109 protein-coding genes, 3 tRNA genes and 1 other RNA gene (2 of these 113 only partly in view) are annotated in these 115343 nt (G+C 47.0%); 71 read left to right on the top strand and 42 right to left on the bottom strand.

The genetic code is table 11. The annotated features are described in order from the left end of the window. On the top strand, positions 1-763 hold the 3' portion of the coding sequence (locus CLC91_RS05990) for a formate dehydrogenase accessory sulfurtransferase FdhD (RefSeq protein WP_095497712.1). The gene continues 71 nt to the left of window position 1, outside the view; the window shows 763 of its 834 coding nt (coding positions 72-834); its start codon lies off the left edge, out of view; its stop codon occupies positions 761-763. Then, on the top strand, positions 760-1668 hold the full coding sequence (locus tag CLC91_RS05985) for a helix-turn-helix transcriptional regulator (RefSeq protein WP_095497713.1): 909 nt from the start codon (positions 760-762) through the stop codon (positions 1666-1668). Before CLC91_RS05990 ends, CLC91_RS05985 begins: the two co-directional genes overlap by 4 nt. Here CLC91_RS05985 and CLC91_RS05980 read toward each other — a convergent pair. Together CLC91_RS05980 and CLC91_RS05975 are read right to left on the bottom strand one after the other, a co-directional pair. Continuing rightward, complete coding sequence (locus CLC91_RS05980) at positions 1623-3758, bottom strand: sensor histidine kinase (protein WP_095497714.1); 2136 nt, start codon at positions 3756-3758, stop codon at positions 1623-1625. The genes CLC91_RS05985 and CLC91_RS05980 overlap by 46 nt on opposite strands. Positions 3759-3761: 3 nt before the next feature. Continuing rightward, positions 3762-5132 (bottom strand): sigma-54-dependent transcriptional regulator, encoded by a 1371-nt coding sequence (locus CLC91_RS05975; protein ID WP_095497715.1) that lies wholly within the window; start codon positions 5130-5132, stop codon positions 3762-3764. A 293-nt stretch (positions 5133-5425) separates the two neighbouring features. On the opposite strand from CLC91_RS05975, the gene CLC91_RS05970 reads away from it, so the two are divergent. The 7 genes from CLC91_RS05970 to mutM are packed head-to-tail and all read left to right on the top strand — an operon-like array spanning position 5426 to position 11908. Then, positions 5426-6253, top strand: coding sequence for a substrate-binding domain-containing protein (locus CLC91_RS05970; RefSeq protein WP_408634211.1), 828 nt, complete (start codon positions 5426-5428; stop codon positions 6251-6253). 18 nt (positions 6254-6271) lie between these two features. Then, a complete protein-coding gene (locus CLC91_RS05965) occupies positions 6272-6979 on the top strand; it encodes an ABC transporter permease (protein WP_095500151.1) in 708 nt (235 codons plus the stop codon). Between the two features lie 8 nt (positions 6980-6987). Then, on the top strand, positions 6988-7674 hold the full coding sequence (ccmA, locus tag CLC91_RS05960; protein WP_095500150.1) for a heme ABC exporter ATP-binding protein CcmA: 687 nt from the start codon (positions 6988-6990) through the stop codon (positions 7672-7674). After that, positions 7664-8257, top strand: a complete 594-nt coding sequence (gene mobA, locus CLC91_RS05955) for a molybdenum cofactor guanylyltransferase MobA (RefSeq protein ID WP_095500172.1) — start codon at positions 7664-7666, stop codon at positions 8255-8257. Before ccmA ends, mobA begins: the two co-directional genes overlap by 11 nt. A 10-nt stretch (positions 8258-8267) precedes the next feature. Then, positions 8268-10073, top strand: a complete 1806-nt coding sequence (locus CLC91_RS05950) for a bifunctional molybdopterin-guanine dinucleotide biosynthesis adaptor protein MobB/molybdopterin molybdotransferase MoeA (protein ID WP_095500149.1) — start codon at positions 8268-8270, stop codon at positions 10071-10073. 9 nt (positions 10074-10082) lie between these two features. Continuing rightward, entirely contained in the window at positions 10083-11081 is a 999-nt protein-coding gene (moaA, locus tag CLC91_RS05945) for a GTP 3',8-cyclase MoaA (protein WP_095500148.1), read from the top strand. 14 nt (positions 11082-11095) lie between these two features. After that, positions 11096-11908 (top strand): bifunctional DNA-formamidopyrimidine glycosylase/DNA-(apurinic or apyrimidinic site) lyase, encoded by an 813-nt coding sequence (gene mutM / locus CLC91_RS05940; RefSeq protein WP_095500147.1) that lies wholly within the window; start codon positions 11096-11098, stop codon positions 11906-11908. Here mutM and coaD read toward each other — a convergent pair whose 3' ends face one another. Both coaD and CLC91_RS05930 read right to left on the bottom strand, forming a co-directional pair. Further along, a complete protein-coding gene (gene coaD / locus CLC91_RS05935) occupies positions 11909-12391 on the bottom strand; it encodes a pantetheine-phosphate adenylyltransferase (RefSeq protein ID WP_095497721.1) in 483 nt (160 codons plus the stop codon). It abuts the gene before it with no gap. A gap of 23 nt (positions 12392-12414) precedes the next feature. Then, the gene (locus CLC91_RS05930) at positions 12415-13503 is read right to left on the bottom strand and encodes a glycosyltransferase family 9 protein (protein WP_095500146.1); all 1089 of its coding nucleotides are present in this window, start codon (positions 13501-13503) and stop codon (positions 12415-12417) included. A 133-nt stretch (positions 13504-13636) separates the two neighbouring features. Here CLC91_RS05930 and CLC91_RS05925 point away from each other — a divergent pair, with 133 nt between their 5' ends. After that, positions 13637-14335: a 3-deoxy-D-manno-octulosonic acid kinase gene (locus CLC91_RS05925; protein WP_095497723.1), complete on the top strand. Its 699-nt coding sequence runs from the start codon at positions 13637-13639 to the stop codon at positions 14333-14335. Here the strand turns inward: CLC91_RS05925 and waaA are convergent. Continuing rightward, positions 14311-15573 carry a lipid IV(A) 3-deoxy-D-manno-octulosonic acid transferase gene (gene waaA / locus CLC91_RS05920; protein WP_095500145.1) on the bottom strand — a complete coding sequence of 421 codons (1263 nt, stop codon included), beginning with the start codon at positions 15571-15573 and terminating at the stop codon, positions 14311-14313. The genes CLC91_RS05925 and waaA overlap by 25 nt on opposite strands. Positions 15574-15647: 74 nt before the next feature. Between waaA and CLC91_RS05915 the strand changes: the two genes are divergently transcribed. Beyond that, complete coding sequence (locus tag CLC91_RS05915) at positions 15648-16301, top strand: TetR/AcrR family transcriptional regulator (protein ID WP_095497725.1); 654 nt, start codon at positions 15648-15650, stop codon at positions 16299-16301. On the opposite strand, the gene CLC91_RS05910 is transcribed toward CLC91_RS05915, so the two are convergent. Next, a complete protein-coding gene (locus CLC91_RS05910; RefSeq protein WP_095500144.1) occupies positions 16298-18850 on the bottom strand; it encodes a penicillin-binding protein 1A in 2553 nt (850 codons plus the stop codon). The genes CLC91_RS05915 and CLC91_RS05910 overlap by 4 nt on opposite strands. A 248-nt stretch (positions 18851-19098) precedes the next feature. Here CLC91_RS05910 and CLC91_RS05905 point away from each other — a divergent pair, with 248 nt between their 5' ends. The 9 genes from CLC91_RS05905 to CLC91_RS05865 all read left to right on the top strand — a co-directional run bounded on the left by CLC91_RS05905 (position 19099) and on the right by CLC91_RS05865 (position 28076). Beyond that, the gene (locus tag CLC91_RS05905) at positions 19099-20178 is read left to right on the top strand and encodes a pilus assembly protein PilM (RefSeq protein ID WP_095497727.1); all 1080 of its coding nucleotides are present in this window, start codon (positions 19099-19101) and stop codon (positions 20176-20178) included. Next, a complete protein-coding gene (locus CLC91_RS05900; RefSeq protein ID WP_095497728.1) occupies positions 20166-20750 on the top strand; it encodes a PilN domain-containing protein in 585 nt (194 codons plus the stop codon). Before CLC91_RS05905 ends, CLC91_RS05900 begins: the two co-directional genes overlap by 13 nt. Next, positions 20747-21373, top strand: coding sequence for a type IV pilus inner membrane component PilO (locus CLC91_RS05895; protein WP_095497729.1), 627 nt, complete (start codon positions 20747-20749; stop codon positions 21371-21373). The genes CLC91_RS05900 and CLC91_RS05895 overlap by 4 nt, the downstream gene beginning before the upstream one ends. A gap of 7 nt (positions 21374-21380) precedes the next feature. Next, the gene (locus tag CLC91_RS05890; protein WP_095497730.1) at positions 21381-21914 is read left to right on the top strand and encodes a pilus assembly protein PilP; all 534 of its coding nucleotides are present in this window, start codon (positions 21381-21383) and stop codon (positions 21912-21914) included. 43 nt (positions 21915-21957) lie between these two features. Further along, on the top strand, positions 21958-23976 hold the full coding sequence (locus CLC91_RS05885; protein WP_408634215.1) for a type IV pilus secretin PilQ: 2019 nt from the start codon (positions 21958-21960) through the stop codon (positions 23974-23976). A gap of 184 nt (positions 23977-24160) precedes the next feature. Beyond that, positions 24161-24676 (top strand): shikimate kinase AroK, encoded by a 516-nt coding sequence (aroK, locus tag CLC91_RS05880; RefSeq protein ID WP_095497732.1) that lies wholly within the window; start codon positions 24161-24163, stop codon positions 24674-24676. Between the two features lie 19 nt (positions 24677-24695). Then, positions 24696-25784: a 3-dehydroquinate synthase gene (gene aroB / locus CLC91_RS05875; protein WP_095497733.1), complete on the top strand. Its 1089-nt coding sequence runs from the start codon at positions 24696-24698 to the stop codon at positions 25782-25784. Continuing rightward, positions 25784-27244, top strand: a complete 1461-nt coding sequence (locus tag CLC91_RS05870) for an AAA family ATPase (RefSeq protein ID WP_095497734.1) — start codon at positions 25784-25786, stop codon at positions 27242-27244. Before aroB ends, CLC91_RS05870 begins: the two co-directional genes overlap by 1 nt. A 16-nt stretch (positions 27245-27260) precedes the next feature. Further along, positions 27261-28076, top strand: a complete 816-nt coding sequence (locus tag CLC91_RS05865) for a Dam family site-specific DNA-(adenine-N6)-methyltransferase (RefSeq protein WP_095498135.1) — start codon at positions 27261-27263, stop codon at positions 28074-28076. A 6-nt stretch (positions 28077-28082) separates the two neighbouring features. Here the strand turns inward: CLC91_RS05865 and CLC91_RS05860 are convergent, their stop codons facing one another. From CLC91_RS05860 to CLC91_RS05850, 3 genes are all read right to left on the bottom strand, one after another. Then, entirely contained in the window at positions 28083-28262 is a 180-nt protein-coding gene (locus CLC91_RS05860; RefSeq protein ID WP_095497735.1) for a DUF2970 domain-containing protein, read from the bottom strand. 5 nt (positions 28263-28267) lie between these two features. Next, on the bottom strand, positions 28268-28582 hold the full coding sequence (locus tag CLC91_RS05855; protein ID WP_095500142.1) for a hypothetical protein: 315 nt from the start codon (positions 28580-28582) through the stop codon (positions 28268-28270). Between the two features lie 90 nt (positions 28583-28672). Next, positions 28673-29317 (bottom strand): TorF family putative porin, encoded by a 645-nt coding sequence (locus CLC91_RS05850; protein WP_095497736.1) that lies wholly within the window; start codon positions 29315-29317, stop codon positions 28673-28675. Between the two features lie 237 nt (positions 29318-29554). On the opposite strand from CLC91_RS05850, the gene rpe reads away from it, so the two are divergent. The 3 genes from rpe to trpS are packed head-to-tail and all read left to right on the top strand — an operon-like array spanning position 29555 to position 31904. Next, positions 29555-30226: a ribulose-phosphate 3-epimerase gene (gene rpe / locus CLC91_RS05845; RefSeq protein WP_095497737.1), complete on the top strand. Its 672-nt coding sequence runs from the start codon at positions 29555-29557 to the stop codon at positions 30224-30226. Continuing rightward, positions 30220-30888 carry a phosphoglycolate phosphatase gene (locus CLC91_RS05840; RefSeq protein WP_095497738.1) on the top strand — a complete coding sequence of 223 codons (669 nt, stop codon included), beginning with the start codon at positions 30220-30222 and terminating at the stop codon, positions 30886-30888. The genes rpe and CLC91_RS05840 overlap by 7 nt, the downstream gene beginning before the upstream one ends. A gap of 17 nt (positions 30889-30905) precedes the next feature. Next, positions 30906-31904, top strand: a complete 999-nt coding sequence (gene trpS / locus CLC91_RS05835; RefSeq protein ID WP_095497739.1) for a tryptophan--tRNA ligase — start codon at positions 30906-30908, stop codon at positions 31902-31904. A gap of 48 nt (positions 31905-31952) precedes the next feature. On the opposite strand, the gene dolP is transcribed toward trpS, so the two are convergent. The 4 genes from dolP to CLC91_RS05815 are packed head-to-tail and all read right to left on the bottom strand — an operon-like array spanning position 31953 to position 35342. After that, positions 31953-32528 (bottom strand): division/outer membrane stress-associated lipid-binding lipoprotein, encoded by a 576-nt coding sequence (gene dolP, locus CLC91_RS05830; protein WP_095497740.1) that lies wholly within the window; start codon positions 32526-32528, stop codon positions 31953-31955. A gap of 21 nt (positions 32529-32549) precedes the next feature. After that, on the bottom strand, positions 32550-33140 hold the full coding sequence (locus CLC91_RS05825) for a phosphoheptose isomerase (RefSeq protein ID WP_095497741.1): 591 nt from the start codon (positions 33138-33140) through the stop codon (positions 32550-32552). A gap of 46 nt (positions 33141-33186) precedes the next feature. Further along, positions 33187-33516, bottom strand: a complete 330-nt coding sequence (locus CLC91_RS05820; RefSeq protein WP_095498136.1) for a YraN family protein — start codon at positions 33514-33516, stop codon at positions 33187-33189. After that, positions 33516-35342 carry a penicillin-binding protein activator gene (locus CLC91_RS05815; protein WP_143812004.1) on the bottom strand — a complete coding sequence of 609 codons (1827 nt, stop codon included), beginning with the start codon at positions 35340-35342 and terminating at the stop codon, positions 33516-33518. Before CLC91_RS05815 ends, CLC91_RS05820 begins: the two co-directional genes overlap by 1 nt. Before the next feature lie 79 nt (positions 35343-35421). Between CLC91_RS05815 and rsmI the strand changes: the two genes are divergently transcribed. The 19 genes from rsmI (at position 35422) to lpxC (ending at position 55527) form a co-directional block, all read left to right on the top strand. Further along, a complete protein-coding gene (rsmI, locus tag CLC91_RS05810) occupies positions 35422-36270 on the top strand; it encodes a 16S rRNA (cytidine(1402)-2'-O)-methyltransferase (RefSeq protein ID WP_095497743.1) in 849 nt (282 codons plus the stop codon). Between the two features lie 48 nt (positions 36271-36318). Further along, an RNA gene (gene rnpB, locus CLC91_RS05805) (RNase P RNA component class A) lies at positions 36319-36686 on the top strand. 189 nt (positions 36687-36875) lie between these two features. Then, positions 36876-37595, top strand: a complete 720-nt coding sequence (locus tag CLC91_RS05800; protein ID WP_095497744.1) for a hypothetical protein — start codon at positions 36876-36878, stop codon at positions 37593-37595. A gap of 256 nt (positions 37596-37851) precedes the next feature. Then, entirely contained in the window at positions 37852-38310 is a 459-nt protein-coding gene (gene mraZ, locus CLC91_RS05795) for a division/cell wall cluster transcriptional repressor MraZ (RefSeq protein WP_095497745.1), read from the top strand. Between the two features lie 9 nt (positions 38311-38319). Beyond that, on the top strand, positions 38320-39267 hold the full coding sequence (gene rsmH / locus CLC91_RS05790; RefSeq protein WP_095497746.1) for a 16S rRNA (cytosine(1402)-N(4))-methyltransferase RsmH: 948 nt from the start codon (positions 38320-38322) through the stop codon (positions 39265-39267). A gap of 19 nt (positions 39268-39286) precedes the next feature. Then, positions 39287-39586 (top strand): cell division protein FtsL, encoded by a 300-nt coding sequence (gene ftsL / locus CLC91_RS05785; RefSeq protein ID WP_095498137.1) that lies wholly within the window; start codon positions 39287-39289, stop codon positions 39584-39586. Further along, on the top strand, positions 39583-41340 hold the full coding sequence (locus tag CLC91_RS05780) for a peptidoglycan D,D-transpeptidase FtsI family protein (protein WP_095497747.1): 1758 nt from the start codon (positions 39583-39585) through the stop codon (positions 41338-41340). The genes ftsL and CLC91_RS05780 overlap by 4 nt, the downstream gene beginning before the upstream one ends. Beyond that, on the top strand, positions 41337-42806 hold the full coding sequence (murE, locus tag CLC91_RS05775) for a UDP-N-acetylmuramoyl-L-alanyl-D-glutamate--2,6-diaminopimelate ligase (RefSeq protein ID WP_095497748.1): 1470 nt from the start codon (positions 41337-41339) through the stop codon (positions 42804-42806). The genes CLC91_RS05780 and murE overlap by 4 nt, the downstream gene beginning before the upstream one ends. Continuing rightward, entirely contained in the window at positions 42803-44173 is a 1371-nt protein-coding gene (locus CLC91_RS05770) for a UDP-N-acetylmuramoyl-tripeptide--D-alanyl-D-alanine ligase (protein ID WP_095500140.1), read from the top strand. Before murE ends, CLC91_RS05770 begins: the two co-directional genes overlap by 4 nt. Then, entirely contained in the window at positions 44173-45258 is a 1086-nt protein-coding gene (mraY, locus tag CLC91_RS05765; protein ID WP_095500139.1) for a phospho-N-acetylmuramoyl-pentapeptide-transferase, read from the top strand. The genes CLC91_RS05770 and mraY overlap by 1 nt, the downstream gene beginning before the upstream one ends. Before the next feature lie 11 nt (positions 45259-45269). Then, the gene (murD, locus tag CLC91_RS05760) at positions 45270-46583 is read left to right on the top strand and encodes a UDP-N-acetylmuramoyl-L-alanine--D-glutamate ligase (RefSeq protein WP_095500138.1); all 1314 of its coding nucleotides are present in this window, start codon (positions 45270-45272) and stop codon (positions 46581-46583) included. Further along, a complete protein-coding gene (gene ftsW / locus CLC91_RS05755) occupies positions 46576-47790 on the top strand; it encodes a putative lipid II flippase FtsW (RefSeq protein ID WP_095500137.1) in 1215 nt (404 codons plus the stop codon). Before murD ends, ftsW begins: the two co-directional genes overlap by 8 nt. Further along, entirely contained in the window at positions 47787-48878 is a 1092-nt protein-coding gene (murG, locus tag CLC91_RS05750; protein WP_095500136.1) for an undecaprenyldiphospho-muramoylpentapeptide beta-N-acetylglucosaminyltransferase, read from the top strand. Before ftsW ends, murG begins: the two co-directional genes overlap by 4 nt. After that, the gene (murC, locus tag CLC91_RS05745) at positions 48875-50332 is read left to right on the top strand and encodes a UDP-N-acetylmuramate--L-alanine ligase (protein ID WP_095500135.1); all 1458 of its coding nucleotides are present in this window, start codon (positions 48875-48877) and stop codon (positions 50330-50332) included. Before murG ends, murC begins: the two co-directional genes overlap by 4 nt. Further along, positions 50325-51251 (top strand): D-alanine--D-alanine ligase, encoded by a 927-nt coding sequence (locus tag CLC91_RS05740; RefSeq protein ID WP_095500134.1) that lies wholly within the window; start codon positions 50325-50327, stop codon positions 51249-51251. Before murC ends, CLC91_RS05740 begins: the two co-directional genes overlap by 8 nt. Before the next feature lie 9 nt (positions 51252-51260). Beyond that, positions 51261-52025, top strand: coding sequence for a cell division protein FtsQ/DivIB (locus CLC91_RS05735; protein WP_198950907.1), 765 nt, complete (start codon positions 51261-51263; stop codon positions 52023-52025). Between the two features lie 3 nt (positions 52026-52028). Next, the gene (gene ftsA, locus CLC91_RS05730) at positions 52029-53264 is read left to right on the top strand and encodes a cell division protein FtsA (protein ID WP_095497756.1); all 1236 of its coding nucleotides are present in this window, start codon (positions 52029-52031) and stop codon (positions 53262-53264) included. Between the two features lie 55 nt (positions 53265-53319). Next, the gene (ftsZ, locus tag CLC91_RS05725) at positions 53320-54498 is read left to right on the top strand and encodes a cell division protein FtsZ (RefSeq protein WP_095497757.1); all 1179 of its coding nucleotides are present in this window, start codon (positions 53320-53322) and stop codon (positions 54496-54498) included. 117 nt (positions 54499-54615) lie between these two features. Next, positions 54616-55527 (top strand): UDP-3-O-acyl-N-acetylglucosamine deacetylase, encoded by a 912-nt coding sequence (lpxC, locus tag CLC91_RS05720; RefSeq protein ID WP_095500133.1) that lies wholly within the window; start codon positions 54616-54618, stop codon positions 55525-55527. A 17-nt stretch (positions 55528-55544) separates the two neighbouring features. Here the strand turns inward: lpxC and CLC91_RS05715 are convergent, their stop codons facing one another. Next, positions 55545-55985, bottom strand: coding sequence for a DUF721 domain-containing protein (locus CLC91_RS05715; protein ID WP_095500132.1), 441 nt, complete (start codon positions 55983-55985; stop codon positions 55545-55547). A gap of 37 nt (positions 55986-56022) precedes the next feature. Here CLC91_RS05715 and CLC91_RS05710 point away from each other — a divergent pair, with 37 nt between their 5' ends. The 3 genes from CLC91_RS05710 (at position 56023) to mutT (ending at position 60224) form a co-directional block, all read left to right on the top strand. Further along, on the top strand, positions 56023-56925 hold the full coding sequence (locus CLC91_RS05710) for a M23 family metallopeptidase (protein WP_095500131.1): 903 nt from the start codon (positions 56023-56025) through the stop codon (positions 56923-56925). Between the two features lie 63 nt (positions 56926-56988). Beyond that, entirely contained in the window at positions 56989-59712 is a 2724-nt protein-coding gene (gene secA, locus CLC91_RS05705; protein ID WP_095500130.1) for a preprotein translocase subunit SecA, read from the top strand. A 107-nt stretch (positions 59713-59819) separates the two neighbouring features. Further along, positions 59820-60224, top strand: coding sequence for an 8-oxo-dGTP diphosphatase MutT (mutT, locus tag CLC91_RS05700; protein WP_095497762.1), 405 nt, complete (start codon positions 59820-59822; stop codon positions 60222-60224). Here mutT and ubiK read toward each other — a convergent pair. From ubiK to CLC91_RS05680, 4 genes are all read right to left on the bottom strand, one after another. Continuing rightward, complete coding sequence (ubiK, locus tag CLC91_RS05695) at positions 60221-60469, bottom strand: ubiquinone biosynthesis accessory factor UbiK (protein ID WP_095497763.1); 249 nt, start codon at positions 60467-60469, stop codon at positions 60221-60223. The genes mutT and ubiK overlap by 4 nt on opposite strands. Before the next feature lie 97 nt (positions 60470-60566). Next, positions 60567-63662, bottom strand: a complete 3096-nt coding sequence (locus tag CLC91_RS05690; protein ID WP_095500129.1) for a multidrug efflux RND transporter permease subunit — start codon at positions 63660-63662, stop codon at positions 60567-60569. Positions 63663-63672: 10 nt separating this feature from the next. After that, on the bottom strand, positions 63673-64779 hold the full coding sequence (locus CLC91_RS05685) for an efflux RND transporter periplasmic adaptor subunit (protein WP_095497765.1): 1107 nt from the start codon (positions 64777-64779) through the stop codon (positions 63673-63675). Between the two features lie 25 nt (positions 64780-64804). After that, positions 64805-65392, bottom strand: coding sequence for a TetR/AcrR family transcriptional regulator (locus CLC91_RS05680; protein WP_095497766.1), 588 nt, complete (start codon positions 65390-65392; stop codon positions 64805-64807). Positions 65393-65575: 183 nt separating this feature from the next. On the opposite strand from CLC91_RS05680, the gene rep reads away from it, so the two are divergent. The 4 genes from rep to CLC91_RS05660 all read left to right on the top strand — a co-directional run bounded on the left by rep (position 65576) and on the right by CLC91_RS05660 (position 68003). After that, positions 65576-67597: a DNA helicase Rep gene (rep, locus tag CLC91_RS05675; RefSeq protein ID WP_095500128.1), complete on the top strand. Its 2022-nt coding sequence runs from the start codon at positions 65576-65578 to the stop codon at positions 67595-67597. Between the two features lie 115 nt (positions 67598-67712). After that, positions 67713-67789, top strand: a tRNA-Arg gene (locus tag CLC91_RS05670). A gap of 26 nt (positions 67790-67815) precedes the next feature. Next, positions 67816-67891: transfer RNA gene (locus tag CLC91_RS05665), tRNA-His, on the top strand. Positions 67892-67926: 35 nt separating this feature from the next. After that, positions 67927-68003: transfer RNA gene (locus CLC91_RS05660), tRNA-Pro, on the top strand. A 135-nt stretch (positions 68004-68138) separates the two neighbouring features. Here the strand turns inward: CLC91_RS05660 and CLC91_RS05655 are convergent. After that, positions 68139-70118, bottom strand: a complete 1980-nt coding sequence (locus CLC91_RS05655; protein ID WP_095500127.1) for a TonB-dependent copper receptor — start codon at positions 70116-70118, stop codon at positions 68139-68141. Between the two features lie 175 nt (positions 70119-70293). Between CLC91_RS05655 and CLC91_RS05650 the strand changes: the two genes are divergently transcribed. The 3 genes from CLC91_RS05650 (at position 70294) to CLC91_RS05635 (ending at position 73932) form a co-directional block, all read left to right on the top strand. Next, positions 70294-71577, top strand: coding sequence for a sensor histidine kinase (locus CLC91_RS05650; protein ID WP_095500126.1), 1284 nt, complete (start codon positions 70294-70296; stop codon positions 71575-71577). Next, positions 71555-72073, top strand: a complete 519-nt coding sequence (locus CLC91_RS05645; RefSeq protein ID WP_095497770.1) for a response regulator transcription factor — start codon at positions 71555-71557, stop codon at positions 72071-72073. Before CLC91_RS05650 ends, CLC91_RS05645 begins: the two co-directional genes overlap by 23 nt. A gap of 575 nt (positions 72074-72648) precedes the next feature. After that, on the top strand, positions 72649-73932 hold the full coding sequence (locus CLC91_RS05635) for a winged helix-turn-helix domain-containing protein (RefSeq protein ID WP_158220703.1): 1284 nt from the start codon (positions 72649-72651) through the stop codon (positions 73930-73932). A gap of 67 nt (positions 73933-73999) precedes the next feature. On the opposite strand, the gene hydF is transcribed toward CLC91_RS05635, so the two are convergent. The 10 genes from hydF to CLC91_RS05585 all read right to left on the bottom strand — a co-directional run bounded on the left by hydF (position 74000) and on the right by CLC91_RS05585 (position 83741). After that, complete coding sequence (gene hydF / locus CLC91_RS05630) at positions 74000-75232, bottom strand: [FeFe] hydrogenase H-cluster maturation GTPase HydF (protein ID WP_095497773.1); 1233 nt, start codon at positions 75230-75232, stop codon at positions 74000-74002. Further along, a complete protein-coding gene (gene hydE, locus CLC91_RS05625) occupies positions 75216-76256 on the bottom strand; it encodes a [FeFe] hydrogenase H-cluster radical SAM maturase HydE (protein WP_095497774.1) in 1041 nt (346 codons plus the stop codon). Before hydE ends, hydF begins: the two co-directional genes overlap by 17 nt. Beyond that, positions 76253-76858 carry a hypothetical protein gene (locus tag CLC91_RS05620; RefSeq protein ID WP_095497775.1) on the bottom strand — a complete coding sequence of 202 codons (606 nt, stop codon included), beginning with the start codon at positions 76856-76858 and terminating at the stop codon, positions 76253-76255. Before CLC91_RS05620 ends, hydE begins: the two co-directional genes overlap by 4 nt. A gap of 13 nt (positions 76859-76871) precedes the next feature. Further along, positions 76872-78311, bottom strand: a complete 1440-nt coding sequence (gene hydG, locus CLC91_RS05615; RefSeq protein WP_095497776.1) for a [FeFe] hydrogenase H-cluster radical SAM maturase HydG — start codon at positions 78309-78311, stop codon at positions 76872-76874. Positions 78312-78378: 67 nt separating this feature from the next. Further along, positions 78379-79077: a cytochrome b/b6 domain-containing protein gene (locus CLC91_RS05610; RefSeq protein WP_095497777.1), complete on the bottom strand. Its 699-nt coding sequence runs from the start codon at positions 79075-79077 to the stop codon at positions 78379-78381. 10 nt (positions 79078-79087) lie between these two features. Then, positions 79088-79405, bottom strand: coding sequence for an iron hydrogenase small subunit (locus CLC91_RS05605; protein ID WP_095497778.1), 318 nt, complete (start codon positions 79403-79405; stop codon positions 79088-79090). Positions 79406-79418: 13 nt separating this feature from the next. Next, on the bottom strand, positions 79419-80651 hold the full coding sequence (hydA, locus tag CLC91_RS05600) for an iron hydrogenase large subunit HydA (protein ID WP_095497779.1): 1233 nt from the start codon (positions 80649-80651) through the stop codon (positions 79419-79421). A 199-nt stretch (positions 80652-80850) separates the two neighbouring features. Continuing rightward, complete coding sequence (locus CLC91_RS05595) at positions 80851-81459, bottom strand: TlpA family protein disulfide reductase (RefSeq protein ID WP_095497780.1); 609 nt, start codon at positions 81457-81459, stop codon at positions 80851-80853. Between the two features lie 21 nt (positions 81460-81480). Continuing rightward, positions 81481-81861: a cytochrome c-type biogenesis protein gene (locus CLC91_RS05590; protein WP_095497781.1), complete on the bottom strand. Its 381-nt coding sequence runs from the start codon at positions 81859-81861 to the stop codon at positions 81481-81483. Beyond that, positions 81855-83741 (bottom strand): heme lyase CcmF/NrfE family subunit, encoded by a 1887-nt coding sequence (locus CLC91_RS05585; RefSeq protein ID WP_095497782.1) that lies wholly within the window; start codon positions 83739-83741, stop codon positions 81855-81857. The genes CLC91_RS05590 and CLC91_RS05585 overlap by 7 nt, the downstream gene beginning before the upstream one ends. A 457-nt stretch (positions 83742-84198) precedes the next feature. Between CLC91_RS05585 and CLC91_RS05580 the strand changes: the two genes are divergently transcribed. The 10 genes from CLC91_RS05580 (at position 84199) to CLC91_RS05535 (ending at position 93684) form a co-directional block, all read left to right on the top strand. Continuing rightward, a complete protein-coding gene (locus CLC91_RS05580) occupies positions 84199-86226 on the top strand; it encodes a cytochrome c3 family protein (protein ID WP_095497783.1) in 2028 nt (675 codons plus the stop codon). 171 nt (positions 86227-86397) lie between these two features. Beyond that, positions 86398-86745: a rhodanese-like domain-containing protein gene (locus tag CLC91_RS05575; protein ID WP_408634210.1), complete on the top strand. Its 348-nt coding sequence runs from the start codon at positions 86398-86400 to the stop codon at positions 86743-86745. A gap of 49 nt (positions 86746-86794) precedes the next feature. Continuing rightward, positions 86795-87565: an FKBP-type peptidyl-prolyl cis-trans isomerase N-terminal domain-containing protein gene (locus CLC91_RS05570; protein ID WP_233132581.1), complete on the top strand. Its 771-nt coding sequence runs from the start codon at positions 86795-86797 to the stop codon at positions 87563-87565. A 50-nt stretch (positions 87566-87615) separates the two neighbouring features. Beyond that, entirely contained in the window at positions 87616-88332 is a 717-nt protein-coding gene (locus CLC91_RS05565) for a tetratricopeptide repeat protein (protein WP_095497786.1), read from the top strand. Positions 88333-88406: 74 nt separating this feature from the next. Beyond that, complete coding sequence (locus CLC91_RS05560) at positions 88407-89120, top strand: 4Fe-4S dicluster domain-containing protein (RefSeq protein ID WP_095497787.1); 714 nt, start codon at positions 88407-88409, stop codon at positions 89118-89120. A 2-nt stretch (positions 89121-89122) separates the two neighbouring features. Continuing rightward, entirely contained in the window at positions 89123-90067 is a 945-nt protein-coding gene (nrfD, locus tag CLC91_RS05555; protein WP_095497788.1) for an NrfD/PsrC family molybdoenzyme membrane anchor subunit, read from the top strand. Positions 90068-90171: 104 nt separating this feature from the next. Then, positions 90172-90666, top strand: a complete 495-nt coding sequence (locus tag CLC91_RS05550; RefSeq protein ID WP_095497789.1) for a nitrous oxide reductase accessory protein NosL — start codon at positions 90172-90174, stop codon at positions 90664-90666. Next, positions 90667-91995: a nitrous oxide reductase family maturation protein NosD gene (gene nosD, locus CLC91_RS05545; RefSeq protein ID WP_095497790.1), complete on the top strand. Its 1329-nt coding sequence runs from the start codon at positions 90667-90669 to the stop codon at positions 91993-91995. It begins immediately after the preceding gene. Then, positions 91964-92857, top strand: a complete 894-nt coding sequence (locus CLC91_RS05540; protein WP_095497791.1) for an ABC transporter ATP-binding protein — start codon at positions 91964-91966, stop codon at positions 92855-92857. The genes nosD and CLC91_RS05540 overlap by 32 nt, the downstream gene beginning before the upstream one ends. A 2-nt stretch (positions 92858-92859) precedes the next feature. After that, complete coding sequence (locus tag CLC91_RS05535) at positions 92860-93684, top strand: ABC transporter permease (protein ID WP_095497792.1); 825 nt, start codon at positions 92860-92862, stop codon at positions 93682-93684. 107 nt (positions 93685-93791) lie between these two features. On the opposite strand, the gene CLC91_RS05530 is transcribed toward CLC91_RS05535, so the two are convergent. Genes CLC91_RS05530 through hemC form a run of 4 tightly spaced genes read right to left on the bottom strand, consistent with a single transcriptional unit; the run spans position 93792 to position 97895 of the window. Further along, the gene (locus CLC91_RS05530; protein WP_095497793.1) at positions 93792-94958 is read right to left on the bottom strand and encodes a heme biosynthesis HemY N-terminal domain-containing protein; all 1167 of its coding nucleotides are present in this window, start codon (positions 94956-94958) and stop codon (positions 93792-93794) included. Next, positions 94955-96214: a uroporphyrinogen-III C-methyltransferase gene (locus CLC91_RS05525; RefSeq protein WP_095497794.1), complete on the bottom strand. Its 1260-nt coding sequence runs from the start codon at positions 96212-96214 to the stop codon at positions 94955-94957. The genes CLC91_RS05530 and CLC91_RS05525 overlap by 4 nt, the downstream gene beginning before the upstream one ends. Then, complete coding sequence (locus CLC91_RS05520; RefSeq protein ID WP_095497795.1) at positions 96183-96962, bottom strand: uroporphyrinogen-III synthase; 780 nt, start codon at positions 96960-96962, stop codon at positions 96183-96185. The genes CLC91_RS05525 and CLC91_RS05520 overlap by 32 nt, the downstream gene beginning before the upstream one ends. A gap of 3 nt (positions 96963-96965) precedes the next feature. Beyond that, the gene (gene hemC / locus CLC91_RS05515) at positions 96966-97895 is read right to left on the bottom strand and encodes a hydroxymethylbilane synthase (protein ID WP_095497796.1); all 930 of its coding nucleotides are present in this window, start codon (positions 97893-97895) and stop codon (positions 96966-96968) included. A gap of 203 nt (positions 97896-98098) precedes the next feature. On the opposite strand from hemC, the gene CLC91_RS05510 reads away from it, so the two are divergent. Further along, a complete protein-coding gene (locus tag CLC91_RS05510) occupies positions 98099-100222 on the top strand; it encodes a class I adenylate cyclase (RefSeq protein ID WP_095497797.1) in 2124 nt (707 codons plus the stop codon). Here the strand turns inward: CLC91_RS05510 and cyaY are convergent. Next, a complete protein-coding gene (gene cyaY, locus CLC91_RS05505) occupies positions 100188-100505 on the bottom strand; it encodes an iron donor protein CyaY (RefSeq protein ID WP_095497798.1) in 318 nt (105 codons plus the stop codon). The genes CLC91_RS05510 and cyaY overlap by 35 nt on opposite strands. 24 nt (positions 100506-100529) lie before the next feature. Between cyaY and lptM the strand changes: the two genes are divergently transcribed. Genes lptM through ubiA form a run of 8 tightly spaced genes read left to right on the top strand, consistent with a single transcriptional unit; the run spans position 100530 to position 108293 of the window. Continuing rightward, on the top strand, positions 100530-100748 hold the full coding sequence (gene lptM, locus CLC91_RS05500; RefSeq protein WP_095497799.1) for an LPS translocon maturation chaperone LptM: 219 nt from the start codon (positions 100530-100532) through the stop codon (positions 100746-100748). A gap of 23 nt (positions 100749-100771) precedes the next feature. Further along, positions 100772-102016 (top strand): diaminopimelate decarboxylase, encoded by a 1245-nt coding sequence (lysA, locus tag CLC91_RS05495; protein WP_095500123.1) that lies wholly within the window; start codon positions 100772-100774, stop codon positions 102014-102016. Between the two features lie 32 nt (positions 102017-102048). After that, on the top strand, positions 102049-102879 hold the full coding sequence (dapF, locus tag CLC91_RS05490) for a diaminopimelate epimerase (RefSeq protein WP_095500122.1): 831 nt from the start codon (positions 102049-102051) through the stop codon (positions 102877-102879). After that, positions 102876-103535: a DUF484 family protein gene (locus CLC91_RS05485; protein WP_095497802.1), complete on the top strand. Its 660-nt coding sequence runs from the start codon at positions 102876-102878 to the stop codon at positions 103533-103535. Before dapF ends, CLC91_RS05485 begins: the two co-directional genes overlap by 4 nt. A 5-nt stretch (positions 103536-103540) precedes the next feature. Beyond that, positions 103541-104467: a tyrosine recombinase XerC gene (gene xerC / locus CLC91_RS05480; protein ID WP_095500121.1), complete on the top strand. Its 927-nt coding sequence runs from the start codon at positions 103541-103543 to the stop codon at positions 104465-104467. Then, positions 104464-105180, top strand: a complete 717-nt coding sequence (locus CLC91_RS05475; protein WP_095500120.1) for an HAD-IA family hydrolase — start codon at positions 104464-104466, stop codon at positions 105178-105180. Before xerC ends, CLC91_RS05475 begins: the two co-directional genes overlap by 4 nt. Before the next feature lie 37 nt (positions 105181-105217). Beyond that, positions 105218-107395, top strand: coding sequence for a DNA helicase II (gene uvrD, locus CLC91_RS05470; protein WP_095500119.1), 2178 nt, complete (start codon positions 105218-105220; stop codon positions 107393-107395). Between the two features lie 28 nt (positions 107396-107423). Further along, on the top strand, positions 107424-108293 hold the full coding sequence (gene ubiA, locus CLC91_RS05465) for a 4-hydroxybenzoate octaprenyltransferase (protein WP_095497806.1): 870 nt from the start codon (positions 107424-107426) through the stop codon (positions 108291-108293). Here ubiA and yacG read toward each other — a convergent pair. From yacG to nadC, 8 genes are all read right to left on the bottom strand, one after another. Next, positions 108290-108505, bottom strand: coding sequence for a DNA gyrase inhibitor YacG (gene yacG, locus CLC91_RS05460; protein WP_095497807.1), 216 nt, complete (start codon positions 108503-108505; stop codon positions 108290-108292). The two genes, ubiA and yacG, sit on opposite strands and share 4 nt — an antisense overlap. Then, positions 108505-109248: a cell division protein ZapD gene (locus CLC91_RS05455; RefSeq protein WP_095497808.1), complete on the bottom strand. Its 744-nt coding sequence runs from the start codon at positions 109246-109248 to the stop codon at positions 108505-108507. Before CLC91_RS05455 ends, yacG begins: the two co-directional genes overlap by 1 nt. 4 nt (positions 109249-109252) lie before the next feature. Beyond that, positions 109253-109873, bottom strand: a complete 621-nt coding sequence (gene coaE, locus CLC91_RS05450) for a dephospho-CoA kinase (RefSeq protein ID WP_095500118.1) — start codon at positions 109871-109873, stop codon at positions 109253-109255. Beyond that, entirely contained in the window at positions 109874-110749 is an 876-nt protein-coding gene (locus CLC91_RS05445; RefSeq protein WP_095500117.1) for a prepilin peptidase, read from the bottom strand. Positions 110750-110795: 46 nt separating this feature from the next. Beyond that, a complete protein-coding gene (locus CLC91_RS05440; RefSeq protein WP_095500116.1) occupies positions 110796-112058 on the bottom strand; it encodes a type II secretion system F family protein in 1263 nt (420 codons plus the stop codon). 124 nt (positions 112059-112182) lie between these two features. Further along, complete coding sequence (pilB, locus tag CLC91_RS05435) at positions 112183-113883, bottom strand: type IV-A pilus assembly ATPase PilB (protein WP_095500115.1); 1701 nt, start codon at positions 113881-113883, stop codon at positions 112183-112185. 112 nt (positions 113884-113995) lie between these two features. Then, positions 113996-114451: a pilin gene (locus CLC91_RS05430; RefSeq protein WP_198950906.1), complete on the bottom strand. Its 456-nt coding sequence runs from the start codon at positions 114449-114451 to the stop codon at positions 113996-113998. Positions 114452-114875: 424 nt separating this feature from the next. Next, positions 114876-115343 carry the 3' portion of a carboxylating nicotinate-nucleotide diphosphorylase gene (gene nadC / locus CLC91_RS05425; protein ID WP_095500113.1) on the bottom strand. Its footprint extends 390 nt past the window's final position, so 468 of the gene's 858 nt are visible here — the last part of the coding sequence; its start codon lies beyond the right edge, outside the window — the gene reads right to left on this strand; its stop codon occupies positions 114876-114878.

The raw sequence follows: 115343 nt of genomic DNA, 5'->3' as shown, positions 1-115343 counted from the left end.
TGCCGTTAATGAAAAGGGCCAAGTGGTTGATAAGCAGGTGGCTTGTGAACGGCCGCTAACCTTGTATTTAAACTGGCAGCCTATTGTCACCTTGATGACCTTAGGTGCAAAGCCCGAATCTTTAGCGCTTGGCTACTTAAAAAATCAAGGCTTTGTTAGCGATGTGTCTCAACTGCAATCGGTTATCGTAGATTGGGAAGTTAACTCAGCCGCGGTTATGACTGAGGAAAATACGGAACACTTGCAAGAAAAGCTCAGTGAAAAAACCGTCACCTCAGGTTGTGGCCAAGGTACGGTTTACGGCGGATTTATGGACGGTGTCGATGAGATTAAACTGCAAGCACCTGCCATAAAACAATCCACTATTTACAGTCTTTTGAGAAACTTAAGCGCCTTTAACGATACCTACAAAAGTGCCGGAGGGGTCCATGGCTGCGGCATTTGCCAAAGTGATCAAATCTTGTCGTTTGTTGAGGACGTTGGCAGACACAATGCGGTTGATACCTTAGCGGGTGATATGTGGTTAGCTAACCAAGCCGGTGGCGATAAAATTTTTTACACCACCGGGCGGTTAACGTCAGAAATGGTTATTAAAGTCGCTAAGATGGGGATTCCTGTGCTGCTGTCTCGAAGCGGTGTCACCCAAATGGGGCTCGAGTTAGCGCAGCAATTAGGCATTACCATGATTGCACGGGCTAAGGGGCGTCACTTTCTCATATACAACGGCTCAGAAACCATTGAGTTTGATGGGGTTAATCTATGACAACGAGTCAGCAACCGCCGCAATACTTGAGCGCCAAACAATTAGCGGATTACCTCGACCTGAACGAAAAAAAGGTCTATGCCTTGGCTAATGATGGCATTTTGCCCGGCACAAAAGCCACGGGTAAATGGATGTTTCCTCGGGTGCTTATCGACCGTTGGCTGTTGGACTCATGTCATAGCGGACTGCTTTCCGACCGTCTATTAATCACCGGTTCCAGTGATCCACTGATGGAGTTCATTGTATCGAATCTGATGCAACAAGTGGGAAATAAAGGGTTGGTGAGCTATTCGGGCACCGGCAGTCGACAAGGCTTGGCTTTGTTATCGCGTCACTATGCCGATATTTGTTGTGTACATTGGGGCCTGTCGGAAGAGCGAGATATTCGCCATCCAGCCTTATTGCAAGGTTATCAAAATCATCAACAATGGATTATGTTGCACGCTTTTAAACGCCAGTATGGACTTGCGGTTACGCCCACCCTGTATGAACAATGCCAAGAGCTCGACACTATTGCTGCTCAACCTTGGCGCTGGGTTGAACGTCAAGAAGGCTCAGGAAGTCGTCAGCATATGAAGCACTGGTTACAACTGCAACATCGCAAGTATCAAGACTTGAATCGAGTTGATACCGCCTACTCAGAGCAACAGCTTGCAGGCATGATCGCCTCAGGCGCTGCCGATATCGGTTTTTGTTGTCAATCGTCAGCCAATCAATTTGGGCTGGCATTCGTGCCGCTGATGCAGGAGTCGTTTGATTTGGTGATGCCTCAAAGCTTCTATTTTAGGCAATTAGTACAAGCGATGTTCGAGCAATTGGCAAGCGCTAAAGTACGCGCTAAAGCTGACGCCTATGGAGGCTATGATTTTGCTGAAAGCGGTCGCTTAATTTGGAGCCCGTCGTAAGGGTGAGCGACTTCGCTGTCCTTGGCGGAGCAGTATAAACTGACGGTGAATTTACTCCCTTTTCCTAAGCTCGATTCGACTTGAATGTTGCCGCCAATTCGACCCACTAAACCATAACTTAACGACAATCCTAAGCCGGTGCCTTCGGGGCGTGTGGTAAAGAATGGATCAAAGATGCGGCGCATGAGATCGTCGCTCATGCCTTTGCCACTGTCTTCTACTTCGATTTGCACACCGAGTTCGCCTTTGGCATCGCGCCAGTCTTTACTGCGAATCCAAATATGGCCTTGCTCTGAGCTGGCGTGGGCTGCATTAATCACTAAATTAATGAGCACTTGTTGCAGTTGTGACGGGTTCATTTGGATGGAGTGAGTGGCGTTGAGTTCGCTGTTAATCACTAACTGTTTTGACTGAATCGAGTGACGCGCCAGTATGATGGTTTGTTCTAATAACGGATTAACGGGCGCCAATTCTAACGGAGCGTTAAATTCACCGGGACGCGAGTACTGCAATAGGTTTCGTATAATGGCTGAGATGCGATTTACTTGTTCTATGACGGTATTAATTTCCTCTTCTACCGACTCTACGTTGTCGCCAAGCTCCAGCTTAATGAGTTCCATATTTCCTAATATCACCGCACTGGGATTATTGATTTCGTGGGCAATGCCTGCCGTTAATTCTCCCAAAGCGGTGAGCTTTTCATTGGTAACAAGCTGAGCTCGGGTGTCGTTGAGCAATTGCACGTTTCGTTGTAACTCGGCGGTGCGTTCTTGCAAGCTTTCTGTTCGCTCGGCGACTTTCATTTCAAGTTGTTCAGCCGCTTGCTGTATTTGTAAATTACGCTGTTGCAACTGATCGAGCATGGCATCGAATTGACGGGCTAGACTGACAAGCTCGTTTTGTTGGGTCAGGCCAAGCTCACCAATTCGAATGTTGTGACCTTGCTGAACAGCCTTTACCACGTGATGAATTCGTTCGATGGGGTCCAATAACGATGCTGCCGCCCGATACACCAAATAGCCCGATATCAACATGACAATAAGTAAAATGGTGCCAAGCTCAATGATGTTGTAAAGGTAATCTAGAACGAAAGGGCGTTCCGAAAAACCGGTATATATCATGCCAATACGATTGCCGCGGATATCGGTAATGGGCGAGTAAGCCGAAATAAACCAATCGTTAAACACAAAGGCGCGATTGACCCAAATTAAGCCTTTTTCCAGCACCTGCTGTCGTACTTCATCGGAAACCAAAGAGCCTAAGGCCCGGCCTCGATCCTGATTGGCTCCCAGATTGAAGTTAAGGGGTACGTTGGTGCTGATGCGAACATTATCCAAAAATATGGTAACGGCACCGATGGAGTTTTTAGGCAAGGTATCGGCGTCGTAAACCAAATCGCGAATTTGGTCGACGATGTGATTGTTACGGTTAAATAAGATGCCACCATCGAGCAGCCAGCGGACTTCTCCGGTGGAGTCAGCTATTGGTAACAAGGTACGACTCACCAGACCGCGCGTTTCTATTGACTGCTCCGGCTCACTGGCTTTATCGGTCGCTATAATCGGGATTTGCGCCTTTTCAGCGAGGCGGGCATCAACCCGCAGTAACTCACTGCGATTGAGCACCATCAGACTTGATATCGGCATGGACAGCGAGCCGCCAATTAGCATGGAACGCAGATTGGGATCGGCGGCCGCCTCAGACACCCGAATTAATCGTACGAAATCCAGATTAAGGTTGCGTTTTTGTTGGCTTAATAGCGCAGCTATGGCGTTGTTTTGGGTACGGTCCCCTTGGTCGAGCTTGGTGAAGTAGCGCTGAAAGTCATAGGAGCTGCGAATGTGTTCCAGCAACTTTTGTTGATTAAGCTTAACGTCGTCGAGGGTGTTGTTGGCAACCGATAAGTCAGCTTTAACTTTCATAAACAGCTGCTTACCTGTGTAGCTTACGTTCCAATAAATGGTGACAAAGACCAGGCTAACTAGGGTTAATATAATGGGCAACGACGTTAATACAATCAGTCGATAGCGTACTTTCGACTGTATGTCGGTCCATGTAGAACTTAACCCGGATTGTCGCCCATTAGCCATGGCTTAGCTTTCCTCCTGCTGCCATTCTTTATACTTGCGGTCTAACGTTTTACGACTCACCCCAAGTACCCTCGCGGCGGCTGATTTATTGCCTTGATGAGCATCGACCACTTGTTCAACGTGCTGACGTTCTACTTGCTTTAACGTCCATTGCAGTGGATAACCGGCTTCAGGGCTCGGCTCTTGAACCGTATTGGATTTTTTCCAATATTCGGCAGGAGGCTTGCCTAGCAGCAGGCACCGCTCAATCATGTTACGCAATTCTCGAATGTTGCCGGGCCAAGGTTGTGCTTGTAACAGCTGTAAATCTTCATGGGTCCAAGTGACTTCGTTGGTGCCAAGCTCCACAGCTAATTGTCGTGTAAAAAAGTAGGTCAGATCGACAATGTCATCGGCTCGTTCCCGTAACGGTGGAATTTGAATATCCAATACGTTGAGTCGATAAAACAGATCACGGCGAAAGTTGCCTTGGTCTACTTCTTGTTCGAGATCCCTATTGGTTGCCGCCACAATTCTAACGTCGATGGCCACTTCTTTTTCGCTACCGACTGGGCGAATGGAGCGCTGTTCTAGTACTCGAAGCAATGCGGTTTGCATTTGCAGAGGCATTTCACCAATTTCATCTAGGAATATGGTGCCGCCGCTGGCAAAGCTAAACAGCCCCTCGCGACTGCCTTTTGCGCCGGTAAAGGCACCGGCAACATGGCCAAACAATTCGCTTTCAATGAGCTCGGGGGAAATTGAGCCACAGTTAACCGGTACGAACGCGCCTTGTCGCCCAGATTGTTGATGCAACGCGCGAGCGACCAGTTCTTTACCGGTTCCGGACTCGCCTTGAATTAGCACTGCAGAGGGGGTCGGAGCGACTCGTTCAATGATTTGTTTAAGGTTCATCATGGCATCGCTGGTGCCTATGATGGAAGAAGCTTGGCTAAGCGAGAGTTCTCGCTTAAGCATTAGATTTTGTCGTTTAAGTAAGCGACGCTCAATGCAGCGATCCACGGCTTGCAGCATTTGATCGAGGTGGAAAGGTTTTAAAATAAAGTCACTGGCGCCGGCCCTAAGCGCTGTAATCGCCACTTCTAAATCGGCGTAACCTGTCATGAATATAATGTCGGAACGGCGTTCGGTATCGCTCAGCGCTTCATGCCACTCAATGCCACTGCGACCGGGAAGACGAATATCGACAATGAGTAAGTCAAAATGACAGCGACTGCGAATTTGCTCGGCTTCATCGATGGTGGCGGCACTTTCCACCAAAGCGAATCGTTTCGACAGCGCTTTGGCTAAAAAACCACGCATCCCCGGCTCATCATCGACAATCAGAACGGATACCGCGGCGGTCTGTTTGGCAGGGCTTTTCGACTGGCTCATAAGTATTTTCTTAACTAATGGAATATTCAATGTGATACTAACATTAATTTTAAGCGCTATGGACACTTTGGCCATTGATTTTTGTCAGGTGAGACAATTTGTCTTTATTTCAAGGTGCGTGTGTCCCAGATGGAGATTTTGCTTTTATAAGGTGAGACTTGGATCGTAAAAAATACTGAATATTCAAGTTGGCATTGGCTTTGCTTGATATGAGCGTTTTTATCCTCGGTAATGTATGCAATGAAAGCGAAGGCGGCATTACCGATTTTTCTTGATAGTTAACGGAGAATTTTATGCCTTTTACTCGTCGTACCTTTATGACTGTTTTAGCGAGCTTAATGCTGGTATTGCCAACGTCACAAGCCATGGCTCAAGACAACAAAACCGTAAAGCTAGCCACCACCACCAGTACAGAAAACTCAGGATTGTTGAGCTATTTATTGCCTGAATTTACCAAGGAAACCGGCTATCAGGTGCAGGTAATCGCTACCGGCACAGGTAAAGCGTTGAGCTTAGGTCGCGCTGGTGACGTTGATTTGGTTATGACCCATGCGCCGGCCGCTGAAGCTAAGTTTGTGGAGCAAGGCTTTGGCCGTTTACCCCGCCAATTCATGGAAAACGATTTTGTGGTGTTGGGTCCTCAATCGGATCCAGCTCAAATTAAGTTGGCCAACTCGGTACAAGAGGCTTTTGCTCGCATAGCGATGACCAATTCAGCGTTTCTATCAAGGGGCGACAACTCTGGGACTAATATGAAGGAATTGGCCATATGGGAAGAGGTTGAGCAATCCACGAAATTCAGTAACTACCGTGAAGTTGGACAAGGCATGGGCAAAACCCTGCAAATGGCTAATGAAATGAACGCTTATGTATTAGCGGATCGCGGTACTTACCTTGCGTACAAAGGTAAGTTAAACTTAGGGATTGTGTTTGAGGGCGGACAACGATTAGCTAACCCTTACCAAGTCATACTGATTTCTCAGTCTAAGTATCCGCACTTAAACCATGAGGGTGCTAAGGCGCTCAGTGACTGGTTGATCCGCAGCGATGTGCAGCAAAAAATCAGTGATTTTAAAGTCAGTGGTGAGCAACTTTTCAAAGCGACTTACCAAGCCAAATAGAGAGACAAAGACAGTTAAATGACAGACTCTTGGTTGGAGGTTATGCAGCAAGCATTAACCTTGCTTATAACCTTTGATGCCGATTTATGGGCCATCATTTCGGTTTCTTTTTCGGTATCCCTTGCCGCTTTGCTGATAACCATAGTGCCCTGCATTGCTGCAGGGTTTTTGCTGGCTTACGCGCGCTTTCCTGGGCGGTGGCTACTGTCTAACCTAATTTACACCATGCAAACCATTCCAACCGTTGTCATTGGGTTGCTGGTGTACCTATTGTTATCCCATCAAGGCGCTTGGGGCGACTTGCGCTGGCTATTTACCCAAAAGGGTATGATTCTAGGGCAAATACTGATTTGCGCTCCAATACTCATTGCCATGAGCCAAGCGGCATTTACCAGTCTAGACAGACGCGCTTGGGAGACTGCCCGCACCTTAGGTGCCAATGCGTTATCAGCGATTTTTATGTTATTGAAAGAACTTCGCATAGCGATTTTGGTGGCTGTTGTGGCGGCCTTCAGTCGCATCTTAACTGAAGTGGGTTGCTCTATGATGGTGGGGGGCAATATCGCTCACCATACTCGCAATATTCCTACTGCGATTGCACTGGAAACCAGTAAAGGGGACTTCGCCCAAGCCATTGCTTTAGGCATGGTGCTGCTGTTTCTATCGCTTATCTTTACCTTTAGCTTGGGAATGCTTCGTGGCAGTACTGAGCCGCGCAGTCAGTAGGAGTCATCATGAAGTTAGTTGCCAGTAACTTACAGGTTGGATACGACGATAGTAAACTCATTGACTGTAAACCATTGCAGTTAGCGGCGGGTGACAGCATTCACCTGCAAGGTGCCAACGGCAGTGGCAAAACCACCTTGCTTAAATGTTTGGCCGGCCTGCTACCGCCTTTATCCGGCAAAATTACCTTAGAGAGCCAGCCTTCATTGAGCTGGTGGCGCAGCCGCAGCCCGCTAGGACGTGTTGTATATATGCACCAATCGCCGTACTTGTATGAAGGCAGCCTATACAAGAACCTAAGCTTTGCTTGGCGACAAAGACAGTCGCAAGCTGCTTCTAAACAAGAGACCATTGAGCAGGCCCTCGCTTTAGTTGGCCTTGAAGGGCGAGCACAGGAGTTGGCGGCCAGCTTGTCGGGTGGCGAGCGCAAGCGTTTAGCTTTGGCAAGAATCTGGGTGATCCAGCCGAAATTAGCTTTGCTTGATGAACCATTAGCTAATTTAGACAGCCATTCGCAAAAGTTGATTTTGCAAGCTATCACACAGTTACAGAAAAATGGTTGTGGCATGATTATCACCAGTCATCAGGCGGAAGGATTGTCCCACGTTTGCCAGCGCAGTTGGAATATTCAAGATAAGCGCTTGGAAGAACAGGTCTCTTCATCAAACTATGGTAGAAAGCAAAATGCCAGATAGTGTTTCAGCAGTAGTGTTAGCCGGTGGGTTGGCGCGTCGCATGGGCGGCGAAGATAAAGGCTTAGTGATGCTGGCCGAGCGTCCTATGGTGAGCTATGTGCTGGACAATCTGAGTCAACAAGTACAGCAAGTGGTGATTAACGCCAACCGCAGCCAACAGCAATACGCTGAGTTTGGCTACCCGGTGATAGCCGATGAGACTCAAGAATTTGCCGGTCCACTTGCCGGGATGGCCGCGGCCTTGCCACACATCGATGGCGAGTGGTTGCTATCGGCCCCGTGTGATTGTCCAATGCTGCCTAAAGATCTGGCTCAACGTATGTTGAGTGAAATTAAACGAACCGATTCTTTGGTGGCGGTTGCCCATGATGGTGAACGCGCCCAACACGTTATTTTGATGCTGCATAAAAGTTTGTATGCATCCATCAATCAATTCTTAGCCAATGGCGATAGAAAGATTGTACTTTGGTATCGGCAACAGCCTCATGTCGCGGTTGATTTTAGCGACCAAGCCGATGCCTTTATCAATGTTAATACGCCGGAACAGTGCCAGCAGTTGGCAGAGATGCTAACCAGTGAGTAACGAGAACACTATGACTGAACCTTTTGTAAACCCACTAACCATTCCAGTGATTGGGTTTTGTGCCTACAGCGGCACCGGTAAAACCACGTTATTGAAAAAGTTGATTCCAGAGCTTAATCGTCGTGGCTTACGGTTAGCTTGCGTTAAACACGCCCATCATAACTTTGATGTGGATATTCCAGGTAAAGACAGTTATGAAATGCGTCATGCTGGCGCGCGGCAAATGCTGGTGGCTTCGCACGTACGCTGGGCGCTAATGACTGAAGATAAGCAAGAGCCTGCGCCGTCACTGCCGCATTTGTTGCGCCAGCTTGAACAAGATGAAGTGGACATTGTTTTGGTGGAAGGTTTCAAAAAACTGGCCTTACCAAAAATCGAACTGCATCGAGCCAGCCACGGTAAGCCATTGATTCACGAGGTTGATGAGTATGTGCGCGCAATTGCCTGTGACGACGCCACTGAACTGGCGGTGGACATAAAGCGGCTTGATTTAAATAACGTTGAGCAAATTGCTGATTACGTGTGTGATTATGCGAAACAGGAGCAGCAAAAAATCGATTGTCAGCGGTTACCGCTTGAAGCGCCTTGTGGTTGCGAAACCGACACCTCAAAAACCTTGTCAGTAGGAGAAGGGGTAAACCACATTTTAAGTTTTGTTGAGCCACTTGCAGAGGTAGAAGAAGCCAAAGTCGAGCTGGCGGTTAATCGGGTGTTGGCTAAGGATGCCGTTAGTCCTATTAATGTGCCACAGCGAACCAATTCGGCAATGGATGGATACGCTTTTAAGTATCAAAATGGCGACAACAATGAGTTTGAGGTAATCGGTGAGGTGCTTGCTGGGCACAGCTTTGACGGTGACATTAACCCAGGCCAAGCGGTTAAAATTATGACCGGTGCCGCTTTACCCGCCAACGTCGATACGGTGGAAATTCGAGAGCTAGCACAAGAGTCTGAAGGCCGCGTGACCTTTAATAGCGCCATTAAAGCGGGCCAACACGTACGCCAAGCCGGCGAGGACATAGCTCAAGACAGCTGCGCCTTAGCCAAGCAGGTTCGTATCGGGCCTGCAGAGCAAGGCTTACTGGCCTCGCTTGGGTTCGGCCACATTCCGGTTTATCGTAAACCTAAAGTTGCGGTGTTCTCCACAGGTGACGAAGTATGTCAGCCAGGACAGCCTTTGTCCGGCGTCGGTATTTATGACTCGAACCGTTATACCATTATGGGCATGTTGCGAAAGCTTGATTGCGACGTGCTGGATTTGGGCATTATTGAAGATCGCCAACAAGCCTTAGAAGAAGCCTTGCAACAGGCGGGTGAGCAGGCGGATGTCATCATTAGCTCCGGCGGTGTGTCGGTGGGTGATGCGGACTTCGTTAAAATGGCATTGGAGCAGGTGGGCAGTATCGGTTTTTGGAAAATCGCCATGCGCCCAGGTCGTCCATTGGCCTTTGGACAAGTAGGCAAGGCTTTGTTCTTTGGTTTGCCAGGAAACCCGGTTGCGGTCATGGTGTCGTTCTTGCAATTCGTGCAACCGGCGATTCGCAAAATGGCGGGTGAAGCCAACTACAAGCCTAACTTAATCCCTGCAATTGCGGCTGAAGATTTTAGAAGTCGCTTAGGCCGTACTGAATTCAGCCGCGGTCATTATCAGCTGAACGATAAAGGACAACTCGAAGTCCGCTCTACCGGCTCACAAGGCTCCGGTATACTGAGCTCCATGGTAAAAGGAAATTGCTTGATCGTTATTCCAGAAAGCGTTGCACAAGTGGCCAGTGGCGACACAGTTTATGTGCAACCCTTTGCTCAACTCTTGTAAGAGACAATCATGTCAGTAAACAATGAACCTTTAATCGATACCTTTGGACGCAAAGTTGAATACTTACGCATGTCGGTGACAGACCGTTGTGATTTTCGTTGCGTCTATTGTATGAGTGAAGATCCGGTTTTTCTTAAGCGCGAGCAAGTGTTGACCCTCGAAGAGATGGCAGCCATTGGTAAAGCGTTCAGTGAAATGGGCGTGTCGAAGATCCGCCTAACCGGTGGCGAGCCTTTGGTTCGTAGCGATTGCACTCAATTGGTGGAGCAGTTGGGGCGCTTACCGGGTATTACTGACTTAGCGATGACCACTAATGGTTCCCGATTAGCCAAGTATGCGCAACAGTTGAAAGACGCGGGTTTAAAACGGCTTAATATCAGCTTAGACACCCTAAAACCCGAGTTATTCACTGAGCTAACCCGTACCGGTAAACTTGAACGAGTGCTGGCATCTATCGATGCCGCTCGTGACGTGGGTTTTGAACGCATTAAGCTAAACGCGGTTATTCTTAAAGGACAAAACGATAACGAAGTTGTTGATTTGGTGAACTTTTGTCGAGATCGAGAAATCGATATCAGCTTCATCGAAGAAATGCCGTTAGGGCATGCGGCGGGACGCAGCGAAGACAGATTCTGCTCCAGCGACGAAGTGCAGCAATTAATTGAAGCGCATTATCCGTTGACCGAGTCGTTATCAAAAACCGCAGGCCCGAGCCGCTATTTCCAAATGGCTGACTCGCCGATTCGTATTGGTTTTATTTCTCCGCATTCGCACAACTTTTGCAGCGAATGCAATCGAGTGCGCTTGACCGTAGAGGGGCGCCTACTGCTGTGTCTCGGCAACGAAAACTCGGTGGATCTGAAAGCCGAGCTGCGTAACCATCCCGGCGATATTGAACACCTAAAGCAAGTCATTCGGGCAGCGGTTATGAGAAAGCCTGAGCAGCACATCTTCAGTCATAACGCCGATGTACAAATTCTACGCTTCATGAGTCATACTGGCGGCTAAAAAAGGAATCGGCCATGCCTGAATTACCGGAAGTAGAAGTGACGCGATTGGGGGTATCCCCTCATTTAATTGGCCAATCCATTGAGGCCATTGAGGTGCGACAACCGCAATTGCGTTGGCCGGTTTCTGAGCAGCTGCAAACTCTAGTAGGGCAGGTTATTACCGGTGTCAGCCGCAGAGCTAAATACCTCATTATCGAAACCGCAGCGGGGTGTGCCATTGTCCACCTGGGCATGTCCGGCAGCTTGCGAATTTTGCCAAAAGACAGCCCTGCTGAAAAACACGATCATGTCGATATGACGCTGAGCAACGGACAAGTATTGCGCTATCGCGATCCCCGCCGCTTTGGTGCTTGGTTATACAACGAACTGCCACTGGAAGGCCATGCACTGCTTGAAAAGCTTGGGCCAGAGCCGCTCACCGATGACTTTAACGCTCACTACCTAAAAGCGGCCCTTAAAGGTCGCTCAAAGGCCATCAAATTAGCGCTTATGGATAATCACATTGTGGTTGGTGTGGGAAACATCTATGCCAATGAAGCTTTGTTTCACTCCGGTATCGCACCCACTCGGCCAGCGGGCCAAATATCGATAAAACGGTTAGAAACCTTAGTTGAGCAAATAAAGCGGGTGCTCGCCGATGCCATTAAGCAAGGTGGCACCAGCTTAAAGGACTTTACCCAAAGCGATGGCAAACCGGGCTACTTTGTTCAACAGTTGTCGGTCTATGGAAAATCGCAGCAGCCGTGCCAAAACTGCGGCCGCGAGATTGCAACCATTAAGCTTGGACAGCGAGCCACGTTTTACTGCAGCCGCTGTCAGCGCTAATTAGCGCTTAAGCTTGGCCAGCAGCGCCTGTTCAACACTCGGATGAACGAACTGACTGACGTCACCACCATGCAGGGCAACTTCTTTCACTAACGTTGATGATATGAACGAATTTTCTTCCGCCGGCGTTAAGAATACACTCTCCAGATCAGGGTTTAAGCGGCGATTCATATTGGCAAGCTGAAACTCGTACTCAAAGTCGGAAACCGCTCGTAGACCGCGAATCAAGACACTGGCATTTTGCTGTTTGGCAAAGTCGACTAATAAGCCACTGAAGCCGATAACTTCGACGTTGGGATATTGGCTTACGATTTTCTCTACCAGCTCAACCCGCTCTTCTAAGCTGAATCTTGGTTGCTTAGAGGGACTGGCAGCAATGCCAATCACCACGTGTTTAAACAGTTGTGCTGCTCGATGAATCAAGTCAGCGTGGCCATTGGTGATGGGGTCAAACGTACCTGGATAAATGGCGCGATTATGCATGGTTGCAACTCGGTGATAGACGATTATTCATTAGTCTCGATAGTAGCAGTTTTTTGCTTAGTCGCCACTAATTGATGTGCCTTTTCAAACGCTTGGCTAACGGATTCGATGGAAATTTGCTCCATTAAGTGCTCGCCCTTAGCGCGTTTGCCAAACCGCAATGCTTGCCATTGTTGACCCGTCTGCTGCGCGATGCATTGTTCATAGACACTCACGGTTAATTCTCGAAAGCGATAGGGCCCGGTGCGAAGCGGATTAGAGTGTGCATACAAGCCGATAGCAGCAGTGCCCTGAGATACCGCCATATGCAGTGGCCCGGTATCCGGCGCCATAACCACATCCACTTGGCCGAGCAAGTGCAGTAGTTGCGGTAAGGTGGTTTTGCCCACCAAATCATCGAAGTGGTTATTGGAGTGGGCTTGAATGGATTTGGCTAGATTGCGCTCAGGCTCAGCTGGCGAGCCGCACAGAACCACCTGATAGCCCTTGCTGATGGCCAAGTCGGCAATGGCTGCGTAACCTTCTGTGGTCCAGTTTCGTTCGGCTTTGCTGGCAGCAGCGCAAATAGCGAAATAAGGTTTGTCGGCCTTAAGTAAGGCTTGAGCAGCGCGCTTATCGGCTTCGGGTACCGGTATGTCCCAGCCGGTTGCTGGAAGCACATCCGAACGCTGCTCTATGGCGGCTAAGAACGCCATAAAGCCATCGGCAACGTGTGCGTGTTGTTGCGCTTGAATGGTTTCGTTGGTCACCAACTGCTGACCTTCTTTGACTCGCGCCTTGTCGAATCCAATACGGCGTTTGGCTTTAATGAGAGTGCTGGCAATGGTGGCCCGCAATGCCAGTTGCATGTGCAGCAATAGATCGAAGCGACGGCCTTTAAGGTCTTTGGCCAGTTGCTTGTAGGCGCGCCAGCCTTGGCCTTTGTCGAACACAATAAACTCAATGCCCTGACAGTGCTTCATCAACTGATATTCAACCTTGCCAATGATCCAAGTTAACTGGCAATTCGGGTATTGCCGCTTGAGCTCTGACGCCATGGCGTTGGCGTGGATAACGTCGCCGATGGCAGAAAGGCGCAAAATGCAAATCGATTGTGGTTGAGCTTGGGACATTTATTTAGACTCGAAACGAAATTAGCAGTAATTCTATGTTAGATATCATGGCCTTCGCAATAGACGCGAGGTCAAGGCATGGGTTAAACTCGCCGTCACTTACCGGCCACTACAGTCAAAAGAGAATCTGATCATGACTTGCTTGTTAAAATGTCACTCCAGCGCGCCGCAGCAGTTGACTGAAGAGTGGCTAGAGCCGGCCCACTGGTTGCACACCAATCATCATGTGGGCAGTTCAAGTGGCCGCAATAAAGTGTATTTCATTGATTTTGACAACCAACAATGGGTACTTCGCCATTATTATCGTGGCGGCTTTATTGCCAAGTTCAATCGTGACAGCTTCCTATTTCTTGGCAATCAGCGCACTCGAGCTATTGCGGAGTTTGATTTACTGCAGGCCATGCGCAAGTTGCAATTGCCGGTGCCACAACCCATTGCGGCTCGGGTGGTTCGCAAAGGTCTGTTCTATAAAAACGATATTCTGATTGAGCGCTTTAACGCCAAAGACCTGCACGGTTACTTACTCGCTAATACCATTCGCAAAGAGGAGTGGCAGCTACTGGGTCGTACCATTGCAGAGTTTCATCGCCATAAGGTGTATCACGCCGACCTCAACATTAAAAACATTCTGTTTGATGGGCAGCAGTTCTATCTCATCGACTTTGACCGTGGTGAGTTTAAGCCCAGCCAAGGCCGATGGTGCCAAGCGAATCTGGATCGGTTACTGCGCTCCTTTAGAAAAGAGCTGGCCAAAGACTCGAACTTACACTGGCATGAATCCGATTGGCACAGCTTAGTGAGCGGCTATCAAGCGTTTATGTCGGCTAAGTAATGCGACAGCAAACGATAATGCTTATCCACGGCGCCTTGATTTCTGGCGACAACCGATAGCGCTGCTTGGCCTGCGTTACTTGCAGCATCGGCATCGGTTAACCACAGCTGCAGTTGCGCCGCCAATGAGTGCGCGTCATTGACTTGCACCAAAGCGCCTGCTTGGCGCAGTTGTAAGCCAATTTCTAAGAAATTATATTGGCTAGGGCCCATGATGATAGGCTTGGCAAATGCCGCCGGCTCGAGGGGGTTTTGCCCGCCTCGCTCCATCAGTGAACCGCCTACAAAGGCACAATGGGCGACGCCGTAAAAACGTAATAACTGCCCCATTGTGTCACCAATAACCACTTGCGTATCGTCATCAACCTGTTGGCTTTGCGACCACGCTTGCCAATACATAGGCCCTGCCGCTACTAACTGTTTCGCCTGTTCGAATCGCTCTGGGTGTCTGGGTACCATAATGAGCAGCGCCTGTGGCACTGTGTCCAATAACTGTTGGTGGGCGGCGAGAATGGCATCAAACTCATCAGGATGAACACTACCGGCAACCCAAACCGGACGCTTTAACTGTTCAGTTAACGCGTGCGCCGCCTTTTGCGTGTCCGCATCGATGCTAATATCGAATTTTAAACTTCCAAACACATGGCAGCGCTTGGGTGCTACGCCCAGGTCGACAAATCGCTCGGATTCCGCTTTTGTCTGAGCGGCAATCGCGTCTAAGGAGGCCAACATAGGGTGGGTTAGCTTTGGCCATTTTTGGTATTGTCCGCTCGATTTTTCACTGAGCCTGGCGTTTGCGAGTACTAACTTACACTGACGCCTTTTTAGTTGATGCACTAAGTTTGGCCACAGCTCTGTTTCCATAATAATGGTCAACTGGGGGGCTAATTGTTGGGTAAATCGAGCCACTGCCCAGGGTAAGTCAAATGGCAGGTAACTGTGCTGGACATTGGAAAACCGGGTTTGAATAAGCTTTGAGCCAGTTGGAGATGAACAGGTAATGCACAACTTAAGGTTTGGATGGCGTTGTTGAATGGTTTCAATTAGCCTTTGAGCCGCTAAGGTTTCGCCCATAGAAACGCAATGAATGAGCACATGGGCAGGCTGCCAACGAGCCAGGCCAAATCGCTCAGACCAACGTTGGCGATAGCGGCGATCTTTGTTTCCTCTTAGCCACAGATAAATCACCAGTAGCGGCGATAACAAGGTGAGCAATATTCCGTAAAGTGTTCGGGTCATGGTGCTAGGCTTTGCTTGACGAATTAAACCAATGCTAACATAAGCGCAGAACCTTCACAGAGACCTTTGCCACAATGAAGACCAAGGATAGAATCGTCCAAGCCAGCTTGGAGCTGTTTAATCAGCAAGGAGAGCGTAACGTGACCACCAATCACATTGCTGCTCACTTACAAATGAGCCCTGGGAATTTGTATTATCACTTCAGAAACAAAGAAGACATTATTCGTTCTATTTTCAATGAGTATCGCGCTCATCTAGAAGAGTTAGTGACGCCCTACGAAGCGGAACATATGAATCTTGCCTTGCTCACCAAATATTTCGATACCATTTTTAACCTAATGTGGCGCTTTAGGTTTTTATACGCCAACATGGTGGATATTTTAAACCGCGATGCTCAATTAAAAGCGCAATACATCAAAATTCAAGAAACCGTTTTGGCGCAAATTGTGGTGGTTTTCGAGCAAATGCATGACGACGGAATTTTGGTGATGAGTCGGACGCAATTGCCTATTTTGGCGGATACCGTCAAACTGACGGTTTCTTGTTGGATAAGCTATCGCTTGTCACAAACGGAAAGCACCGAAATTACTCAGGCTCAAGTATATGAAGGTTTGCAACGTGTGCTCATGGTATTTAAAGCTTACGCCAGCGACGCTGCACAAATTGACTTAGAGTCGTTGCAGCGCCATTACGCAGGTAAGATAATGGCGCCGCTGTCAACTGACTAGAACAGTTCTTCGTCTTCGCTGTCCTCAAATAACGGTTGCTCATCAGGAGCCGATGAAACGTACTCTGTAGGTTCGGTGCCTGCGATAAAGTATTCGAAACGACTGGTGTGGTCGGTGGCTCGGGTTAGCAAACCGGTTTCACGATCGATGCGCACAGAAATAATATTTTGCGGTGGCTGCACGTTGACTTCTGGAGTGCCGTCAAGCGCATTTTTCATGTACTCGTTCCAGCCTGGGCCGGCCGTTTTTGCACCCGCCTCACCACCGTAGCTTTGGTTTTTATCCAAATTGTTGTTGTAGGCAACCCGCCCTAGTTGACGGCCGTGATCGTCAAACCCAACCCAAATCGTGGTCACCAGTTTTGGATTGAAACCACTGAACCACGTGTCTCTTGCTTCGTTGGTGGTACCGGTTTTACCGGCGATGTCGCGTCGTTTAACGGTTCTCGCTGCTCGCCAAGCGGTACCATTCCAGCCGGTTCCTTTTGACCAATTACCGCCACCCCAAATTGTGCTCTTAAGGGCTTGAGCCAAAAGAAAACTGTGCTGCTCAGACATGACCCGCGGTGCTAATCGTTCGGCGGGTAGCGGGCAGGTTAACTGTACATCTTGCGGTTGCAGGGCTGTTTCCAGACTGTCTTGCTGCGGTGGCTCTGTTACAGCAATGGCCATTGCAGGTTGGTTGCGTTGCTCTTCGATGAGTCGTTCGCAATCTCGGCAAGCCACTTTGGGTTTTGCTTCAAATACCGATTGCTGCTCAGAATTGACAATCCGCTCAATAAAGTAAGGTTCGACTAAGAATCCTCCATTAGCGAAAACAGAATAGGCGTTGACTACGTCTAATGGAGTTGCCGAAGCGCTGCCTAGGGCAAGAGATTCATTGCGAGGCATATCCGCTCGTTCGAAACCAAAGCGCACGAGCGAGTCAATGGCATTGTCGATGCCCACGTGACGCAAAGCCCTAACAGCCATTACGTTAATGGAACGAGCCAATCCGACTCTTAAGCGCGTCGGGCCGCCATAGACATCCGGTGAGTTCTTTGGACGCCATGCAACGCCCTGACGACGATCCCATTCGTTAATGGGGGCATTATTAATCAAACTCGCCAAGGTATAGTCTTGTTCAATACCAGCAGCATAAATAAACGGCTTAATGTTGGATCCGAGTTGACGCTTAGCTTGGGTCACTCGATTGTATTGGCTTTGATTAAACGAATAACCACCCACGAGTGCTTTAATGGCGCCATTGTATGGATCAAGAGATACGATGGCACTGGTGGCATCGGGTACTTGACTCAATTGCCATTGATCTTGTTTTTGGCGAATCCATATCAAATCGCCAGCGGTTACAATCTCAGAAGCTACTTTCGGAGCCGGACCTTGGCGGGTGTCACTGACAAATCCTCGAGCCCATTTTAAACCATCCCACTGCAATTGGATTTCGTCACCATTGGCAATGACGACCGCGGCTGATTGCTCTTGCACGTCAACCACAATCGCTGGAACCAAATCTTGTTCGCGGCGTTGTTTGTTTAAATACTCTTGAATTTGAGTGATTGGCCAGGCTTGCTCATTCCAGAGTTGTGCTCTAGGTCCACGGTAGCCATGACGTTCATCATAATCGTACAGATTATTGCGCAGTGCCCTTTGAGCATAGCGTTGTAACCTTGAGTCGATACTGGTGTAAACCGAGAGGCCAGCGGTGTAAGCTTCCTCTTCGCCGTATTGAGCTACGATTTGATCGCGCACCATTTCAGAAATGTAAGGGGCGTATAAATCGATCTCGGCGCCGTGATATCGAGCGGTTACCGGTGCATCATGAGCTTGTTGATATTCCTGCTCGCTGATTAATTTGAGTTCCAGCATTCGTCCAAGCACCACATTACGACGGTTCTTACCACGCTGCGGGTTGCGGATAGGGTTGGCCGCCGAAGGGCTTTGCGGTAAGCCAGCTATCATGGCGTATTGGGCTAAATTTAACTCGCTTATGTCTTTGCCATAGTACACTTGTGCTGCAGCACCAATGCCGTAGGCACGGTTACCGAAAAAGGTACGATTTAAGTACAGCTCTAAGATTTCATTCTTACTGATAAGCTGTTCAATGTGATAGGCGATAAAAATTTCTTTTATCTTACGTATGTAAGTTTTCTCTCGGGACAAAAAGAAGTTTCGAGCCACTTGCATGGTAATGGTACTGGCGCCCTGACTTTTTTTACCGGTTGTCGCGACGATAACGGCAGCACGCAAGACCCCGATAGGGTCGACACCACCGTGCTCATAAAAGCGGGCATCTTCTGTTGCTAATACCGCATCAATTAATGGTTGAGGTATTTGCTCATATTGCAGAGGAATTCGACGCTTTTCGCCAAACTGAGAAATAAGTTGGCCATCGGCGCTGTAAATTCTTAACGGCGTTTGCAGGCGAACGGTTTTTAAGGTGGTAACGTCAGGTAAGTCGGGCTTAACGTACAAATATGCAGCAGCTACAGCCGCCACTCCCATCAACATCATGACTATAACGAGAATCGCCAGTCGCTTAATCCATTTCAAATGTATAAACCTTTCTTATTTAGACGTCACTTTTCATTATATAAGGCTAGGAGCTATGGGTGAAGATCACCATTACTATTAAACTTTGTCGAATGTAGCAATAAAATTAAAAAAAGTCGTTTTTCTTCTGACATAAATTGAGAGAGTTTGTTAATGTGGTATCGTATGCAAGTACTAGTGCACCGTAACCTATAAACAAAATAACGACTAACAAAAATACGGCGAGTGACAATATTTTGGCTATGGAAATGCTAACAAAAATGTGGAAGCGCGCAGCTCCTCAGATGGTTGGGATAGATATTGGTTCCCATGAAATTAAAGCCATCATGCTCTCGAGTACCGCGGATGGATACAAAATCTCGGGCCATGCCAGCGCACCTTTGCGTAAAGGCGTGGTGGTCAATCATGAAATTAAAGACGTAGCGGCGGTTGTAGAAGCTTTGCAGGCCGTGAAACGCCGTTTGCCGAAATCGGTCAAACAAGCGGCGGTTGCCGTATCCGGTTCAGCCGTTATGACCAAAGTTATCTACATGGATGCCGCGCTCTCTGAAGATGAGCGCGAGGCCCATATTGAAATTGAAGCCGATAATTTAATTCCTTACCCTCTAGACGAAGTCAACATCGACTTCGAAGAGCTGGGTCCTAATGTGACTGATCCTACCAAAGTAGACGTGCTGCTCAGTGCGTGTCGTTCCGACAATGTTGATACTCGCGTCGATGCTCTAGCAGACGTTGATTTAGAAGCCAAAGTGGTTGATGTAGAAGGCTATGTACTTGGACGCAGCTTCGAGCTAATCAGCCAACAGTTACCCGAACAGGGTGATAATCAAGTGGTTGCCATGGTGGATGTTGGTGCGAGCATGACGACCATCGCAATCATTACTAATGGCGAAACTCAATTCGTACGAGAGCAGGCCTTTGGTGGTGAAGAATACACTCAGTCTATTATTTCCTTCTACGGAATGGATTACGACCAAGCGCAAAAAGCCAAACATTCTGGTGAGTTACCTGAAAATTATGAATTTGAAGTGTTGTCGCCGTTTCAAACTCAGTTATTGCAACAAATAAAGCGGACCCTGCAAATTTATTGTACCTCTTCTGGAAAAGAACAAATCGACCACATTGTGTTGTCGGGAGGCACTGCAAACCTCGAAGGGTTAACCAAGTTGCTTACCGAAGATTTGGGGATCCACACCATTGTCGCTAACCCGTTTCAGGGGAGTCTTCATGCGAGCAACTCAGACCGTCAGTTACTCACCGGAAAAATAACTAAATACATGATTGCCGCAGGTTTGGCACTAAGGAGTTATGGTCAATGGCGAACATAAACCTTTTACCGTGGCGAGAAGAAGCTCGGGAACAAAAAAAGCGTGATTACTATTTAGCGTTGGTATTGACCAGCTTAGTGGGCTTTTTAATCGTTTACTTAACGATAATGGTCGTTGATGGGCAAATTAATGAGCAAAATGCCCGCAACCAATATTTAAAAGATGAAATCGTATTGCTTGATAAGCAAATCAAGGAAATTCGAGAGATTCGCGAGAAAAAGAAAGACATTGAACGACGTACCGACATCATTTTGAACTTACAAGAGGCTCGGAACTTGCCGACTCACGTTCTTGATGAGTTGGTTCGAATTGTGCCGCCAGGTGTTTACATCAGCAACCTCGAGAAGAAAGGCAGCTTGATTTGGATTGAAGGGCGCAGTGAGTCTAATAACAACGTCAGTAATATGATGCGTAAAGTAAAGGCATCGCAATGGATGCATGACCCCTCGATGAAGTCCATCTTTAGTCAACAAGATGAAGTGCGCAAAATGCAAAGTTTCAGTTTGCGTGTTGCCATTGACGACCAATCGGAACTTGAGGAAACCGCGCAAGCGCAAGGAGGCGTTCGATGAACTGGAAAGAGTTTGATATCAATGACCTCGATTTGGAAAATATGGGCAGCTGGCCCATCCAAATTAAAGCGATTTTTGCGGCCATTTTATTAGCCGCTGTGGTTTACGGTGGCCATTACTTCTTTATTAGCGATCGGTTGCAGTCGTTAGAGCAAGCACAAGCCGAGGAACAGACTTTACGCGGCGATTTTCAAATGAAATATCGACTGGCGGCCAACTTAATGCTTTATCGAGAGCAACTCAAGGAGTTGGAAGCTCGTTTTGCAGAGCTTTTAAAAATGCTGCCGTCTGAGAATGAAATGCCCGGCTTGATTGATGACATGAGCTATGTGGCCGCCGATGCCGGACTGGCCATTGGCAGCCTTGAATGGGAGCAAGAAATTGAACGAGATTTCTACATTGAATTCCCGATTCGGATGTCAGTAACGGGCAACTATCACGAATATGGCGAGTTTGTATCGGGCGTTGCTCGTCTTCCTCGTATTGTGAGCCTACATGATTTCAAGGTAACCAAATCGGACAGCGGCGGTGTTAACGTAGAGGTGTTAGCAAAGACTTATCGATTCAAGGAAGGTGCTCAATTACCGAACAATCTTCCTAAGAATGCCGGCAGTAAGGGGTAACTGATTGATGTTAAATAAATTACTTCTAGCTATCGGTGTGTTATCTTTGGTTGGTTGCAGTGGTGATCGACGGGATCTGGAAGACTTTGTTGCTTCTACAAAAGCCAGTCACGTCCCGGGAATTAAAAAATTAGAAGAGCCGCCTGAATTCGAGCACTACGCTTATCAAGCGAAGCATTTACGCAGTCCGTTTCAGCCACCGCAGCGCGAATTAACAGAAGACATTATTGATACCAGTAAAAATTGCCTACAACCGGATTTGTCTCGCCGAAAAGGGCGACTAGAAACCTATGCCATCGACAACCTAACCATGCGAGGCACCTTAGGTGACGGGGATAAACTCTGGGGACTTGTGGAAACATCTGACGCAAGTGTGTATCGAGTGGGTGCTGGAGAGTATTTAGGGCTGTACCACGGTCAAATTTCCGCGGTAAGTCGCAAACAAATCGTTGTAAATGAACTTATTCCAGACGGCACCGGTTGCTGGAATGAGCGTCAAACGACATTAGAGTTAACTGCAAATGCGAACAAACAAGGATAGTAAACCGATGAATTTTGTTAACCTGAATCGACTGAAAAGCCGGATGACTGGGCTAGCGCAGACCGGGCTTTTACTGTCTCTAATGGTGCTTTCGCCGTTAACTTGGGCTGCCAACAAACTGATTGATGTTCAGTATCAGAGTGCCGTGGGCAACCAGCTGCAAATCGACTTAATATTCGATAAGCCCGTATCAGAGCCTCAAATTGAGTTATCTGCTGACCCAGCAATACTGGCTTTGAATTTTAGCGACGCCCTGTCCTCGTTAGAATTAAACGACATCAAAGTGGACTCAAAGGGCGTTCAGTCTTTGCAAGCCGAACAAGATCTACAAACCTTGAGGTTTATGGTGAACCTTGAGAAGGTGGCGCCGTATTCAACCAATATTATTGGTAACACCTACCGAGTGGTCATCAACCAAGACAGCCGTGGTCAAGTGGCTAATACCGGTCAAAATACCGTGGAGCGAATTGACTTTCGTCGAGGTCCATCCGGTGAAGGAGAACTGGTTGTTGAATTGGCGTCTGATGTGATTGCAGCCAATTTACAACAAGTAGGCAGCAATCTTGAGCTGCAGTTGTACAACACGCAACTGAAAGACGACGATCTTTACGTTGTTGATGTGCAGGACTTTGCTACCGTAGTGCGTGGTTACGAAACCTTTAAAGACGATTTAAACAGTCGAATTCAAATTAGCGTTAGCGGCAATTATGAGTTTAATCAACGTCAACAGGGTCGACTGTTGCGCATTCGCGTAGCTAAGGTTGATGAAGTTTCAGCGGCAGCCAAAGAGAAACCAAATTACGAAGGTCGAGAGCTGTCACTCAATTTCCAGAATATTTCTGTTAGAACCGTGCTGCAAATTATTGCGGATTACAACAACTTCAACTTGGTTACCAGTGATACGGTTGATGGCAACATTACTCTGCGTCTTGACGATGTGCCTTGGGATCAAGCGTTAGATTTGATTTTACAAGTTAAAGGCTTAGATAAGCGCATTGAAGGTAATATTTTAATGGTTGCGCCTAAGGAAGAGATGAACATTCGTGAGAATCTCAACCTTGAAGCCGCCCAGAAGGCAGAAGAGCTTGCGCCGCTCTACTCTGAGTATATGCAAATTAATTACGCCAAAGCATCTGATATTGCGGCGTTGTTGAAAACGGATGATTCAAGCTTGCTGTCGACTAGAGGCACTGTTGCTGTGGATGAGCGGACCAACACCTTGTTGGTGCAAGATACCTCCGATAAGCTCGAAGACGTGCACCGTTTGATCGATGTTCTCGACGTACCGGTTAAGCAGGTGGTGATTGAGTCACGCATGGTGACGGTTCGTGATGACTTTGCAGAAGACTTGGGCATTCGTTGGGGTATCACCAATAAAACCGGTGACTTAGGTACCTCAGGCAGCTTAGAAGGTGCTGAATCAGCAGCAGGCGGCACGGTACCGAGCTTGGACGATCGCTTGAATGTTAACCTACCTGCAGCACCAGCAGGGGGCACGCCTGCAAGCATTGCCTTCCACGTGGCTAAGCTTGCTAATGGTACCGTGTTGGATCTAGAACTTTCAGCCTTAGAGCAAGAAAGTAAGGGTGAGGTGGTCGCTAGCCCACGCATTACCACCGCCAACCAAAAGTCAGCTTATATTGAGCAAGGTGTGGAAATTCCATACGTAGAGTCGGCATCCAGTGGTGCCACCTCAGTAACCTTTAAAAAGGCCGTGTTAGGCCTGACCGTAACGCCGCATATTACTCCGGACAATCGCATTATTTTGGATTTGGAAATCTCTCAAGATTCTCAAGGCCGGAGTGTTGACACGCCAACTGGCCCAGCGGTATCAATTGATACCCAAAGAATCGGAACCCAGGTGCTGGCGGAAAATGGTGAGACTATTGTATTGGGCGGTATTTATCAGCAATCGAACCTAAATCGCATCAGCAAGGTGCCAATTCTTGGTGATATTCCATACCTAGGTACGTTGTTTAGAACCACCTCAGATTCCAGTGAACGACGCGAAGTGCTGGTGTTTGTAACGCCAAGAATTGTTGAATCAGGAATTAAGCAGTAAAAAGAAAAACCTTACTTTTAGAGTGTTTAGAGCCACGTCCTTAATGGACGTGGTTTTTATTTTGGTAAAGCTATTGCCAACGGCGTTATTTACCTGAGATAATTCGCTGTCGCACATTAAACAGAGTGGGTAACAGGGCTGGTTTAGGCTGGCAAATATAAATTATTAGAGATTCAGACGTACAATGGCTGAGAAACGTAACATTTTCCTAGTCGGTCCCATGGGAGCTGGTAAAAGCACCATCGGCCGTCATTTAGCACAAATGCTTCATCTGGAGTTTTTTGACTCCGACCAAGAAATTGAACAAAGAACTGGCGCCGACATCGCATGGGTATTCGATGTAGAAGGCGAGGAAGGATTTCGCGTCCGCGAAGCCAAAGTGATTGAAGACCTGAGTGAAAAACAAGGCATCGTATTGGCGACCGGCGGAGGCTCGGTTGAAAGCAAAGACGTTCGTAACTGCCTGTCAGCGCGTGGTATCGTGGTTTATCTAGAAACCACTATCGATAAGCAGGTAGCTCGTACACAGCGAGATAAGCGTCGCCCGTTATTGCAGGTTGATGATCCTCGTCAAGTGCTTATCGACCTATCAGACAAGCGTAACCCTATGTACGAAGAAATTGCTGATGTAGTGGTTCGTACCGATGAACAAAGTGCAAAAGTAGTTGCTCATCAAATTATAGAAAAACTAGGCTTCTAGAACTTCAGGAGTATGACCAATGGAAAGGATTCATGTAGAGCTAGGAGAGCGAAGCTACCCCATTTACATTGGTAATTCCGTGCTATCCGATGGCGAGCTTTTAGCTCGCCATCTTGCTGATCGTCGCATCTTGATCGTCACCAATGAAACCGTTGGGCCGCTCTATTTAGCTGCGTTGGTTAAACAGTTATCAGCCATTTGTGAGGTTGAAAGCGTAACCCTTCCCGATGGCGAGCAGTACAAAACCTTAGAACAGTTAGATACCATTTTTAGTCATTTGCTCAAAGCAACCTATGGCCGAGATAGCTTAATTATTGCGCTCGGTGGTGGTGTGATTGGTGATATGACCGGATTTGCAGCCGCTTGCTATCAACGTGGCGTTGATTTTGTACAAATCCCTACCACTTTATTGTCTCAAGTGGATTCGTCGGTTGGCGGTAAAACCGCCGTCAATCATGCGCTTGGTAAGAATATGGTGGGTGCTTTTTATCAGCCCCAAGCGGTATTCATTGACGTTAACAGTTTAAATACGTTACCCGAACGAGAGCTGTCAGCTGGCTTAGCGGAAGTGATTAAGTACGGGATTATTTGGGACCAAGTATTTTTCGATTGGTTAGAAAATAATGTTGAGGGTTTACTCGCGCTAGAACCAAGCGCCATGACCTATGCGATAAAGCGCTGCTGTGAAATTAAAGCGGAAGTGGTTTCATTGGACGAAACCGAGCAAAGCGTTCGGGCGCTTTTGAACTTAGGCCACACATTCGGCCACGCTATCGAAGCGGAGATGGGCTATGGTAACTGGCTTCACGGAGAGGCTGTCGCTGCCGGTATGGTTCAAGCAAGCTATGTTAGCAATGCACTCGGGCGGTTAAGTGATCAACAGTTACAACGGATTGTTTCACTCATCGCTGCTTGCAACTTGCCTACAAAAGGGCCTAAACAAATGCAACCAGAACACTATTTGCCACACATGAAGCGTGACAAAAAATCGGTTCAAGGTGCAATACGGCTTATACTTCCCGCCGGTATCGGAAAGGCAGAACTTCGCTCTGACATTAGCCAAGAGGTAATGATAGCGGCAATTGAAGCAGCAGGGACACAGAGCTAATGGAAAAAGTTATTCAACTCGCGACACAGCAGGACATCAGTCAACGATTGGTGCACAGCATTCGTTATACCCAAGACGCTATTATTTTAAGTGGCAGCACCGGCAGCGGTAAAACCAAGATTGTGGAGCAGATATCCGATCAATGTGAAGGATACAACCAATTATTCCTTAACTGTCATGACTCGTCAGGTTTGCTCGAGTTAAGAAAAAAGTTGGCGGAACAACTATGGCCCGGTAAAACCGTTGAGCTTAATCAATCTATTAGCAAGATGTTGGTTGAAAATGCTGAAATGGAACATCTGCCTATTCTAATTATGGTTGATAACGCCGAAAGCTTGCCCGCGAATGGTTTCGCCGAATTAATCGATACCGTGGATCTCAACTATTCAGGCATGACGGTTCGCTTACTTATTGCCATTGAGCAAAGCACTCAATCATTACTGATGCGCGGCCTTAGCGACAGCCAAGCGGCTGCCTGCTTGGTTGTAACTATGCCGCCGCTCACCGTGTCTGAGCGCCACGGGCTGTTTTTTGGCTTGTATGCTCGTACCGGTCAAACCCCCGAGTTTTCAAGGGAGCAGATTCGTCGTTTATTGGAGCAGCAAAGCGGCCGTCCTCAGGAGGTGCTTAAGCTGCTGCAAACCGCCATCCGTTCCCCTGAAAAAATTGGCGTACAAAAGGCACCGGTAAACAAAGGCATTATGAGCGGTGCCATTGTTGTAATAGCGATATTGGCGATGTTGGTGTGGTGGTTGTTCAAACCTACGCCAAGCAATGCACCCAGCCAAGTGAAACAAATACCAAAAATCGAGCAAGTCGAGCGAATTGACGAGCCTTCCTCCCAGGTAGAGGTTTCGCCTCAAACAAAGGTGCAAGTTCTGCAGGGTGACGTTGAGCAGCAACCGCCGAGCGATTTAACTCAATCACAGGGAGTGCAACCAACTGCTCAAGCCGAACCAGAAGTAACACCGAAAACGGAGTCGGTGGCACAGCCACAGCCAGAGTTGGAGCAACCGTCTCATCCAGAGCCCAAACCCATGTCAGAACCAGCAGCCGTGCCAGAGCCTCAGCCTCAGCCGGCAGTGGAACAATTACCACAACCTAGCTTGGTGTCTGAATCAGAGCCTGAGCCAGAAGCGGTCGTCTCTGAAGATGAACAATACAGCAATGACCGAACTTTACCGGTAAACGGCTTCACCATTCAGTTGGCCTCGGTTGAGCAATTGTCTTCGATTATGCCCATCGTTCCAAAGCTCGCTAATATCGAGCAGGCGTACGTATTATCTGCCGAAGCGAGCTTGATATTGGCCTACGGAGAATTCGAGACCAAAGAGCAAGCGATAACGGTAGCGACCGAGTTAGCTTTGCCTTCTGGCTTTTGGGTACGCCCTTGGAGCGCCTATAGCAATAGGTCCATTGCTGACACGGAAACCCAACAAGTCCGTGATGCAAAGCAGTAAAGAGAATCCCGAGTTAATGTCGATTAAAACGCGCGCCTTTTTAAAATGGGCCGGTGGAAAATTCAAACTCATCGATGAGATTGGTAAACGACTGCCTCAAGGTGAACGCCTAGTAGAGCCGTTTGTCGGGGCGGGTTCTGTATTTTTGAACTCGAATTATAAGCGCTATTTACTGTGTGACATTAACCAGGATCTCATCAACCTTTATCAGTTGCTGCAAAGTGCGCCTCAGCAGTACATAGATGAAGCGCGTAAGTTATTCGCGCCAGAACACAACCAAAAACAGCGTTATTTGGATCTTCGTATGCAATTCAATGCGAGCCAAGACCCGTTTGAGCGTTCATTGCTTTTTCTTTATCTAAATCGGCATGGATACAATGGGCTGTGTCGCTACAACAAAAAAGGCGGTTTTAACGTCCCTTTTGGTAGCTATAAAAGACCTTACTTCCCAGAAAAAGAGCTGCAGACCTTTGCGGCGAAAGCCCATCTTGCTGAGTTTAAATGCATTGCTTACCAGCAAGCGTTTGCTGAAGTGACCAGTATGGATGTGGTTTATTGCGATCCGCCTTATGCGCCTTTATCGACGACGGCTAATTTTACCAGTTACGCCAGTAATGGCTTTACGCTTGATGATCAGGCGGTTCTTGCACGAACCGCGCGTCATTGTGCGGCGGAAAAAGGGGTGAGTGTGGTGATAAGCAACCATGACACCGCGCTTACCCGAGAGTTGTATCATGGCGCCTCTTTGGACTCGATTCAGGTGCAACGCAATATCAGCCAAAAGGGCTCAGCTCGGTCTAAAGTGCCTGAAATTATCGCCTTGTATCGCTAGTGATTTCTAGTTAATAACCCAAGTTACCACTAAGACCAAGCTCAACACCAAAACACCAGCCATCACCAACCCAGATATAATAAACGGGATGGGACTGTCGGTCGCGAAATCTTTGTTACGATTGTGTTCGCTTTGAACGCCAAAAAAGCCCGCGAGAACGCTGCCAATGGCTTGAAACCATCGCATGCTAGTTAGGACTTTTCTGGAAGGTTATTCGATGAGCTGTCTAAGTTTGGAGCACTTTCGTGTCCATACAAGAGTTCGAGTAAATCGATGAAGTGCATTTGTGATGAACTGGAGTTGCCGGTAACCCAAGCGCCCCAAGATAAGTCTGCACAGCGATTGCGAGGGTGGCTTAATGGCAAGCTGTTGTCTATTTGAGCGTTAGGCCCACAAACACAGGCCGCTTGTGCGTAGTCGGGTAGCGTGTCTGTAAGCTTAGTTGCGGCAACTAAAATCACAGCAGTAAGCGCAATACCAGAAAAAATTTTCTTAGGCGTACTCACATCCGACTCCATTGTTAATTAACGTAGTCGAAAAGTATAGCAAATGTTAATAGAGACCGCCATACGCTTGGCGGTCTTCTATTGATAGGCTTAGAAGCTGGCTGTCACGCCCACTACATAGGCTTCTTTTTCTTCTTCGTGATATACCACACCCGCGAAGACACCGAGATAATCGTTAAAGCCATAATCAAGGGTAACACCTAAATCATACGCGCTGTCAGCATCGTCTTCATCAGGACGAACAATGCCGGCGTGCGGGGTCAGGGTCAAAGCCTCGGCTAATGCAAAGTCGTAATTGGCTTCAAAATACCAAGATTTCAGAGTCACATCATAATGCGCCGCTACATTAGCACCGTAAAGATCCGCGGCCGCTTTATACTCGGTCGTGTGACCACCTACGTCGTAGTAATAATAACGAGTTGCTGAGAAATCCAAGCTAATATCATCATTGATAGCGAAGCTGTAACCGCCCCACCAATCCACTTCAACTTCGGTATCGCCACCATTGTCATAGCTGCTGCCCCAAACGCCCGCGTAAAAACCCGATGCGTGCTCGTAGTCGCCGCCCACCTGTAGAGCAGGTTTGTCGTCGGACAAGGTAACACCACGGAACAGATAGTTGCTCACTAGCGCCGCGTTGCCAGAGAAGCTATGAGGGGACTCTTGAGCCAAAGTTGGCGCAGTGTAACCCAAGCTTAGCGCGAGTAGGCTTGCAGAAATGGTACGTTTCATCATTTTTAAGTCCCTTAAATATAATCATTTTTAATTAGTGAATAGAATTTAATGGACCTGAGGGGGTAAATTCAAGTTATCTCAGAGCAAGGTCATTTTGCAAGCATTAGCAACATTAGTTTTTTTCAAGCCAAGCAGGTTATATTAAAGTCAATTCACGATTCAGTTGTTTGGAACGTGGTCAGCTTGCTAAGAATTCAGTAGAATAAGCGCCTACCTTGATGCTACCGGAATCCTACCATGACTGAGTTTTTAATCGCCCCTTCAATACTTTCTGCCGACTTCGCCCGTTTAGGTGAAGAGGTGGACAATGTGCTTAAGGCGGGCGCGGACGTTGTGCATTTCGATGTGATGGATAATCATTACGTTCCTAACTTAACCATTGGGCCTATGGTCTGCAAAGCGCTGCGTGATTATGGGATCACCGCACCTATCGATGTACACCTAATGGTTAAACCGGTTGATAGGCTTATTCCGGACTTTGCTAAGGCCGGTGCATCAATCATTACCTTTCATCCCGAGGCTTCAGAGCATATTGATCGCACCTTACAGCTGATTCGCGATAACGGTTGCAAAGCGGGCTTAGTGCTTAATCCTGCGACACCATTATCCTATCTGGATCACGTGATGGATAAGTTGGACGTGATCTTGTTGATGTCGGTTAACCCTGGCTTTGGTGGACAGTCATTCATACCCTCTACTCTAGATAAACTAAGGTTGGTGAAACAACGAATTGATGACAGCCCCTATGACATTCGCTTGCAAATCGATGGCGGTGTAAAAACCGACAATATTGGTGAAATCGCTGCGGCGGGTGCTGATATGTTCGTAGCGGGATCTGCCATATTCAATCAACCTGATTATAAGGTTGTGATCGATGAAATGCGCAAGGAGTTGGCAAAAACGTGTTAGATTCTAAAAAGCTGATCGCATTTGATTTGGACGGAACCTTAGTCGATAGCGTTCCCGATATAGCGGCTGCGGCTAATAAAAGCATGCAGGCATTAGGGCTTGCTCAAGTATCTGAAAGCCAAGTTCGAGGTTTCGTTGGTAACGGTGTGCCTACCATGCTTACCCGCGTATTAAGCCAGGTGCAGCAGCGGCCACCATCCGCTGCTCAACTCCAGCAAGCGATAGCCTTATTCAACGATTTTTATCAACGGGACTTATGCAGCCACGGCGCCTTGTATCCAGGTGTCGAGCGCACATTAGCGGCCCTTAAAGCGAAAGCCATTACCTTGGTTGTGATTACCAATAAGCCAGAAGCTTTTGTACCGGGCATTCTGCAGCACTTCGCCATTGAACACTATTTCGATGCAATTATAGGGGGCGATAGCCTTGCTGAGAACAAGCCGTCACCGTTGCAATTGAACCACGTTATGACGCACTTTAATGCAGTCCAAGATGACTTTTTAATGGTTGGTGACTCTAAAAACGATGTTTTAGCGGCTCATGCTGCAAAGTGTGACAGTATCGGCTTGACCTATGGCTATAACTACGGGGAAGATATTTCCTTATCAAAGCCAACCATTGTGGCCAATCAATTTAGCGATATTCTGCAATACCTACCTTAACGGAGCTTAGTGTTACTATGTCAAAACCTGTTGTATTGAGCGGTGCTCAACCATCCGGAGAACTCACCATTGGTAATTACATGGGGGCTTTGCGACAGTGGGTCAACATGCAGGATAGTCATGACTGTCTATATTGCGTGGTGGACCTTCACGCAATTACGGTTCGTCAAGATCCACAAGCTTTGCACAATGCCTGCTTAGATACATTAGCGTTGTATTTAGCCTGCGGCATTGATCCCAACAAAAGCACCATATTCCTGCAGTCTCAAGTTCCTCAGCATACCCAGCTTAGCTGGGTTCTAAATTGTTATGCGCAAATGGGTGAGCTTAATCGCATGACTCAGTTTAAGGATAAAAGCGGCAAACACGCGAACAACGTTAATGTGGGTTTGTTTGGTTATCCGGTGCTTATGGCTGCTGATATTCTGCTGTATCAAGCTAATGAGATTCCGGTGGGGGAAGATCAGAAGCAGCACCTTGAGCTGACTCGCGATATTGCCACTCGGTTTAACAACATCTACGGCGACACCTTTGTTGTGCCTGAGCCTCACATTCCGCAAAGTGGCGGGCGCATCATGTCGTTGCAAGATCCGCTAAAGAAAATGTCAAAGTCCGATGACAATGCCAATAATCGCATTGGTTTGCTGGAAGACCCTAAAAAGATTGCTAAGAAAATAAAACGTGCGGTAACCGACTCAGACGAGCCACCTGTGGTTCGATTCGATGTGGCAGAAAAGCCAGGCGTATCTAATTTGCTGAGTTTACTCTCTGGGGCGACAGGAACACCCATGACACAGCTAGAGCAAGAGTTTGAAGGTAAGATGTATGGTCATTTAAAAACGGCTACCGCCGATGCGGTGGTTGCTATGCTAGAGCCGCTTCAGCAGCGCTTTCAAGAGTACCGTAATGACCCTGCTCAACTCAACGCCATCATGCAACAAGGGGCGGCCAAAGCGCAGGCTCGCGCTCAAAAGACGATAGACGATGTTTATCGCAAGGTAGGCTTTGTGGTTTAGTGTGATAAGTGAGATAAAAAACCGGCTTAATGCCGGTTTTTTTTGGCGCTAGTTGTCTTCGCTTACGTATTCAAATACTTTTATTACTTTACGAACACCGGAGGTATTGCGGGCTACGTCTACCGCTTTCACTCCGTCTTTTTGGCTGATCAGCCCAAGTAAAAACACTTCGCCATTTTCGGTAATGACCTTAATGCGGGTCACATCGATATCTGGTGTGTTAATCATCCGAGTCTTAACTTTGGTAGTAATCCAAGTGTCATTGCTTTTGGTGGTAAAGCTGATGGGATTTCCGATTCGGATTTGGTTATGGATGCGCTTTGCGTTACTGGCTTCTCGCGCTGCTTTAATGGCTTTATCTCGCAACATTGAGTTTGGAGCTTGGCCAATGAGCAGTACTGAGCGATTCATACTGATGGCGGTGATATTGGTTTGATTAGCAACGTCATCTAGGTTTCGTAGCGCCGAATTTATGCTGCGTTCTATGCTACCATCATCCAATTGAGTGCCTATGCTGCGCTCATCGTTTAACATCATGGCGCCACCCACAGCGCCCACCATAACAGCACCCGCACATCCTTGTAAAAATGCGGCCATGAGCAATACAGATACTACTTTGCTCATTCTGGAGAACATCGAAACTCCTTAACTTTCGTCTTGAGGAAACAAGGTTCTGTCAATGCTATCGCACAGACAATGAATCGCTAACAAATGCACCTCTTGAATGCGAGCGGTACGGTGAGACGGTACCCGAATTTCCACATCACTATCACTCAACAGTCCGGCCATGGGTCCGCCATCTTTACCGGTTAAGGCTACAATGGTCATGTCTCGGCCAAGTGCTGCTTCCATGGCTTTTATTACGTTGTTAGAGTTACCGCTGGTGGATATCGCTAGCAATATATCGCCGGGCTGACCTAACGCTCTGACCTGCTTAGAAAAAATTTCGTCATAACTGTAGTCGTTAGCAATGGAGGTGATGGTTGAAGAATCTGTGGTTAACGCAATGGCAGGTAAACTTGGGCGTTCGGTTTCAAAACGATTTAACAGTTCCGCCGAAAAGTGTTGGGCGTCGCCAGCGGAGCCGCCATTGCCGCAGGTTAGAATCTTATTGCCGTTGAGTAAGCAGCTAACCATCATTGCTGCTGCTTTTTCGATGGCTTCAGGGAGCGCTTCACTGGCATCAATTTTGGTTTGAATCGATTCGGTGAAGTTCTCTTTAATTCGTTCTAACATAAGTTAACCTTATCTGTGTTGTTCTTAGTTGGCAAAATTAACGGCTTTAGCCAAAAATATTTTCTATCCAGTCAAGTTGTTCATGCTCGATAGCGACTAAGTCAAAACGCGCAGGCGCGTCGATGCCGTGCCTTTGCATATAGGCATTAGCGGCGTTGACTAATCGTCTTTGCTGTTGAGAGCTTATCGCTTGTAGCGCTCCGCCAAATTGGTCATTTTTGCGATACTTTACTTCAACAAAGACCCACATATGCTGACTTCGCATGATGAGATCGAGCTCGCCAAATGGAAATCTAACATTGGCTGCCACGAAGGTAAGACCATTGGCTTCAAGATGCTGTCGAGCCAGTTGCTCGGCACGACGGCCTCTGCCAATCATAACGGTCTAATGCGTCCGTTTTGTAATCGACCCCAAGCTAAATCTCGTTGCAGTACGCCTTGTTCATCTACCGATAATGAACCGCTTTGTCCTTGCACGCGGTAACCGGGAAAAGCTCTCATTTGCGCGAGTTTATCAATCAATGCCGCAGCATCATAACCCATAACGTACAAACGTTGCAGTGATAAAGACCACTGTGGCCACAATTGGTTCGCTTGACGTCTATCGGCGTTATCGTTAATTAGCCAGGTCATATCATTGAATCTGAGGCCATTCAGCTCGCTGGGGTAGCGGCCGTTGTTGGTTTTCAAATGACTGCGGCTCGAAGCAAAAATGGGCAATGGATCTGCAAAAACACTGATGTTAACGTCGATGAAGGGTTTTACCAGTTTCACCTGAGATGCCGAGGCGATGAGGAACAACCCGTCGATGTCACGGCGCGATCGAAAATCCGCTTGTATGGCATTGTCGCCAAACTGCTTTATTTTGGCGATGCGGGCTTGGCTTGCATCTACTTCTAATGCGTTGCGAACGCCGGCTTGCATTTCTGAGCCATTCTCGAAAAAGTGGATCTCAATTGACTCTTGGCTCAGCTCTAACCAACGTTGCTCAAAGGCTTCGGCCATGCGTTTAGAGACGGCACTTCGGGCACTCAAAATTAATGGCCTTCTTATGCCTTGCTTATGCATGTATTCGGCGGCTTTTTGAGCTTCTTGGATGGGCGATAAAGAGAAAAAATAATCGTCGGGTGCGATGCTAGGCTCAGTGGGTAAGTTCAAATAAAGCTGCGGAACGGTACTGGGAATTCCAGCCATTTTGTCAACATTGGCTTTAAGCAGTGGCCCGATAACGAATTCAGCACCTTCGGTTAACGCTTGTTGGTAAGCGTTGTCTACCGAGGCTGAGGTATCATAAAAGGCCACGTCAACGTTGGGGTTGTTTTGCATGAGCTGGCTAATAATGCCATAGCGGATGGCTTCAGACTGTGCCTCATGACGCCCAGATAGCGGCAATAACACCGCAATCTTGTTGGCTTGGTAGGCTTTCGTATTGAGAGCTTGTTGGAGCGAGTCGGGTAGTTGCAATGCCGCTGGATGGCTTGGGTGTTGCTCACGCCATCCGTTCAATTGCGATGTCAGGGCGCTGGGGTCAACCGCATTTTGCTTAATCAATTGCGCCAAGCTCAACCAACCGTTAAACAAAGGCTCTGAGGTGATGGCTAATTGGCGAGTAATCACTTCGAGTGGTAATGGTTGCAGCTTATTCCAAATCGATTGATTGAGGGTAGCTTGTTGTGCCTCATCAACTAACCCCGATAGCGCGCTTAATGTGCGAAGCTCATTCACGTGCTGCTGCATTGCCCCATAGAGTTCAGCTTGCAGTTGCAGCAGTCGTATTTGTTGCCAGCGCGGTAGTTGCACGTTCGCAGGGGTCATTGACGCTTGCAAAGCAGCCTGGTTTTCGCCTTTCGCCTGTAAAAACTTGGCTTGCAAATAGCGATATTGCGAATTTAGCTCAACCGATTCTGGCAAATTCCCTTGTAGCTGACTTAACAGGTTGCTAGCTTCGTTTAACTGGCCTGCGTCAAGGTAGGCTTCGCTGGCTAATAGTAAGTTAGCGTATTGTTCCCTAGGATCATTGCTGGCTGCGGCACGGGCTAAGTATTGCTCTGCCGTGGCACTTACCTGCGCCAAATTAACCGGTTGCGGTTGGCTCGGTTTTTGCGGCGGAGTCGGAGTGCTACAACCGGCTATCGATAAGGCTACCGATAGCGTTGTGGCTAGAAATAGGTTCTTACTTAAGCGCATTGGGCTTTTGGTCACAGTGCTTTACTCTGGTAATATTGCTGACAATAGTTTACCGCCACAAACTTTGTTGTAAATGGCGCAGAGAAGAAACCCTATGAAAATCACTCCTTCGTTGTACATTGTTGCTACTCCAATCGGTAATTTTGATGATTTACCGCAACGGGCTATTGACGTTCTTAATCAAGTGGACTTGATTGCTTGCGAAGACACTCGCCACAGCGGCCGCTTATTTGCTCACTTCGGAATCAACAGTAAAACCGTGGCGGTGCACGATCACAACGAGCGCCAACGCGCGCAGTGGATTATTGATCAGCTGTCGGCAGGGCTAAGTTGCGCACTGGTTTCGGACGCGGGAACGCCGTTAATTTCCGATCCCGGTTATCACTTGGTGAAGCAAGTTCGAGAAGCAGGTTTTGAGGTTAGCCCAATTCCCGGAGCGTGTGCGGCCATTGCGGCGCTATCTGCCTCGGGCTTACCGTCCGACAGATTTTCATTTGAAGGGTTCTTGCCCGCAAAAGAAAAAGCAAAGCTTGATACCTTAAAGGGGCTCGCGCAAGACTCCCGCACGCTCATTTTTTATGAATCGCCCCGACGAGTGCTTGCCACTTTGTCGTGCATGGTTGAAAGCTTAGGCGCCGATCGAGAAATCGTGATGGCTCGAGAGCTGACCAAAACCTTTGAAACCTTTCTGCATGGGCCGGTTACAGAGGTGCTAAGCCGTGTTGAGCAAGATTTGGATCAGCAAAAAGGTGAGATAGTCTTACTGATTAAAGGCCACCAAAAACAAGCGGACGAGCTGCCCCAAGCAGCGATCGAAACCGTGGTCTTGCTGCAACAAGATCTACCACTTAAAAAGGCAGCAGCGTATGCCGCTCAAATACATGGCGTCAAGAAGAACGCTCTGTACAAGTACATGCTGCAACACGCAAATCTAGAAAACTAGCTAAAAACAGCGTAGCGCTTGGCGTAGCCCTAGGCTATAATCGCGCTCGGAGCTGGCCGGACAGTCGCTGCACTCAATCGAGTGGGGAGGAAAGTCCGGGCTTCATAGGACAGGGTGCCAGGTAACGCCTGGGCGGCGCAAGCCGACGACCAGTGCAGCAGAGAGTAAACCGCCGATGGCTTTTTCGAAGGCACAGGTAAGGGTGAAAGGGTGCGGTAAGAGCGCACCGCGCGGCTAGCAATAGTTCGTGGCACGGTAAACTCCACCCGAAGCAAGACCAAATAGGCCCCCTAATGGCGTGGTCCGCGTTGGGGGCGGGTAGGTTGCTTGAGCCGTAGAGCGATTTACGGCCTAGACGAATGGCTGTCACCCTCTCTGAGGGCATACAGAACCCGGCTTACAGGCCAGCTCCAATTTTTCCATCAATAAAGCCGCTCAAGCAGCGGCTTTATTGTTCCTAAGTGTTTGTCTTGGCTTAATTTTTCGAATTGTTACCAAGGCAATAATTGCTGTTTTTTGCCTGTCTATCAGGTAAAGTGATTGTCTACCATGAGCTAATGTCGTCCCTAAACCTATAACTATAAATAGTAGGAGTTAGCCATTTAATGACAGCGCAGGCGTCACCTTTGCTTCCGCAAATTCGCACCTTACTCTTAGAGAATAATTTTTTTCTAGGAGAGCAGTCGGCTTTGCAATCGTTACACCAAGCCATAAAGCAGGGTGATAGTAGTGCTGAGTTAGCCCAGATCATTTGTAGCGATGATGCACTGTGCGATTACCTCAAACAAATTTATTCGGTCATTAAATTGCCTGCTATTACTCATCAATGTCAGTCGCAAACTATGACCCAAATGATTGAGGCACTAGGAGAGCAACTGACCTATCGATACGCGCTCGCTTTTTATCTGCAACGTAATCTCACTTTTTTGGGAGAACCCTATGCTCGGTTGAGTAAGGGCTATTGGGCTCTTACCCAGTCCATTACTCAAGAAGCTCTGGAAAGTGCAAATCGCAGTCTCGATCCTCAATTATGCGCCAACCGACTGCACAGTCTGTGTCAGTTCGTATTCCTTGGGCCATTGTTAACATTAGCGGCGGCCTCCTTGTTGCAAAGTCAATCACAGCTCACGATATCCATGGGCATGTTAAAGCAAGTGATCGAACAGCAGCAGTTCGAGCTGAGTCTTTTGGCGCTTAAACAACTCAAAGTCGATGGCGATTTACAGTTCGAGTTGGCCATTGCGTATGAGCGTATGCCGACTCAAGTCAAAATCACACCGGGGCTGTTGTTACGTCCTATTCTCAAGCGACGCGGTTTACTATAACCACTCTATCCCACTGATATTGTTAAGAGACTGCTATTGTTTTCAGTGCGGTTTACTTAATGAATACTATTTGGGATTGTGCGCCACAATTTTCCACTTTCTTTACAATCTTAAAAACAATGTTCTAGGCCGCAATGGCATTGGATTTAGTTTCTTACAGCGCAACTTGACAAGCATTGCAATGGCTCCCTAAACTAAGCAATGTGGGGAAAAGTGGTATTTTGTGGAAAAGTACCAAATTGTAGGAATAATAATCGTGTTCAGTGGCGCTACAAATTTACAAATCGATGCGAAGGGACGATTGGCAATGCCAACCCGTCACCGCCCGCAGCTGCAGCAACAATGCTGCGGCCGATTAGTATGTACCGTCGACTTTCAATCTCGTTGCTTATTGTTATACCCGGAAGATCAGTGGCAAGTTGTTGCTGAAAAATTAATGAAGCTATCCGATACCCAACCCATTGAAAGAGCCATGAAGCGAATGCTTTTAGGACATGCTCAAGAATGCAATATGGATAAAAACGGCCGCCTGCTGATCCCTGCTAGCCTGAGAACCTTTGCCGAACTCGACAAAGCAGCAGTGTTAATTGGTCAGCTCAATAAGTTTGAACTTTGGAATGAGGCGTTATGGCAACAGCAGCTCGATGACAGCATGCAAGCCCTTCAAAGTGCAGACTTGTCCGATTCACAACGATTGCAAGATTTTTCTTTATAGAGAGTCACTATGACGAATGAAACGGCTCACATCACTGTATTACTAGAAGAGGCCGTAACAGGTTTGGCGATAAAGCCTGATGGTATTTATGTTGATGGCACCTTCGGCCGCGGTGGCCACAGCCGTGAAATTTTATCGCGATTAGGGAGCAACGGCCGCCTCATAGCAATTGATAGGGACCCGAGAGCCATTAAAGCAGCAGAGCAATTTGCTGAGGATCCGCGCTTTCAAATCGTTCATGGCGGATTCGGGCAGTTAGCGCAGTACATTGAAAAGTTGGGATTAACCGGCCAAATCGATGGTGTGTTACTGGATTTAGGAGTTTCTTCGCCGCAGCTGGATGACGCCGCTCGCGGCTTTAGCTTCATGAGAGACGGTCCGCTCGATATGCGTATGGATGACACTCAAGGGGAAACCGCAGCGCAATGGCTCCAAAGAGCGGAAGCGGAAGACATTGCTTGGGTGCTTAAAACCTATGGCGAAGAACGGTTCGCCAAGAAGATCGCCCGTGCGATTGTGCAAGATAGGGAGCTTGAACCGTTTCGGACAACCAAACAATTAGCGGATTTGATTGGGCGTTTGGTTCGCAGCAAAGATCGCAATAAACACCCTGCGACACGGAGTTTTCAAGGCATCCGCATATACATTAATAGCGAATTAGAGCAAATCGACCAAGCATTAGAAGGTGCACTAAAAGTATTGGCGGTAGACGGCCGGTTGTCGGTGATCAGTTTCCATTCTCTGGAAGACCGAATGGTGAAACGTTTTATTCGACGTCATTCGCAAGGGGACCCGGTACCGGATGGATTACCGATTACGGAAGATCAAATCAACCAGAGTAAGCGTCTCAAGCCTGAGGGCAAAATGATTAAGCCCAGTGCTCAAGAAATCGAAGCCAATCCTCGTGCTCGCAGTTCGGTGTTGCGGGTCGCCACTCGTTTGCCTGGTGAGGTGTAACGTGCCAGCCCGTGAAGGAATGGTGCTGTGGCGAGTGATTATTGCCGACTTATGGGCGCATAAGTGGGTGCTGTTACTTTCTTTGGTGGTTATCGCGAATGCCATGGTGGTGGTGTACACCAGTGATGCCAATCGCAACCTCACCAGCCAGTGGGACAAACTGCTGAAACAGCGAGACAAACTAGACATAGAGTGGCGTCATTTGCTGCTTGAAGAACAAACACAAGCGGAACATTCGCGGGTAAGCCGCGTAGCCCGCAAAGAGCTAGATATGGTGCGCCCAGCACCAAAAGATGAAAAGGTTGTACGGTTACCATGAGCAGACAGGCGCGACAAAACAGCAAGCCGAGCGTTATCCATTGGCGGTTATACACCGTTGTTGGATGCATCGCTTTGTTGTTTTGCGGCTTAGCGGCAAGAGCGGCGTTCTTGCAAGTCGTGGAACCAGAGCGCTTGCGCCATGAAAGTGATATGCGCTCGTTACGCACCACAAGCCATACCGTACAACGAGGTTTGGTTACCGATAGAAACGGTGAAATGCTGGCAGTCAGCGTTCCGGTTCAAGCGGTATGGGCCGACCCAAAAGTGGTGTTCGAACGCAATGGTTTTGACGATATGCGACGTTGGCAGGCGTTGGCTGATGTGCTGAACCAGCCATTAGACCCACTGCTGGACCGAGTTCAGCGCAATCCAAGTCGCCGCTTTGTGTATTTGCAGCGACAAGTAACCGGAGCGGTTGCCGACTACATTCGACAGTTAAAAATTCACGGGATTTATCTTAAGCCAGAGTCACGCCGCTATTACCCAACTGGTGAGGTTACCAGTCAGTTGGTGGGCATCACCAACATTGACGATAAAGGTATTGAAGGCATAGAAAAAGCCTACAATGATTGGCTGACCGGCTCACCTCAAAAACAAAAGGTGCGTAAGGATCGCAACGGCCAAGTGGTTGAGCGCTTGTCGGTAGTTCAGGCAGGGGAAAACCCAAACGACTTAGTGTTGAGCTTGGACCAACGGATTCAATCTCTCGCCTATTCAGAGCTAAAAAAAGCAACCGAATCTATGCAAGCCACGTCTGGCTCTGTGGTGGTGTTGGATGTGAAAACGGGTGAAGTTTTAGCCATGGTGAACACCCCTTCATATAATCCAAATTCCACCAGTCAACGACAAAGCTACCGAATGCGTAATCGCGCCATTACCGATACTTATGAGCCGGGTTCTACCATTAAACCATTCGTGGTGGTAGCGGGCTTAGAGGCGGGTACGATCAAAAAAGACGACATCATATCAACGTCTCCAGGTTACATGCGACTTGGTGGTTCCTTGGTGCGCGACGGCCACAACCTAGGTGATGTAACCTTGGCCAAAATGTTAGTGAAATCGAGTAACGTTGGTATCAGTAAGGTGGCGTTGAGCATGCCCATTCAACAGTTACTCGGCACCTATTATTCTCTTGGGCTTGGTGACTATTCCGGTATTCATTTGGCCGGTGAATCGGCGGGCATTATTCACGACCGTCATCGTTGGTCTGAACACGAGCGTGCAACCATGAGCTTTGGTTATGGATTCAGTGTAACCGCGCTGCAAATGGCGTCATTGTATGCCACCCTCGGCAACAAAGGGGTGCGCCTACCGGTCAGCATATTGAAGCTTCCTGAAGTGGACGGAAGAATTAAGGTGCCAGAAGGGCAGCAAGTGATATCTGAGGACGTCGCCAACAGTGTGCTGCACATGCTGGTAGGGGTTACCGAAAAAGGCGGCACCGCGCGTAAAGCTCACATTGAAGGCTACCCGGTTTCAGGGAAAACCGGTACCAGCCGCAAAGCGGTAGCCGGCGGTTACGGTGACGATTACGTGGCCTCTTTTGTTGGGGTTGCTCCTACCAATAATCCGGAACTCGCCATTGCAGTGGTCATTAACGAGCCCAAAGGTGATAAGTATTACGGCGGTGATGCTGCCGCTCCCGTCTTTGCTAAGGTCATGTCATCGGCGTTACAGCTGAGAAACGTTGAGCCGGTCAGTCTGCGTGAGAAACGACTGCAAATCGCAAGCTTGCAGGAGAATGCCCGATGACCTTGATTCGAGATCTACTGGCCCCGTGGTTCCATTACGCCGGACCTGAAAGCTTTAACAACCTGCAACTCGACAGTCGAGCCGTAACCGAAGGTGACTTGTTTATTGCTATCCCTGGCCATGCTGTGGACGGGCGACGGTATATTGATGCGGCTATTACCAACGGCGCGGCAGCAGTGTTGTGTCATAGCGATGATGCCAAACAACACGGCGTTATAGAACAACGCCAAGTGCCCGTCATTTTTGTGTCGGAATTATCCAGTCAGTTGGCAGCCATTGCGCGTCAGGCTTACCCATTCGATGGAGCCAAGACCCAACTGATTGGTGTTACAGGCACCAATGGTAAGACGTCCGTAAGCCAATTAATGGCGCAGCTCAGCAGCCTGCTGAATGAGCCCGCAGCGGTGCTAGGAACTATAGGTAACGGCATGTGGGGGCATTTGCAAGACAGTGTTAATACCACCTCGGACCCGATTACAACCGCTCGTCAGCTTAATGAGTTTCAACAGGCTAAAGCGCGTTTGGTCTCTATGGAAGTGTCATCCCATGGCTTAGTGCAAGGGCGGGTTGCCACCTTACCGTTCTCGGTAGCGGTGTTTACCAATTTGAGTCGTGACCACTTAGATTACCACGGTGATATGCGTAACTACGCGCTGGCAAAACGCCGTTTATTCGAATTTAGAAAGTTGAAACATCGTCTGTTTAATATTGACGACCATATTGGTCTGACGTGGAAAAACGAGTTTGCTGACCAGGCGCATTCATACAGCATAAAGACCGATGCGGATTATCAAGCCTGCAATGTTCGTTATAGCGACGATGGCGTTAATGCAGAGTTAGTGACGGCTCAAGGGCGGTATTCGTTGTATTCGCCGCTTTTAGGGCCGTTTAATTTGTCGAATTTGATTGCTGCGTTGGCCGCCTTACACTTAGCCGGGTACGAACTGGCGGATTTAGTCAGCGCTTGCGCCCACATTCAGCCCATTAATGGCCGCATGGAACGATTTGCCGCTCATAACAGCGCTACTGCAGTGGTTGATTATGCCCACACACCCGATGCCATTGAACATGCGCTTCAAGCGTTGCGTCCGCATACCAAGGGCAAGCTATGGTGTGTCTTTGGTTGTGGCGGTGATCGAGATAAAGGTAAGCGACCGTTGATGGCAAAAGCCGCTGAGCAAAATGCGGACGTTTTGGTGCTGACCGAAGATAACCCTCGCTCGGAATCGGTCGCGGAAATCTTGCGACAAATGCAACAAGGACTGACGCAGCCGCAGGCGGCCCAATTAATTCCACAGCGCAAAGCGGCCATTCGCTACGCCTTAACTCATGCAGCAGCCGACGATTTGGTTCTTATCGCCGGTAAAGGGCACGAAACTTATCAAGAAGTCTTGGGTCAAAAGTACGATTACGATGAACGAGCGTTTGTCAGGCAAGTGCTGCAAGAGCAAGGGGAGGCCCTATGATTCCGCTGAGCTTACAATCCATTGCGCACGCCTGTGACGGTCATTTAGTGGGTGATGACGCTAAGGTCACTCACGTAACAACCAACTCGAGCCAGGTGACTCGCGGCAGCCTGTTTGTGGCGCTCATTGGCGATAGATTCGATGCCCACGAATTCGCCGAACAAGCCTGCAAGCAGGGTGCCGTAGCTCTTATGGTGAGTCGCCAACTGGATCTCGATGTTGCTCAAGTTGTGGTTCAAGATACCCGTATTGGTCTAGGCCAACTCGGTGCGCTAGTGAAACAGCGCGTTGCACCAAGCACACTCGCCATCACTGGCAGCAACGGCAAAACCACCGTGAAAGAAATGCTCACTACCCTACTGAGCCGTCACTATTCGACCTTAGCGACCAAAGGCAATTTTAACAATGAAATTGGCGTGCCATTAACCTTGCTCGAGCTTGAAGAGCAACACCAAATGGCTGTGGTTGAGTTAGGGGCAAATCATATCGGTGAAATTCGATATACGGCGTCATTAGCCCAGCCTGATGTGGCGTTGGTCAACAACATTGGCGATGCGCACTTAGAGGGCTTTGGCAGTCGCGACGGAATTGCTCAAGCAAAGTCAGAGATCTACCAGTCACTTGGCCCGCAAGGCATAGCGGTCATTAACTTAGACGATGATTACGCCGATACCATGTTGTCGCTGTGCATCGATAATCCAATGATTGTTTATTCTGCTACCAACACCGATGCCGATGTGTTTGCCAGCGATATAACAACCGATGAATTAGGTTGTATGTCGTTTAATTTGCACCACGGTGAGCAACGCTGTTTGGTGCATTTACCCTTGCCGGGTGAGCACCAAGTTGCTAATGCCTTAGCGGCCACCGCCATGGCGCTAGCGGTTCAACTGCCGCTGCCACAAATAGCGCAAGCGCTTAATGAATTGCAAGCGGTGCCAGGGCGAATGGAGCTGCATAAGCTGCAACACCATGTAATCGTTGATGATAGTTACAATGCCAACCCAGCTTCCGTTAAAGCGGCGATTGATTGGTTGGCTAAAAACTCAGCAAGCAGTTGTTTGGTGCTGGGTGATTTGGCGGAATTAGGCGACAATAGCCCGCTTTTGCACCGAGAATTGGGCGAATACGCTAAAGCCAGTCAAATACAGCACGTCGTGAGCTTAGGGCCATTAAGTCAATGTGCGGCAGATGCTGCAGATGGCATGAGCTTTACCGATATCGGCTCGTTGAATCAACATTTGACCGAGCTAGTGGCCAATTCATCTGAGCCGATTACCTTATTAGTTAAAGGATCTCGAAGTGCAAAAATGGAGCGAGTGGTAAGTCATTTGCTTAATGCATTTAATCAAGAGGAACACCAGTAATGCTGGTTTATTTAGCCGAATATCTAACTCAATTTTATAGCGGCTTTAACGTATTTTCGTACGTCACATTTCGCGCCATTTTAGGCTTGTTAACTGCTCTGGGCTTCAGCTTGGTGATGGGGCCAAAGTTGATTCGTCGTTTGCAAGACTTGCAAATTGGACAAACCGTACGTGATGACGGACCTGAGAGCCATTTCGACAAGCGCGGCACCCCAACCATGGGTGGCCTGCTGATTTTGGCGGGCATCTTTTTCAGTGTTTTACTGTGGGGCGATTTAGGCAACCGCTATGTGTGGGTGGTGTTGTTTACCTTGGGAAGCTTTGGTGCCATTGGTTTTGTCGATGATTATCGCAAGGTGGTTCGCAAGGACACTAAGGGCTTAGTCGCTAAGTGGAAATACTTTTGGCAATCGGTGTCGGCCATGCTGGTGGCGGTGTTCTTGTATGCCAGTTCTTCGGTTGATGGCGAAAGTCAGTTGGTGATTCCGTTTTTCAAAGACATCATGCCTCAATTAGGTCTGATGTTCATTGCACTGGCTTACTTTACCATTGTTGGCTCGAGTAACGCGGTTAACTTAACCGATGGTCTCGATGGATTGGCGATTATGCCTACGGTGATGGTTGCAGCAGCGTTTGCCATCATTGCTTATTTGTCTGGTCACGTTCAGTTCGCTAATTATTTGAGCATTCCCTATTTACCATTAGCGGCGGAATTAGTGATTGTGTGCACCGCCATGGTCGGCGCGGGCCTCGGATTTTTATGGTTTAACACCTACCCAGCTCAAGTATTTATGGGCGATGTAGGTTCTCTAGCTTTAGGGGCTGCGTTAGGGGCCATCGCTATTCTAACGCGCCAAGAAATTTTATTGGTGATCATGGGCGGGGTATTTGTAATGGAGACTTTGTCGGTCATCTTGCAAGTAGGCTCCTATAAGCTTCGCGGCGGTAAACGCATATTCAGAATGGCCCCGATTCATCACCATTACGAGTTGAAGGGTTGGCCGGAGCCGCGAGTGATTGTTCGGTTTTGGATCATTTCATTATTCCTAGTATTACTGGGTTTGGCGACGTTAAAACTGAGGTAAAGGTAGACTAGATGGCAGAAACTAAGCACACACATTGGGTAGTAGGACTGGGAGCCACTGGGCTTTCCGTGGTTCGCTATTTGTGTGGCTTAGGGATAACTCCGGGCGTGTGTGATAGCCGCATGTCACCGCCGGGCGCCGCTAAACTTGCTGAAGAGTTTCCGCAGGTGGAATTGATTTGCGGACACTTTCCCGCGCAACGCTTAGCGCAAGCTCAGCAACTCATCGTTTCGCCGGGTATCGCCGTCGCCAGTGAAGCCATTGCCACCGCAGCAGCGAGTGGCGTGGAAATTGTCGGTGATATCGAGTTGTTTGCCCGAGCCGTTAAGGCGCAAGACGCTAAGGTTATAGGCATCACGGGCTCTAATGGCAAAAGTACTGTAACCAGTTTACTTGGCGAGGTGCTCTCTAAGGCGGGCATAGCGGCTGAAATTGGCGGTAACATTGGTACACCGGCATTGAACTTGTTGTCGGCGCACGCTCAAGTGTATGTGTTGGAGCTATCCAGTTTTCAATTAGAGACCACCACCAGTCTTGACTGCACGGCAGCCACTATCCTTAACGTGACTGAAGATCACTTAGATCGTTACCCAGACTATGCAGCGTACTTGGCAGCCAAACGTCGTTTGTACCAGCAAACTCGTTGTATCGTTGCAAATCAAGATGATCCGCAAACCTGGGGTGACGGCGCGATTGAAGAGCTCCGCTTTAGTGTCCAGCAGGAGAGCGATTGGTACTTGCAACACGGTCATATGATGGCTGCGGGGGAGTCCATTGGCAAGGTGGATGAATTACAGCTTATTGGGCGTCATAATTACGCCAATGCCTTGGCGGTGTTGGCCTTAGCTCAGAGTGTTGGTGTCTCCATTCAGGACGCTTTAAAAACCATTAAACAATACCCAGGTTTAGCGCACCGATGTCAAACGGTCGCCATTGAAGAGGGTATTCGTTACGTTAATGATTCTAAAGCCACCAACGTCGGAGCGACGGTGGCGGCTTTGGATGGATTAACGGATTATCCAGGTAACATTTATTTAATTGCTGGGGGCGATGCTAAACAGGCGGATCTGACTCCGCTTGCAAAGGCTTTTCAAGGTGTGAAGCAAGTGTTGGCGTTTGGAAAGGACGCTGAGCTGCTGGTTCGATTGAGTGAAAATTGTCAACGCGTCGAGGATTTAGACGCCGCTATGGCGCAAGCCAAGCTGTCGGCGCACAGCGGAGATTTGATTTTATTGTCGCCGGCGTGTGCCAGCTTAGACATGTACCCTAACTTTATGGCCAGAGGCGATCACTTTTGCCAACTGGTAAGGGGGGCTAATGGCTAGAAAAGAGCAGCAGCTTCCGTTATTTGCCAATCTAGCCAGCCAACCGACTTGGTTGGGATGGTTTACTGACCGCAAAGCCCCCACTATGGTCATGTATGACCGCACCTTACTCACCATTATTTTGGGTTTAATGGCCGTCGGCTTTGTCATGGTCGCGTCAGCTTCAATGGCTGAAGCCTACACCATGACCGGCGATTCAAACTTCTTTGTGAAACGACATTTGGCCTACTTAATCGGTTGCGCAGCGATTGCGGCGGTAGTGATGAATACTCAAGTGGATACTTGGCAGCGCTACTCTGGCTATCTCTTTTTGACGGTCGCTGTGATGCTGGTCGCGGTATTGTTTGTCGGTAAGAACGTTAATGGTTCAACCCGTTGGTTATCGCTTGGAGTGTTCAATATTCAAGTGGCGGAATTGGCTAAGTTGGCATTCTGTGTCTATATGGCCAGCTATTTGGTGCGTCGTCATCATGAGATAAAGGGGGCCGCATGGGCATTTATGAAGCCCATTCTGCTGCTGGGACTGTTCGCCTTTTTATTGCTGATGCAACCGGATTTAGGCAGTAGCGTTGTTTTATTTGTTATTGTCATTGGTTTGTTGTTCTTAGCCGGCGCTCGCATGATCGAGTTTTGCGGTCTTTTGACCATGGGAGTGGTGCTTATTATTACCCTCGCGGTCACCTCTTCCTACCGTTGGAAACGCGTTACCTCATTCTTAGATCCTTGGGAAAACCCCTTTGGAGAAGGTTATCAATTAACCCAATCGCTGATGGCATTCGGTCGCGGAGACTGGTTTGGACAAGGGCTGGGCAACAGCATTCAAAAGTTGGAATATCTGCCAGAAGCCCACACCGACTTTATTTTCGCAGTCATTGGCGAGGAACTTGGCTTTATCGGCGTGATAGCTGTGCTGGTACTGCTGTTTAGTCTGGTATTCAAAGCGTTAAAGCTGGGCAGCCAATGTTTAGCAAACGATAAAGCCTACAGCGGTTACTTGGCGTACGGCATTGGTATTTGGTTTTGCTTTCAAACCGGCGTGAATGCCGGAGCGAGCATCGGTATGCTGCCAACTAAGGGCTTAACTTTGCCCTTTATAAGCTATGGTGGCAGTAGTTTGTGGGTAATGACGGCTGCGGCATTTTTATTAATCAGAATTGACTTCGAGTTAAGAAAATCAACGATTCAAGCAACACAGGTGAAGCGATGAGCCAGCAAAAACGATTGCTCGTTATGGCAGGAGGAACCGGCGGTCATGTGTTCCCAGCGCTGGCAGTGGCGCAACGCTTACGCAGTGAAGGCTGGCAAGTGCGCTGGTTGGGTACTGCCGACCGCATGGAGGCTAAATTGGTGCCCCAGCATGGTTTTGATATTGATTTTATTGACGTTCAAGGCGTTCGTGGCAACGGCTTGGTAAGAAAGCTTATGGCTCCGTTTAAGATCATGAAATCCATTATGCAGGCGCGCACAGTCATTCGCTTGTTCAAGCCGGATGTGGTGATGGGCATGGGGGGCTTTGCCGCAGGCCCTGGTGGCGTTGCTGCTAAGCTTGCCGGCGTGCCTTTGGTCTTGCACGAACAAAACGCGTTACCAGGGCTAACCAATAAGCTCTTAAGTCGCATAGCGAATCGCATTTTGTGCGCTTTTGAAGGGACCTTTGCTGACAATGATGCGTTGGTAGTGGGTAATCCGGTTCGTCCGGAGTTAGTGGCCCTTGGCAATCAGCCAAAAGCAATCCAAACGCCCCTGAACGTTTTGGTTGTTGGGGGAAGTCTTGGGGCGAAAGTATTTAATGATGCCATGCCTGAAATTGTGTCTAAGTTACATCACAAGCAAGTGAGCGTGACCGTTTGGCATCAAGTGGGCAAGGGTAATCAAGCTGCTGTTGAACAGGCGTATCACCAAGCGGGTGTAGCCCCTTCAGCGAAAGTAGCAGAATTTATTGATGATATGGAAGCGGCTTACGATTGGGCTGATATTGTATTGTGTCGCAGTGGCGCTTTGACGGTCAGCGAGTTAGCTGCGGCGGCTAAAGCCAGTATTTTGGTGCCCTATCCCTATGCGGTTGACGATCATCAAACAAAGAACGGTATGGTGTTGGTGCAAGCAGGCGCTGCCTTGCTCATCGACCAGAGTCAATTTGAAGTAGAACGATTAGTGATTGAATTAGAGAAAATGAGTGAGGCACCGCAAGCGCTTTCCAAAATGGGAGAAGCGGCAAGAGGTGTAGCGCATTTAGATGCAACACAAGTGGTTGCGCAGGTGTGTGAGCAATTGGCCAATGGGGAAAAATCATGACTCAACAAAAAAGCTCGTTGCGAGCCATGATCCCGGAAATGCGTCGCGTAAAACGCATCCACTTCGTTGGCATCGGTGGTGCTGGCATGGGCGGCATTGCAGAAGTTCTGTGTAATGAAGGCTATCACATAAGCGGCTCAGATATCGCGGCTAATGCGGTAACCCAGCGTTTACAAGCGCTAGGGGCCAATGTGTTTATTGGCCACAAGCAGGAAAACGTTAATCATGTCGATGTGGTGGTGGTCTCTACTGCCATCGATGAGTCGAACCCCGAATTACAATTTGCCAGAGAGCAACGAATCCCGATTGTACGTCGAGCCGAAATGCTGGCAGAGCTTATGCGCTACCGACACGGTGTGGCTGTAGCGGGTACTCATGGAAAAACCACCACCACCAGTTTAATCGCGTCCATCTATGGTGAAGCTCAGCGAGACCCGACCTTTGTTATTGGTGGCTTACTCAATAGTGCCGGCACCAATGCTCGGCTTGGTTCCAGTCGAACCTTAATTGCGGAAGCGGACGAAAGTGACGCCAGTTTCCTGCATTTACAACCTATGGTCAGTGTTGTCACAAACATCGAAGCGGATCATATGGATACCTATGAAGGCGACTTTGAGAAACTGAAGTCGACCTTCATTGAGTTTCTTCACAACTTGCCGTTTTACGGTGTTGCTGTCATGTGCATTGATTGCCCGGTGGTGCGAGAGTTGCTGCCTTCGGTTGGCCGTAAGTACGTTACCTATGGCTTTAATGACGAGGCCGATGTTCAAGGGGTGAACTTTACTCAAGAAGGCCATTGCAGCCGCTTCACGGTTCGCAGAGATGGCCACGATGATGTTGAAGTGGAGCTAAATTTACCGGGTCTGCACAACGCTCAAAACGCCTTAGCAGCGTTTGCGGTAGCAGCTGAAGATGACATTGACGTCAGTGATATTTGTGCTGCTCTATCGCAATTTGAAGGCATTGGTCGTCGCTTTCAGCATCTTGGAGAATTCGACACGGGCGCTGGTTCGGTGATGCTGGTGGATGACTATGGTCATCACCCAAGCGAAGTAGCGGCCACCATAAAAGCGGCTCGCCAAGGCTGGCCAAATAAGCGCTTAGTGATGGCCTATCAGCCACATCGCTACAGTCGCACCCGTGATCTGTACGACGACTTTGTTGAGGTCTTGTCACAAGTGGACACCTTGTTGTTGCTCGATGTGTACGCGGCGGGCGAAGCGGTGATTGCCGGCGCAGACAGTCGAAGCATGTGTCGCTCGATACGACAACGTGGTCAGATAGACCCCATTTTCGTTGCCACGCCAGAACAACTACCAGGGGTTTTAGCGGACGTTTTGCAAGATGGTGATTTAGTGCTAACCCAAGGCGCCGGTAACATTGGTCAATTGGCGAGAACCCTGGCTGAAACACGATTGAAAATAGACGTATTAAAAGGTGTTTTCAATGACTAAGCCCACGGAGCTAGGAAAGGTAGCTGTACTGTTAGGTGGTCACTCTGCAGAGCGAGAGATATCGTTAAAATCCGGTGCTGCAGTTCTTAATGCGTTGTTAGAAGAGGGCGTAGACGCCATTAGCTTTGACCCGGCTAATCGTAACATCAGCGAACTATTAACTTTAGGTGTGGACCGTGCGTTCATCGCTTTGCATGGTCGAGGCGGAGAAGACGGCACCATGCAAGGCGCTTTGCAGACCTTAGGCATCAAATACACGGGTAGTCGAGTATTAGGCTCAGCGCTGGCTATGGATAAAGGTTTGTGCAAGCAAATTTGGCGTAACTTAGGTCTAACGACTGCGCCTTATCGGCTTATAGAGCAAGCGCAATTTTCCGAAATGGATTGCCAAGCGGTACTGGCTCAACTGGGCGGTGTCGCCATGGTTAAGCCTGTGTGCGAAGGCTCGAGCGTGGGTATGGCCAAAGTCAGTGATGCAGACCAGCTGCAACAAGCATTGACCCTTGCCTTCAAATACGACGCTCAGGTTTTAGTTGAGCAGTGGCTAACAGGTCAAGAATACACGGTAGCCATTGTCGCCGATAATGTGCTGCCGTCGATACGAATGACAACGCCTAACGAGTTTTATGACTACCAAGCTAAGTATCAAAGTAACACCACGGAGTACTTTTGCCCCAGTGGTTTATCGGAAGACGAAGAAGCTGATATCGCACAGCTGTCATTAGCGGCTTATAAAGCGGTAGGTGTGAGCGGTTGGGGGCGAGTTGACCTGATGCGTGATGCACAGGGGCGATTTAATTTGCTCGAAGTGAACACTGCGCCGGGAATGACTGAGAAAAGTTTGGTACCGCAAGCGGCAAGACAGGCTGGTATTAGCTTTAACGAATTGGTGTTAACCATCACAAAAGAGGCTCGATAGAAGCGTTGTATGGCGGCAAAAAAACGCACAGAAAAACAGCCACCAAAGCGCCCAGTTCGTTGGGGATTATGGTTAGGACTTGCGTTTTTAGGAAGCGTTTTGCTGATGCTGGTTTCGGCAAGTTGGAAACTGGCGGTGGTTTTACAGGATGCTGAAGCGTTACCGATAGAAACCGTTGCTTTGAAAGGAGCGCGGCAATATACCCAAGATGTAGAAGTAAGGGATGCGCTGCAAGATTTAATGCTATCGAGCTTTTTTACTGCAGACGTTGCGCAAGTTCAACAAACGCTTACGGATTTGCCTTGGGTATATCGAGCAACGGTAAGACGAGAGTGGCCTCGTCAGCTTAAAGTGCATTTGATAGAGCAAGTGCCATTAGCACGTTGGAATGAGGCGGCTTGGCTGAACGACCGGGGTGAAGTCTTTGAAGCGCCTAAGCGGCCGGGACTTGAGCAGTTACCGGACCTAAGAGGGCCTGATGAGCAGTCCAAAATGGTGTTGCAAACCTATCAACAGTTGCAGCAATTATTGGGACAAAATGGCTTTACGACCACGAGTTTGGCCTTAACCAGCCGCCAGGCATGGAAGTTACAATTAGCTCGGGGCATCGAGCTGCGGCTAGGGCGCAGTGACAAAATTGATAGGGTGCAGCGCTTTATAGATGTGTTCACCATTTTAGAAAAACGGGAGTCCAAACCAATAGCCTATGTGGATTTACGGTATGACACTGGGTTGGCCGTTGGACTTGTAGAAACTGATACAGAGAATCGTTAACGAATGACCAAAAACATCGAAAGAAGTTTGATTGTAGGATTGGATATCGGCACCTCGGTTACTACGGTAATCATTGGTGAGTTGCTGCCGGACGGTGACATCAGTGTGATTGGTGTTGGTAGCCATCAATCTCGCGGTATGGATAAGGGCGGGGTTAATGACCTGGACTCGGTAATGCGTTCGATTCAACGTGCCTTAGATCAAGCCGAATTGATGGCCGATTGCCAAGTTCAGTCGGTGTATTTGAGTATCTCGGGCAAGCACGTTGCCTGTCAAAACGAGAATGGCATGGTGTCGATTAATGACGAAGAAGTTACCCAAGAAGACGTGGACAATGTCATTCATACCGCGAAGTCAGTGAAAATTCCTAATGAACGACGTATTTTGCACGTAATGCCATCCGAATTTGCAATTGACGTACAAGAAGGCATTCGCAGTCCAATTGGCATGTCGGGCATGCGAATGGAAGCTAAGGTGCATATGGTTACTTGCGCTAATGATATGGCTAAAAACATTACTAAGAGCGTTGAACGTTGCAATCTTAGTGTGGATGATTTGGTGTTTTCAGCCATTGCATCCGCTGATGCGGTGCTAACTGACGATGAGAAAGATTTAGGCGTATGCCTCGTGGACATAGGCGGAGGAACCACTGATATTGCAATATATACCCACGGTGCTTTACGACACAGCGCTGTGTTACCAATTGCGGGCAATCAAGTGACCAACGACATTGCAAAAATCTTCAAAACGCCTCTATCACATGCCGAGCAAATTAAGGTGCAATATGCGTCGGCTCGTTCCAATTTGGTCAGCCAAGAAGAAAGCATTGAAGTACCATCGGTGGGCGGTCGACCTTCGCGCTCTATGTCTCGCCATACCTTGGCTGAAGTGGTGGAGCCTAGATACTTAGAGCTGTTTGAATTAGTACAAGATGAACTGCGTAAAAGCGGGTTAGAAGATCAGGTCGTCGCCGGGATTGTCTTAACCGGTGGTACCTCACAAATTGAAGGCATCGTAGATGTCGCTGAAGCGTGTTTTGGGGTGCAAGTGCGGGTAGCCAATCCGCTTCAAATTAAAGGCTTGTCGGAATATGTCGAAACTCCGGCTTTCGCTACGGCTGTGGGGCTGTTACGATATGGCGCCCGCCAAGTCATGGACAAACAAAACGACGCCAACGAAGGCAATACGGTCACTGGGACTTGGGAAAAGATCCAGCGTTGGTTTAAAGGTGAATTTTAGGCTACCTCTATGAGGTGGTTTAGGGTAGTAAGCAGGCAAAAACGGAGAAAATACCATGTTTGATATCATGGATAGTCATGCAGATGATGCAGTAATCAAAGTAATAGGCGTTGGTGGCGGTGGCGGTAATGCCGTTGAACACATGGTTAGTCAAACCATTGAAGGCGTCGAATTTATTGTAACCAACACCGATGCTCAGGCGTTGCGCAAATCCAATGCCAATTCCAGCATCCAAATTGGTAAAGACGTAACTAAAGGGCTCGGCGCAGGTGCTAACCCCGAAGTGGGTCGTCTTGCCGCAGAAGAAGATAAAGACGCTATTCGCTCCGCCATTAAAGGCGCCGACATGGTGTTCATCGCCGCTGGTATGGGCGGTGGTACCGGAACGGGTGCGGCGCCCGTGGTTGCAGAAGTTGCCAAAGAAGAAGGCATCTTAACCGTTGCAGTGGTCACAAAACCTTTCCCATTTGAAGGTAAGAAGCGCATGGCCTATGCCGATCAGGGTATCGAGATGCTGGCTAAAAATGTGGATTCTTTGATCACCATTCCAAACGAAAAACTATTAAAAGTGCTTGGAAAGGGCACCTCTTTACTAGACGCCTTTGCCGCAGCAAACAATGTTTTGCTGGGTGCGGTTCAAGGCATTGCAGAGTTGATTACTCGTCCTGGATTGATCAATGTCGACTTTGCTGACGTAAAGACTGTGATGTCGGAAATGGGTAATGCCATGATGGGTACCGGTGTGGCAAGCGGTGAAGACAGAGCTGAAGAATCTGCTGAAGCGGCGGTAGCAAGCCCACTGTTGGAAGATATTGATTTAGCGGGTGCACGAGGCGTTCTTGTTAACATCACTGCTGGCATGGACATGACCATTGAAGAACTCGAAACCGTTGGTAATCATGTCAAAGCTTATGCTTCTGATAATGCGACTGTGGTTGTGGGTGCGGTAATTGACCCAGAAATGAGCGAAGAATTACGCGTAACTGTGGTGGCTACGGGAATTGGGGCTGATAAACGTCCGGACATTACCTTGGTACAACCGACAGCTAAGCCTCAAGCTCAACCACAACCTGTGCAAGTACCAAGACCTGAACCTGTTCAAGTAGAACCTATCACTGTAGATACTACTTTCGATTCTGGTACTGCAACAGCAACGGCTGAACCCGCAACAGGCACGGCTAAACCAACTGATTATTTGGACATTCCAGCCTTCTTGCGTAAGCAAGCAGACTGAACAATAGTTCAATAATGTGGCGCAGCTCAAAGTCGACAAGTTGGTCGACAGTGCCTGTTTGTGTTAAGATGTCTGACCAGCAAATGCTGATCGTTAGTTAATAGTTAGGGTAAACCTATGATTTTTCAAAGAACTGTGCAGAAAAAAGTACAAGTGACCGGGGTGGGATTACACTCTGGAAACAAAGTGTGCTTGAGTATCAGCCCGGCTCCGGTTAACTCCGGTATTTCTTTGATACGGACTGATTTGACACCTAATGTAACGGTTCCTGCTAATGCCGATTTGGTTAAGGAAACGACATTGTGCACGGCACTGGTCAACGATCAAGGTGTCAAGGTAGCAACGGTTGAGCATTTATTTGCAGCACTCGCAGGGCTTGGAATCGATAACGCCATTATCGAAGTCGATGCGCCTGAAATACCAATCATGGACGGAAGTGCTAGCCCGTTTGTATTCCTGCTTCAAAGTGCAGGAATTAAAGAGCAGAAAGCTGCCAAGAAATACATTCGCATCAAAGAGACCATCCGCGTAGAGGATGGTGACAAGTGGGCTGAATTTCGCCCACACATGGGATTCAAAGTGGATTTTGCCATCGACTTTGAGCATCCAGAAATTGCTCGTTCACAGCAACACATGGTGATGGACTTCTCCGCCGGATCTTTTGTGAAAGATGTAAGTAGAGCAAGAACCTTTGGTTTCATGCGTGATATTGAATATCTGCGCGCTAACAATTTAGCGCTCGGTGGTAGCATGGAAAACGCCGTGGTACTAGATGAATATAAGGTACTTAACCCGAACGGCCTGCGTTTCGAGGATGAGTTCGTTAAACATAAGATTCTAGATGCCTTTGGTGATTTGTACTTAGCTGGCCACGCCATATTAGCTGAGTTTAAAGCGTATAAAACAGGACACGCGTTAAACAACCAGTTAGTACGTGCATTACTGGCCAACCAAGAAGTGTGGGAACTGGTGAGTTTCGATGCGGAAGAGCAAGTACCGGTCAACTATGGGATGCCGGTTCTAGCGTAATCCAAGCGTTGACATTTTTAACGGCTGGCCTTTGAGGCTAGCCGTTTTAGTTTCTGACCAAGCTCACCGCCAATGCTTTCGGCAGCAGCGTTGATGTGCTCAGCAGCTTGATGTGAAATTTGATTGCGGTTCGTTACTGATTTTTTAGCAATCTTAGCCATTTGTGGGTTGACTTTAACTTCAATTGTCGCCAGCATTGGCAAAGAGCATGCCCGAATGCTATCTATTAGTGCGGCCTTAGAAAAATTAAAACGCGCGCCCCAACTGGCGCTATCAACGGCTACCACCAATACTCCTTGGCGCAGGTTAATGACCTGCAGATGTTCAGAGGTTGGCGTGCCCACAAATTGTTTAACTTGGTGATCAAGTGCAGTAATGAGCTCAGCGTGCTGCAGCAACTGATTAAGGTTGTTGTCAGCTTTAGCTACTTTGGAAAGCCCTTTCGGTTTTGGCTTCATAGAAAATTACTGCTTATAGAATTTATTTGAGACAGGTATGAGTGTAACAGTATTTATTCAACGACGAAAAGGCGTTGTGCGCTGGCAACCAGGCAAGGCTTGGATAATTGTGCCCGCTGCGATCATTGCTGCTACCGCCTATCTGTCGCTTAATAAGAGCGAACAGCAAGCTCAGCAACTCTTGGCTGAGCAACAAAGACAACACCAATCCGAACGTTCAATCGAACGTATTTCCCAATTGAAACAAGCCACGCAAGAACAGCTGAATATGCTGGCCGCTAAAGTTGCGCGAATTCAAGCGCGTCTTGGACGAATGGAAGCATTGGGTAATCAGGTAGCAGAACAGGCACGCCTAGCGGATCAGTTTGATTTTAGTGGCGAGGTCGGTGTCGGTGGCATTGAACTCGGCGAGCAACAAATTGAGCTGCAAGATTTATTGCAGCAAATGGACGAATTAATGGTTCGGTTAGACAAGGGGGATCGGGAATTAGCATTGCTAAGTACGGTTACCCATAACCACCATGTTGATGAACAGAGATACATTACCGGCAGACCCATTAAGAAAGGGTGGATGTCTTCCGCTTATGGCACGCGTAACGACCCTTTTTCGGGAAGAAAAGCGTACCACAAAGGGGTTGATTTCGCTGGTAGCGAAGGTGCGGAAGTTATTGCAACCGGTGCCGGTGTGGTAACTTGGGCAGATCGTTTATACGGGTATGGCAAAATGGTCGAAATTGACCATGGTAATGGCCTGAAGACCCGTTATGCGCATCATAAAGAAATCCTCGTTAAGGTTGGCGACGTCGTCTCAAAAGGGCAATCTATTGCTTTGATGGGAAGTACCGGACGCTCAACCGGTCCTCATGTTCATTACGAAGTTTTGCGCGCGGGTAAGCAAATTGACCCGGCAAACTATGTTTATCGCAAACCGCGAGTATAATGACACATTCAGGCGAGACCGGGAGGTTTTCGCCAAACTTTCACACAACTAAAGTGATTTCAGATGTTTGGTAATCTACTAACAAAACTGTTCGGCAGTCGTAACGACCGTACCCTTAAACGCCTACGTAAAACCGTAGCGACTATCAATTCATTAGAGCCTAGCTTAGAAGCCTTATCGGATGATGAGCTTAAGGCCAAGACTGCGGAATACCAGCAGCGCCTTAAAGATGGCGAGAGCATGGAACAAATTCTTCCAGAAGCGTTTGCGACCGTCCGCGAAGCCTCTAAGCGCGTTTTTGGTATGCGTCACTTCGATGTGCAAATGATTGGCGGTATGGTTCTACACGACAATAAAATTGCCGAGATGCGTACCGGTGAAGGTAAAACTCTCACAGCAACTTTGCCTGCTTATCTGCATGGTCTTACTGGCAAAGGCGTACACGTTATTACCGTGAACGATTACCTTGCGACCCGTGACGCCGAATGGAATCGACCATTGTTTGAATTCCTAGGACTAACCGTTGGTATTAACATTCCTGGATTAATGCCAGAGCAAAAGCGAGAAGCTTATGCAGCGGATATTACCTACGGTACCAACAATGAGTTTGGTTTTGACTACCTTCGCGATAACATGGCGTTTTCGCCGCAAGACCGTGCTCAACGTCCCCTTTACTATGCGCTCATCGATGAGGTGGATTCGATTTTGATCGATGAAGCTCGTACGCCATTAATTATCTCTGGCGCCGCGGAAGACAGTTCAGATTACTACACCCGTGTAAACACCTTGATTCCGAGCTTGGTGCAACAAGAGAAAGAAGACACTGAAGACGAAGTCGGTGATGGTGACTTTACCGTTGATGAAAAAGCGAAATCGGTCAACTTAACGGAACGTGGCCAAGAAAAAGTTGAGCAATTGCTAACGGACATAGGCTTGCTCAAAGAAGGTGACTCGCTTTATTCCGCCACCAACATATCTCTGCTGCACCATGTTAACGCGGCATTGCGTGCCCACATGTTGTTCGAGAAAGACGTCGACTACATCGTTCAAGACGGTGACATTGTGATTGTTGACGAACATACCGGACGTACCATGCCAGGCCGCCGTTGGTCTGAAGGACTGCACCAAGCGGTTGAAGCTAAAGAAGGGGTTAAGATTCAAAATGAAAACCAAACCCTAGCGTCTATTACTTTCCAAAACTACTTCCGTATCTATGAGCGTTTAGCCGGTATGACCGGAACCGCAGATACAGAAGCTTTCGAATTCCAACACATTTATGGCCTTGATACGGTTGTGATTCCGACCAATAAGCCTATGGTGCGTGACGATCGTGCGGATTTGGTTTATCTCACCGCAGAAGAAAAATACGACGCTATTATCGAGGATATCAAGGACTGTCAGGATCGTGGTCAACCGTCACTTGTTGGTACAGTATCCATTGAAATGTCGGAATTGTTGTCGAAGAAGCTTAAGCAAGCCAAGATTAAGCACAACGTGTTAAACGCGAAATTCCACGAGAAAGAAGCAGACATTGTTGCAGAGGCTGGGCGCCCTGGAGCGGTGACCATTGCAACCAACATGGCGGGTCGTGGTACCGACATTATGCTCGGTGGTAACTGGATGATCGAGCAGAGCAATCTGAAGAATCCGGATGATGCCAAATTAGCGGCCATTAAAGATGACTGGGAACAACGTCACGAACAGGTTTTGGAAGCCGGCGGCTTGCACATTATCGGTACCGAACGCCACGAATCACGTCGTATTGATAACCAGTTACGTGGTCGTTCAGGCCGTCAAGGTGACGCTGGTTCTAGCCGTTTCTATTTATCCATGGAAGATAGCTTAATGCGCATCTTTGCTTCCGATCGCGTATCAGCAATGATGAAAAAGCTGGGCATGGAAAAAGGTGAAGCAATTGAGCACCCTTGGGTTTCTCGTGCCATTGAAAATGCACAGCGCAAGGTTGAAGAACGTAACTTCGACATTCGTAAACAGTTGTTAGAGTTTGACGACGTTGCCAACGATCAGCGTAAAGTGGTTTATGGTCAACGTAATGAGCTCATGGATGCCGAAGACATTGGCGATACCATTAAAGGTATTAGCATTGATGTGGTGGATAACGTCATTTCCGAATACATTCCACCGCAATCGCTTGAAGAGTTATGGGATGTTCAAGGCCTTGAAGCGCGCTTGAAGCAAGATTTCTTATTGGATCTACCGGTTCAGAAATGGCTGGACGATGAAGACGACCTCCATGAAGAAACTTTACGAGTGCGTATCTATGACCAATGGGAAGAGGCTTATAAAGCCAAAGAGGCGCAAGTTGGTGACAGTGTTTTACGCCAGTTCGAAAAAGCAATCATGTTGCAAACGCTTGATACACTTTGGAAAGATCACTTAGCTGCAATGGATCATCTGCGCCAAGGTATTAACCTGCGCGGTTATGCGCAAAAGAATCCTAAGCAAGAGTACAAGCGTGAATCGTTTGATTTGTTCCAAGCCATGCTTGAAGCGTTGAAAACCGAAGTCATCGCTATTCTGTCTAAGGTTAAAGTACAAGCAGAATCCGAAGTAGAAGCAATGGAAAACCAGCGCAGAGCTCAAGAGCAAGAAATGGCTCGAGCCCGCAGTTTTAACCATGCGCAAGCGGAAAATCTAACCGCTGACGCTCCAGAGCAAAGCGGCGGTGGCACCTTTACTCGGGAAGAAGCTAAGGTTGGGCGTAACGACCCTTGTCCGTGTGGCTCAGGGAAGAAATATAAGCAATGCCACGGTAAGCTGAAATAACCTAATTTAAGCGTACAAAGCCCAACATTAGTCATAAATGTTGGGCTTTTTTATAAGACCTATACGATAGATTGCTTGAATACAAATCTGGCTTTAAGGACACCACCATGCCAACACCTGAAACGATCCTTGTTGCCGTTGCAGTCATTGCTAAAGGCACAAAAATTTTAATTGCGAAACGAGCTGCTGAGCAACATCAAGGTGATAAGTGGGAGTATCCGGGCGGTAAGGTAGAGGCTGGAGAAAGCGTGGAGCAAGCATTGGTGCGAGAGCTTGATGAAGAACTGGGCATCAAGGTTCAGTCGCAGCAGGCTTTGTTAGAAATTAGCCATCAATATCCAGAGAAGACCGTTAAGTTGATGGTGCAATGGGTTGATGAATTTGACGGCAATCCTGTGGGTCGAGAAAACCAGCCTTTGCGCTGGGTAGAGGCGCAGGACTTACCCAGCTTTACGTTTCCCGATGCTAATGGGCCGATTACCGAGGCGATTGTAGCGCGCCTGCGCTGTTAATCAGGGCGCTTAGACAATAATTCATCCACTTGTTTTTCCAGAGCTTCTAGTTTTGCGCGGGTTTTTTCTAGTACTTTTGTTTGCACGTCAAATTCTTCGCGAGACACTAAGTCGAGTTTCATTAATTGCTGCTGCAGAATGTGTTTGCTTCGCTCTTCAAATTCGCCAGCCGCCTGTTTCAGCTGCGGTGGCAAGGCGTCGCTTAATTGCTTAGCGACTTCTTCGAGTTTCTTTGGATTTATCATAATCGACTCCTAACAGGGGGGGTATTGTAGCTCAATGGTGAAAAATGAAAAAGCTCTGCGCAAGGGCAGAGCTATTAAAGGTTAATCGCAGCACCGATTAGCTGTGGCTGTTATCCGCCAGTTTGGGTTTTGATTCATCAAACTCGGTAATGGGCTTATGCTTACTGGCCAGATAGGTGTACACAACTGGCAATACGAATAAGGTGAAAATAGTCCCTACCGCTAACCCAGACACAATGACCAAGCCGATATTAAATCGAGCCACAGCGCCTGCACCAACCGCAAATAGCAGCGGAATCAAGCCGGCTATCATGGCTGCTGTAGTCATCAAGATAGGGCGCAATCGAATTTGTGCCGCTTTGGTGATGGCTTCAGTTTTGCTTTTACCAAAGTGAATCTGCTCTTCCTTGGCCACCTCGCACATTAAGATACCGTGTTTGGTAATCAGTCCGACTAGGGTGATTAAACCGATCTGACTGTATATATTTAATGAGCTCAGCCCAAATATGTGGGTCCAGCTTAAGGCCACTAAGGCACCACTGATTGCCAAGGGCACCGACACCAAAATAACCAAAGGATCTCGCAAGCTTTCAAACTGGGAGGCTAACACCAAGAAGATTATCGCCAGCGCCAATGCGAAGGTCACGTACAAAGCAGAACCTTCGGTTACGTATTGGCGCGCTTCCCCTAAAAAGTCATAGCTATAGCCTTTAGGTAACTGGTTTTGCCCTATGTTATCTAAGAAGGAAATCGCACTGCCTATAGCAACACCTGGGGTGTTCACCGCACTGATGGTCATAGCGTTCATCTGATTGAAATGAGACAAAGACCGCGGCTCTGCGATTAACTCGATATCCACCAAACTAGAAAGCGGGATAGAACGTCCATCAGCCGCGGTAACGTAGTAATTTTTAAGTGACTCTGGTCCTGCCCTGAAACGTCGCTCAACCTGAGGAATTACTTCGTAACTGCGACCGTCCATGTTAATTCGATTGACGTAGCCGTCGCTCATCATGGTGGATAAGGTCATGCCAATATCGCTCATGGTAATGCCATAGGCACCTGCCATGTCACGCTTAATGTGCAGTTTCATGGTGGCGGAATCAAACTTTAGGTCAATTGCTGAATACACAAACAGCGGGCTGGCCTGAACTTGCTCAAATATCCCTAACCCCACTTGGAACAAACTTTCAAACGAGTTGGAAGTGGTAATCACAAACTGCACAGGTAAACCACTGGAAGCGCCAGGTAATTCAGGCATCTGGAAAGCGGTTAACGACAGCTCCGGAATGTCTTTTACCTTCTCGCCAAAATAGGCCTGCATTTCCGCTTGAGAGCGATCGCGCTGACTCCAAGGTACCAGAGGGGCAATCCCGAACGACTGGTTCGAGTTGGGAATACCAACAAAAGCCAGAGAGGTTTCTGTTTCTGGCGGCTCTTGCAAGGTTTTCATAACGTCGGTCATGCTGTTTTGGATGTAATCTAGGTTGGCCGTTGACGGTGCCTCACCCATGAGCATCAATACCGATTTGTCTTCGTTAGGCGCCAGTTCGCTTGGGATAAAGCGGAACATAAGTGGTAGGCTTACCATCACTATCACGGCGAACATAATGATGACCGGTTTTTTAGCCATGACCGCTGCGAGCATGCGACTGTAAGTGTTGGTCATCGAGGTAAGCACACGCTCAACCCCACGTTCGAATCGATTCGGCTGGTGAGTGTTTTTCAGCAGCTTAGAGCACATCATAGGTGACAGCGTTAATGCCACAATACCCGAGACAAATACTGCACCGGCTAAGGTGAGCGCGAACTCCTTAAATAACGAGCCGGTAAGGCCACCCATTAATGCGATAGGTGCATAAACCGCGGCTAAGGTAATGGTCATCGATATCACCGGTACTGCGATTTCTCGGGTACCGATAATGGCGGCACGAAACGGAGGCTCGCCTGCTTTAATGTGCCGGTCGACGTTTTCAACCACCACAATGGCATCGTCAACCACCAAGCCAATCGCCAACACCATTGCCAGCAATGTCATTAGGTTTAAACTAAAGCCGAACATTTGCATGAATATCGCCACACCGATGAGCGATAGTGGAATGGTCACTATGGGGATCAAAACAGCTCTCAATGAGCCTAAAAACAGTGTGATCACCACGATAACGATTAAGGCGGCCTCAGCAATGGTTTTGATAACTTCAGTGATGGATTCATCAATGGCTAACGAGGAATCGTATAACATGCGCATTGAAATGCTTGGCGGCAAATTGCGATCCATTTCCGGCATGATGTCACGAACGCCCTCGGCAACGGTCAAGGGGTTGGCGGTGGGCGTAACATCCACTGCAACGATGACCGCCTCTTTACCTTCGGCTAAGGCCCGATAAGTATCATGACTTTTTTCTAGACTGATGTTGGCGATGTCACCTAAGCGAACCACCATGCCATCGTTGTTACCAACGATGAGCCGTTGTAACTCTTCCACTGTCGCGATTTGGGTATCGGCAGTGCCATTAAATAAACCAAAATAGCTATTGGCTTGGCCGACGGCGGATTGGAAGTTATTGGCTTGCAGTACTTGGTTAACCTCGGTGGCGGACATGCCAAAGGCTCCCATACGCGCTGGGTCTAACCATATGCGCATGGCGTATTGAATACCGCCGTATAAATTAACCTTAGCAACGCCGTTTACACCGAATAGCCGCGGCCTGATAACCCGCTCTAAATAATCGGTGATTTGACTGGCATTAATGGTGTCACTTGAGAACGCAATATAAACCACTGAGGTTTGTGAACCGGTGGACAGTTCTACGGTGGGATCTTGGGCTTCCGATGGCAGTTGCGATCGTACCGAGTTAACCTTAGCTAAAATGTCTGCAAGTGCAGCGTTTGGGTCGGTATTAAGCTTCATGTTAACCGTCACTACAGAACGCCCTAAGAAGCTTTGCGAGGTAATGAAATCGATGTTATCAGCCTGAGCGATGGCTTGCTCGACCGGTTGGGTGATGAAGCCCTGGATAAGGTTCGCATCAGCGCCGTAGTATGATGTATTTACCGTAACAACCGTAGTGGTCATTTCCGGATATTGGCGTACCTGCATTTCGTTGAGCGCATTCAGACCCAACAGCAACAGCAGCAAGCTGATGGATATTGCCAGTACAGGTCGACGAATGAAGATGTCAGTAAATCTCATTAGCTGTCCCTTACAATTGAGGCATTTCGTCAGCAGGGGTTAGTACATCGCGATCGACGATGGCAACTTTACTGCCGTTGCTTAATCGTAATTGACCGCTGGTGACCACTTTATCGCCGGCTTTTATACCGGATACAACGTGGGCTAATTTGCCATTGCGTTCAGCCACTTCAACGTTCACTTGTTTGACTCTCGTTTCGCCGTCTTTTTCTTCGATGACGAACACGGTATTGCCATAAAGGGTAAAGTTAATGGCGTTTTCCGGCAGGGTAATTTGGTCAGTCAGTTGTTCAAGTTGAATGCCTACCCGAGCAAACATACCGGCGCGCAGATGGCCTTTATCGTTAGGAATGGTGGCTTGGATTTGAATCAATCCGCTTTGGTAGAACACGGCGGGCTCAATGGCGCTGATTTTTCCTAAGAAGCTGTGTTCGGGGTAAGCATCCACCAATACTTTTACATCATCACCTACGGCGATTCGGGCCAACTCAGTTTGAGGAATGGTGAATCGAATCTTCATGGTGCTAATGTCTTCAAGGCGAACTATGTTGGTGCCCACTTGCAAATATTGGCCGAGATTGACGGAGCGAATACCAACGATGCCACCAAAGGGAGCTTTGATTTGGCGACGGTCGATGGTCGCGCTCAAGCTTTCGATTTCTGCTTGCAACGCTAAGTAAGTTGCTTCGGCTTTATCTAAATCCGCTTTTGACACCGAACCCACTTTGTACAATCTTGATGAGCGCTCGAAGTCTGACTTGGCGGCGGGTAACCGTACTTTGGCGCTTTGCAGGTTAGCTTTTTCTACGTTGGAATTTTGAGTAAGCAGAAGTTGTCCGGCAACCACATTAGCTCCGTTCTCAAAATTAATGCTTTGAACCACACCAGCAGCCTCGGTTGCTAATGTTACACCTTGATTCGGCTCAACAAAGCCAATAGCGTCAATGCTTGGTTGCCACGATTTTAGCTCGACGGTTTGCGCCGTTACCGGAAATTCAGGTTCCGGCATGTTAGCAATAGCTTCGGCTATTTTTCCCTGAACAAAGTAATTGAATCCGATAACAGATCCGAACACGAGTAGGGCAACAATTAGCATTACGCTGATCCACTTTTTCATCGTTTACTGGGCTCCTTTACGATGATTATTTCAAAATCGAATGCCAACATAGGTCGTATGCGGTTGACAATTCATTGTTAGAAAACTTCATTCCTTGCTGACGTCTACGAGCTAAACCAACGGCAGGTTCAATGCTGGTAGCGACTAAAATCTCAACGCGAATATCTTTGAACATTCCAGCCTCAACGCCATCGACTAATATTTGCCGCATGGGTTGAAAGGTGCTTAATAACAGCTCTAAGTGTTGACCAGAATTGGCTCCAGGTAAATGCAACGCTTGTTCATAGGACAATTGATTGGTGGTTGTTCGTGCATCGAACTCCACCACATTCCACCATAATCGACGAAAACGCTGCTCGACAGTGCCTTTTTCAGCATCCTTTAATATAACGAGGGCTACTTGGCAAAAAATGCGCTCAACGAGCTGGGCTGTTAGCGCTTCTTTATTGTCATAGTAGCGATAGATAGTACCTGCGGCGACACCGGCTTCTTCAGCAAGTTTTTGCATGGACAGGCCTTGGTATCCTTCGCGGGCTATAATTGATTCTGCTGCAATAAGGATTTGTTGCTGCTTGTTGGTCATTAATTCAGCGATGAATGAACGTTCATTCATTAATTATAAGCAAGTTTTAGCGAAGCGCTAACTTTTTTTAGTAACGCCTTAGTCATATTCTCAGAATTGTTAAGAGTTGGAAGATGGATTGATTGTTTTTGGTTAACGCTGCGAATGTATGACGAGGCGAGTGCGAATTTGCTATTATCTGCTGCTTACACTTTCTTCAGGACACTTCGATTCATGCAACTTAATCCGAACCAAGACCTTGCCGTCAAGTATGTCAGTGGTCCTTGCCTGGTTTTAGCAGGCGCTGGCAGTGGCAAAACTCGGGTTATTACCAACAAAATAGCCTATTTAGTTGAAGAGTGTGGCTACCAAGCTCGGCATATTGCAGCGGTTACCTTTACCAACAAAGCGGCCAGAGAAATGAAAGAGCGGGTTGGGCAAACCATGGGGCGGAAAGCTGCTCGAGGTTTGTGGGTGTCGACGTTTCATACGTTAGGGCTTGAAATTATCCGAAAGGAAGTAAAAACCATCGGTCTAAAGAGCAATTTCTCGTTGTTTGATGACCAAGACAGTCTGGCGCTTCTCAAAGAATTGACCATGGAGCAGATTGACGGCGATAAAGACTTGCTTGGTCAGTTGGTGAATCAAATATCGAATTGGAAGAACGATTTAATACTTCCAGACGATGCCATTAAACAGGCGCGAGATCCAAAAGCGGTGCTGTTTTCGCAAAGCTATAAGCTCTATCAACAACATTTGAAAGCCTATAACGCGTTGGATTTTGATGATCTTATTTTAATACCAACCTTATTGTTGCAAGCTAATGAAATTGTCAGGACTCGCTGGCAACAACGCATACGGTATTTGCTGGTGGATGAATATCAAGACACCAACACTTCTCAATACTTATTAGTTAAGTTGCTGGTGGGTGAGCGAGCTCGATTTACTGTGGTGGGAGACGATGATCAGTCGATTTACTCTTGGCGAGGCGCCAAACCTCAGAACCTGGTGCTCCTATCCAAAGATTTTCCGTCCTTAAAGCTTATTAAACTGGAGCAAAATTATCGCTCCAGTGGTCGTATTTTGAAAGCCGCCAACATACTGATTGCGAACAACCCGCACGTTTTCGATAAAGCCTTATTCAGTGAGCTGGCTTTTGGCGAAAGCATAAAGGTGTTGCAGGCCAACAATGAAGAGCAGGAAGCAGAGCGGGTGGTCGCGGAAATCATTCGCCATAAATTTGTACGCAAAACGGAATTTGGACAATACGCCATCTTGTACCGTGGCAATCATCAAGCGCGAGTGTTTGAAAAGGCACTGATGACCAATCGGATCCCTTATAAGCTCTCTGGGGGCACCTCATTTTTCGCCCGCGCCGAAATTAAAGACATCATGGCGTATTTGCGGTTATTGGTGAATCCAGACGATGACAACGCCATGTTGCGGGTGGTAAATGTGCCCAAGCGTGGCATAGGGCCTGCGACACTGGAAAAAATCGGCGCATTAGCTAATGAGCTAGAGCAATCGTTATTTGAAACCGCTTGTGATAGCCGACTTTCTCATGTGCTATCGGGAGCGGCGTTAGCTGCGGTCAATCAATTCACGCGCTTCTTGGTGGAAACTGCCGACCGAGCAGAGCGCGGCGACAGCGTTGCGGCGCTGCGCACCTTGGTGCAAACCATAGACTACGAAGAATACCTATACGAAACCAGTGCCAGCCCTAAAGCGGCTGAAATGCAGATGAAAAATATTTCTGAGCTTTATCGCTGGGTTACGGAAATGCTGGAAGGCGATGAGCTTGACGAGCCGATGACGCTGGCACAGGTGGTCACCCGATTAACGCTCAGAGATATGATGGAGCGAAACAGCGAGGATGAAGGCGGCGATCAAGTGCAACTTATGACGCTGCATTCATCTAAAGGGCTCGAATATCCTTACTGCTTTATGGTGGGTATGGAGGAAGGATTTTTGCCTCATCAATCCAGTATCGACGAAGACAACGTGGAAGAGGAGCGTCGGTTAGCTTATGTGGGCATCACTCGAGCTCAGCAAGAGTTATGGTTCACTTTGTGTCGAGAGCGTCGCCAATACGGCGAACAAGTCACCTGCGAGCCGAGCCGTTTCTTGCTGGAACTACCGCAGGATGATTTAGAGTGGCTAGATAGACGTCAGCCGCAAACGCAAACACAGAGAGAAACCAGAGCCCGCTCCAATATTGCTAATCTGCGTGCGATGCTAAATAACGATAAATCCTAGCGGTTATTACCTAAAATATGAGCAAACGCACTAAACTGGTATATTAGTGCTGGACGAGTCGGGGCGCTTCCCTTATAGTATGCCCCGCTGGTAAGGCAGACGGCCTTCTGGACGAGCGCCCATAGCTCAGCTGGATAGAGCGCACCCCTCCGGAGGGTGAGGCCGGAGGTTCGAATCCTCCTGGGCGCGCCATCAGACTTACTAGCGATTCGACAGTGGTGGGCGTAGCTCAGTTGGTAGAGCCCCGGATTGTGATTCCGGTTGTCGTGGGTTCAAATCCCATCGTTCACCCCATTATTCCCGCGCCGGCGGATTAAAAAACGGAAAATCGGTGATTAGCGCAGCCTGGTAGCGCATCTGGTTTGGGACCAGAGGGTCAGAGGTTCGAATCCTCTATCACCGACCACATTAAAGAAAGCCCTGCAAGCAATTGTAGGGCTTTTTTGCTATCTGCTTCCCAAAGGGGGGACGTACCCCCCTTTTTCTTTTACAAAACTTTCAAAGGGTTACGCGGGTAGGGTACGTCCCCATGTTTTTTTCGCTAGAAGCGATAGCTGGCTCTTACCCATGCGTTGCGTCCGGTTTCGTTAACCCTTATGGATTTTTGGTCATCAGGTAACAGATCGTTTTGAGCTCCGGTTTTGCTGATGTGTTCGGCATAGGTTTTGTTTAATAAATTATCAAGCCCGAATGAAACCAATATTGCCGGAGTCGGTTTCCAGCTTGCATTCATTGACAACACTCCGAAACCAGGAGACTCGGCAATATCGACACCTACAGTGTTTCCATGACCTACAGTCACTCGATTTTGTTTGGCTACAACTCGCCAAAGTAAACTGTATTCTAGCGTAGGTAGTGTATAGCTGATGCTGATATTGGTTTCCATTGGAGAGATTTGACCAAGTGGGGTGTTGTCCGAATGGTTTTGCCCATAACTGTATGAAAACGTTGCAGCGACATCCCAATGAGTTGCAATTTGATAGCTAGTACTGGCCTCAATGCCAGCGATCCTAGCATTGATATTACGCGCTTTAATAGGTTGAGTGTTGTCGATCAATATATAATCTTTAATGCTCCCTAGGTAGCCACTAATACTCATTGGTAGCTCGCCAGAAGCTGTCCAACCAATATCTAACTGTGTGGTTTTCTCATCCGCCAAAGTGAGAGTGCGGCCAACTTTGTTTATTTCCCAGTAGTCTGCTGGGCGTTGTGAGTGTCCTACACCTATAGTCCACGAATCCTGATTTAAGCCTTGATGCTCCCATCGAGTAAATCCACTCACTAGGTTTGTATGCTTGTTGGGTTTAGAGCTATTTATGGCCCAACTACCGAGTATATCGGTATCTTGGTGATCTACGCGAATGCCATATTCTAGCGCGTTATTTGGGCTCAATTCATAGCGAGACTCCATAAATACACCAAGATTAGTCATTTGATAAATGCGTTCGAACGTTTGCATTTGAATCTCGTCGATGCTAGCACCTCGACGTGTATCCATAACAGAGTCCATCACATCTATGCCTATCCAAGCCAATACATTGTTAGAGAATTCAAGCTCGTTAGTTGCAGTGGCGCCAACGGTAGTGCGCTTTGGATTCGAACCAAATAGCGGGGTATCGGAGGCTTTATCAAATTGGTCCATTATGTGATCGTTTTCATTCCAATAGAGCTGCAGTTCACTGTTATTGACCCATGACTGTGTCCATTCTTGGTTAGCGTATAGCTGCCATGAATCGCTATTAATTTGGCTGGCTTTATTCGCTCGGTCTGCATATTCAGCGGAGCCTCGGGCTCGTTTATGGCTTACTTCGAGAATAGAGTCTGTGGTTGGAGCATAAGCAACTGCCGCGTCAAAGAAGTTACGATCGTAACGTGATTGCACCGCATCTCCGTTACCGTCTTTAAAGTGGTCACTTTCAGACGCATTGGCGTTCATTGTTATATAGTAGTCCTCGGTGCCAGTTTTAATGTCTATTAGGTAGTCTGCTCTATCGAAGCTTCCTCTTGTTAACGCTAAACTTCCTTGAGTTTGTGGTTGATAAAACATTGAACGATCTTTATTGAAGAGCACAGTTCCCGCTGATCCTACCGGTCCGTAACGAACACTTTGCGGGCCTTTTATGACAACAACTTGATCAAATGCTTCAGGTACTACATAGTTTGTTGGTGGATCCATGCGTCCACCACAAGTACCTGAAGAGTGCTGGCCATCGTTTACAATGCTAATACGGGAGCCCGCGAGACCCCTTAAACTGATATCACCTCCAGCCCCGCCTTTGCGAGTAACATTGATTCCTGCAATAGACTTTAATAAGCCTGAACCGTCGAATGAAGGAATCGGTTGGTGAGGCTTTCGTGGGTCGATAGTGATTGAACTATCTGCAGCTATTTTTGCACCTGTAACCACAATGACTTCATCGCAGCCCAGCTCGTAGCCGCAACGATTTGGCTCTTCATTAGCCAAAACGGGGGCGATGGCTAGATATGAAATGGGTAAGAATGCGATGGTTCTGTTAATCATGTTTGTTATTACTTATTGGTGATGCCTGAATGTGTATTTTCAGTAAAAGTTATAAAAAGAAAACGTAAATCGCAGGGGGTGCGACGTTATGTCGCAGTGAGCCGTGATTTCCATCGCGATTTCATTTAGTCGGGCTTTATTAGCAAAAGGCAAATGAGTAGTGTTGCCGTGAAAAATGATGGAATTGAAAAAGTTGGATATTGTGAAAAAATACGAGTTTCAGCTGGATACGCTGCAACCGATGCAAAAACTGGTGGCGTTTCGACTCAGTTGCTCTTTGCTGCTTATTGTCTATGGCTTTGCAAGCATTTGGTGGAATAATTTACCGGAAGCAATTAACGTTCATTTTGTATTTATCTGCTCTGCTTTGGTTATACAAAGTATCGCGTTATTGGTTAGCCCGCCTAAAAAAATGCATCCGCAAACTGTGCTTTTCGTGAATTTGTTGATTGATTTGGCTTTCATCACAGCCTTATTGGTCATTAATGGTGGTGCTACTAACGCATTTGTTTCTGCGTTAATTATTCCGGTTGTATTTGCGGGTGTTTTTCTGGGTATAAGGCGTCTAGCAGTCATAGCTATGGTGGCTGTAGCCTGTTATTCGGCATTATTGTGGTTTATGGATCCCCACAAAATGCATCATCATGATATGCAAGAACACTTTTTAGGAATGTGGATAAATTTTATTTTCACCACCACAGTTGTTTGTATCATTGTTGGCACCATGGCGACAATGATACAGCGTAGAGAACGCAACCTTGCAGTATTTAGAGAGCAGCAGCTTACTCAAGAAAATTTGCTGGCGCTTGGTACCGCCTCAGCGCAAGTGGCCCACCAATTAGCGACACCTGTTTCGACCATACAAATGCTTTATGAAGAGCTTTCCGAGGAATATCCAAATGATAGTATTGTTACCGAGCTCGCTGAACCTATTGCTAAGTGTAAGAAACACATCGAAGGTTTTAGAGTGCAAGCGCAAAATCTACAGACAAATAAGCGCGGTTGGGTATCGGTAAATGAGCTGGTCAATGGTATTAAGCAAGCTAGCCAATTGAGCTTTCCCGATCAGGAGTTACGTCTTGTTAGTAAAAGCTTACCGATAGGGCGGGTATTAACAGATGTTTCTCTATTGCCTGCGATTTTGAATCTGATTCAAAACGCAGCTAATGCGAATCAAGCCTACAGCAAACAGCTCATCGAGCTATCCATCGCCTCGAAGGATGATAAGTTGGTGATCAGTATTCGTGATTTTGGGCGGGGCTTTACTGAGGCACAACTGCAAAGTCTGAGATTGAAAAGCCAGCCGAGTACTCAAGGTTTAGGGATTGCTGTATTGCTATCAAATGCAACGATAGAACGGTTAGGAGGCAGTTTAACTCTCTCCAATAGCAAAGACGGCGGAGCTATAGCGGTATTATCTATAAGGTATCAAGAACATGATGCGACTACTAATTGTTGATGACGATGTGGCATTTGCTAATGCTATGTCAAGACGCCTTAGCCGGTTAGGGTTTGATTGTGCTATCGCTCATACGGTTTCAGAAGCTCTGCTAGTTGCTCGCCGACTTGAGCCGACTTATGTTTTGCTTGATATGAATTTAGAAAGTGAAACGGGTATCGATCTGATAAAACCGCTTAAGAGTATTCTACCAATTACGAGGATTGTATTACTTACCGGGTACGCTAGTATTGCGACCGCTGTAGAAGCGATACGGCGTGGGGCGGATGATTATTTGGCGAAGCCAGCAGACACCAATCAAGTGGCTAAAGCACTCTTAGGAAATAATGCCGATCATGCAGTTATTATCAATGAGCTACCAAGCGTTAAAGAGCTTGAATGGCAACACTTGCAACAGGCATTAAAAAGCAACAATGGCAACGTATCGCTAACGGCTCGGCAATTGGGGATGCACCGACGGACGTTGCAGCGTAAGTTGCAAAAAAGACCTCTATAATCTGATTCACCAGCTAGCTATTTATACAAAAAAAACCACTCCAAATGTCCACTGGAGTGGTTGCAATAAATACTTATTGCGAGTAACCAATTACACCAGCAGGGTGACAGTAATTGGCGTCGTAAGCATTTTCCCGTGGATTGGGTAACTCACTAATCTGTAACGCTGTAGGCTAAATATCCTAACGTGACTTTGCTTAACTTGAAGTCTCGCTGGTCACTATGAAATACGGTAAACCAATCAGTTAACGACTTCTGTGAGGCAGATTTTTGTTTTATTTTTCGTTTTCTATTAGCGATATTTTTTAACTTTAAATGATCACTAATGATCATTTTTTATCTATAAAAACTGCTAATAAGGGGCTATTTTTCAGTCGTCATCAGTTTTTTAACTTTATGTTTTTATACGCTTAAATTCATTTTTGAGAGGTTGAGTACAAGTTTCATCATTAGAGCTCATGCTATCGGAGTTTGTGCTCTTGATCTCAGATGAATTTGTTGATTTTAAGTATAATTTAAGGTAGCTAAACAAATTTACCAAGACAATACATGTCTAGTGACGTAGGGATAGTCATAGTGAGAAAAATTACAGACTATTTGGAGCTCGATATCGAGGGCAAATACATATTAAATCATATTGATGATTCTAAAGTGGCTTTGTCTTTTTCTGAAACAGCGGTGTTAAATGAGTTGGTTTCCCATCAGGGCGAAATCTGCGATAAAGAAACTTTATTAGGGATTGGTTGGCCAAATAGAATTGTTGCCCCGTCTTCGCTGACTCAATGCATTAGTACGCTCAGACGAAAGCTCACTCCATTTTCTGAGATTAACTTACAAGCGATAGCACGCCGTGGCTATCAGATTCAGATTGTCGAGCAATCGCAGGTGAAACTGGTGTCTTTACATGACAGCGAAACAATCAGACAAGCTATTGTTGATGTTTCGCCTGCGGTAAAGGCGTTTGGTATCATTCTGTTGTTTGTTTTGCTTGCGGTACTTTTTTACTTTTCTACTAACCACCGTGTTACTCAAATTGCTCATCAATGGCATGACGAACCAGATATTTCTTTAAATCTAGGTGGTCAAGTTAACCAATTGCCTTTGCTAAGTTTCCGCAATAGCTATGCGACGACAAGCCAAAATTGGCAGCGTCATATTGATCCTGCTCATAATACCTCGAAGGCGCCACGTCCTTTTAAAGGGGTGGCGCTTGCTACGTCTAGAACTCATTCTTTTGCTGCTTGTTTTTTGGATGGCATAACACATGATTCTTGCCAACATAGCGGTGCTATTAATCTTGTTGCCATGGAATCACAGCCGGCCGCTGTGGACTATGGTGCTCTCAGTCAAATCATCGCTCAAGTCTCGGACCGCTTCCGTTACAATCGAGTTCTGATTCCACAAGGTTCCGAGGGGCATGTTACTGAGCATCATTATCATGCCGATGTGTTCTTCCCTAGAGCGAATAAAAAATTGATCCGTGGCGATTTTGCTATTTCTCTCATATATGAGAGAAATAATTACGGCAAGTTTTTTTATAGCGTGTGTATAACCGATGAGGACTGCCTCGGAGAGCCCATTAAGTTTAATGCTCGCGGAGAGTTTCGAAAATTCAGTCGTCGCATAGGTGAACACTATGTGGATATATTTTATGTTACGCCAACACAACACCATTTGCCTCGTCCAGATGCAATTCGTGACTTTGCATTGCCATTTTATCAAGAGTTAAGACGAGTTGAAGTGTCCACGCAGCCGTTAATTTTCTACCGTTTGCAAGATGAAGGCGATAAATCTTTGTGGGTATTACCATTTATGGGAAATATTGTTGCTTGGGCAAATTATGAGAAGGTTAGGCTTTAGTACTCTGTGGGTAAGGATTTTAAAAACGCTAGCCACAAGGCTAGCGTTTTTTTAATTTAAACGGTTATCAAAGGTTAAAGGGGCGACATACTCTGGTTAATACGCCTTGTAGCTTTGATATGGCTAAACCATAGTTGGTTATGGGCAATTGTTGGTTGTGACACTGGCGAATTCGATAAAGCATTTCGCGCCGATTAAACATGCAGGCTCCACAGTGGATAACTAATCGATATTCGCTCAGTTGAGAAGGGAAGTCGTGTCCAGAAACTACGTCAAAGGTGAGTTCTCGTCCGCTGTATTTGCGGATCCAGGCTGGTAACTTAACGCGTCCAATATCATCTTCTTGCACATTGTGACTGCACGCTTCTGCGATTAGAATTCTATCACCATCAATTAATTGATCCAATATTTGAGCTCCTTGGATAAAGGCATCAAGTTCACCTTTGGCACGAGCGAATACCGTTGAGAATGTGGTCAGTGGAATGTGATCAGGTAAGTCTGAATTTACCGATTTTATTGCTTGTGCGTCGGTAATAACTAATGCTGGTGGCTGCGCTAAATGTTCTAAATATTGGATCAGCTGCGTTTCTTTAACGACAGTACCCATGGAGTCATTATCAAGTATGTCTCTTAATACTTGCACTTGAGGTAGGATGAGCCGACCTTTGGGAGCCGCGCTATCGATAGGGGTAACGCAAACAATATGAGCACTTTTTTCATATAAGTCGCCAGTCAATGAAAGTTCTGGTTGTTCGTATTCGGATAGAAAGCTGACGATGTTCTGTTTTACTTGTTTTGCCTGCCCTGGATCTGTTGCTGAAACTTGAGCGTAGCCTAGTTGATGATGACGGCAGTAATCTATATCGCTAGGCTTAGGGGGCGCAATGTCGCCTTTATTGAAGATTACTAATGTTGGAACGCTTAACTCAATAAGCTTTTCCAGCATTGCCTTATCGGCACTCAACAGCCCATGCTCATCGGTTACTAGTAAAGCGCTATCTGCTCGATAAATGACTTGCTCGGTCGCTTTGACTCTATGCTGGCCAAGGCTACTGCGGTCATTAATGCCGGCCGTATCGACAAAAGTAACTGGACCAAAGGGTAATAATTCGTATGGTTTGGTGACGGCATCCGTTGTTGTACCTTGTTGAGAGGACACTATGGATATTTGTTGACCGGTAATTAGGTTTAATAACGATGATTTACCGGCATTCATGCGACCCAGAAGGGCAGTGTGATGCCGGGCCCCTCTAGGTGTTTGCATAGGATCTACAGTAGTAGAGTTAATACCTTGACACATGTGACTTCCTTTTGGAGTCGCCGCGGCTGATAGTTGGGTTCAGTCCTTGGCTTTGAATTTGTTGGCTGATGGCTTCAAGGCGTTGTTCAATAGTCAACGTTGATGCGTTTTTTCCTGGATAGATGGTGTAATTAGTAAATACCTCTGTTGGAGTAAACGAAGGCATAACTATATTACAGCCTCGCGTAATGGCGCGTGTCCGTGCCCCTTTATCGAGTACTTCTAAGGAGCTGGTTGCTGGAATGTGAGCAAGGGGATTCATAAGACGAAGTATCGCAGTAACTCGATGACTTAATAAGACCTGACCATTATTGTTGGAGCATAGAGGAGTATCTGAATGTGCTACAAATGGCCCACAAGCAATCATATCGAGCTCTAGAGCAGTTAATGCTATTAGGTCGTTTACCAGTGAATCGATGGTGATCCCAGGTAGCCCGACGATGATACCGCTTCCAACTTGATAGCCTAGTTCCTTAAGGTACGAAAGATGCTCGAGACGTTTATCAAAATCAGATTTTGGACGTAACTCATTAAACTTTTGTCGGTTAAAGGTTTCCATTTTTAAAAGATAGCGGTCAGCGCCATCTTGCCGCCATTGTTGGTATTCGTCATAGCGGCGCTCCCCGAGTGATAAGGTAACGGCAACATCGTCACGTTGCTTAATAGCGTCAATGAGACGGCTGATGCTAAACATTGAGTATTTGCTGTCATCTCCGGATTGTAGGACAATGGTCTTTAACCCTGTTTCTAATACGTTATCCACGGCCGCTAAAATTTGTTTCTCGGTCAAACGATAGCGCTCAAGGTTTCGGTTGTTGCTGCGCAGCCCACAATAATGACAGTGCTGACGGCAGTAATTGGAAAACTCGACAATTCCTCTTAGATAAACTTGATTGTCAAATACCTTGCGACAAATGCGGTCAGCTTCTTGAAATAACCACTGGTCATTGTCGCCAAGCAGTAACGCTTTTATCTGTTGTTTAGTTAACTGCGACGATATAAAAGAAGACGTAGTAACCTTCATAATCTCGATAAACCTTGCGAACATTCACTGACATAACGAGCCAGTGCAGTTTCGGTGGGTGAAAGTGTTTGGTTTGGAATGCCGTTATTAAACCAGTGCTGAATTTGTCCAGCATTTAATCCCAGTGCAACGGTATCAATTTTGAGCCATACGCCTTGTGCCGACGTCGAGTGACTATGAGCGTAATGACCCGCATAAATACTATCTTGAATAAGAAGCAATGGCTGTAGTGGCATTGCCGCCGTTAGTTGATGTTCTACATTTGCGGCAAATTCCTTGGCTAAATCATCGACCCACCGCCTAGATTCTTGCTGTAGCCGAGCCACCTCAATAGCACTGTGAGATGGCCTTAGAATTGCTGCAAATTCCTGTTGCCAATGGCATTTAGGTTGAGCCGATATGATGACCAACTGCTGTAAACTTCCATCGCTTAATTTGCGGCGAACCAATCGTTCAATATCACTGTCTATAAAATTACTATAAATAGCAGCATGCCATACCATGAACGCAGCAGACTGCATCTCCGCTAACAGACCTGATATATTGAACCCCAAAGTAACCTCAAAGGCTTGAGAGTTACGACCGATATTCGACGACTCCACGAGTAAGCTCGGATTACAAATAGATATCGCGTTCGCCAGCCGAAGTCCGGTTCAGGCAATTGCGAACATTACGTGCACGAGCTGGGCTCATGGCGGCCAATTCTCTTTCAATCAATTGATTACCCGCTTCTTGAGTTTTTTTATCGGCATAATCCTTTAGGTATTCTTTAAATGTTATCAGGGCATTGGGCTGACAAAATTTAGAAATAAACTGTTTTTTCGCTAATCCGATAAAGTGATCACCGGTTCGGCCCTTGCGGTAACACCCAGTACAAAAAGACGGAATGGAGTTCGAGTCAGTGACTAGTTCGTATATGATGTCATTAACGCTGCGATGCTCGCCGATACTAAATTGTTCGGCATCGGTATTTTGCTCTTTTGAGGCTTGATAGCCACCAGGAGCTGTGCAACTGCCAGCGCTTATCTGGGAAACTCCTAACTCTAAGAGTTCTTTTCTTAATCCCGCACTTTCTCTGGTGCTCATAATTAAGCCTGTATAAGGTACGGCTAAGCGAGTAATGGCAACGATCCGCTTAAAACATTCGTCGTCAACGTCGTAAGGGGGTTTAGTGCTAAGCTGTGAACCATGAGCCGGTTCGATGCGGGGAAACGAGATGGTATGCGGCCCAACACCACAATCCTGCTCTAAGCGTTGGACGTGGGTTAACATTGATAGCAGTTCGAAACGATGGTCGTATAAGCCAAATAGTACACCTAAACCGACGTCATCAATGCCTGCTTCCATCGCACGATGCATAGCATATTGACGATATAAAAAGTCACTTTTTTGACCTTTAATATGGACGGATTCGTAGGTGGCTCGGTGGTAGGTTTCTTGGAAGCACTGATAAGTACCGATGGCAGCCGTTTTGAGTGTTTTGAAGTCTTCGATGCTCATCGGAGCACAGTTAACGTTTACTCGGCGTATCTCTCCGCCTCGACCATCTTTAGCGCTATACATGGTTTTAATGCTTTCAACGATTGCATTAACGTTGTTTCTTGGATGCTCACCATATACAGCTAAAACCCTTTTGTGTCCCATATCTTGAAGGATTTGTACTTCATTATGGATTTCTTGTTGATTAAGTGTTTTTCGTTTTAGGTGTTTGTTTTCTTCATTGAAACCACAGTAGGTACAGCGATTCGCGCAATGATTAGATACGTATAAAGGCGCGAACAATACAATGCGGTTACCGTAAATAGTGTCCTTAATTTCTTTAGCAACAGTAAACAACTCTTGGTCCATGTGTGGATCGGTGTTTTGTAAGAGAATGGCTACGTCTTTTAAGGATAATCCGTCACATGATCTTGCTTTCTCAAGCACAGCCTGCACTTCCGTTGCAGAGGGATTAGCGGATTGGTTAATGATGTGCCAAATATCATCATCATTGATAAAATTTTGGGTAGGGTCGTACTCTGCTATGGAAATTTGATGGTGTGATTGAGAAGTCATGGGATTACTACTTACTATCTAATTTAAAAATTGCGCAACCTAGATTGCGCAATTTATTTAGCACGCGTTAAGCGTTAGCGTTACTTGCTTGTTGTGCTTTTATGTTTGGTTTAACAGGAACAATTTCTTGCTCCACCCATAAAGGCGTGTATTCAGCTGCATCATGGTAAGGAACATTACCGTGAATCATCATTGCCTTAAAATCGTCAAAGCGGTATACCGCCAAGAACAAGTGAACAGGCAAAAAGGCGGTTAATAGCAGACCTGCTACTAAGTGAATCTGGCCAGAAAGCCATACAGCATCACGCGGAGCGGCATGAGGGATAAGCCATAATAGCAACCCTGACAAGATTAATAGCGTGCCGCCTATTAGTACGCAGGCACCAAATAATTTTTGGCCAGAATTGTATTTTGCCATTGGTGGAACAGCAACGGTCTTTCCAAGTAGGAATTTTTGAGGGTATCCACCAAGCACTTTAAACCACTTCACATCACGATCAGAAACCGTAAATACACGAGCGATAAAGTACACGACGCGATCAAATGCCATCAAGGTGAAGGCAATGGCATTTAAGGTTAACACCACACCGGTAACAATGTGAATGTCATAGCTTAACTGCATTGCTTGTTGGGATAGCGGTTTAAAAAACAGAATTAAACCTGTTATCGCTAATGGTAAAAAGCTAAACAGTAAAATGTAGTGGAATACGCGAACATTTAAAGGATGTTTTTGGATCATTCGCATATCGTGTTGATCTGAGTGCATGATCGATTTCCTATGAGTTTATTTTAGTGCGATCGACAAAAGTGGTGTGTAAAAGCTTATGGGAGTAATGTCCCAAAGGCTCACCACCGAACTCTTGATAGTATTTGGTGATACCAGGGTTTGCATGACTGACACGCAGTTTAGCGATCGCATCATCCTCGTATAAACCTGCACTACGAGCTTTGATGTAATCGTTACGGCTAGATATTTTGCTGGCTAACCAGCCAAATGGCAGTGCCATTACCGCAACAAATGCCCCACCGATGGCCATGAACTTTCTGCGAGATAGAAAGAAACCGTCTTCTGCAAATTCGTGTTGTTTATTCATAGTCATTTCCTTATTAAGCTTTACCTAGCCAAGATGTGCCGCTACCGTCGATAGGCTGCCCACCACCGTTGACACAACCGCCTGCGCAGTTCATCACTTCAATAAAATGGTAAGGCGAGGTGCCAGCCATAACATCTTTCAGGATAGGAGCTACGTTTTTCCCCATATCGTGAACTACAGCGACTTTGGCAGTAATCTCTTGGCCTAGTGATTTGTCGAATAAGGTAATTTCGGCTTCTTTTACGCCTTCTAGCCCGCGAACAGGTTCAAAGTCTAACTGTGCCATTTCATCACCGGTTAGAACTTTATGAGCTGTACGGACAGCCGCTTCCATTACACCACCTGTGGTTCCAAAAATGGTACCTGCGCCAGTGTAATGTGAGAACAAGCTATCACCTTCAAAGTCATTCGCTTTAGCAAGATCAATTTCTAGAAGCTTAAGTAGCTGAGCCATTTCTCTTGTGGTTAATACCGCATCCACGTCAGGGTATTCAGCGGCGCTTGAGCCATTGTTTTTGTGGTACGCCCATGCATCGTTAAATTCTGGACGAGAGGCCTCGAACTTTTTAGAAGTACAAGGCATTACCGATACAGTGAAGATGTTTTCAGGGGGCATGTCATAAACATTGGCGCCATAGGTTTTTGCAACCGTACCAGCCATTTGTTGTGGTGATTTGGCAGTGGATAAATTAGGCAGCAAGCTAGGGTACTGAGTTTCTAAGTAACGGACCCATCCTGGACAGCAGGAAGTGAACTGAGGTAAGGCTCCGGCGTCAGCTTCGCCTTTTAGGTTACCGTGAAGACGGTGAATAAATTCACTGCCTTCTTCCATGATGGTCAAGTCTGCGGCAAAGTTACAGTCAAAGATCTTAAAGCCAGCCTGATTCATAGCACCGTATAATTTATTGGTAACTAATTCACCTTTGGCAAAGCCAAATTCTTCACCAACTGCTACTCGAACCGCTGGGGCGATAATACCGACAACTTGAGTATTAGGATCTGCTAGTTTTTTAATAACTACATCAAGTGCAGAATGGGTTTCGTTAATTGCGCCAAATGGACAATTGACTAAACACTGCCCACAGCTTAAGCATTTATCTTTATTAATGGTATGAGCGGCACCCGATGCGCCTTCGATGGCATCAGTCGGGCAGAACTTATTACAAGCATCACAACCTTTGCATTTGGATGCCTCGATCTCAATCAGCCCGTGAATTTCACCAGGTTGATACGTTTTCACAGTCATGTTCCAAGAGTTCCTTGTTATCTGCGACTTAGCATATATTTATGCGTTTATGTTAATTAGATGATGTTGTTTTCGTTGAAATGAAAACGCTTCGATTCTATTAACATTAGCCGCAGAGCCCTATGACATTAATCTCGATAAAATAGTTTTTTATAGATAACGGCTTAGTTTTATCCATAAAAAAATGCATAATTATTGTTTATTCGCTGTCTTCTTCAGCAAGTAATTCAACAACGTACTTTTGCATCATCTTTTCTAAGTAAGGTTGCACATCTTTATCTGACCAATCTAATAAGCCACGTGCGAATCCGATCATATTCCCTCTTGCATCAAACATAATGGTTGCCGGTATGATGTTGGCTGGGAAGATTTCTTCGATATCTGAGTTAGGATCTAGCCATGTATCGTATGGGGAGAAGCCGTATTTCTCTAAAAAGGGTTCTACCAACTCCTGATGCTCATCGATTGAAATTGGAATCATTGCAAAAGGATTATCTTTATTGGCTTCGGCGATTTTTTTCATCATCGGAATTTCTTTTAGGCAGGGTGAGCACCAAGTTGCCCAAAGGTTTACCATGAGTAACTTACCTTTGTGGTCTGCGAAGGACACTGAGTTACCTTGGAGATCGGTAAAGGTGACATCTCTTACGGACCGGGCCCAATCCATGTCGGTATATCCAGTCATGATCATAGGTTTTTCTATTTTCGGCGCTGTGCTATACGCTTTATTTGAAAACTGATCAGCAATTGCGGTTGTACAAAGTAAGCTAGCTGATAGTGCTAGTGAACAAAGTAATGAAGGTTTCATTGTTGTTACTCCCAATACGTTTTATTGGTCTTTTAAGTAGATGTAAAGACGGCATGAGCCGCCAATGATTAGTAAAAGTGGTGCCAGCCAAAGAAACGCAGTATCGCGATTAAAGGGAGGCTTGTAGTGTATCTGTTCGCCGTACCGGGCAATCATGAAATTAATAACGTCCTGCTTACTTTTTCCTTCATTCAGCATGGTAAATATATGGGCTTTTAATTCGCTAGCAATGCGAGCGTCGCTTTCAAACAGAGTTTTATTTTGAGACATAGGACAGCGCAATTCTTTGGCGATTTCAAAACCTAAATCTCGAACTGTTTGATTAGCAAACGCGGTTGCTGATGAGAAATAAGCAGCAACGACCAGTGTGATTAAAAGCCCTATAACAGGTCTAGTTAGCATCTTTTTGTTCTCCTATGACCCAACGTAATTGATAGCAGCCCACCAATCATGATTAAGCCACCGCCCAACCATAAAAAACTGACGAAAGGTTTAATGCTGATGCGAATGAGGTACTCGGACTCACTGAGCTGCCCTCCCATTGATGCATAGATGTCGCGGCTAAGGCCCCAATTAGTTCCGGCAGCGGTGCGCTCAATCGCGTTAGATTTAAACGTTTGTCGCTGGGGGTAAAGGTAACCTAAGAGGTTTTCATCAATATCCATGACTTGGATGTTCGCTTGGATGGCTTTATAACTGTTAGTTTCCACGTTTGTGGTCGCTTCATATACGAAAATGTAGTTGCCAATCTCTCGACCTTGTCCTGGGCCCATGCGCATAACTTCATCTTCTTCGAAATTGGACACCGCAGTAGCGCCAATAATGGCCACAGCCAAACCTAAGTGGGCGATAATCGCACCGCTTTTTTGAGTCAGACTACTGAGCTTATTTGTCTTTGCTGCCATGATGAGCATGGCGATAATACTTGCGATTAAGTAGCTGCTTGCTAATACACCGGCAAATAACCAGCCATTTAATGTGTCGTTATAGGCGGTTACCCCTGCAGCTACCAATACGCTCGCGCCCAACATAGAGGCCCATAGTTTTGGGTAACGGTAGTTTAGAGCGATACCTAGAACGACCACGCTAAGTACGACGATGGGGACAAATATTGTATTGAAATAAGGGGGGCCAACACTAATGCTTTGACCGCTAAACAGTTGGTAAATGATCGGGTAATAAGTACCTAAAATAACGCTGAACGCACCGACAATGATAACAAAGTTACCTAGCACTAATAGTTTACTTTGTTGAGATAATTTTTGGGCCGCACTCGAAAGTAATGGGGCCGCTCTTAGATACTGAAAAACAGCAATGGCTAAGAAAATTCCGAGCAAACCTAATAGAAGTAAGCCGCGTTCGGGGTCAACAGCGAAGGCGTGTACCGACTGAACAATACCACTTCGAACAGTAAACGTGCCCAGTAAAGCTAATAAGAAGCCGGACAATGCCAATATCATCGTAAACTTATGGGTTTGCTGGCGGCGACTCACTGTGCATTGATGGACTAATGCTGTTGCAACTAACCAAGGTATGAAAGAAGCGTTCTCTACAGGATCCCAAAACCACCATCCTCCCCAACCAAGCTCGTTATAAGCCCACCATGAACCGACAACGTTACCACCAGTGAGTAGTACCCAGGCAATGATTGAGTGATGTCGAATGAGCTTGATATCCGATTGTTCAACTCGTTGCTTTAAAAGAGTGGCTAGCGCTAGAGCAAAGACAATGGCAAGCCCTACGTATCCTAAAAATAGCAAAGGCGGGTGAATGACTAGGCCAATATCTTGCAAAATTGGGTTAAGATCTCGGCCTTGTGTCGGGATATCAGGTAAGTTGCGCGCAAAGGGGTTGGAAGTGAACAGTAAAAAAGTTGAAAAGCCAGCTAATACTAGCCCTAAGAACATACGGTAGTTATCAACAAATTCCTGAGTAATATTTTCTTTTTGGCGTACGGTAAGGCCCCATAAACTCATTGCAAGCACCCAAAACAGCATGGAGCCCTCGTGGCCTCCCCAAAATGCTGCAACCTTATATAAGCTCGCTAAGTGCGTATTAGAGTGATCAGCAACGTAGGAGACTGAAAAGTCATCACCCAAAAATGCGTTTACCAAAATTATTGACGCTATTACTAAGCTCACAGCGCAAATTCTAAGTAAGGGCTTGCTGTAAGATTTTAACTGTTCAGCTTTTTTTATACGTCCTAACCAAGGCACGCCAAAAAGCAGCACCGCGCTCACATTGGCGATGGCAAGCAGATACAGTCCTAGTTCTGGAAACATAAAATAGGTGCCTTATATTGTCATGCTCGGTGTATTCAGCTGAACACACCCCCTTGTTAATGACCTGATTCTTGAGCAGGTACTCGTTATTTCGGCTGCAGGATATAGAGTGTTAACTGACGCTTCTGTGATGTGCCTCAAATTAGTGTGTGTCCACAACTATGCACCTAGTTGAACTGTGATGTTGGTTATTTTTTGATTTTTTGTTTACTGTCAGCCCTCGTTTTTTACATATAAAAAACACAAACAGACATTATTTAAGTTGCTGTTTGTAAGAGGATTTTATCTTTTTTTATTTCTTTTTGGTTTAACTGGGGGTGAGGTGTGATCTTGCTCTCTAGAAAACTTTACTAGTTAGGTAAAAATCCGCTCCGTCGAATCAAAGCAGCTGATGGCTCATGACCCACCGGCTGACTATAAACATAATATTTAACGGCGAAATATCTAGGAGATAATGATGAGTCGATTCAAGTACGCTGCTGCAGCACTAACAGTGCTAGTAGGCTTGGGAACGACTGCTGTACACGCTAGCAAATTCGATAACAAGAAAGAGCTAGGCAAAACTGCACAGTCAGTTATTGCCAACAAAGACGGTAAGTTCAGTGGTGACGAAGATCGAGTTGGTGTTAAAACGCTAAACGATTATATTGTTCAAGAACAGGAACTTTGGGATTTCTTATTTGAAAACCACCCTGTGTTCAATGTTTACGAAAAAGACGGTCGTATGAAAGGCAAGTACCACATTTCCGACCGTGGTGAAGAATACTATGATACTGGATACTCTCAGAAGTACTCTGAAGCAGCTGGTTCTCCTAAAGCGCTACAATACCGTTTAGGTGCTAAGTCTATCTTGGACTATCCAAACAAGTTTGTAGGCCCAGAGAAATGTGGTGAGTGTCACGCTCTGCAATACGAGAAGTGGAGCCGTTCTCGTCACTCGAAAACCATCCGTTTCCCTGGCGAACACCCAGAAGTTGATAACGATCTTAAGAAAGTAATGTACGATACCAAAGACACGGGTATCCTACCTTACGGTATCACTGCTGATACCATCTATGCGACCGTAGGTACTCCGCGTACTAAGTACGGTTACATTGATAACTACTTGATTCGTGGTACATGGCACGTAGTTGACGGTCAATTCAAAGACAGCACTGGTACTCTAGTTGCTGGTGGTAACCAGTTCTCTCGTGGTTGGGCTGAGTGGATTACACCTGAAATGGGTGCCCGCATTGCTGAGAAAGTTCCAGGCTTCCCTGCTACCATGGAAGAGTACGGCGCGTCGGGTTCTGCACAGTGGGGCATGAGCTCCTACGGTGCTAAGTATGAAGAAGGGTTCCTATTCCAACCTGCGTCTTCTTACTGCGAAATATGCCATACCTTTAAGTTTGACTTCCAAGATAAGAATGAGTTCTTCGATGCCCTGGGTGATGCTAAGAAACTTCAAGAGCACACGATTGCTAAAGGTATTTCTTGTGAAGAATGTCACGGCGCTGGTGGTCACTTAGACGGTGGTGTTGGTAACGGTTCTATGCCTTCTAACTGTGAGCGTTGTCACCAACGTTTTGAATGGTATGACAACCTAGCTGATACTCCTGAAGCTGAAAAACGTATGGAATATGCGTTCGGCGTTAAAATGAAGTCTGCTTGCCCATCTTGTGGTACTGAAGGTTCGCAGCTTGCTGGTTCTATTCACTACCAAAAAGGCATGCGTTGCTCTACCTGTCACGATCCACACGAAGTAACTGGTGGTGACTACGATTGGACTTCTGAGTTCACTCGTCCTGCAATCAAGCAAACTTGTTCTGACTGTCACGCAACTCAAGCAGAGTTCTTTGCTAACACGAAAACGCACCAAGACATGACGTGTACAGCTTGTCACATGCCTAACATGGGCTCATGTGAGAACTTCACAGCGATTCAAGCACCAGACCACGCAGGTTTCGACGCTGTACGTAAAGCTCACATCATGAAAATTGACGTAAGCCCAGATCGTAAGACTCTAAACCCACCACCAGGTGTTGATCGTAATGATTCGGCAGCTAAGGGTTGGACGGTAGCTAAGAACGAAGAAGGTTTCTACTACCTAGATCTAATGTGGTCTTGTGCTCGTACCGCCGTATCTGACGTTGATTTGTATGAGAACAAGGGTTGTCACTCTCAGTTCCAATCGGAACTTGATGAAGCACTGCACTTCACTGACCAACTTGCTATTTATGGTGAAGTTATGAAGATGCAAAACCCAGTGAAAGAAGCTTACGCACAAACTGTAGGTATCTTAGCTGGCCTAGACGCTCAGTTAGAAGTTACCAAGCTTGACGCTGCGACTCGTGCGCAAGTAGCTAGCCTGCGCCTGCAAGCTCAGCAAATTGTGCGCAAAATCGAGAAAGACGGTTCTTGGGGTGTTCACGCATCAGCTTATACCAAATCAATGGTAGAAGATGCGCTAGCGCTAGCCACTCAGGCACAAACCTTGATTCGTTAATCGTTTGAGTAACTATTCCTAATAATGGGAATAACAACAGCGTTCGGTGTAAATGATTACACCGAGCGCTGAAAAGAGAAAATCATGAACAAGCCAATTAGAAAATTCTTACTAACATGCGCCTTATTATTTAGCTTTCCTGGAATAGTGAGCGCGGGAGCCGGTGGTGAAATGACACCGATTGACTTGCAGACTCTGGTAAAACCGAATCCTATATCACTGCGAGAAGCCTCAACGTTAGTAGGTAGAGAAGACATTACGTTTTACGACGTTAATACTCTCGAAATTTGGGCGGATGGACATGTACCAGGTTCAGTCTATTTTAACGTTAAACGTTGGAAGCGGCTGTTGCCAGAGAACAAGGATGCGACACTCATATTTTACTGCGCTAATCAACTGTGCGATTCAAGCAGAGAAGCGGCAGTTTCGACGATGGAACTAGGCTACACCAACGTATTTCACATGGCTGATGGTATTTGGGGCTGGAGACAGCGCGGATATCCGATTGAACGCCCCTAATTACGGTTATTAACCCAGAATTATTTATTACCACAGGATCATAATGACAATGATTAAATTTAAATTTTCCTCCATCGCAATTGCTACTGTACTGACATTTTCTGCTAGTGCTTTTGCAAAGCAACCCGTTACCGATTTAGAAAAGCAATCTTATAGTCTAGGTGCGTCAATTGGTAAGTCTGTATCACATCAGGTGTATAGCCAAGTAGGTATTGGTGCTGACGTAGATGTCGATTTCATCGTAAGTGGATTCGTTGACGCGTTAAAACAACAAACCTCTTTGAGCAATGAAGAGATCATTGATTACTTGAATCAACGCAGTGAACAACTGAATCTACTTGCTAAAAAAAGACATGAAGAAGTATTGGCACAAGCTAAGCAGCAAGGTGAGCAGTTGCTCGCCGAGAATAAAAAGAATAGTAACGTTGTAGTGACGGACTCTGGTCTTCAGTACGAAGTTATTAAATTAGGTGATGGCGAAAAGCCGGCACCGGAAGATATTGTTACCTTACGCTACCGTGGTGAACTTGCTGATGGCACTGTTTTCGAAGACACCATGGATTCCGAAACACCTAACCATTTCCCTATTCTTCAAGCGTTTGAAGGTTGGAACGAAGGTTTACAATTAATGCCTGTGGGCTCTACGTTCCGATTTGTCGTTCCAAGTGAATTAGCATTCGGAGAAAATGGGATTCGCGGCATCCCAGGTAACTCGGTTCTAGTGATGAATGTTGAATTACTTGCAAAAGAAAAACCCAGTGACAACTCTCAAGGCATGGGCCTAAATCGAGTGGGCATGGGTGGAATGATGGGTCACTAGACCGAATAAAGAATTTGATTGAGTACGATGTTGGAAATAAGGGGGGAGTCATGAACCAACTAATTGTAGCCATGTTTGCGGTATCAAGCGTTTTCGCAATGATGCTATGGCGCCACCATCGATACTTACAAACAACTGCTCGCCAAACCAATAACAATGGAGAGGTGAGTGGTGATCAGCTACTTGGTACTGATTCGATGGTGTCGAACCGTCCCGGCGCACACAGCTTAGTACTGATCAATTTAACTCTAATTACAATTGCAGGGTTGGTATACAGCCAGCTTGGTCATTTCAGTAATTGGAACAAAGGTTTCGAGAACGAGCATATTGACTATCTTATTGTTGCACAAATTAATAAGGATAGACGATTAGCTTCGGAGCAACCCACAAACCCTCAAGTTTTAAAAGACTTAGCACATTCCTATGTGCAAGGGGGCTTGTATCGTGAAGCTGTCGAAACCTTTGACCAATTGTTGGCGATCACTGGTTCCAATGCTGAGATATTAGGGCTTAAAGCAACTTCTATGTATTACCGGGATGGTAGGAGTTTGGGTCCTGAAACAATGGCCGTAATAGAGGAAGCTTTGGACTTGTATCCGGCAGAACTCAATACACGATTGTTATTAGGGACCGACGCATTTATTCATTCTAACTTTGATGAAGCGATCGCTCATTGGCAAGTTTTGTTAACCAATGACAATCAGAACTTTAATCGAAATGCGATTAATAATGCGATTACACGAGCCAAGATAGCGAAAGAAGGCTAGCTTCTAAGCTAAAAAAATTGGACGTATATAACTAAATAATTCTTACCAGATTTATCTGGAATCAGGAGGATTTTGTGAGCCAAAATCTAGAAAGACGTAAGTTTCTCAAAGGGCTAGGAGCTGGCGCTTTGATACTTGGTCCAGTTGGTTGCTCTTCATATAAAGAAGAGGAATCCGACAAGCCCAAGCCTCACTACGTCTTGATTTTCGACCAAAACAAATGCGTTGGTTGTGGCGATTGTAAGGATGCCTGTGTGGAAGAAAATAATCTTCCAGAAGGTAACCATCGCTTGCTGCTTGAACACAAACGCGGTGCGGTAGAAGGCGTTCCTTGCCCGGTATGCGGAAACACCACAGGTGATTGTAACTGTGAGCGTCAATTCGTTCGCGTTTCATGCCAACAGTGTAATAACGCTCCTTGCGTAAAAGTTTGCCCAACAGGTGCGGCTAAGCGTGATGAAGAAACCGGTATTGTTACTATGGATAATAGTAAGTGTGCTGGCTGTAAATACTGTATTGGTGCCTGCCCTTACAACGCTCGCTTCATGAACAACGAAACGCAAGTTGCTGAAAACTGTGATTTCTGTTTGAACACACGCGTTAAGAAAGGCGAGCTACCGGCTTGTGTTTCAAAATGTCGTTACGATGCGTTGATATTCGGAGACTTAAACGAGCCGAACTCTTACGTTGCTAAACTGCTTCGTGTTAAAGATTCAGTTCGTATTAAAGCGCACTTCGGTACCGAACCACGTGTTCGTTATATCCCATCGGTTAAGACAGGAGTATAACTATGGATGGTTCGTTAGATTTTACAATAGGTCTATCAGATGGCGTTGCTTGGCCATGGCCAATTGCGGTGTATTTGTTCTTAGCAGGTATTTCAGGCGGTGCCCTGATTATTGCTTTGGCGATACGCTTCTTTAAGGGTCAAACCGAGAACACGCCATTATATAAAGCAGCTACACTCATTTCATTCATAACTATCAGTCTTGGTATGTTGTGTTTGGTATTGGACTTAAGCAATCCGTTGTTCTTCTGGCGTATATTAGTGTTCTATAACCTAAACTCAGTTATGAGTATCGGGGTTTTGGCACTACTGCTTTATATTCCGATCACCGTTATTCTGTGTTTGTATGCTTTCGAAGAAGAAATCCGCCGCAGCGGACCAAGCTTCTTGGTTGGTATCATTGAAGCACTTAAGCCATTGCGTGGCAAAGTAGAAGCGTTAGCGTTTGTACTAGCGATTGCAGTGTGTGCTTACACAGGCTTCCTAATCTCTGCTTTGATTCGCTTCCCACTGATTAACACAGCTGTGCTACCAGCATTGTTTGTCGCATCTGGTCTATCTGCCGGTGCTGCAAGTGCTAAGCTGATTGCTGTTAAGTACTTTGGCGAAGAGCTTCACAGTAAAGATATGCACACTCTACACGGTGCTGAATGGCCAATCATGGCAGCAGAAGTTCTGTTTATTGCTATGATTGCGATTGCTTTAGCGGGCGGAAACGCAGCTGGACAATATGCCTTCCAAGCATTCACTACCGGTGTTTGGTCGAGTGTATTCTGGATAGGTGTTGTGGCAGTAGGCTTCCTTGGACCTATTATTGTGAATTTCGGCTTAGGTCGCGATTTCGCACAGTCATCTAAGGCACTGTATATGTCATGTTTGTTCGCGATTAGCGGCATGATGTGTTTACGTCTATTTATTCTGTATGCAGGACAAACTTACGGAATTTAATTAGATGCTTGAAACTGCATGCGCAACAAGGCATGCAGTTTCTTTATTAATACTGTTGCTAAAAAAGGAGGTTACATAGCAGCAGGTACATAGGTAAATGAACCATGAGATACGTACTTCTTCTTTTATTATGGTTGCCTCTAGCGAGCGCTTGCGGCGATTCTCATGAGCATAATCACGCTCACCACCATCATGCCAGCGAACTTCACGATCATGACCGTTGCACAATGTGCGGAATGGCGATTACTCGCTATCCTGGGCCTAAAGGGCAAATTTTCATGAAGGGTAGTGACGAGCCAGCTAAATTTTGTTCGACTCGAGATATGATGATTTTCGCGCTACAACCGGAAAATCGCAGACAAATTGAAGCCATTTTTGTTCATGATATGGCGGCAACTGATTGGGAAAGCCCTGCCGATACCGCTTTTATCTCCGCAGAGGATGCGAAATTTGTTTATCACACTAGTAAGAAGGCGGTTATGGGACCTGCGGTCGCACCGTTTTCAGATGAAAATGCAGCAACAACCTTCATTGATGAGTGGGGTGGCAAGCTTTATAGCTTAGATCAAATTACGATCGATTTACTTGAAAAGCCCTAAATGAACAGTTTATACCGTGCTTTGGTACTAGCCGTAGCATTGGCGCCAGGGTTGGTTAATGCCGACTTTGAGAAGGAGCCTGAGCCTATTAGGGTTGCCTCAGTCTCACAGTTGCATACGGCTTTGGCTAGTGCTGCTGATGGTGATGTCATTCTGATGGAGCCTGGTATTTATGAGACTCATTTTGAAATAGATAAGAGTATTCGGTTATTAGGTCAAACCGGCGTGATTCTTGATGCAATGGGAACTGGCAGTGCTATTTTAGTGCTCAGTTCCAATGTCTCGATTGAAAACCTGTTCATTCGCAATTGGGGCAGCGATATTTCCGACTATAATTCGGCAATTGAGGTGGATGAGCACCTTAACAATATTCGTATTGTTAATAACCAAATGTCTGGTCCGGGCTATGGTGTTAGAATCGATGTCTGTAACGAAGTGGTTGTCGATTCTAATATTATCAGTGGTGACCCCGCTCTTCCCTCTCTTCGGCGCGGTGACGGTATTCATTTAAAAGAAGTGAACAACGCTACGGTCACTAATAATGTCATTAATACCGTGAGAGATGGCATATATATTGAATCTGGCCACGTTAGCACTGTTCATGGTAATCAAATAGATACCGGACGATATGGCATTCATTATATGTATGCCAAACAAGGACGCGGCTTTGATAATAGCAGTACCAACATGAATGGTGGCTATGCATTGATGGGAAGTGAATCCTTAGAGTTTTTTGGCAATCACACCCACGCAAATGACGAGTTTGGGATTCTGCTCAATTTAACGAATCATTCTAGCGTGTATAACAACTCCGTTTCTCACATTAATAACCCTGAAGTCGGTGCAGAGCCTGCAAAAGCATTATATTTGTATAGCGCTGACAACAATCAGATTACTGATAACATTTTTAGTCATGCAGACCTTGGTGTGTATATGGCGCTTGGGGGCGAAAACAATCGTATTTATCGCAACCAGTTTATTAGTAATCAAATTCAGGTGAAGTACGTTGGTAGTCACTTAGTTGATTGGAGTTTTGATGGGATTGGTAACTATTGGTCGTCAAACCTCAATTTTTCTTTATCAACAAAGCTGGCTTTGGAGCCCTATCGCCCTAGTGATGCCCTGGATCGACTGTTTTGGATATACCCAGAAGTCCAGTTCTTAATGAATAGCCCAGTAGTTAGTGTGCTTCGATGGCTACAAGATAAAGTGCAAATTTATCCGGAAGTTGGTGTTATAGACAGTTTCCCTTTGCAGCAACCCAACCAAACCAGCTCCTTAACCGATAAGAAAGTAAATGAATACAGTTACTATAAGCCAGTTGACTAAGCGTTATCCTTCACACACCGCCTTATCGGGTATTAATGTTAGTCTGGAAGCCGGTGAAACAGTCGCTCTATTGGGGCATAACGGTGCCGGTAAATCCACCTTAATAAAATTAATTTTAGGGGTTATTCAGGCTGAGCGCGGGACTATAGAGTTTAGAGATCGTCAGGGACGTTTGTGTGGCCGAAATAGCCCATTGAATATTGGTTACTTACCAGAGAACTTATCTCTGTATGAGCGAATGACGGGCTTAAAAGTTTTGAGCTTTTTTGCCGACCTCAAAGGTGTTAGCACTGACGAAGTTCAGCAAACCTTACACGATTGTAATTTGCATGATGTTCAACATCAGTTGGTAGGCAGTTATTCAAAAGGCATGAAACAACGGCTGGGTTTAGCCCAAGCGATTTTGGGTAATCCTGATTTGTTGTTACTTGATGAACCTACGGTAGGCTTGGATAGCCACTCTACGGAATATATGTATCAAACCTTGAATTCGCTAAAGCGCATAGGGTGTACGATATTGGTGTGTACCCATGAACTGCCGTTAATTCAAAATCATGCGGATCGTTATTTGATTCTTGGACAAGGTAATTTGCTTGCGTTTGGTGATCTGGAAGCGCTTCAACAAGCCACCAACTTACCCACTCGAATTCAACTGCCTAGCAATGCTGAATTACCGAATTCGCTGCCTGAGGAATTTTTTGTTGATAATGACCAAATTTGTTGTGATTTTTCTATGCGCGCAGAATTAATTAAGTTTATAACTACGCAATGCCAAGTGTTTGATTTTGTTGTTTCTGATCCTAATTTAAGTCAGGTGCTGAGTTGTTATCTCAGTAAATCAAAAAGAATTGAGGGGCGCTAGCAATGAAGTCCGCGATATCGTGTTTTATCCGCAAAGAAATATCAGATGCTATTCGCAGTCGTTGGTTGGTAGGATTAGCGGTTTTATTTTCGTTAATCATGTTAGTGATTGGTGGCAGCAACAGTTTTTTAGGTGGTGAATACGCAAGCCTAGATTTATCGAAAGCCATCATAAGTCTAGCCGGCGTTTGTGTTGTCATCGTACCTTTGATTTGTATCTTATTGAGTTACGATAGCATTGTTGGAGAGCAAGAGACTGGCACTTTGCTGTTGCTCATGGCTTACCCTATTAGCCGCTCAAGTATTGTTTTAGGCAAGTTTATCGGTAAGGCGATAGTTGTCGGTATAACTCTGCTTATTCCTATCGTTTTATTTGGTGTGTATGTTTCTTTGAATAGTGACGCCGAGTTTACTTATATAAGTTTTTTGCTCGCTAACTTTTTTGTTTCGCTATGGCTTCTAGCGCTTGTATTTATTCTTATCAGCTTATTGGTAAGCACTCAGGTAAAAGAGAAAGCTAAGGCGTTGAGTGGACTGTTTTTTATTTGGTTTTGTTTAGTGCTTCTATGGGATCTATTGATTCTATTGGTAGTGGTCATATTTCCTAATTTGGTAAGCTCCAGTGCAATCAATACCGCGATAGCTATTAATCCCGTCGATGTTTTTCGAGCGATTAATCAAATTGCTGTAGGTGACGTGCAATTTTTAAATGGCTTAATAACTATCAATTCCGATCTCGTAATCATCGCGGGTTATTTTGCATTGTTAGCCTGGGTCGCACTCCTTAGCGTCGCAGTAGCCAAGCTTTTTAACCGCAAGCAGCTTTAAAAGCTTAACTCTTTAGGGACGTACCCCCCCTCTTTTTTTTGGGGGGGACGTACCCCCTTTTTATTTTTCACAATTTTCAAAGGGTTACGCGGGTAGGGTACGTCCCCTTAGAGGTGGGCGGCTTTTTTGAAGCTGGCGATGGCAGCGTATTGCTCGCCTTGATTTTCCTGTATTTCGGCAAGCGTTAACCAACGAGCTTTAGTGGGCGCTATGTTGCAGCAGGTTTGCCAATAGGGTTTGGCCTGTTTATAGAGGCGTTCTTTGAGGAGTAAGCGACCAATGCACTCATTTAAGGGAGCGGATTCTGGGTGCTGATTATGCAGGCTTAACAGCAAGTTTTGCAGTTTTGGGTTGTCTTGCCAAGTCATGAGTTCGGCGACTGCATCCAGGGTGGCAGCATCTTGAACTTGCTTAAGTTGTTTCACCAACAGTTGGTGAGCTTCTTTGGCATCGAAGCGCGCTAATTGCTTGCAATATTCTGCTTTAATGGCGGGTTTATTACGCTCCGCTCTCGGCATCCAATGCCAGTGTTTTCTCAGTTCATCTAAGCTGTGGTTATGCTCGGTTTGTAACTCGCCCAAGTCGACTTGGGTTAACAGTTGCCGCGCTTGCTCTTCATCGATGACGTGCTTTTTCTTTAACACCGGCAGCAGCAGTCGCAGCAATGGCCAGTCTTTTTGGCAGAGATACACTTCCTTAGCCAATGCCAACAGCGACGGCTTACTTTTGGCTGAGATGGACAGCTGATTCAAAATGTTGCGAGCTTGGGCAACTTCGCCTTGCTGCAGTTGGTAGCGAACTTGAGCCACTAACGCCGCTTGGCGGGCATTGGGTTGCTGTTGCGCTTGAGCTAAGTAGCGGTCGCGGTTGGCGTGGTTGCCTTGCTGTTGCGCAGCCCGGGCCGCGGCTAAATAATTCAGCGCCGGCAGCTCGCCCTTATCCGCTCCCTTGATCATGGAGGCTTCGGCTTGCGCCCAATCTTCTTCCGCTAATGCTAACGCCCCCGATAAAGTATGTTTTCGAGCCGCTTTTTTACGCCACCTCTCCGGTAAGTAGCGGCTGCTTAACAGGGTGTTGATGATAGCGACAATTAGCCATTCAGTCAGTTGCAATGCGCTGAAAAACAAGATGGCGACGATGAGCAGAGCGATGACCGAACTTTCGATGGTGTAATCACCTATCGCGACCAGCACGTACCCTTTGTTTTGAATGATGTAGGGGGCCAATATCATGCCCGCCAGAATAAGGATTAAATAGGCGAAGACTCGGATCATTGGTTATCCTCCGAGGCAGGAAGCAAGTGACCGTAATTAACCAACTGTTGTAGTGGAGCCGTGGAACGGAATTGCTCAGGGTAGCTTTGTTGTAAATTAACTGCTTTTAAGTCTCGCAAGGTCGCTAGGGTTTTCTGTGTTTGACGATGATTCAAATCAAAGTAGCGATTGACCCATTTTTCCGCCGTTTCGATTGCAGTTTGATAATTGGCTTGCTCATCTCGATACAAAGCGATTTGCGCGCGCAGTAGCCGGTTGCGGATATTTTCTTTGAGAAACCACTCTTGCTCCGGGGCTAACAGAGCTTCAGTATCAGCATTGCGACGGCGCACGGTAATCAGATCGTCAAATAAGCGGTTCCATGAGGCCAGAATGTTGGCGCGCCAGTTTGCCGCATCATCGCTGACTGATGTTGCCGCCTGTTGAGATTGCTGTTCTGGTAACTCGACAAAGTTGACCTGTAGGTTGTCGATATGGTCTATCAAGCTGTCTAGTTTTAACGACATACCACTTAAATCAATGGTGTCGATTGCCTTAAGGGATTGAATGTCTTGAGCCAAGGCTTTTCGCAGCGGTGTGAGCGAGGGCGTATCCATGGCCGCAACTCGACCGTCAGCGCTTTCCAATAAAGCAATGGCGCTGTTAATGTCTCGCTCTAACCATAATTTTCGACCCGCCATCTTCACCAAGTAGTCAGCCTCGGCGGCAAGCCAGTGATTGGGATTGCGATCAGCTAAGCTTTTGACCATACCTTGGGTTCGACGCTGAGCCTCTGACAGTGTTGCCAAGTCTTCGGAGGTCGCGTCAGTTTTAGCCGCAGTTTGCTGTTGCTCGGCGGCGATGGCGCTGATTTGCTGTTGGGTTTCAGTGACCGCCTGCTGAACTTGAGACGATAATTGCGCTGCGATGTTGTCTTGCAATTGCTGCTGTTGGGCTTGCAGTTGTTGGAATTGAGTGAACAGCCAAGCGCCGGCTGCTAAGGTTAACACTACCAACAACAAGCAAAGCCAAACCAAACCCTTGCCCTTATCAGACGAGGCGGTTTTTACTTGTGGACGTTTAGTTTCCGCGGTTGGTTTTGGCTTAGATTGAGCCGGTGAGGGCTTGTTGGACTCTGTTTTTGTTGCTGCTTTTGCGGCAGCATGGTCACCAGCTGCAGGCGTTTTTTTAGGGCTAGCGGTCGTTTCAGGCTTTACCGGCTTGTCTTTACTTGACTCTGGGCTATTACTGTTGCCCTCGATTTTGTTGTCGCTCATCCCATTCGCCTTTTAGTTGTTTTACTGCTTCAATAACGGCTTTGTCGTTTGCACCTTGTGCGTTAACGACGCTTTGGATGCCCATGCCTTGAGCCATATCCATTACCCGTTCGCTGGGTACTATAAAGTGTAGCTGTGCGAGCCATTGCCAATCATTGTTCTGAACCTGTGACCGCAAATTCTGCAGGGCCTCACCACTGGTTATTACTATGGTATCAATTTGTTGTTGACGCCAATGCTGACATAACGAGTTGATATCACACTCGGGAACTCCCCGTTGATACACTTGCCAGTAACGAACCTCAGCCCCGCGTTGTTGCAGCTCTTGCGCTAAGGTTTCCCGTCCGCCATTGCCTCGCACTATCACAATGCGTTGCTCGGCAACGTCTTGCAAACTCGACAGATCCAATAGACCTTCCGTTTGTTGCAAATGCTCCGGTGCGGTTTCAGCGAGGATACCGTATTCGCTGAGTTTAGCTTGCGTGGCTAAGCCTACTGCTAAGCATTGTACCTGCGTTCGGCCGATAATTTGAAGTAAATCCTTTGCAAATTCAACTGCATTGGTGCTGATAAAGATAATTTTATCAGCCCAGTTAGCCAGTTGCGCTGGGGTATATTGACGGGAGTCGGGATTGGCTTGTATTTCAAGCATGGGTGCAACGCTAGTACGCACACCCATACTGGCTAATTGCTGTTGTAGAGAATGATTGCGCCCTTTCGGGCGCGTCAGCAATAGCGATTTAGGCATGGCTTATTGACCGTAAACCTCATCCAAAATACGCTTGGCACCGCGACCTAATAGTTCATCGGCTAATTGGATGCCTAGGGCTTCATAATCCGCTTTAGGACCTGAAATTTCGCCTTCGATGATCTCGGTTCCACAGGTGCTGCCCACTAAACCGCGTAGGTGCAGTGTATCGCCGTCGATTTCGGCATAAGCGCCGATTGGCACCTGACAACCGCCTTCTAAGCGAGTGTTCATGGCGCGCTCGGCCAAAACGCGATAGCGGGTTTCTTTGTGCTCAAGAGGCGCAAGCAGCGCTTTAACGCGCTCATCATCTACACGACACTCAATACCAACCGCACCTTGACCATTTGCAGGTAACGAGTCCTCGGTGGACATAAAGCTGGTGATGCGCTCTTCAAGCTCTAAACGCTTAAGGCCTGCCGCAGCAAGAATGATGGCATCATAGTCGCCATTGTCGAGTTTACCAAGACGAGTGCCCACGTTACCGCGCAAGTCTTTAATAACTAGGTCTGGGCGGCGGGCTCGTAACTGGCATTGACGACGTAAACTTGAGGTGCCGACCACTGAACCTTCAGGCAGTTCATCAATGTTTTTGTAGGTATTGGACACAAACGCATCACGAGGATCTTCGCGCTCACAAATAATTTCTAATCCTAGACCTTCTGGGAAATCTACAGGAACGTCTTTCATAGAATGCACGGCGATATCAGCAGTGTTCTCTAGCATACAAACTTCCAGCTCTTTTACGAACAAGCCTTTGCCACCAACTTTCGCCAGAGGTGTATCAAGGATAATGTCGCCCTTGGTACTCATCGGTAACAAAATTACCTCTAATCCCGGGTGAGCGGCTTCTAGCTCCGCTTTAACGAAGTATGCTTGCCACATAGCCAGAGGGCTTTTACGGGTAGCGATTCGTAGTTGTTGGTTTGCCATGGTCAATCTTCCAAAATGCTGTTTTAAACGAATTGCTGCAATGCTAGCACCGCCTTAGCGTTTATGTAAGCGACCCATGTTTGATCTTTGACGAAAGCAGGAAGTTCTTTTCTGGTTTTATTGATCCGGATCACAAAATTAGAAGCATCTAAACAAAAGTGTTAACATGATCACGTTTTCGTCAAAACTGAGGAGTCCGATCATTGCTGCAAGTCCCAGCTAGCGACCATCAATTCGCGCTAGAAACCGCTAAAAACGTCAATCAATTACGCTTGCAAAGAGCACTTGCGTTGTTGACGAGCCAAGGGGCTGCATTGCTTGAAGCGTTGCCGGCTTTATTTCATTTCCACGACCCGGCATTACCTGGTTATATCGAAGCGGATACTCCTCACGGTATTCAAACTTACCTAGACCCGATCGCCTATCAAAAACTGAACCAGTTAGAATTTTCTAGGCCTTTATTTCACCGCAAGCCACAGGGCGAGCTCATTGGCGTATACGCAATGGGCAGTACCGGAAGTTTTGGCCACAGTCACGACAGCGATATTGATCTTTGGGTGATTCATCATCCCCTTTCTAATGAGCAACAATCGTTACTGAATCGCAAATGTGACCTCATTAGTGACTTCTTTGCCGATTTTGGTCTGGAGTTAAGCTGTTTTCTGGTCGCTCCAAATCAATTTATTGAGCACAAGGGTGGACAGCTAAGCCAAGATGCCAGTGGTTCAGCTCAACATTGGTTGCTGCTGGATGAGTTTTATCGCACCCACATTTGCTTGGCAGGGCAGCAAATTCAGTGGTGGCCAAAGGAATACGGTGACTGTCAACAAGCCTTGGATTTAGGTGACTTAAGCGAACTTCCGGCCAGTGAATACTTTGGTGCGGCGTTATGGCAATTGCACAAAGGGCAAGCCCGCCCTCATAAATCGCTGTTAAAGGTATTGCTGTTAGAAGCCTACTCCGAAGATTACCCTAAAGGCGAGTTGCTGTCTCAAACCCTATGGCGGCAAGCTTGCCAAGGGGATTACTCCTGTGACAACGACCCTTATGTGTTGCTGTTGCGACGGGTGAGTAATTATTTAAAGCGGCACTACGATGATTCGCGGTTGGAGTTGGTGCGCCAGTGCTTTTACTTAAAAAGCGGTATCACGCTAACGGATAACCAACAAAATAAAGATTGGCGCCATGACTTTATGGCGTCGTTGACCAACAGTTGGGGCTGGAGCGCGCACCACATTGCGCAATTAGACAACGTCTCAGATTGGGACGCTGCCAAACTTACTCAATTTAACCGTCAGTTAGATGAGCTGCTGCTATCGAGCTATAACCGCTTGGTTAAGTTTGCGGGCCGCCAACAACTGACTCACGACATGAGTCTGGAAGATTTGGGATTGTTGACGCGGCGTATGCATACTCGCTTCAATCCCGATCCAAATAAGCTGAATACCTTCAATCGCCTTTGGAGTCGCAATCAAGCTGAAGCCATACTGCACATTGAGTCTCACAGTGAACGAGGGTTTAATTTGTTTGGTCGCAACCTGGGCGTTGGACCCAGAGCAAAACCAAGATTACTGCATCGAGCTAAATCGGCGCTGGAGCTGGTGGCGTGGGCTCGACTTAATGGAGTTTGCAGCGACCAAACGCAATGGCGTCATCAAGGCGATCTTGGTTTGTATTGGTTAAATAAGGTGGCGGCGTCTTTGACTAAGGATGTGCTCGCTCAACCTAAGGTGACTTTAGATAATTTAAGAAATCCTTGGAAGTATAATGCTTTTATTTGGGTTGTTAACCCACTCACCGATCCCGTTAAAGATTTTAAAGGGCAAAGTCTAACCATCAACTTTTTTGGGAATTCAATTTTCAACATTGGAGCCATGAATACCAATCTGGTGGGCAGTATGGGGGTGTTGGCGCGCACAACATGGGGTGAGTGGCATTGCTATCTGTTCGATGGTGAACAAGCGATACTAGAAGCGCTGCAGTTTGCTTGCCAAAGTGAAGCAAGAGAATGCTCCTCTTATCAAACCTTATGTTGCAGTGATAACCTCAGCAAGAAGCTAATTGATGCCATTTCTATATTATTAAAAAATGGTGTCTCAACCTGCCTAGACTCGCCGCAACACGACCCGCAAGAGCAGCCCTTAAGATTGGGTGGTAAGGACTATCTGTTGAACTTTAGTTCCCTAGGGATGACCTATCGAGAAGTGGATTTAGCATCCACAGTTCGGCAAAAACGTGGCGGTCATTCGCAACTGCTGACGTCAAAAAAGACGACCATCAAGCAACGTCTGCTTACAAAACTAAGGTTTCCCCGGAAAGGCGATTAACCATTTCAACCAATACTGGCTGCAAGCTGGTTTGATTACGTGAATCAAACCAGTCATTGTTGTCGGCTTGATATTGGTAATGTGAAGCGCCCAGCTTACTGGCGAGCCAAAGCTCATGCAGAGGCTCTTGCTTGTTGAGCACCAACTGTCCGCCATCGGCAAATTCTAATTGCAGCACATTGCCGGTTCTATCAATATCAATATCTAATTGTTGGTCATCGATGGCTTGTTCTACTTTTGCCATGAAAAGATCGGCAACTTGATGAAATTCACTGTCAGTCATTAGCTTAAGCTCTATGAAAATTAGATGATGAATGCGATTATAGAGTGCATTATTAACGACAAACAAGATAGAACACGCAATATGAAACAAACTTTGTTCGTAGCAGCTCTATTATTGGCGATGGCAGGCTGTGGCCAAAAAGGGGCGCTGTATCACGCCGAGCCTGAAGACACCAACCAACAGCAAGCGCCACAGCAACCGGAAAAGCCGGTTGCCCCTAAAACCGAGCAAGCTATCGATTAACTGGCCGAGCGAAGGAGTTTACCTTGGATTTTTTTCAATACCGTCAAAATCAGCTGTTCGCTGAAGAGTGCCAAGTTGAGGCGTTAGCACAAAAATACGGAACCCCTTTTTATTTGTATTCGCGCGCCACTATTGAGCGTCATTGGCATGCTTTTAATAATGCAGTTGAAGGGCACCCGCATTTAATTTGCTACGCGGTTAAAGCTAACTCCAACTTAGCGGTGTTAAACGTAATGGCTAAGTTAGGCAGCGGATTCGATATTGTTTCAGGTGGTGAGCTGGCACGAGTTATAGCCGCTGGCGGCGATCCAAGCAAAGTGGTTTTTTCAGGCGTTGGAAAAACTCGAGATGAAATGAAACAGGCACTTGAAGCTGGCATTTACTGTTTCAATCTTGAGTCCGGGGCAGAGCTTGAGCGCCTTAATGAGGTAGCACTGAGTATGGGTAAGGTGGCCCCAGTGTCCATTAGGGTTAACCCGGATGTTGATGCCGGAACTCACCCTTATATTTCAACGGGCTTAAGCGAAAATAAATTCGGCATCACCATGGAGCAGGCGCTTGAGGTATTCCAACGAGCTCAGCAGCTGGATGGTGTTGCGATTAAAGGGGTGGATTGCCATATTGGTTCGCAATTAACAGAAATCCCGCCATTTCTCGACGCCTTAGATCGATTGTTAACCTTGATTGATGAGCTTGAAGGGTTAGGAATACGCATTCATCACCTCGATGTTGGCGGTGGCTTGGGGGTTAATTACGGTGATGAAAATCCACCTCACCCCGACCAGTACGCTAGAGCCCTGTTGGATAAGCTTGGCGACAGAAAGCTGACCTTAATTTTCGAGCCGGGGCGCGCCATTATGGCCAACGCTGGCATTTTGGTTACTCAGGTCGAATTCTTAAAACAAAACGGTGATAAGCATTTTGCCGTTGTCGATGCCGCCATGAATGATCTGTTGCGACCGTCGTTGTATTCCGCGTGGCAAAATATTATCCCATTACGTCCTCGCAAGGGTGAACCTACTCATTATGATGTGGTTGGGCCCATATGTGAGACGGGAGACTTTATTGGCAAAGATCGCGCGCTTTGTATCGAAGCCGGTGATAAGCTCGCGGTGCGCAGTGCAGGTGCTTACGGTTTTGCCATGGCATCGAATTACAATTCGCGTCCAAAAGTTGCAGAAGTCATGGTGGATGGTGAAAAAGATCATTTAGTACGAGCGCGAGAAACCATAGAGCAGTTATGGCAAGGCGAGCAAGTTTTGCCGTAAACTGGTTGAATCAACTTATATTGAGCGAATGAATGCTATTACAATTTTCTAAAATGCATGGCTTAGGCAATGATTTTATGGTGGTGGATGCGGTGACTCAAAACGCCTACTTCTCGCCAGAGCAGGTGCGTAAACTGGCAGATAGATTCGTAGGCGTTGGTTTTGACCAATTGCTAATCGTAGAGCCTCCCTATGATCCGGAGTTAGACTTTCATTACCGTATTTTTAATGCCAATGGCACAGAAGTCGAGCAGTGCGGTAACGGCGCCCGTTGTTTTGCTCGGTTTGTGCGAATGAAGGGTTTAACCAACAAGAATTTAGTTAAAGTCAGCACCAGCGCCGGTAAAATGACCTTGCGCTATGAAAAGGACAATCTGATTTCGGTTAACATGGGCATACCGGTTTTCGAACCTAATCGAGTACCGTTTAAAGCCAAAAAAATCGATAAAACCTATATAATTCAAGCACTTGAACAAACATTCTTTGCGGGGGTAGTGTCTATGGGCAATCCCCACTGTGTTCTCGAAGTGGATGATGTTGAACAGGCAGATGTTGCCAGTATTGGCCCCGCCATTTGCCAACATGAGCGCTTTCCTAAACAAGTTAATGTGGGATTTATGCAGGTGCTGTCGCCAAACCATGTTAAGTTGAGAGTGTTCGAGCGCGGTGCCGGAGAAACCCAAGCTTGCGGTAGTGGTGCTTGTGCGGCGGCAGTGGTTGGGCAATTTCAAGGAAAGCTGGGGCGAAAGGTGCAGGTCGACTTGACGGGTGGTACCCTTAATATTCAGTGGGATGGTGTGGGTAAACCGTTATTTATGACTGGGCCTGCAGAGCACATTTTTGATGGACAAATTCAGTTATGACGTTAAGCCATAGTGAACAACTGGAACAAGAGTTAAACGAGCTCAACCAAATCGATGAGCATATCGTTCGCGATTACCTGCTGGCCAATCCGGATTTTTTTGCTCATCATCCAGAGTTGCTGTTAAGCATGCGGTTAACTCACCCGGAAAAAGGCTCCATATCGTTGATGGAACGTCAACAAGAAACCATGCGTCATCGTATGCGTCAACTGGAAGAAGAAATTACCAATTTGATGACCGTGGCGAATCATAATGAGCACATTTTCCGCTTTAACTCTCAGTTATGTTTACAATTACTGCGCTGCGAAACTCGTAAAAGTTTCATTACCTTAATGCAGCATAGCCTCAAGCAAGAGTTTGCGATTCGAAGAGTCGAAATTGTCGAGATCGATAGCGACAATTTTAATGCGCAAAAGGTGTATCAAAAACGATTGCTCACTGGTCAGTATTTTGGTCGGTTAAGTGACGCCGAAAATCAATGCTTGTTTAGTGCGCCCGTTGGCTCTGTTGCCTTGTTGAAGCTTGATTTTAGTGATACTCAAGCCATATTGGCCTTCGCCCATGACGACCCCGCTCACTTTCATTCGCGCATGGACAGTTTGTTACTTGAGCAACTGCGTCAACAAGTCAATTATCTGTACCCAAGCCTTAGGTAGCTTTGATGCAGACTTGGCTGGAGCGTTACTGTCAGTATTTAGCCAGTGAGCGCTTGTATTCAGCCCACACGGTGCGGGTCTACCGGTTTGAATTAGAGCGGGTAGCCAGCCTAATGCAGCAGTCGGATTGGTTAACCGTCACTACTCAGCAATTACAGCAAGTGATTGTGAACTTGAGAAAAACCGGCTTGTCGGCGAAATCTCTCAGTTTAACCCTCTCGGCTCTTAAGGGCTTTTTCGAGTTCCTATTATTGCAACAAGCCATAAGCTTAAACCCAGCACAACAATTGTCGGCGCCGAAATCCGGTAAACCGCTTCCAAAAAACTTGGATGCCGATAGCATAAACGCGTTACTTACCCTCGATGACACTGAAAACTCGGATCCATTGGCAGTTAGGGATCGAGCCATTATGGAACTTTTCTATTCCTCGGGTTTGCGACTTGCGGAATTGGCAAGCCTGAACTTAGACAGCATTGACCATCAAGGCCACATGGTTAAAGTGCTGGGTAAAGGTAATAAAGAGAGAATCGTACCGGTGGGTCGTATTGCGATGTCTTGCATCGGTCGTTGGCTGGAGTTGCGGTCAACGCTGATTAAAGACGACAACGAGGCGTTATTTTTAAGCACACGAGGCAGCCGCTTATCTCACCGCGCGATACAGGCACGAATGAAGCACTGGGGAAAGTTACAAGGCATTGCAGCCGGTGTGCATCCGCACAAGTTACGCCATTCGTTCGCCACTCATATGCTCGAAAGCTCCAGCGATTTACGAGCAGTTCAAGAGTTACTAGGGCACGCGAATTTATCCACTACCCAGGTGTATACCCACTTGGATTTTCAACACCTTGCTCAGGTTTATGATGCGGCGCACCCAAGAGCACAACTGAATCCTGGTAAAACGGATGTTAAGCGCAAAGCTGAGGACAAATGATGCGCTGTTATTTGCGACCTAACCCCATTAAGGCCATCAGTTTTGATCTGGATGACTGCTTGTACGATAACCGTCCTATACTTAAACAAGCGTTGCGGGCATTGCAGCAACATTTGCAAACATTGGATGCGCGCTTTGCCCATTGGCACTATCAAGATTGGTTGCAGTTGAAACGCCATTGTCAGCGCTTAGCGCCTCAATTAAAAGATTCGGTCACTTGGACTCGTCGTGCCACCTTGGTTTTAGCGCTGCAAGGTTACCAGATACCTAACCCACAAACTCAAGCTGACACCGCAATGGACGTGTTTATGAAGGCTCGCAGTGACCTTAACATGAGTTCCGATATCACTGCGATGTTGACCGAGCTTGGGCGGCACTATCCATTAGTGGCCATCAGCAACGGTAACCTAAACTTGCAACAGTCGGGTTTAGATAAGTTCTTCACCCATGTGTATAAAGCGGACGTAGGACAGGCCAGTAAACCCGCATCACACATGTTTGCCCAAGCGTGTCGTGACTTAGATATTTTGCCCCATCAGCTGATGCATGTTGGCGATCACCCGCTGTCGGATGTGGCCGGTGCTCGTCGCTTTGGCGCGGTGAGTGTTTGGCTAAATCCGGGCTTCAATCGACAACAGGAGCTAAAAGCGAATGGAATTTTGCCACATTGGCAAATATCTAACCCCTTAGAGCTGTTACAGCTGGTATACTAGCGCCCCGCAAAAATAGAATTCACACGGAGTCCTGACAATGGATGTATCCCACTTACTTGAAGGCCTAAATGAACATCAGCGTCAGGCGGTGAGTGCTGAGCAGTCGAGCATGTTGGTTTTAGCGGGCGCCGGCAGCGGTAAAACTCGCGTTTTGGTTCACCGCATTGCGTGGCTGTTACAGGTAGAGCAGCAAAGTCCATACTCCATACTTGCGGTAACCTTTACCAATAAAGCGGCTAAAGAAATGCTCTCCAGGGTAGAGCAAGTCGCGGGTTATATTTCAGGACGAATGTGGATAGGCACCTTCCACGGCCTGGCTCACCGCTTGTTGCGAGCTCACTATCAAGAGGCCAAGTTACCGCAAAGCTTCCAAATTCTGGATTCAGAAGATCAGCACCGCATGATCAAGCGCATCATGAAGAGCATTAATTTGGACGACAAACGCTGGCCGCCGCGACAAGCCCAATCCTACATTAACGCCAAGAAAGACGAAGGTTTGCGAGTGCAGCACATTGATGCCGGTTATCACCCGATGGAAAAGCAGTGGTTAACCATCTATCAACTCTATCAAGATGCATGCGATCGAGCTGGCTTGGTGGATTTCGCTGAATTGCTGTTGCGCGCTCACGAATTGCTGTTAAACAATCCGACCCTGTTGGCACACTACCAACAGCGTTTTGGCAATATTTTGGTGGACGAGTTTCAAGACACCAATGCCATTCAATACGCTTGGATTCGATTGCTAGCAGGCGACAAAAGCCACGTTATGATTGTTGGCGATGACGATCAATCCATTTACGGTTGGCGCGGTGCTCGAATTGAAAACTTGTCAAAGTTCTTAAAAGACTTTAACAACGCGAAAACCATTCGATTAGAGCAAAACTACCGCTCAACCGGCAACATTCTTAATGCGGCCAATCAGTTGATTGCTCACAACCCCGATCGCATGGGTAAGAACTTATGGACCGAAGGCAAAGACGGCGAGTTAATCGGCTTGTATTCGGCTTTTAATGAACTGGATGAAGCGCGCTTTATTGTCGGTCGGATTAACGACTGGCAAAACCAAGGCGGATTGCTTAAAGAGTGCGCCATCTTGTACCGCGGTAACGCCCAAAGCCGGGTGCTTGAAGAAGCGTTATTGCAACAGCGGCTGAGCTATCGAATATACGGCGGCGTGCGCTTCTTCGAGCGTCAGGAAATTAAAGATGCTATGGGTTATTTGCGACTCATAGCTAATCGAGATGACGATGCGGCCTTTGAGCGGGTGGTTAATACCCCAGCGCGAGGCATTGGTGATCGCACCTTGAATATTGTCCGTTCAACCGCCAGAGAGCAGAATGTTACGTTATGGCAATCCTGCAAAAAGCTGATTGAAAATAATGGATTAACAGGCCGGGCACGCAGTGCCGTTGCCGGTTTTATTACGCTTGTTCAAGAGTTGGAACAAGACTGCTTGGACATGAGCCTGCATAAGCGGGTGGATCACTGCATCATCGAATCTGGCCTTAAGCAAATGTATCGTCAAGAAAAAGGTGAAAAGGCCGAAGCGCGCATTGAAAACTTAGAGGAGCTGGTGACGGCTGCTCGCAGTTTTGAACCCGATGAAACCCAAGAGAATTTGTCGGAAATGGACGCCTTTTTGGCTCATGCGGCCTTGGAAGCAGGTGAAGGACAAGCCGATGCACACGAGGATGCGGTGCAATTAATGACACTGCACTCTGCTAAAGGGTTAGAGTTTCCTTTGGTGTTCTTAGCCGGCGTGGAAGAGGGCTTATTCCCCAATCAACGCGCCATTGATGAGGGTGACCGCTTAGATGAGGAGCGGCGTTTGTGCTACGTGGGTATGACCCGAGCCATGGAAAAACTGTACATTAGCCACGCGGAACAACGTCGCTTGTACGGTCGTGAAAACTACAGTGCACCGTCTCGATTCATTCGAGAAATTCCGCGTCAGTTTGTGGATGAGATTCGTCTAAAAACTCAAGTCTCAGCGCCGGTAACGTCGTCTCCCATCGCCAATCGTTTTCATCAAACCGAGCAAAACTTTCAAGCAACCGGTCTCAGTTTGGGACAAAGAGTGAGCCACCCTAAGTTTGGCGCTGGCGTAGTAGTGAACTATGAAGGCAGCGGTCCACAAACCCGAGTTCAGGTGAACTTTGATGGCGCTGGCAGCAAATGGCTAGTGGTTGCTTACGCTCGCCTGCAGCCCTTGTAATAAAAATTTAATGAGCATTGGAGAATAAATGCTGACTCGTATTAAGGAACGTGCAAGTGTTTATGCGCGACTCACTCGTATTGACCGTCCCATCGGCACCTTGCTGTTGTTGTGGCCAACGCTTACGGCGCTGTGGATAGCGGCAGACGGTTCGCCGTCCCTTTATGTCACCTTTGTCTTCGTAGTGGGTGTCGCCTTAATGCGCGCCACCGGCTGCATTATTAACGATTTTGCCGACCGCAAAGTCGATGCCCATGTGGAACGAACCAAAGGCAGACCGTTAGCCACAGGTGAGGTCAGCTCAGATGAAGCTTTGTATCTGTTCGTGGTGATGGGCCTCATTTGTTTTGGCTTGGTGCTCACCCTCAACTCAATGACGGTTTATTTTTCATTTATCGGCATTTTGTTGACCATGCTTTACCCTTTCATGAAGCGAATTACCAATTTGCCACAAATGGTACTGGGCATAGTTTGGAGTTGGTCGATACCCATGGCTTATGCAGCCCAAGTGGGAGAAGTTAACGAGACCACCTGGTGGTTATTTGCCGCCAATTGGTGCTTAACGGTCGCTTACGACAGCATGTACGCCATGGTGGACAGAGAAGACGATCTAAAAGTAGGGATTAAATCTACTGCAATTTTATTCGGTCGATTTGACCGACATTGGATAGGGCTTTTTCAACTCTTGTGCGTGATAGCGCTTATGAAAGTCGGCATCATTGAATCGCTAGGAAGTGTTTATTGGATTGGCCTGTTGGCGGTTATCGCAACCTTTATCTACCAACAAGCACTCATTTTTAAGCGTGAAAAAGCCGACTGCTTTAAAGCCTTTTTGCACAACAATTACTCTGGGTTAATTTTATTTGCGGCGGTAGTTGGCAGTTACTGGTTTAACTAATCTTCTTTAAAAAAGCCAGTCTCGTCGCTTAGATCAAATTCATCGGGCAAATCGCCATTAGGATTGGTTTGCCCCGGAATGACATGGCTTTCGTCGGCCCATTGGCCCAAGTCAATCAGTCGGCAGCGGTCGCTGCAAAACGGTCTAAACGGGCTTTGCTCGCCCCACTCAACCGGCGTTTTGCAATGTGGGCAGTTAACGGTGATGGTCATTACTTAGGCTCCTGACAACAAGCTAAGGAAAAGGCCACATCATTATTGGCGCGGGTTTGGTTGTCAAATCGGAGCATTTGGAGTGTGAAGCGCTGCTTGTTGCCACTTACGGTTGGGTAACACAGGCTGTCTCGAGACAGTTCGATTCTAACCAAGGCTAACGGACTCTCACTGACGTGTTGAAACATGCCGCTTTTGGCTTCCTGAGTAACGAATTCGCCGCTTTGTCTGAGCAGTTGCAAAATGGATTGAATGGCGCGTAAGAGCAGTTCAAACTGCTGTTGCCACTCGCGTATTTGCGCTTTGCGAATTGACCAAGGACCTGAAAGCCAGTAGTGCAATTGTGGCAAATCAAAGCTGCAGCAACCCCCAGGCATGTTGTAGCGCTGTCTTACCGCACTTAAGAAGCGGTCGTTGCGGGTGTTAAGGCCCAAGCGGGTGCTGTAACTCAAATCTCGGCGAACTTCAGTTAACTGGCTAATGCATTGATTTAGGTTGTCTTGATTCACGTTTTCGACGTTTCGCCATTTTTTGATTTGCAGTAAATGGCGATCCAATTCTTTAAGTAGGTCGTTTCGAAAATCACAGCGGTCAGTGATATCACATAAGGCGAAAAGCGGCGTGAACACTTCTACACCGGAATCTTTATTGGCGGCTTGGGCTAACTGGTTATTAAGGTGTTCGAGCCGCAAATAGCTGCGGGTTTTTTCGTTTAACGGGTGCTCGAACAGTATGTTAGCCATAACGCTATTCCTGGGTCAGTTGGTATTGTCGAGCGGCCTGTAAATAGCTTTGATGCAGCTGCTCCACGGTTAAAGTCAGTTGTTCCATGGTTTGCTCATTGGCAATCACATCATCCGCGAGAGTCAGCCTATCTTGGCGACTGGCTTGTGCGTCTAAAATGGCCTGAACCTGCTCTCGGGTCACTTTATCGCGGGCCATGGTGCGTGTAATTTGAGTTTCAGGATCCACATCCACCACTAAGATTCGGTTGACCATTTGGGTTAAACTGTTTTCAACCAGCAAAGGCACCACCATGATGGCATATTCAGAGCGGGCTTCACGGGCTTGTTTAAGCATGTGCTTGCGGATCATTGGATGCAATAATCCGTTTAGCCAAGTGCGTTCGTCATCATCGTCAAATACGCGAAGACGCAGTTTAGCGCGATCCAGTTGACCTTGATTATCCAGTATGTGAGCGCCGTAGCGTTCTATGATGGCCTGAAGTGCAGGGCTATTCGGGGCAACCATATCGCGAGCAATGACATCGGCATCAACCAAGGTAATGCCTTTGTCGGCAAATAAGTTGGCTATGGTGGTTTTGCCACTGCCAATGCCGCCGGTGAGACCTACAATATAATCCGCCATTTATAATATGCCTAAGTACCAGTTCCATATCCCTTCGCCCCAAATGAGCGCCACCCATGCGGCTGAAGCAATGTAAGGGCCGAATGGAATGGGATTGCCTTGGTCTAATTTTTTTAATGCCATCAGAGAGATACCTACGATAGCACCAATTAAAGAAGACAGTAAAATGATCATAGGCAACATTTGCCAACCTAGCCAGGCACCCGCAGCCGCCAGTAATTTGAAATCGCCATAGCCCATGCCTTCTTTGCCGGTAACTAACTTAAACAGCCAAAATACCGACCACAACGACAGATAACCCGCCGCTGCGCCAATTACGGCATCGTTTAAGCTGGCAAAGGTGCCATTGATATTCACCAGCAAACCAAGCCACAACAAGGGTAGAGTGAAATTATCAGGCAGCAGCATTTCATCCAAATCAATGCCGGTGAGGGCGATGAGCACAAAGGTAAAGATGGCGGCGAATACGAAGCTCCAACTGGGCCCGAAATAATAAGCACAAATTCCAATCAGTACGCCGCTGATAAGCTCAACCGTAGGATAGCGCTTCGAGATGGGGTTTTTACAATTCGCACACTGCCCCTTAAGCAGTAACCAAGACAGCACAGGAATGTTTTGCCAAGGTTTAATTGGGTTGGCGCACTTTGGGCATTGGCTGTTAGGTGTGATGAGGTTGTACTTTTTTGGATAGCCGTCATCCACGCTCTCAGCGTTTTCAAACAACTCTTGGCAGTCTTCTCGCCACTGACGCTTCAACAAAATAGGGGTTCGATGAATGACTACGTTTAAAAACGAGCCGACCACTAAACCAAATATACTTGCTATTGCGAGCCACACAGCGGTGTGGGTCTGCATGAGTTCTACAAATTCTTGCATTGATTGTTCTTATTCTAGTTCTTGTTTTAGTTCTTATTGTTTTTGATTAGCCGATAACATCGCCCATTTGGAAAATAGGTAAGTACATACCCACAATTAAGCCACCAACGATACCGCCAATAACCACCATCATAATGGGTTCAATAAGCGAGCTGAGGCCATCTACGGCATCATCAACCTGCATTTCATAAATGCTGGCGACTTTATTGAGCATGTCGTCTAGAGAGCCGGCTTCCTCGCCAATTTGAACCATCTGAATCAGCATTTCTGGAAATAGCCCTGCGGTGTGCATGGCTGTATTAAGCTGCATACCGGCCATCACCTCTTGGCGAATATCCATAATGGCATCGCGATAGACGGCGTTGCCGGACGCGCCTGCCGCCGACTCCATGCCATCAATCAAGGGCACACCGGCGGCGAAAGTGGTAGCGAGCGTTCGAGAAAAGCGGGCAATGGCGGCTTTGTGAAGAATTTCACCGAATACCGGCAGCTTAAGCAGGAAGATATCGGTTTTGTCTCTGACCTGTTGCGACTTTTCATGGGCGCGCTTGAACAAATAGCCACCTATAGCCGCGCCACCAAATATATACAGCCAATAGGCCTGCATAAATTCAGAACAGGTAATGAGGAATTGAGTAAAGGCTGGTAACTCTGCTCCAAAGCCTTCAAAAATAGCCTCAAATTGAGGCACCACTTTAATCAAGAGTATGGCCGTCACCACCAAAGCGACAATGGTGACCGCAGCGGGGTAGAACATGGCTTTCTTGATCTTAGACTTAAGCGCTTCTGCTTTTTCTCGATATAAGGCGATGCGATCAAATACCACGTCTAACGATCCTGAGCTCTCCCCGGCTTTCACCAAATCCACGTACAAGTCATCAAAGTAACGTCGGTGGGGCTTTAATGCCTCCCAAAATGGCAAACCGGATTGCAAGTCCGCCAAAATGGTATTTAACAAGTTGCGCATGGGCTCTTTTTCGTGGCTTTTAGCCAACAACTCAATGGCGGTCACGAGCGGCACACCGGCGGATAACATGGTGGCGATTTGGCGGGTAAGCATGGCCACGTCCATGGGGACGATTTTAGGGCCACCCAAACTGAACAAAGGTTTGGCTTTCTTTTGCACCGATTTTGGGGTGATCCCTTGGCCTTTGAGTTGGGCTCGCACTTCGGTGGCACTGGCACCTTTGAGTTCACCGCTGGCTTTTTGGCCGTTACGGTTAATCCCTTTCCAAGTGAAAGTGAATACCTTGTTTTCTTTTGCCTTTGCCTTGTTTTTCGCTTGGCCTTTTGCGGTTGCCGTAGCCATACCCCAGTTCCTTGCTCGTTATTGTTGTTATCCGTTATCTCACCAGTTTAGCTAAGTTTGCTAACCTCGCCTAGTGTAAAGAAGTTGACGAGGCTCACGAGTTAACACACGCTTAAGCTGCTAACTAGGCACTGGTGACTCGATTGACTTCAGCGATGCTAGTAACCCCTTGCATGACTTTCAAAAGGCCCGATTTACGTAAGGTGTTTACGCCGTCTTGCTCCATTTGCAAGCTGATGTCTAAGGCGTTGCCGCCTTCCATAATAATGGCTGCAATTTTCTCGGTCATGGGCATTACCTCATAAATACCCACTCGGCCTTTATAACCGCCTGCGCAATCGTCGCAACCGACCGGTTTATAAACGGTGAAATTGGTGGCAATTTGTTCGTCGGTGAACCCCAGTTCTTGCAGTTGCTCCAACGGCACCTCTTCAGGTGCCTTACAGGATTTACACAAACGTCGCCCCAATCGCTGCGCAATAATCAGGTTTACAGAACCAGCAATGTTATAGGCAGGAACCCCCATGTTCATTAACCGGGTTAAGGTTTCCGCCGCTGAGTTGGTGTGCAGGGTTGATAGCACTAAGTGACCGGTTTGGGCCGCTTTAATGGCAATTTCTGCGGTTTCCAGATCTCGAATCTCACCCACCATTACGATGTCTGGATCCTGACGCAGAAACGAGCGCAAGGCGGAGGCAAAGGTCAACCCGGCCTTGTTGTTAATATGAACCTGATTAATGCCGCTTAGGTTAATTTCCACCGGGTCTTCCGCGGTGGAAATGTTGCGCTCTTCGGTATTAAGAATATTAAGGCCGGTATAAAGGGATACGGTTTTACCGGAACCTGTGGGGCCGGTTACTAGAATCATGCCTTGGGGTTTGGCTAAATTGTCTTCGTACAGCGCTTTTTGATCCGGCTCGTAACCCAGCATCTCAATACCTAGCATGGCGCTGGAGGAGTCGAGAATACGCATTACGATTTTCTCACCAAACAGGGTCGGCAAGGTGGATACCCGAAAATCGATACTCTTGGTTTTAGAAAGCTTAAGCTTAATGCGACCGTCTTGCGGTAACCGTCGCTCGGCAATGTCTAGCCGTGACATTACTTTCAAACGAGCAGACAAGCGTGATGCCAGCGCCACCGGTGGTTCCGATACTGTGTGTAAAATGCCGTCAATACGAAAACGAATGCGATAACTCTTTTCATAGGGTTCAAAGTGCAAATCCGAGGCGCCACGACGAATGGCGTCCACCAGAATTTTGTTGATGTAGATAACGATGGGGGCATCGTCTTTTTGCTCGCCTTCGTCTTCTTCTTTCTTTTCTTCGGCGACATCGATTCCGGCCAGTGAGCCTTCATCCAGCCCGGCCATATCCAGCTCGTCAATGCCTTCTTCCAGCACCTTGTCGATGGCTCTAGCCAGCGCATCGTCTTCTACCAGAATAGGCTCTGCGGTCAAGCTTAATGAAAATTGAAACTCTTCTAAGGCGTTGTAGTTGGACGGATCGGAGGTGGCAATAAACAAGCGACTGCCTTTTTGTGACAGCGGCAAGCACTTATGTTTTTCAATCAGTTTGGCGTTAATCAGCTCAGGCGGAATTTGCTCAAGGTCAAACTGCTTAATATCGAGCCATGGCGTTGGGTATTCGGTTTGAATAGCCTGAGTGATTTGTTTGGCCGACAGCAGTTTATGCTGCACCAAATAACGAATTAGAGGAACCTGCTCACGCTCGGCGCGGTCGGCACTTTGGTTTAATTGCTTGTCGGAGAGTAAACCTTTGCGAACAAATAAGCCCGCTAGGCCAATATTGGTTGTGGTATTCACCTTGGCATCCTTTCTCTAACCCGTGTAACGATTAACTTAGCAAATCATGAGCGGCCTGTGGAGACAAAAAAAGCGGCCGCAGCCGCTTTTAGATTAAAATCATGATTTCTTATTAAGGTGTAGTAGGTGGAGTAGGTGTAGGTAACTGACAACCATTAGGCTTATGCTGTTGGTCACCGCTGTACTCACATGCCCAAACTGACGGCTCATTTGGCTTAGGAACTGAACGAGTCAAAGTGAGAGCTTTTTCACCTACTGCTGGTGAATTGCCATCCTTATTGAAAGTCAACGTTAGAGCTGTTCCACTATTTGATAGTACAGCATTTTGAACTAGACCTGTGTTTGCTCCAACTAAAGCAAGTGCATCATCTCCCGCAGGGAAAGAACCGTTCTCTAAAATATATGCTTCGATAGGGGTCTTCAGAGCAGCGACAGAAGAATAACCACGAGTTACTTCTGCTTTAGCAATGTAGTTTTGATACTGAGGAATAGCTACCGCGGCTAGAATACCGATGATGGCTACTACGATGAGTAGTTCGATTAAGGTGAAACCTTTGTTCTGTTTCATTGTTGTTCTCTCCATGAAAACTGCACGTTTTAGACGTAAATTGTTGTTATATAGTAGTTGCCAGCTAGCACTGGTCTATGGGACAAGTTAGTACAAAGTGAATTAAATGAAAACAGCATATTTAACTATTTTAGTATTAGGCGCTCAATATTTCATCTGCAAATGAGCTTAAGTATTTGTTTTTTAATGTTTTATATCATTATTAAATATTTTCAAAATGTGACCAAAACCGGATAAAAAAACTCACACAAAGGCGTCAAAAATTTGGCGGTTCATTAGCTTTTAGTTGAGTAATGGCGCACGTTTGTGCGCAAATGCTCTGCTGTTGATTCTAAAACTGGCGAGCTCGCTCGGAGTTTTCGCTCTAAATGGTCTTTTTTACTACTTTTGGCGATTAATTTGAATTTTTATGCTGGCTTGCTGTTCATTCCGGTTTCATACGCAGCGATAAGTCCATCGCTTTAACGTGTTTAGTGAGCGCACCCACAGAGATAAAATCGACGCCGGTATTAGCAAAACTGGCGATGGTATCTAGGGTTACATTGCCTGAAACCTCGAGCTTGGCATGGCCTTGATAATGCTCTTTATTGAGCGTTACCGCTGCTAACATACCGTCGACATCAAAGTTATCCAACATGATGTAATCTGCTTTGGCTTGCAGGGCTTGCTCCAGTTCATTGAGGTTTTCCACTTCCACTTCCACTGGCTTGTCAGGGTTGAGTTGGCGTGCTTTTGTTACCGCGTTATCGATACCACCACAGGCCATAATGTGATTTTCTTTAATAAGATAAGCGTCGTATAAGCCCATGCGGTGGTTACGTCCACCACCGCACATCACTGCGTATTTTTGAGCGGTGCGTAAGCCTGGCACTGTCTTGCGAGTGTCCAATAA

Source organism: Paraferrimonas haliotis, from assembly GCF_002282895.1.
Classification (GTDB): Bacteria; Pseudomonadota; Gammaproteobacteria; order Enterobacterales; family Shewanellaceae; genus Paraferrimonas; species Paraferrimonas haliotis.
The sequence above is the reverse complement of the archived record's forward strand: the minus strand, read 5'-3'. Positions and strand labels throughout refer to the sequence as shown.

What these genes read in the sequence shown, in the direction of transcription:
- CLC91_RS05985 (WP_095497713.1), top strand. Translation starts at nt 760, where the DNA reads ATGACAACGAGTCAGCAACCGCCGCAATACTTGAGCGCCAAACAATTA.
- CLC91_RS05980 (WP_095497714.1), bottom strand. Translation starts at nt 3,758, where the DNA reads ATGGCTAATGGGCGACAATCCGGGTTAAGTTCTACATGGACCGACATA.
- CLC91_RS05975 (WP_095497715.1), bottom strand. Translation starts at nt 5,132, where the DNA reads ATGAGCCAGTCGAAAAGCCCTGCCAAACAGACCGCCGCGGTATCCGTT.
- CLC91_RS05970 (WP_408634211.1), top strand. Translation starts at nt 5,426, where the DNA reads ATGCCTTTTACTCGTCGTACCTTTATGACTGTTTTAGCGAGCTTAATG.
- CLC91_RS05965 (WP_095500151.1), top strand. Translation starts at nt 6,272, where the DNA reads ATGACAGACTCTTGGTTGGAGGTTATGCAGCAAGCATTAACCTTGCTT.
- ccmA (WP_095500150.1), top strand. Translation starts at nt 6,988, where the DNA reads ATGAAGTTAGTTGCCAGTAACTTACAGGTTGGATACGACGATAGTAAA.
- mobA (WP_095500172.1), top strand. Translation starts at nt 7,664, where the DNA reads ATGCCAGATAGTGTTTCAGCAGTAGTGTTAGCCGGTGGGTTGGCGCGT.
- CLC91_RS05950 (WP_095500149.1), top strand. Translation starts at nt 8,268, where the DNA reads ATGACTGAACCTTTTGTAAACCCACTAACCATTCCAGTGATTGGGTTT.
- moaA (WP_095500148.1), top strand. Translation starts at nt 10,083, where the DNA reads ATGTCAGTAAACAATGAACCTTTAATCGATACCTTTGGACGCAAAGTT.
- mutM (WP_095500147.1), top strand. Translation starts at nt 11,096, where the DNA reads ATGCCTGAATTACCGGAAGTAGAAGTGACGCGATTGGGGGTATCCCCT.
- coaD (WP_095497721.1), bottom strand. Translation starts at nt 12,391, where the DNA reads ATGCATAATCGCGCCATTTATCCAGGTACGTTTGACCCCATCACCAAT.
- CLC91_RS05930 (WP_095500146.1), bottom strand. Translation starts at nt 13,503, where the DNA reads ATGTCCCAAGCTCAACCACAATCGATTTGCATTTTGCGCCTTTCTGCC.
- CLC91_RS05925 (WP_095497723.1), top strand. Translation starts at nt 13,637, where the DNA reads ATGACTTGCTTGTTAAAATGTCACTCCAGCGCGCCGCAGCAGTTGACT.
- waaA (WP_095500145.1), bottom strand. Translation starts at nt 15,573, where the DNA reads ATGACCCGAACACTTTACGGAATATTGCTCACCTTGTTATCGCCGCTA.
- CLC91_RS05915 (WP_095497725.1), top strand. Translation starts at nt 15,648, where the DNA reads ATGAAGACCAAGGATAGAATCGTCCAAGCCAGCTTGGAGCTGTTTAAT.
- CLC91_RS05905 (WP_095497727.1), top strand. Translation starts at nt 19,099, where the DNA reads ATGCTAACAAAAATGTGGAAGCGCGCAGCTCCTCAGATGGTTGGGATA.
- CLC91_RS05900 (WP_095497728.1), top strand. Translation starts at nt 20,166, where the DNA reads ATGGCGAACATAAACCTTTTACCGTGGCGAGAAGAAGCTCGGGAACAA.
- CLC91_RS05895 (WP_095497729.1), top strand. Translation starts at nt 20,747, where the DNA reads ATGAACTGGAAAGAGTTTGATATCAATGACCTCGATTTGGAAAATATG.
- CLC91_RS05890 (WP_095497730.1), top strand. Translation starts at nt 21,381, where the DNA reads ATGTTAAATAAATTACTTCTAGCTATCGGTGTGTTATCTTTGGTTGGT.
- CLC91_RS05885 (WP_408634215.1), top strand. Translation starts at nt 21,958, where the DNA reads ATGACTGGGCTAGCGCAGACCGGGCTTTTACTGTCTCTAATGGTGCTT.
- aroK (WP_095497732.1), top strand. Translation starts at nt 24,161, where the DNA reads ATGGCTGAGAAACGTAACATTTTCCTAGTCGGTCCCATGGGAGCTGGT.
- aroB (WP_095497733.1), top strand. Translation starts at nt 24,696, where the DNA reads ATGGAAAGGATTCATGTAGAGCTAGGAGAGCGAAGCTACCCCATTTAC.
- CLC91_RS05870 (WP_095497734.1), top strand. Translation starts at nt 25,784, where the DNA reads ATGGAAAAAGTTATTCAACTCGCGACACAGCAGGACATCAGTCAACGA.
- CLC91_RS05865 (WP_095498135.1), top strand. Translation starts at nt 27,261, where the DNA reads ATGTCGATTAAAACGCGCGCCTTTTTAAAATGGGCCGGTGGAAAATTC.
- CLC91_RS05860 (WP_095497735.1), bottom strand. Translation starts at nt 28,262, where the DNA reads ATGCGATGGTTTCAAGCCATTGGCAGCGTTCTCGCGGGCTTTTTTGGC.
- CLC91_RS05850 (WP_095497736.1), bottom strand. Translation starts at nt 29,317, where the DNA reads ATGATGAAACGTACCATTTCTGCAAGCCTACTCGCGCTAAGCTTGGGT.
- rpe (WP_095497737.1), top strand. Translation starts at nt 29,555, where the DNA reads ATGACTGAGTTTTTAATCGCCCCTTCAATACTTTCTGCCGACTTCGCC.
- trpS (WP_095497739.1), top strand. Translation starts at nt 30,906, where the DNA reads ATGTCAAAACCTGTTGTATTGAGCGGTGCTCAACCATCCGGAGAACTC.
- dolP (WP_095497740.1), bottom strand. Translation starts at nt 32,528, where the DNA reads ATGAGCAAAGTAGTATCTGTATTGCTCATGGCCGCATTTTTACAAGGA.
- CLC91_RS05825 (WP_095497741.1), bottom strand. Translation starts at nt 33,140, where the DNA reads ATGTTAGAACGAATTAAAGAGAACTTCACCGAATCGATTCAAACCAAA.
- rsmI (WP_095497743.1), top strand. Translation starts at nt 35,422, where the DNA reads ATGAAAATCACTCCTTCGTTGTACATTGTTGCTACTCCAATCGGTAAT.
- CLC91_RS05800 (WP_095497744.1), top strand. Translation starts at nt 36,876, where the DNA reads ATGACAGCGCAGGCGTCACCTTTGCTTCCGCAAATTCGCACCTTACTC.
- rsmH (WP_095497746.1), top strand. Translation starts at nt 38,320, where the DNA reads ATGACGAATGAAACGGCTCACATCACTGTATTACTAGAAGAGGCCGTA.
- ftsL (WP_095498137.1), top strand. Translation starts at nt 39,287, where the DNA reads ATGGTGCTGTGGCGAGTGATTATTGCCGACTTATGGGCGCATAAGTGG.
- CLC91_RS05780 (WP_095497747.1), top strand. Translation starts at nt 39,583, where the DNA reads ATGAGCAGACAGGCGCGACAAAACAGCAAGCCGAGCGTTATCCATTGG.
- murE (WP_095497748.1), top strand. Translation starts at nt 41,337, where the DNA reads ATGACCTTGATTCGAGATCTACTGGCCCCGTGGTTCCATTACGCCGGA.
- CLC91_RS05770 (WP_095500140.1), top strand. Translation starts at nt 42,803, where the DNA reads ATGATTCCGCTGAGCTTACAATCCATTGCGCACGCCTGTGACGGTCAT.
- mraY (WP_095500139.1), top strand. Translation starts at nt 44,173, where the DNA reads ATGCTGGTTTATTTAGCCGAATATCTAACTCAATTTTATAGCGGCTTT.
- murD (WP_095500138.1), top strand. Translation starts at nt 45,270, where the DNA reads ATGGCAGAAACTAAGCACACACATTGGGTAGTAGGACTGGGAGCCACT.
- ftsW (WP_095500137.1), top strand. Translation starts at nt 46,576, where the DNA reads ATGGCTAGAAAAGAGCAGCAGCTTCCGTTATTTGCCAATCTAGCCAGC.
- murG (WP_095500136.1), top strand. Translation starts at nt 47,787, where the DNA reads ATGAGCCAGCAAAAACGATTGCTCGTTATGGCAGGAGGAACCGGCGGT.
- murC (WP_095500135.1), top strand. Translation starts at nt 48,875, where the DNA reads ATGACTCAACAAAAAAGCTCGTTGCGAGCCATGATCCCGGAAATGCGT.
- CLC91_RS05740 (WP_095500134.1), top strand. Translation starts at nt 50,325, where the DNA reads ATGACTAAGCCCACGGAGCTAGGAAAGGTAGCTGTACTGTTAGGTGGT.
- CLC91_RS05735 (WP_198950907.1), top strand. Translation starts at nt 51,261, where the DNA reads ATGGCGGCAAAAAAACGCACAGAAAAACAGCCACCAAAGCGCCCAGTT.
- ftsA (WP_095497756.1), top strand. Translation starts at nt 52,029, where the DNA reads ATGACCAAAAACATCGAAAGAAGTTTGATTGTAGGATTGGATATCGGC.
- ftsZ (WP_095497757.1), top strand. Translation starts at nt 53,320, where the DNA reads ATGTTTGATATCATGGATAGTCATGCAGATGATGCAGTAATCAAAGTA.
- lpxC (WP_095500133.1), top strand. Translation starts at nt 54,616, where the DNA reads ATGATTTTTCAAAGAACTGTGCAGAAAAAAGTACAAGTGACCGGGGTG.
- CLC91_RS05715 (WP_095500132.1), bottom strand. Translation starts at nt 55,985, where the DNA reads ATGAAGCCAAAACCGAAAGGGCTTTCCAAAGTAGCTAAAGCTGACAAC.
- CLC91_RS05710 (WP_095500131.1), top strand. Translation starts at nt 56,023, where the DNA reads ATGAGTGTAACAGTATTTATTCAACGACGAAAAGGCGTTGTGCGCTGG.
- secA (WP_095500130.1), top strand. Translation starts at nt 56,989, where the DNA reads ATGTTTGGTAATCTACTAACAAAACTGTTCGGCAGTCGTAACGACCGT.
- mutT (WP_095497762.1), top strand. Translation starts at nt 59,820, where the DNA reads ATGCCAACACCTGAAACGATCCTTGTTGCCGTTGCAGTCATTGCTAAA.
- ubiK (WP_095497763.1), bottom strand. Translation starts at nt 60,469, where the DNA reads ATGATAAATCCAAAGAAACTCGAAGAAGTCGCTAAGCAATTAAGCGAC.
- CLC91_RS05690 (WP_095500129.1), bottom strand. Translation starts at nt 63,662, where the DNA reads ATGAGATTTACTGACATCTTCATTCGTCGACCTGTACTGGCAATATCC.
- CLC91_RS05685 (WP_095497765.1), bottom strand. Translation starts at nt 64,779, where the DNA reads ATGAAAAAGTGGATCAGCGTAATGCTAATTGTTGCCCTACTCGTGTTC.
- CLC91_RS05680 (WP_095497766.1), bottom strand. Translation starts at nt 65,392, where the DNA reads ATGAATGAACGTTCATTCATCGCTGAATTAATGACCAACAAGCAGCAA.
- rep (WP_095500128.1), top strand. Translation starts at nt 65,576, where the DNA reads ATGCAACTTAATCCGAACCAAGACCTTGCCGTCAAGTATGTCAGTGGT.
- CLC91_RS05655 (WP_095500127.1), bottom strand. Translation starts at nt 70,118, where the DNA reads ATGATTAACAGAACCATCGCATTCTTACCCATTTCATATCTAGCCATC.
- CLC91_RS05650 (WP_095500126.1), top strand. Translation starts at nt 70,294, where the DNA reads ATGATGGAATTGAAAAAGTTGGATATTGTGAAAAAATACGAGTTTCAG.
- CLC91_RS05645 (WP_095497770.1), top strand. Translation starts at nt 71,555, where the DNA reads ATGATGCGACTACTAATTGTTGATGACGATGTGGCATTTGCTAATGCT.
- hydF (WP_095497773.1), bottom strand. Translation starts at nt 75,232, where the DNA reads ATGTGTCAAGGTATTAACTCTACTACTGTAGATCCTATGCAAACACCT.
- hydE (WP_095497774.1), bottom strand. Translation starts at nt 76,256, where the DNA reads ATGAAGGTTACTACGTCTTCTTTTATATCGTCGCAGTTAACTAAACAA.
- hydG (WP_095497776.1), bottom strand. Translation starts at nt 78,311, where the DNA reads ATGACTTCTCAATCACACCATCAAATTTCCATAGCAGAGTACGACCCT.
- CLC91_RS05610 (WP_095497777.1), bottom strand. Translation starts at nt 79,077, where the DNA reads ATGCACTCAGATCAACACGATATGCGAATGATCCAAAAACATCCTTTA.
- CLC91_RS05605 (WP_095497778.1), bottom strand. Translation starts at nt 79,405, where the DNA reads ATGAATAAACAACACGAATTTGCAGAAGACGGTTTCTTTCTATCTCGC.
- hydA (WP_095497779.1), bottom strand. Translation starts at nt 80,651, where the DNA reads ATGACTGTGAAAACGTATCAACCTGGTGAAATTCACGGGCTGATTGAG.
- CLC91_RS05595 (WP_095497780.1), bottom strand. Translation starts at nt 81,459, where the DNA reads ATGAAACCTTCATTACTTTGTTCACTAGCACTATCAGCTAGCTTACTT.
- CLC91_RS05590 (WP_095497781.1), bottom strand. Translation starts at nt 81,861, where the DNA reads ATGCTAACTAGACCTGTTATAGGGCTTTTAATCACACTGGTCGTTGCT.
- CLC91_RS05585 (WP_095497782.1), bottom strand. Translation starts at nt 83,741, where the DNA reads ATGTTTCCAGAACTAGGACTGTATCTGCTTGCCATCGCCAATGTGAGC.
- CLC91_RS05580 (WP_095497783.1), top strand. Translation starts at nt 84,199, where the DNA reads ATGAGTCGATTCAAGTACGCTGCTGCAGCACTAACAGTGCTAGTAGGC.
- CLC91_RS05575 (WP_408634210.1), top strand. Translation starts at nt 86,398, where the DNA reads ATGACACCGATTGACTTGCAGACTCTGGTAAAACCGAATCCTATATCA.
- CLC91_RS05570 (WP_233132581.1), top strand. Translation starts at nt 86,795, where the DNA reads ATGATTAAATTTAAATTTTCCTCCATCGCAATTGCTACTGTACTGACA.
- CLC91_RS05565 (WP_095497786.1), top strand. Translation starts at nt 87,616, where the DNA reads ATGAACCAACTAATTGTAGCCATGTTTGCGGTATCAAGCGTTTTCGCA.
- nrfD (WP_095497788.1), top strand. Translation starts at nt 89,123, where the DNA reads ATGGATGGTTCGTTAGATTTTACAATAGGTCTATCAGATGGCGTTGCT.
- CLC91_RS05550 (WP_095497789.1), top strand. Translation starts at nt 90,172, where the DNA reads ATGAGATACGTACTTCTTCTTTTATTATGGTTGCCTCTAGCGAGCGCT.
- nosD (WP_095497790.1), top strand. Translation starts at nt 90,667, where the DNA reads ATGAACAGTTTATACCGTGCTTTGGTACTAGCCGTAGCATTGGCGCCA.
- CLC91_RS05540 (WP_095497791.1), top strand. Translation starts at nt 91,964, where the DNA reads ATGAATACAGTTACTATAAGCCAGTTGACTAAGCGTTATCCTTCACAC.
- CLC91_RS05535 (WP_095497792.1), top strand. Translation starts at nt 92,860, where the DNA reads ATGAAGTCCGCGATATCGTGTTTTATCCGCAAAGAAATATCAGATGCT.
- CLC91_RS05530 (WP_095497793.1), bottom strand. Translation starts at nt 94,958, where the DNA reads ATGATCCGAGTCTTCGCCTATTTAATCCTTATTCTGGCGGGCATGATA.
- CLC91_RS05525 (WP_095497794.1), bottom strand. Translation starts at nt 96,214, where the DNA reads ATGAGCGACAACAAAATCGAGGGCAACAGTAATAGCCCAGAGTCAAGT.
- CLC91_RS05520 (WP_095497795.1), bottom strand. Translation starts at nt 96,962, where the DNA reads ATGCCTAAATCGCTATTGCTGACGCGCCCGAAAGGGCGCAATCATTCT.
- hemC (WP_095497796.1), bottom strand. Translation starts at nt 97,895, where the DNA reads ATGGCAAACCAACAACTACGAATCGCTACCCGTAAAAGCCCTCTGGCT.
- cyaY (WP_095497798.1), bottom strand. Translation starts at nt 100,505, where the DNA reads ATGACTGACAGTGAATTTCATCAAGTTGCCGATCTTTTCATGGCAAAA.
- lptM (WP_095497799.1), top strand. Translation starts at nt 100,530, where the DNA reads ATGATGAATGCGATTATAGAGTGCATTATTAACGACAAACAAGATAGA.
- dapF (WP_095500122.1), top strand. Translation starts at nt 102,049, where the DNA reads ATGCTATTACAATTTTCTAAAATGCATGGCTTAGGCAATGATTTTATG.
- CLC91_RS05485 (WP_095497802.1), top strand. Translation starts at nt 102,876, where the DNA reads ATGACGTTAAGCCATAGTGAACAACTGGAACAAGAGTTAAACGAGCTC.
- xerC (WP_095500121.1), top strand. Translation starts at nt 103,541, where the DNA reads ATGCAGACTTGGCTGGAGCGTTACTGTCAGTATTTAGCCAGTGAGCGC.
- CLC91_RS05475 (WP_095500120.1), top strand. Translation starts at nt 104,464, where the DNA reads ATGATGCGCTGTTATTTGCGACCTAACCCCATTAAGGCCATCAGTTTT.
- uvrD (WP_095500119.1), top strand. Translation starts at nt 105,218, where the DNA reads ATGGATGTATCCCACTTACTTGAAGGCCTAAATGAACATCAGCGTCAG.
- ubiA (WP_095497806.1), top strand. Translation starts at nt 107,424, where the DNA reads ATGCTGACTCGTATTAAGGAACGTGCAAGTGTTTATGCGCGACTCACT.
- yacG (WP_095497807.1), bottom strand. Translation starts at nt 108,505, where the DNA reads ATGACCATCACCGTTAACTGCCCACATTGCAAAACGCCGGTTGAGTGG.
- CLC91_RS05455 (WP_095497808.1), bottom strand. Translation starts at nt 109,248, where the DNA reads ATGGCTAACATACTGTTCGAGCACCCGTTAAACGAAAAAACCCGCAGC.
- coaE (WP_095500118.1), bottom strand. Translation starts at nt 109,873, where the DNA reads ATGGCGGATTATATTGTAGGTCTCACCGGCGGCATTGGCAGTGGCAAA.
- CLC91_RS05445 (WP_095500117.1), bottom strand. Translation starts at nt 110,749, where the DNA reads ATGCAAGAATTTGTAGAACTCATGCAGACCCACACCGCTGTGTGGCTC.
- CLC91_RS05440 (WP_095500116.1), bottom strand. Translation starts at nt 112,058, where the DNA reads ATGGCTACGGCAACCGCAAAAGGCCAAGCGAAAAACAAGGCAAAGGCA.
- CLC91_RS05430 (WP_198950906.1), bottom strand. Translation starts at nt 114,451, where the DNA reads ATGAAACAGAACAAAGGTTTCACCTTAATCGAACTACTCATCGTAGTA.